Source organism: Bacillus sp. LLTC93 (assembly GCF_002993125.1).
Taxonomy (GTDB): domain Bacteria; phylum Bacillota; class Bacilli; order Bacillales; family Bacillaceae; genus Bacillus; species Bacillus zhangzhouensis.
Genome location: NZ_PVME01000002.1, coordinates 744718 through 835053, shown reverse-complemented (window position 1 = coordinate 835053; position 90336 = coordinate 744718). Strand labels below are relative to the sequence as shown.

General features: G+C 42.7%; 95 protein-coding genes, 1 pseudogene and 2 riboswitches (1 of these 98 only partly in view). Of the genes and pseudogenes, 70 read left to right on the top strand and 26 right to left on the bottom strand.

The annotated features are described in order from the left end of the window. Window positions 1–195: 195 nt before the first annotated feature. The 5 genes from C6W18_RS09510 to C6W18_RS09490 form a co-directional block, all read right to left on the bottom strand. A complete protein-coding gene (locus C6W18_RS09510; protein WP_105927413.1) occupies window positions 196–1317 on the bottom strand; it encodes a 5-methyltetrahydropteroyltriglutamate--homocysteine S-methyltransferase in 1122 nt (373 codons plus the stop codon). Window positions 1318–1404: 87 nt separating this feature from the next. After that, window positions 1405–1517: riboswitch (SAM riboswitch) on the bottom strand. Between the two features lie 82 nt (window positions 1518–1599). Continuing rightward, window positions 1600–2919: a gluconate:H+ symporter gene (locus C6W18_RS09505; protein WP_105927412.1), complete on the bottom strand. Its 1320-nt coding sequence runs from the start codon at window positions 2917–2919 to the stop codon at window positions 1600–1602. A gap of 50 nt (window positions 2920–2969) precedes the next feature. Beyond that, on the bottom strand, window positions 2970–4391 hold the full coding sequence (locus C6W18_RS09500) for a four-carbon acid sugar kinase family protein (protein ID WP_105927411.1): 1422 nt from the start codon (window positions 4389–4391) through the stop codon (window positions 2970–2972). 7 nt (window positions 4392–4398) lie between these two features. Beyond that, the gene (garR, locus tag C6W18_RS09495; protein WP_034321773.1) at window positions 4399–5292 is read right to left on the bottom strand and encodes a 2-hydroxy-3-oxopropionate reductase; all 894 of its coding nucleotides are present in this window, start codon (window positions 5290–5292) and stop codon (window positions 4399–4401) included. 199 nt (window positions 5293–5491) lie between these two features. Next, entirely contained in the window at window positions 5492–6349 is an 858-nt protein-coding gene (locus C6W18_RS09490) for a MurR/RpiR family transcriptional regulator (RefSeq protein WP_189318066.1), read from the bottom strand. Window positions 6350–6510: 161 nt separating this feature from the next. On the opposite strand from C6W18_RS09490, the gene C6W18_RS09485 reads away from it, so the two are divergent. Then, window positions 6511–7188 carry a DUF3298 and DUF4163 domain-containing protein gene (locus tag C6W18_RS09485; RefSeq protein WP_034321778.1) on the top strand — a complete coding sequence of 226 codons (678 nt, stop codon included), beginning with the start codon at window positions 6511–6513 and terminating at the stop codon, window positions 7186–7188. 99 nt (window positions 7189–7287) lie between these two features. On the opposite strand, the gene C6W18_RS09480 is transcribed toward C6W18_RS09485, so the two are convergent. Together C6W18_RS09480 and pepT are read right to left on the bottom strand one after the other, a co-directional pair. Beyond that, complete coding sequence (locus C6W18_RS09480; protein WP_008345664.1) at window positions 7288–7467, bottom strand: hypothetical protein; 180 nt, start codon at window positions 7465–7467, stop codon at window positions 7288–7290. A 288-nt stretch (window positions 7468–7755) separates the two neighbouring features. Further along, window positions 7756–8988, bottom strand: coding sequence for a peptidase T (pepT, locus tag C6W18_RS09475; protein ID WP_105927410.1), 1233 nt, complete (start codon window positions 8986–8988; stop codon window positions 7756–7758). Window positions 8989–9214: 226 nt separating this feature from the next. Between pepT and C6W18_RS09470 the strand changes: the two genes are divergently transcribed. From C6W18_RS09470 to C6W18_RS09450, 5 genes are all read left to right on the top strand, one after another. Then, window positions 9215–9538: a WXG100 family type VII secretion target gene (locus C6W18_RS09470; RefSeq protein ID WP_105927409.1), complete on the top strand. Its 324-nt coding sequence runs from the start codon at window positions 9215–9217 to the stop codon at window positions 9536–9538. A gap of 4 nt (window positions 9539–9542) precedes the next feature. After that, window positions 9543–10739, top strand: a complete 1197-nt coding sequence (locus C6W18_RS09465) for a DUF6861 domain-containing protein (RefSeq protein ID WP_034321785.1) — start codon at window positions 9543–9545, stop codon at window positions 10737–10739. 12 nt (window positions 10740–10751) lie between these two features. Beyond that, window positions 10752–11510, top strand: coding sequence for a hypothetical protein (locus C6W18_RS09460; protein WP_105927408.1), 759 nt, complete (start codon window positions 10752–10754; stop codon window positions 11508–11510). Between the two features lie 21 nt (window positions 11511–11531). Beyond that, entirely contained in the window at window positions 11532–12059 is a 528-nt protein-coding gene (locus C6W18_RS09455) for a YfjD family protein (protein ID WP_105927407.1), read from the top strand. Between the two features lie 97 nt (window positions 12060–12156). Beyond that, on the top strand, window positions 12157–12624 hold the full coding sequence (locus C6W18_RS09450; protein ID WP_034321793.1) for a helix-turn-helix domain-containing protein: 468 nt from the start codon (window positions 12157–12159) through the stop codon (window positions 12622–12624). 61 nt (window positions 12625–12685) lie between these two features. Here C6W18_RS09450 and C6W18_RS09445 read toward each other — a convergent pair whose 3' ends face one another. Continuing rightward, entirely contained in the window at window positions 12686–13033 is a 348-nt protein-coding gene (locus tag C6W18_RS09445) for a helix-turn-helix domain-containing protein (protein WP_034321796.1), read from the bottom strand. Between the two features lie 206 nt (window positions 13034–13239). On the opposite strand from C6W18_RS09445, the gene C6W18_RS09440 reads away from it, so the two are divergent. The 6 genes from C6W18_RS09440 (at window position 13240) to C6W18_RS09415 (ending at window position 18965) form a co-directional block, all read left to right on the top strand. Next, window positions 13240–14229: an asparaginase gene (locus tag C6W18_RS09440; RefSeq protein ID WP_034321799.1), complete on the top strand. Its 990-nt coding sequence runs from the start codon at window positions 13240–13242 to the stop codon at window positions 14227–14229. A gap of 28 nt (window positions 14230–14257) precedes the next feature. Beyond that, on the top strand, window positions 14258–15682 hold the full coding sequence (aspA, locus tag C6W18_RS09435) for an aspartate ammonia-lyase (RefSeq protein WP_034321802.1): 1425 nt from the start codon (window positions 14258–14260) through the stop codon (window positions 15680–15682). Between the two features lie 140 nt (window positions 15683–15822). Further along, the gene (nhaC, locus tag C6W18_RS09430; protein ID WP_105927406.1) at window positions 15823–17229 is read left to right on the top strand and encodes a Na+/H+ antiporter NhaC; all 1407 of its coding nucleotides are present in this window, start codon (window positions 15823–15825) and stop codon (window positions 17227–17229) included. A 295-nt stretch (window positions 17230–17524) separates the two neighbouring features. Beyond that, window positions 17525–17950 (top strand): YwqH-like family protein, encoded by a 426-nt coding sequence (locus tag C6W18_RS09425; RefSeq protein ID WP_034321806.1) that lies wholly within the window; start codon window positions 17525–17527, stop codon window positions 17948–17950. Window positions 17951–17988: 38 nt separating this feature from the next. Further along, window positions 17989–18252, top strand: a complete 264-nt coding sequence (locus tag C6W18_RS09420) for a YwqI/YxiC family protein (RefSeq protein ID WP_034321809.1) — start codon at window positions 17989–17991, stop codon at window positions 18250–18252. 287 nt (window positions 18253–18539) lie between these two features. Next, window positions 18540–18965, top strand: a complete 426-nt coding sequence (locus C6W18_RS09415) for a YwqH-like family protein (protein ID WP_034321811.1) — start codon at window positions 18540–18542, stop codon at window positions 18963–18965. A gap of 44 nt (window positions 18966–19009) precedes the next feature. On the opposite strand, the gene C6W18_RS09410 is transcribed toward C6W18_RS09415, so the two are convergent. After that, complete coding sequence (locus C6W18_RS09410; protein WP_223251664.1) at window positions 19010–19213, bottom strand: hypothetical protein; 204 nt, start codon at window positions 19211–19213, stop codon at window positions 19010–19012. 136 nt (window positions 19214–19349) lie between these two features. Between C6W18_RS09410 and C6W18_RS09405 the strand changes: the two genes are divergently transcribed. The 5 genes and pseudogenes from C6W18_RS09405 (at window position 19350) to C6W18_RS09385 (ending at window position 21711) form a co-directional block, all read left to right on the top strand. Beyond that, the gene (locus C6W18_RS09405) at window positions 19350–19640 is read left to right on the top strand and encodes an HTH domain-containing protein (RefSeq protein ID WP_223251663.1); all 291 of its coding nucleotides are present in this window, start codon (window positions 19350–19352) and stop codon (window positions 19638–19640) included. Window positions 19641–19655: 15 nt separating this feature from the next. After that, window positions 19656–19898 (top strand): annotated as a pseudogene (locus C6W18_RS09400) (PTS sugar transporter subunit IIB); the annotation flags it as partial. A 19-nt stretch (window positions 19899–19917) separates the two neighbouring features. After that, window positions 19918–20277, top strand: a complete 360-nt coding sequence (locus C6W18_RS09395; protein WP_105927405.1) for a PTS sugar transporter subunit IIA — start codon at window positions 19918–19920, stop codon at window positions 20275–20277. Between the two features lie 35 nt (window positions 20278–20312). Next, the gene (locus C6W18_RS09390; protein ID WP_105927404.1) at window positions 20313–21170 is read left to right on the top strand and encodes a polysaccharide deacetylase family protein; all 858 of its coding nucleotides are present in this window, start codon (window positions 20313–20315) and stop codon (window positions 21168–21170) included. A gap of 172 nt (window positions 21171–21342) precedes the next feature. After that, on the top strand, window positions 21343–21711 hold the full coding sequence (locus C6W18_RS09385; RefSeq protein WP_034321820.1) for a VOC family protein: 369 nt from the start codon (window positions 21343–21345) through the stop codon (window positions 21709–21711). Window positions 21712–21790: 79 nt separating this feature from the next. On the opposite strand, the gene ribD is transcribed toward C6W18_RS09385, so the two are convergent. Genes ribD through C6W18_RS09370 form a run of 3 tightly spaced genes read right to left on the bottom strand, consistent with a single transcriptional unit; the run spans window position 21791 to window position 24501 of the window. After that, window positions 21791–22882 (bottom strand): bifunctional diaminohydroxyphosphoribosylaminopyrimidine deaminase/5-amino-6-(5-phosphoribosylamino)uracil reductase RibD, encoded by a 1092-nt coding sequence (gene ribD / locus C6W18_RS09380; protein ID WP_105927403.1) that lies wholly within the window; start codon window positions 22880–22882, stop codon window positions 21791–21793. Then, window positions 22869–23630, bottom strand: a complete 762-nt coding sequence (locus tag C6W18_RS09375; protein WP_034321824.1) for a GTP cyclohydrolase II — start codon at window positions 23628–23630, stop codon at window positions 22869–22871. Before C6W18_RS09375 ends, ribD begins: the two co-directional genes overlap by 14 nt. After that, window positions 23608–24501, bottom strand: coding sequence for a VOC family protein (locus C6W18_RS09370; protein ID WP_034321827.1), 894 nt, complete (start codon window positions 24499–24501; stop codon window positions 23608–23610). The genes C6W18_RS09375 and C6W18_RS09370 overlap by 23 nt, the downstream gene beginning before the upstream one ends. A gap of 177 nt (window positions 24502–24678) precedes the next feature. Here C6W18_RS09370 and C6W18_RS09365 point away from each other — a divergent pair, with 177 nt between their 5' ends. The 15 genes from C6W18_RS09365 (at window position 24679) to cydC (ending at window position 41119) form a co-directional block, all read left to right on the top strand. Then, on the top strand, window positions 24679–25011 hold the full coding sequence (locus C6W18_RS09365; protein WP_105927402.1) for a winged helix-turn-helix transcriptional regulator: 333 nt from the start codon (window positions 24679–24681) through the stop codon (window positions 25009–25011). 371 nt (window positions 25012–25382) lie between these two features. Further along, a complete protein-coding gene (locus C6W18_RS09360) occupies window positions 25383–25841 on the top strand; it encodes an NEAT domain-containing protein (protein WP_034321832.1) in 459 nt (152 codons plus the stop codon). 20 nt (window positions 25842–25861) lie between these two features. Next, a complete protein-coding gene (gene isdC, locus C6W18_RS09355) occupies window positions 25862–26518 on the top strand; it encodes a heme uptake protein IsdC (RefSeq protein ID WP_105927443.1) in 657 nt (218 codons plus the stop codon). A 19-nt stretch (window positions 26519–26537) separates the two neighbouring features. Beyond that, window positions 26538–28301: an NEAT domain-containing protein gene (locus tag C6W18_RS09350; RefSeq protein ID WP_105927401.1), complete on the top strand. Its 1764-nt coding sequence runs from the start codon at window positions 26538–26540 to the stop codon at window positions 28299–28301. A 75-nt stretch (window positions 28302–28376) separates the two neighbouring features. Further along, the gene (gene isdE, locus C6W18_RS09345; protein ID WP_105927400.1) at window positions 28377–29264 is read left to right on the top strand and encodes a heme ABC transporter substrate-binding protein IsdE; all 888 of its coding nucleotides are present in this window, start codon (window positions 28377–28379) and stop codon (window positions 29262–29264) included. Between the two features lie 33 nt (window positions 29265–29297). Continuing rightward, entirely contained in the window at window positions 29298–30284 is a 987-nt protein-coding gene (locus C6W18_RS09340; protein WP_105927399.1) for a FecCD family ABC transporter permease, read from the top strand. After that, complete coding sequence (locus C6W18_RS09335) at window positions 30271–31041, top strand: ABC transporter ATP-binding protein (RefSeq protein ID WP_034321842.1); 771 nt, start codon at window positions 30271–30273, stop codon at window positions 31039–31041. Before C6W18_RS09340 ends, C6W18_RS09335 begins: the two co-directional genes overlap by 14 nt. Before the next feature lie 26 nt (window positions 31042–31067). Continuing rightward, window positions 31068–31820, top strand: a complete 753-nt coding sequence (srtB, locus tag C6W18_RS09330) for a class B sortase (RefSeq protein ID WP_105927398.1) — start codon at window positions 31068–31070, stop codon at window positions 31818–31820. Between the two features lie 18 nt (window positions 31821–31838). Further along, window positions 31839–32777, top strand: coding sequence for an ABC transporter substrate-binding protein (locus tag C6W18_RS09325; RefSeq protein WP_105927397.1), 939 nt, complete (start codon window positions 31839–31841; stop codon window positions 32775–32777). After that, the gene (locus C6W18_RS09320) at window positions 32774–33787 is read left to right on the top strand and encodes a FecCD family ABC transporter permease (protein ID WP_105927396.1); all 1014 of its coding nucleotides are present in this window, start codon (window positions 32774–32776) and stop codon (window positions 33785–33787) included. The genes C6W18_RS09325 and C6W18_RS09320 overlap by 4 nt, the downstream gene beginning before the upstream one ends. A 1-nt stretch (window position 33788) precedes the next feature. Further along, a complete protein-coding gene (gene isdG / locus C6W18_RS20525; RefSeq protein ID WP_105927395.1) occupies window positions 33789–34910 on the top strand; it encodes a heme oxygenase in 1122 nt (373 codons plus the stop codon). 331 nt (window positions 34911–35241) lie between these two features. After that, window positions 35242–36657 carry a cytochrome ubiquinol oxidase subunit I gene (locus C6W18_RS09310; RefSeq protein ID WP_105927394.1) on the top strand — a complete coding sequence of 472 codons (1416 nt, stop codon included), beginning with the start codon at window positions 35242–35244 and terminating at the stop codon, window positions 36655–36657. Next, window positions 36644–37660, top strand: coding sequence for a cytochrome d ubiquinol oxidase subunit II (cydB, locus tag C6W18_RS09305; RefSeq protein ID WP_105927393.1), 1017 nt, complete (start codon window positions 36644–36646; stop codon window positions 37658–37660). Before C6W18_RS09310 ends, cydB begins: the two co-directional genes overlap by 14 nt. Beyond that, entirely contained in the window at window positions 37660–39396 is a 1737-nt protein-coding gene (gene cydD / locus C6W18_RS09300) for a thiol reductant ABC exporter subunit CydD (RefSeq protein WP_105927392.1), read from the top strand. The genes cydB and cydD overlap by 1 nt, the downstream gene beginning before the upstream one ends. Continuing rightward, entirely contained in the window at window positions 39386–41119 is a 1734-nt protein-coding gene (gene cydC, locus C6W18_RS09295; protein ID WP_105927391.1) for a thiol reductant ABC exporter subunit CydC, read from the top strand. Before cydD ends, cydC begins: the two co-directional genes overlap by 11 nt. Window positions 41120–41176: 57 nt before the next feature. Here the strand turns inward: cydC and C6W18_RS09290 are convergent, their stop codons facing one another. Next, window positions 41177–42208: a pectate lyase family protein gene (locus C6W18_RS09290; RefSeq protein ID WP_223251680.1), complete on the bottom strand. Its 1032-nt coding sequence runs from the start codon at window positions 42206–42208 to the stop codon at window positions 41177–41179. A gap of 487 nt (window positions 42209–42695) precedes the next feature. On the opposite strand from C6W18_RS09290, the gene sigY reads away from it, so the two are divergent. The 13 genes from sigY (at window position 42696) to C6W18_RS09230 (ending at window position 53985) form a co-directional block, all read left to right on the top strand. Then, window positions 42696–43229, top strand: a complete 534-nt coding sequence (gene sigY / locus C6W18_RS09285) for an RNA polymerase sigma factor SigY (RefSeq protein ID WP_034321866.1) — start codon at window positions 42696–42698, stop codon at window positions 43227–43229. After that, window positions 43226–43537, top strand: a complete 312-nt coding sequence (locus C6W18_RS09280) for a YxlC family protein (RefSeq protein WP_034321869.1) — start codon at window positions 43226–43228, stop codon at window positions 43535–43537. Before sigY ends, C6W18_RS09280 begins: the two co-directional genes overlap by 4 nt. After that, a complete protein-coding gene (locus tag C6W18_RS09275) occupies window positions 43534–43746 on the top strand; it encodes a hypothetical protein (RefSeq protein ID WP_034321872.1) in 213 nt (70 codons plus the stop codon). Before C6W18_RS09280 ends, C6W18_RS09275 begins: the two co-directional genes overlap by 4 nt. 311 nt (window positions 43747–44057) lie before the next feature. Further along, window positions 44058–45428, top strand: a complete 1371-nt coding sequence (gene gdhA, locus C6W18_RS09270) for an NADP-specific glutamate dehydrogenase (protein WP_034321874.1) — start codon at window positions 44058–44060, stop codon at window positions 45426–45428. Window positions 45429–45510: 82 nt separating this feature from the next. Beyond that, window positions 45511–45624 (top strand): hypothetical protein, encoded by a 114-nt coding sequence (locus C6W18_RS20275; RefSeq protein WP_223251662.1) that lies wholly within the window; start codon window positions 45511–45513, stop codon window positions 45622–45624. Window positions 45625–45750: 126 nt separating this feature from the next. Next, window positions 45751–47142 carry a copper amine oxidase gene (locus tag C6W18_RS09265; protein ID WP_105927390.1) on the top strand — a complete coding sequence of 464 codons (1392 nt, stop codon included), beginning with the start codon at window positions 45751–45753 and terminating at the stop codon, window positions 47140–47142. A gap of 60 nt (window positions 47143–47202) precedes the next feature. After that, window positions 47203–47817: a class F sortase gene (locus C6W18_RS09260; protein WP_034321878.1), complete on the top strand. Its 615-nt coding sequence runs from the start codon at window positions 47203–47205 to the stop codon at window positions 47815–47817. A gap of 239 nt (window positions 47818–48056) precedes the next feature. Further along, a complete protein-coding gene (locus C6W18_RS09255) occupies window positions 48057–50000 on the top strand; it encodes a BglG family transcription antiterminator (RefSeq protein WP_105927389.1) in 1944 nt (647 codons plus the stop codon). A gap of 122 nt (window positions 50001–50122) precedes the next feature. Beyond that, window positions 50123–50428 carry a PTS sugar transporter subunit IIB gene (locus tag C6W18_RS09250; RefSeq protein WP_105927388.1) on the top strand — a complete coding sequence of 102 codons (306 nt, stop codon included), beginning with the start codon at window positions 50123–50125 and terminating at the stop codon, window positions 50426–50428. A gap of 14 nt (window positions 50429–50442) precedes the next feature. After that, window positions 50443–51792 carry a PTS cellobiose transporter subunit IIC gene (celB, locus tag C6W18_RS09245; protein ID WP_034321883.1) on the top strand — a complete coding sequence of 450 codons (1350 nt, stop codon included), beginning with the start codon at window positions 50443–50445 and terminating at the stop codon, window positions 51790–51792. A gap of 26 nt (window positions 51793–51818) precedes the next feature. Further along, window positions 51819–52145, top strand: coding sequence for a PTS lactose/cellobiose transporter subunit IIA (locus C6W18_RS09240; RefSeq protein ID WP_034321886.1), 327 nt, complete (start codon window positions 51819–51821; stop codon window positions 52143–52145). Further along, window positions 52142–53470 (top strand): 6-phospho-beta-glucosidase, encoded by a 1329-nt coding sequence (locus C6W18_RS09235; protein WP_105927387.1) that lies wholly within the window; start codon window positions 52142–52144, stop codon window positions 53468–53470. Before C6W18_RS09240 ends, C6W18_RS09235 begins: the two co-directional genes overlap by 4 nt. A 116-nt stretch (window positions 53471–53586) precedes the next feature. Beyond that, entirely contained in the window at window positions 53587–53985 is a 399-nt protein-coding gene (locus C6W18_RS09230; protein ID WP_105927441.1) for a hypothetical protein, read from the top strand. Window positions 53986–54521: 536 nt separating this feature from the next. Here the strand turns inward: C6W18_RS09230 and C6W18_RS09215 are convergent. Further along, window positions 54522–55613: a branched-chain amino acid aminotransferase gene (locus C6W18_RS09215; protein ID WP_034321895.1), complete on the bottom strand. Its 1092-nt coding sequence runs from the start codon at window positions 55611–55613 to the stop codon at window positions 54522–54524. Window positions 55614–55982: 369 nt separating this feature from the next. Between C6W18_RS09215 and C6W18_RS09210 the strand changes: the two genes are divergently transcribed. The 5 genes from C6W18_RS09210 to ywaC all read left to right on the top strand — a co-directional run bounded on the left by C6W18_RS09210 (window position 55983) and on the right by ywaC (window position 62232). After that, a complete protein-coding gene (locus C6W18_RS09210) occupies window positions 55983–57410 on the top strand; it encodes a DUF1565 domain-containing protein (protein WP_105927440.1) in 1428 nt (475 codons plus the stop codon). 118 nt (window positions 57411–57528) lie between these two features. Continuing rightward, a riboswitch (SAM riboswitch) is annotated at window positions 57529–57639 on the top strand. A gap of 169 nt (window positions 57640–57808) precedes the next feature. Next, window positions 57809–58927 (top strand): sugar ABC transporter substrate-binding protein, encoded by a 1119-nt coding sequence (locus tag C6W18_RS09205; RefSeq protein WP_105927384.1) that lies wholly within the window; start codon window positions 57809–57811, stop codon window positions 58925–58927. Between the two features lie 72 nt (window positions 58928–58999). Beyond that, window positions 59000–60496, top strand: coding sequence for a sugar ABC transporter ATP-binding protein (locus tag C6W18_RS09200; RefSeq protein ID WP_105927383.1), 1497 nt, complete (start codon window positions 59000–59002; stop codon window positions 60494–60496). Beyond that, window positions 60493–61506 (top strand): ABC transporter permease, encoded by a 1014-nt coding sequence (locus C6W18_RS09195; RefSeq protein WP_034321904.1) that lies wholly within the window; start codon window positions 60493–60495, stop codon window positions 61504–61506. The genes C6W18_RS09200 and C6W18_RS09195 overlap by 4 nt, the downstream gene beginning before the upstream one ends. Before the next feature lie 93 nt (window positions 61507–61599). Further along, the gene (gene ywaC, locus C6W18_RS09190; RefSeq protein WP_034321907.1) at window positions 61600–62232 is read left to right on the top strand and encodes a GTP pyrophosphokinase YwaC; all 633 of its coding nucleotides are present in this window, start codon (window positions 61600–61602) and stop codon (window positions 62230–62232) included. 60 nt (window positions 62233–62292) lie between these two features. On the opposite strand, the gene C6W18_RS20040 is transcribed toward ywaC, so the two are convergent. Together C6W18_RS20040 and C6W18_RS09185 are read right to left on the bottom strand one after the other, a co-directional pair. Continuing rightward, window positions 62293–62442 (bottom strand): hypothetical protein, encoded by a 150-nt coding sequence (locus tag C6W18_RS20040; RefSeq protein WP_189318065.1) that lies wholly within the window; start codon window positions 62440–62442, stop codon window positions 62293–62295. A 19-nt stretch (window positions 62443–62461) separates the two neighbouring features. Further along, window positions 62462–63547, bottom strand: a complete 1086-nt coding sequence (locus tag C6W18_RS09185; protein WP_105927382.1) for a Rap family tetratricopeptide repeat protein — start codon at window positions 63545–63547, stop codon at window positions 62462–62464. A gap of 529 nt (window positions 63548–64076) precedes the next feature. On the opposite strand from C6W18_RS09185, the gene C6W18_RS09180 reads away from it, so the two are divergent. The 3 genes from C6W18_RS09180 (at window position 64077) to C6W18_RS09170 (ending at window position 66281) form a co-directional block, all read left to right on the top strand. Continuing rightward, window positions 64077–64841, top strand: a complete 765-nt coding sequence (locus tag C6W18_RS09180; RefSeq protein ID WP_105927381.1) for a transporter substrate-binding domain-containing protein — start codon at window positions 64077–64079, stop codon at window positions 64839–64841. Window positions 64842–64911: 70 nt separating this feature from the next. Continuing rightward, on the top strand, window positions 64912–65556 hold the full coding sequence (locus C6W18_RS09175) for an amino acid ABC transporter permease (protein ID WP_099682311.1): 645 nt from the start codon (window positions 64912–64914) through the stop codon (window positions 65554–65556). Then, complete coding sequence (locus C6W18_RS09170; RefSeq protein WP_105927380.1) at window positions 65553–66281, top strand: amino acid ABC transporter ATP-binding protein; 729 nt, start codon at window positions 65553–65555, stop codon at window positions 66279–66281. Before C6W18_RS09175 ends, C6W18_RS09170 begins: the two co-directional genes overlap by 4 nt. 142 nt (window positions 66282–66423) lie before the next feature. On the opposite strand, the gene glxA is transcribed toward C6W18_RS09170, so the two are convergent. Next, on the bottom strand, window positions 66424–66807 hold the full coding sequence (gene glxA / locus C6W18_RS09165) for a glyoxalase GlxA (RefSeq protein ID WP_008345541.1): 384 nt from the start codon (window positions 66805–66807) through the stop codon (window positions 66424–66426). Between the two features lie 118 nt (window positions 66808–66925). On the opposite strand from glxA, the gene C6W18_RS09160 reads away from it, so the two are divergent. Then, complete coding sequence (locus C6W18_RS09160) at window positions 66926–68107, top strand: class I SAM-dependent rRNA methyltransferase (protein WP_105927379.1); 1182 nt, start codon at window positions 66926–66928, stop codon at window positions 68105–68107. Window positions 68108–68144: 37 nt separating this feature from the next. Here the strand turns inward: C6W18_RS09160 and C6W18_RS09155 are convergent, their stop codons facing one another. Both C6W18_RS09155 and C6W18_RS09150 read right to left on the bottom strand, forming a co-directional pair. Beyond that, a complete protein-coding gene (locus tag C6W18_RS09155; RefSeq protein ID WP_034321920.1) occupies window positions 68145–68825 on the bottom strand; it encodes a CidB/LrgB family autolysis modulator in 681 nt (226 codons plus the stop codon). Next, complete coding sequence (locus C6W18_RS09150; protein WP_078061707.1) at window positions 68819–69202, bottom strand: CidA/LrgA family holin-like protein; 384 nt, start codon at window positions 69200–69202, stop codon at window positions 68819–68821. Before C6W18_RS09150 ends, C6W18_RS09155 begins: the two co-directional genes overlap by 7 nt. 165 nt (window positions 69203–69367) lie before the next feature. On the opposite strand from C6W18_RS09150, the gene cidR reads away from it, so the two are divergent. The 4 genes from cidR to C6W18_RS09130 all read left to right on the top strand — a co-directional run bounded on the left by cidR (window position 69368) and on the right by C6W18_RS09130 (window position 72260). Continuing rightward, window positions 69368–70255: a cidABC operon transcriptional activator CidR gene (gene cidR, locus C6W18_RS09145; protein WP_034321923.1), complete on the top strand. Its 888-nt coding sequence runs from the start codon at window positions 69368–69370 to the stop codon at window positions 70253–70255. A 17-nt stretch (window positions 70256–70272) separates the two neighbouring features. Beyond that, window positions 70273–71097: a hydroxyethylthiazole kinase gene (gene thiM / locus C6W18_RS09140; RefSeq protein ID WP_105927378.1), complete on the top strand. Its 825-nt coding sequence runs from the start codon at window positions 70273–70275 to the stop codon at window positions 71095–71097. Next, window positions 71084–71752, top strand: coding sequence for a thiamine phosphate synthase (gene thiE / locus C6W18_RS09135; protein ID WP_105927377.1), 669 nt, complete (start codon window positions 71084–71086; stop codon window positions 71750–71752). Before thiM ends, thiE begins: the two co-directional genes overlap by 14 nt. 133 nt (window positions 71753–71885) lie before the next feature. Further along, window positions 71886–72260, top strand: a complete 375-nt coding sequence (locus C6W18_RS09130) for a nuclear transport factor 2-like protein (RefSeq protein ID WP_034321932.1) — start codon at window positions 71886–71888, stop codon at window positions 72258–72260. Window positions 72261–72287: 27 nt separating this feature from the next. On the opposite strand, the gene C6W18_RS09125 is transcribed toward C6W18_RS09130, so the two are convergent. The 5 genes from C6W18_RS09125 to C6W18_RS09105 all read right to left on the bottom strand — a co-directional run bounded on the left by C6W18_RS09125 (window position 72288) and on the right by C6W18_RS09105 (window position 76041). After that, window positions 72288–73829: a solute symporter family protein gene (locus tag C6W18_RS09125; protein WP_034321936.1), complete on the bottom strand. Its 1542-nt coding sequence runs from the start codon at window positions 73827–73829 to the stop codon at window positions 72288–72290. Continuing rightward, entirely contained in the window at window positions 73826–74140 is a 315-nt protein-coding gene (locus C6W18_RS09120) for a DUF485 domain-containing protein (protein WP_034321939.1), read from the bottom strand. The genes C6W18_RS09125 and C6W18_RS09120 overlap by 4 nt, the downstream gene beginning before the upstream one ends. Before the next feature lie 107 nt (window positions 74141–74247). Beyond that, the gene (locus tag C6W18_RS09115) at window positions 74248–74916 is read right to left on the bottom strand and encodes a glycosyltransferase family protein (RefSeq protein WP_034321949.1); all 669 of its coding nucleotides are present in this window, start codon (window positions 74914–74916) and stop codon (window positions 74248–74250) included. Further along, window positions 74909–75598 carry a class I SAM-dependent methyltransferase gene (locus tag C6W18_RS09110; RefSeq protein ID WP_105927376.1) on the bottom strand — a complete coding sequence of 230 codons (690 nt, stop codon included), beginning with the start codon at window positions 75596–75598 and terminating at the stop codon, window positions 74909–74911. Before C6W18_RS09110 ends, C6W18_RS09115 begins: the two co-directional genes overlap by 8 nt. 302 nt (window positions 75599–75900) lie before the next feature. Next, complete coding sequence (locus tag C6W18_RS09105; RefSeq protein WP_008345506.1) at window positions 75901–76041, bottom strand: anti-repressor SinI family protein; 141 nt, start codon at window positions 76039–76041, stop codon at window positions 75901–75903. Between the two features lie 456 nt (window positions 76042–76497). Here C6W18_RS09105 and C6W18_RS09100 point away from each other — a divergent pair, with 456 nt between their 5' ends. Both C6W18_RS09100 and C6W18_RS09095 read left to right on the top strand, forming a co-directional pair. Further along, complete coding sequence (locus tag C6W18_RS09100; protein ID WP_012011676.1) at window positions 76498–76881, top strand: GtrA family protein; 384 nt, start codon at window positions 76498–76500, stop codon at window positions 76879–76881. 27 nt (window positions 76882–76908) lie between these two features. Further along, window positions 76909–77166 carry a hypothetical protein gene (locus tag C6W18_RS09095; RefSeq protein WP_008345502.1) on the top strand — a complete coding sequence of 86 codons (258 nt, stop codon included), beginning with the start codon at window positions 76909–76911 and terminating at the stop codon, window positions 77164–77166. Between the two features lie 34 nt (window positions 77167–77200). Here the strand turns inward: C6W18_RS09095 and C6W18_RS09090 are convergent, their stop codons facing one another. Continuing rightward, the gene (locus C6W18_RS09090) at window positions 77201–78046 is read right to left on the bottom strand and encodes an AraC family transcriptional regulator (RefSeq protein ID WP_034321958.1); all 846 of its coding nucleotides are present in this window, start codon (window positions 78044–78046) and stop codon (window positions 77201–77203) included. A gap of 182 nt (window positions 78047–78228) precedes the next feature. Here C6W18_RS09090 and C6W18_RS09085 point away from each other — a divergent pair, with 182 nt between their 5' ends. The 8 genes from C6W18_RS09085 to qoxD all read left to right on the top strand — a co-directional run bounded on the left by C6W18_RS09085 (window position 78229) and on the right by qoxD (window position 87499). Continuing rightward, window positions 78229–79407, top strand: a complete 1179-nt coding sequence (locus C6W18_RS09085) for a galactokinase (RefSeq protein WP_373465668.1) — start codon at window positions 78229–78231, stop codon at window positions 79405–79407. After that, window positions 79407–80399 (top strand): UDP-glucose 4-epimerase GalE, encoded by a 993-nt coding sequence (gene galE / locus C6W18_RS09080; RefSeq protein WP_105927374.1) that lies wholly within the window; start codon window positions 79407–79409, stop codon window positions 80397–80399. Before C6W18_RS09085 ends, galE begins: the two co-directional genes overlap by 1 nt. 35 nt (window positions 80400–80434) lie before the next feature. Next, entirely contained in the window at window positions 80435–81955 is a 1521-nt protein-coding gene (gene galT / locus C6W18_RS09075; protein WP_105927373.1) for a UDP-glucose--hexose-1-phosphate uridylyltransferase, read from the top strand. Between the two features lie 4 nt (window positions 81956–81959). After that, the gene (locus C6W18_RS09070; RefSeq protein ID WP_105927372.1) at window positions 81960–83042 is read left to right on the top strand and encodes a M24 family metallopeptidase; all 1083 of its coding nucleotides are present in this window, start codon (window positions 81960–81962) and stop codon (window positions 83040–83042) included. 515 nt (window positions 83043–83557) lie between these two features. Continuing rightward, on the top strand, window positions 83558–84514 hold the full coding sequence (gene qoxA, locus C6W18_RS09065) for a cytochrome aa3 quinol oxidase subunit II (protein WP_105927438.1): 957 nt from the start codon (window positions 83558–83560) through the stop codon (window positions 84512–84514). Window positions 84515–84541: 27 nt separating this feature from the next. Then, on the top strand, window positions 84542–86500 hold the full coding sequence (gene qoxB / locus C6W18_RS09060) for a cytochrome aa3 quinol oxidase subunit I (RefSeq protein ID WP_105927371.1): 1959 nt from the start codon (window positions 84542–84544) through the stop codon (window positions 86498–86500). Next, window positions 86500–87117, top strand: coding sequence for a cytochrome aa3 quinol oxidase subunit III (qoxC, locus tag C6W18_RS09055; RefSeq protein ID WP_034321973.1), 618 nt, complete (start codon window positions 86500–86502; stop codon window positions 87115–87117). The genes qoxB and qoxC overlap by 1 nt, the downstream gene beginning before the upstream one ends. Window position 87118: 1 nt before the next feature. Further along, window positions 87119–87499 carry a cytochrome aa3 quinol oxidase subunit IV gene (qoxD, locus tag C6W18_RS09050; RefSeq protein ID WP_034321976.1) on the top strand — a complete coding sequence of 127 codons (381 nt, stop codon included), beginning with the start codon at window positions 87119–87121 and terminating at the stop codon, window positions 87497–87499. A gap of 77 nt (window positions 87500–87576) precedes the next feature. Here the strand turns inward: qoxD and C6W18_RS09045 are convergent, their stop codons facing one another. Further along, a complete protein-coding gene (locus C6W18_RS09045) occupies window positions 87577–87840 on the bottom strand; it encodes a spore morphogenesis/germination protein YwcE (protein ID WP_034321979.1) in 264 nt (87 codons plus the stop codon). A gap of 477 nt (window positions 87841–88317) precedes the next feature. Between C6W18_RS09045 and C6W18_RS09040 the strand changes: the two genes are divergently transcribed. Together C6W18_RS09040 and nfsA are read left to right on the top strand one after the other, a co-directional pair. Beyond that, window positions 88318–89529, top strand: coding sequence for an FtsW/RodA/SpoVE family cell cycle protein (locus C6W18_RS09040; RefSeq protein ID WP_034321982.1), 1212 nt, complete (start codon window positions 88318–88320; stop codon window positions 89527–89529). 110 nt (window positions 89530–89639) lie between these two features. After that, a protein-coding gene (nfsA, locus tag C6W18_RS09035) for an oxygen-insensitive NADPH nitroreductase (protein WP_105927369.1) crosses the window boundary here: on the top strand, window positions 89640–90336 show its 5' portion. The gene runs 53 nt beyond the window's last position; 697 of the gene's 750 nt are visible here — the first part of the coding sequence; it begins with the start codon at window positions 89640–89642; the stop codon falls past the right edge of the window.

Genomic DNA, 90336 nt, shown 5'->3' with positions numbered 1-90336 from the left:
TAAAGCCACTACTTCTAATTGATTTTCTTCTTTCTTCTTCACGTTTCGATAACATGTTCATCCCCCACAGAATTGTGTTATTACCCTTATTATATAAAAAAGCTTGTAGACTTTGTCTACAAGCTGAGAACTGCCATTAGGCAGTTCTTTTTTTAATAAAATGCCCTAAGCCCTGAGAGCTTAGGACTAGATGTTTTATTTCCACACTTGGTCCGCAATCTCAATCACGTGACGCAGCTTTTCCCATTGCTGCTCTTCTGTTAACAGATTGCCTTCCTCCGTGGATGCGAATCCGCATTGTGGACTCAAACAAATTTGGTTGATGTCTACATATTGAGCCGCTTCCTCGATTCGTTTTTTGATCTGTTCAACCGGCTCAAGCTCACCGTACTTTGAAGTCACAAGACCAAGTACGATTTGAAGATTTGGGTTCTTCACATATCGAAGGGGCTCAAATCCGCCAGAACGATCATCGTCAAATTCTAAAAAGAGACCATCAAGATCTAAACCAGCAAAAATCGTTTCTGCCGCTGCTTCATAACCACCTTCAGCTGCCCATGTTGATTTAAAGTTACCACGGCAAATGTGCATTGTGATGACTAAATCCTCTGGACGATCGGCAACGGCTTCATTGATTGTTTTTGCAAACGACTCACGAAGTTCATCTTCCTCGCGGCCAAAGGCTTTGATTTGTTCCTGACCTTTTTCAGAAAAGAACACTGCCCATGCGGTATCATCTAGCTGCAAGTAGCGACAGCCTGCATCATAAAAAGCTCGGATGGCTTTCTTATACGCCTGTGCCACATCATGATGAAAATCATCTAAGCTGTCATACACACCTTCATCAAGCTTTCCACGGAAAAAGAGCATATTTGGACTTGGGATCGTCATTTTAGCCGTATGCTCACCAGCGATGCTGTGAAGGAAGCGGTAATCCTCTAGCATTGGGTGATCTGTAAAATCGATTTTACCCGTTACCTTGATGCCTCGTGCTTTTGTCGTTGTGTTGTGGAATTGAATGCCCTGATCTGCTTCAAATCCTTCGACTCCATCAAGTCCTTCTAGAAAATCAAAATGCCACCATGCACGTCTGAATTCTCCGTCTGTGACAACCTCTAATCCAATCTCCTTTTGCTTTTCCACAATACGTGTGATTTCTGCATTTTCAATTTGTCGGAGCTGGTCTGCTGTTAGCGTACCGTCTGCTTTTTGCTTACGTGCTTCTTTGATGCGATCTGAACGAAGCAAACTTCCTACTTGATCTGCGCGAAATGGCGGCTTTGTTGTTTTCTTTCCAATGGTTTGTACTTGTGTCATGCTGAATCCCTTCTTTCTACAGGTTGAAAATCAAATAAAAAAGCTCTTCCTTGGATAAGGAAGAGCATCATATACTGTGAGATCTCTGCCTTATCTTCAAACAAGCGTCTGCTTGCTTAAGGAATTAGCACCATTCTGTTCCTAGGAACAGCGGTTGCCGGGTTTCACAGGGCCAGTCCCTCCACCACTCTTAATAAGGTTACCTTTTGATTCAATTTTCTTAATAAACACAATTATTCAATCTTTTCGAGAAAAAGTCAATGGTTTTTACAAATTATTTTCCTACATGAACAAATCAGCAACGAGAACACCAGCTAGTCCGACAAGTGAAAGAACAGTGACCATCAATGTCCAAGTTTTAAAGGTTTGGGCCATCGACAGGTTAAAGTATTCTTTATAAATCCAGAAACCCGCATCATTTACGTGAGAGAACGTAATACTGCCGGCACCTGTTGCGATCACCATTAATTCCGGGCTGACACCAGTCAATCCAATAAGTGGTGCAGAAATGCCAGCCGCTGTGAGACCGGCGACTGTTGCTGATCCTAAAGAGACTCGAAGGACAGCAGCAATTAGCCAGGTAAGGAGCAGGGGAGAAAGAGTGCTTCCTTGCATGATCCCCGCAATGTATTGATCAACGCCGCTATCAATGAGCACCTGTTTAAAGGCGCCGCCACCTGCAATAATTAATAGAATCATTGCAATGGAGCCAATCGAATCGGTGATCGACTTCATGACTTCCTGCATGCTTTTTCCTCTGCCAAGTCCAAATGTATAGATGGCAAGCAGGACTGAGAGTAATAGCGCAATCGCCGGTTCACCTAAAAACTCAGCTGTCGGCAACAATGGAGAGGATGGGAAGAAAATTTCTAAAAATGCTCTGAATGTCATGAGCAATACAGGCAACACAGCGGTGAAAATGCTAATCCCGAAGCTTGGCATTTCCTCTTCTGTAAATTCCTTTGGATTAAATAAGTTTTTTGGTATATGTGCGTGCAATTGATCTTTTTTAAATAGTTTCGTAAACAGTAGTCCGCCTACTAACACAGCAGGAATCGCTAAAATAATCCCAACTAACAAGGTTTGTCCCATATTTGCTTGAAAGACATTGGCAATGGCAGTCGGTCCTGGGTGAGGAGGGAGGAATCCATGTGTTGTGATGAGTGCAGCGACGAGCGGCATTCCAACATATAACACAGGAAGTCTTGCGGCTTGAGCAATGGTAAAGACTAATGGAATTAAGATAATGAATCCGGTTTCATAAAACAGAGCAATTCCAATAACAAATCCAGTCAGCATCGTTGCCCATTGGATTTTCCCAATGCCGAATCGGTCAATGAGCGTCATCGCAATGCGCTGGGCACCGCCAGAATCAGCCATCAATTTACCGAGCATCGCTCCAAAACCGAGAACCAGTGCTAGGTGCCCGAGTGTACTACCAAGTCCTTTTTCGACGGAAGCAATCGCTTCAAGTGGTGACATACCTTCTAAAACAGCAACAATTAAAGAGACAATAATCAACGATATGAAAGCGTTTAACTTTAAGACAACCATGAGTAAAAGCAATAACAAAACACCAAGTCCAATAAAAACTAACGACATGATCTTTCCTCCTTTGTGTTGCATAAGGGAGTGAGAGCACTCCCTATGCTTTATCCTTCAAGTATTTCTACAGCTTCTTTTAGCGTATCCTTTGAGCCAACATTTCCCGGGAAAATCACGTAAGACATGAATGGGAATTTACTTTCTTCTCCTGTTTGCCAAACGGGAATGCCTGGTTTAATTTGACCCACAACGGTCGCACGTTTGACGCTAAGCCCTCTTGTTCCAATATCACTTGAGGTAATTCCGCCTTTGGCAATGAGATATTTAGGGCGAATTGTGAGGTGCTGGACAATGCTTGTCACAGCATCACTAATTTGAACGGAAAGCTTCAATTCCTCCTCTTGACGATTGTCCCCAAGGTCAAGCCGTTCTCTTCTTGTATAAACAGCAACAGATTGACCAGATGCTAACAGCCTTTCAGTCTGCTGAATCACCCGGTCAATTTCCTCTTGAAATGCTTCAGGTTCTAACACGAGGTGTGTATTAAATTCAATAAAAGCCATGTTTTCATTTTGCTGAAGCGCTCGTAATTGTTCCGTTGTCTTCTTGACATGAGAACCGATCATGATGAGACCACCGTGCTGGCTCTCTTCTTGTATCAAGTCATTTCTTGTTAATAAGGCTTGATCATGAATGCCGCCAAGTACTTTTGTGAGAGCCGCTGCACTTCTGAAAATAAATTGCTTTCCTGCTTGAATCGCTTCGATGAGGGCGGTGACAAAGACTTTGATATCGTCATAGTCTACAGCGTTCACAACCACCTTTTGAAAATCCTTTACATCTAGCAGCTGATCCTTGATTTGATCAATGCGTAAAGTCCGTATATCTTCTAACGAAATGTAGGTGGTGTTCTCTTTTGTGAACGTTCCGCCTGACTTTTCTTCAATCCACTCTCCGAGATGAGACGACTGAAAGCCGAATGTACGGTCTAGTGCAAATTCTGTGTCGCCAGCAGGAATTAAGTCGTGTCCTTCCTGTACGTAATGAATATTGTTGATCGTAAAGCGTCCACCTTCTTGGAAAAAAGGAAGAATGATTTCTCCGTCAAATTGGAGGGAGCTTCGCTGTTCAATGGTTGTTCTGAGTACTTCAGTTTCCAGTGGGAAGTGTCCACGCAGGGTAGAATCTCCTCGACTGACAATGGTGAAATCTTGATGAAGCCGTTCAGCTACTTTCACAATAGTTGAAGCAATCGTTTCGTGCGCAGCGGCAGTTTCCTTCTCAGTCATACTGCGAGAATTGGTTAGAATAAAGAACATACGGCTGTCTTCAAGAAAGCCAGCTTCAATGCTTTCCTCTGACCAATCAGTGAAAACAGAGACGCCATGTACAGTTTGAATACCTGTTGGATCATCGTCTAATACAATGATTTTATGCTGAAAATGGGTTAGTGCTTGCTCGTATGCCGTTTGAATGCTCTTTGAATCCGCTTTCGGAAGGGCATTCAGTATGTCAGTGCTTTGCTTCATGAACATCTCATCCTTTCTTCACTTCGACATGAGCCATTTTTTCGTAATATTGAACAATGCCGCCATGATCAAGTCCAGACTTTCCGTCCGCTTTGAGGGCATGGAAAATTTCAAGCAGCTGACTAGAAAGAGGGAGAGGAACGCCGATATCATGGGCAGTTTCCATCACGTTGGTTAAATCCTTTAAGTTAATGTCGATGCGTCCGCCAGGTTCAAAGTTTCGTTCCAAAATCAGTGGGACCTTTGCATCGAGAACGGCGCTTCCTGCCAGTCCGCCACGGATCGCTTCGTACATTTTATCAATCGCAATGCCTGATTTAGCGGCAAGAACGAGCGCCTCAGACATAGCAGCAATATTTAAATTGACGATGATTTGATTGGCAAGTTTAGCTGTTGTCCCGCTTCCGTTTGTCCCAACTAATACGACTTCTGTACCCATTGCGAGTAGGACATCCTTTACTTGTTCGAAGATGGCTTCTTCGCCGCCAGCCATAATAGCAAGTGTCCCGTCTATCGCCTTTGGTTCTCCGCCACTGACAGGTGCGTCGATAAATTCTACCTGGTGCTGTTTTGCCAGGGCAGCTAATGCTCTAGAGGTAACTGGTGAAATAGAGCTCATATCTACGATGACTGTGCCAGGTTTAGCTGTAGTTAAAATGCCATGCTCACCTGATACGACTGCTTCTACATGCTCGCCTTTAGGAAGCATTGTGATGATGACATCGCTTTCAGAAGCTGCCTCAGCTGCTGAAAAAGCGCCCTTTGCTCCAGCTTCTTGTAATGCTCGAATGGCATCCTCGTTCAGATCAAACACAGTCACAGTATGACCGGCTTTTAATAGATTGAGTGCCATAGGTTTTCCCATAATACCTAGTCCAATGAATCCAATCTGTTTTGTCACTTTGTCCGCCTCCCATATAGAAAACCCTTACAAAAAGCGTTTTCTTTTCTTCGTGTTAGTATATATACTATCTTATTTAATTAATAGTAGGAAATAAACTATTGCTCATTTAATGTACATGACGTGATAGGAACGTGTCAACGGAAAATATGAGAAAAGTCACAAAAAAAAGACCGGAATCAGATCCGGTCTTATGCGTTCATGTTTTATTTTTAGCTACGGCTAATCGAGATCGTTTCACGTTTTCAATGGCATTAGATCCTAGCTCTAAAACAGCTGCGACATAAAGAACATCAATGATTACAAGCTGGTTAATACGGGAGATCATTGAGTCGGATCGATATGTTGTTTCCCTTGATGAACTGAGCAGGTGAAAGTCAGAGCGCTTTGCGAGCTCTGATTTCGGATAGCTCGTGATAGAGGCAATCGTTGCCCCCTTTTCTTTAGCAAATTGCACGGCATCAAGAATTTCTCTGCTCTCTCCTGAATGTGAGATCGCGACGATAAAATCGTGTTCCGTGGCGTGTGTTGCAATCATATTCATCATATGTGGATCACTGCATAGACTCACTTCAAAACCAAGCTGGAGAAACTTATGATAAGCATCTCCAGCAATAAAACTGGACGCACCTGCTCCAAAGAAGACGGTTTTATGTGCCTGTTTCATTTGTTCGATAAATTGTGTCACGGCTTGATCTTCTAAAATATGCTTCATATCCTGAATCGAGTTTGTTGTTAACTCTATGACCTTATGTTTAATGTCAGCTACACTATCAGATGCCTCGATCTCGCCGTATATGGATTGAGGCGTATTGGTCGCAATATCCTGTGCGACATGGACACGAAACACTTGATACGAATCATAGCCAATTTTTCGTAAAAACCGAAAGATCGTCGTTTCACTTGTGTTGCATTCAGCGGCGAGTGCACTAATTGAATGAAGCACAACTTTCTGAGGGTTTTGTAAAATGTAATTGGCAATCTTTTTCTGGGTTGGGGACAAACTATGAAACGTTGTCCGAATATGACTAAAAATATTCTCTTCTATGATAAACACCACACTTCATCTAACATTCTCCATTAAGCATACAGGAACTTATGAAAACGGTAAACAAACCCGATGTGGAAAAAGGAAGAATAATATGGAAATAATACTTTTTTTGGTTCTTTTGTCATGGTATACTCAATTGGTAATAGACAAAAATGGGGGTTTTTACTATGACAATGAAAAAAGGCCTAACGATCAGCCTGCTTATTTTTTCGCTGATTGTTTCGTTATTTGCTCCAGTTGGTTCTGTAGATGCCAAACAAGCAAAAAAAGCAAAAGTAAGCACACACTATTATAAAAAGAAGAAAACGTTCAAATATGCACAGGTAAAAAACCTAAGCAAACCGCATATGAAGACCATTAACCATGATTTAAAAGAAGATATCGCATTCTCTTATTCTACATACTTGTACTTAAAGGACGAAGCGAAAAAAGAGGGGATTGGGAAGATCACGTACGAGAGATCTTTTAAAACGAAATTTAACAATGGAAAGAAACTAAGTATCTTAAACTATGATTATATGAATGACGGTAGAATGCATGGGGATACGATGGTCACCAGCATGAACTATGTGTTAACGAAGAAAAAGACAAAGCAGCTTTTCTTTACTGACGTTGTGAAAACAAAGAAAAAGCGCACAAAAGTAAGAGATTATATCTATAACTATACAAAGAAGCATAAAAGTAAGTTCTATTCGAACCTGAAGAAAAGTGATATTCAAATCAACTACGACACGCAGTATTACTTCACGAAAAAGGGGATTGCTGTTGTCTTCCAGCCATATGAAATCGCACCATACTATCAAGGAATTCCTATGATTCAAGTACCTGCAAAGGTGTATAAATAAAAAGAGAACCGGCCACTGGATGTGGTCGTTTTTTTAATGTGTCTAAAACACGTTCTTACACATACAAAAAGAGCCCCTGATGAGGCTCTTTCTTTGAATTTATACTTGTTTGGGTGCATCGTTTAGTGGATGGCGGCGTTTGCCGTTGTAGTGGCGGCGCATACGAAAGATTTCAAACTCCGAAAGCTCTGCGCTTTTTCGTTTTTGGGTGCGGTTATCTTTTTTGAAAGAGAAAAGTAAGTAGCAGCAAAGTGAAGCGATAATCAATAAAATCATCATATGACATTCCTCCAATTCATCCTATTCTTTCAGTGTAGACAGGGTGAGTGATGTTTATAACTGAAAATAAGCAGCAGAATCGGTTTAGTTCTTAAGGTTTAGATGATCTGCTATTTTAGGTCTAAAATACTGGTTGTTTTTAACTATTATATTTCCAGTTATTGCACTCGTCAAGAAGAATTTTTCTGGGGTTGTCTATATTAGTACGATTAAGTGTCATAAAAGTTTCAGAAAATTGTAAACTTTTATTAAAAAACCGTTCCCGAACAGGAACGGTTGTAAACATGTCTATGCTTTTTCTTCAAATAAACGTGCGATTTCCACGATGACTTCTGTTGCTTTCATCATGTTATCAACTGAAATAAATTCATATTTACCGTGGAAGTTTTCCCCGCCAGTAAAGATGTTTGGTGTTGGGAGACCTTTATATGAAAGCTGAGAGCCATCTGTGCCGCCGCGTATAGGTTCGATCACAGGTGTCACTGAGCGGTTTTCCATTGCTTCATGGGCAATGTCCACAATATGTTTAACAGGCTCAATTTTTTCTCTCATATTATAATATTGATCCTGAATGCTGAGGGTGATACTGTTTTCGCCGTAGACCGCTTTTAAGTCATTTGCAATCTTTTCAAATAGTGCTTTGCGATTGTTGAACTTCTCTTTATCAAAATCACGGATAATATATTGCAGCTCTGCTTCTTCAACTTCTCCTACGAACTTTGTCAGGTGGAAAAAGCCTTCATAGCCTTCTGTATACTCCGGAGATTCATCTGAAGGGAGCTTGTTGTGAAAGAGCATCCCGATCTTCGCAGCACTGACCATTTTGTCTTTCGCTGTACCTGGATGGACGTTGTTTCCTTTAATCGATACTTTCGCACCTGCTGCGTTGAAGCTTTCATATTGAAGCTCTCCAAGTGGTCCGCCGTCAATGGTATATGCATAAGAAGCGCCAAAGGCATCGACATCAAATTTGTGCGGCCCTCTGCCAATCTCTTCATCTGGAGTAAAGGCGACTCGGATCTTTCCGTGCTTGATTTCTGGATGCTGAATGAGGTAATGCATGGCGGTCATAATTTCTGCAATACCTGCTTTGTTATCTGCACCAAGTAGGGTTGTGCCATCAGTGGTGATGAGCGTATGTCCTTGGTACTTTTGCAAATTTGGAAACTGTGCTGGAGATAACACGATATGTAGATCATCATTTAACGTGATGTCACCGCCTTGATAGTCCTCATGAATCTGCGGTTTCACATTCTTGCCAGTGAAGTCAGTAGCTGTGTCAATATGCGCCAGGAAGCCAATCGTTGGCACTTCTTTGTCGGTGTTAGATGGGATCGTTCCCATAACATATCCATTTTCATCCATTGTCACTTCTTGAATCCCGATGGATTTCATCTCTTCAACAAGCTGTCTCGCTAGGTTCAGCTGTCCTGCAGTAGATGGGCAGCTTTCTTTTTCTGCATCAGACTGAGTATCTACTTTCACATAACTTGTGAAACGCTGGATCATTTCCTCTTTCATCTATACGTCACTCCTTTTGTAGAATATGTTCATTTTATCACGTCTTGAATGCGCTTCATAACAAGAAAGGTTTTCTCTGGCAATTAGAGAGGAAAAAGGCCTACTTTCGTTAGGTAATGTGCTGAATGGTTCTTTAGGGTGATTTTTTTGGGTGTCTTTTTATTTATAATGAGTGCATATAAAATCATCCATTTGTACGTTAAATTGGGAGAAAGGGGTGCGAAAGTTGGATTCTAGTCAAACGCTGACACTCGCTCAAAAGTTTCAGGAAGCGGCTGATGAGATTCGGCAGTCGAAGCAGCTGCTTGAGAATCGGCTGAAGGCAGTAGGATCAGGCTGGCAAGGAGAAGCAAGGAATAAATTTAATCAAAGCTTTGAGGAAACAACGGCACGCTATGATCAATTTGAAAAGGACTTGCTTGAAACGAGCCAGGAACTGCGGGATGCAGCGGTCAAGATCGAGGAGCGTAAAGCCGAAATTGCCAGAATGGAAGAGCTTGAGCGAAAAAGACGAGAAGAACGGAGAGAAAGAAACCGAGAAGGGAGATGATGTGATGGCACGTGACATTGTGGTTGATCCAGATCAGCTGACAGGGCTGGCGAATGATTTTGTAGGAGAGCTTTCCGCCATTGAAACAAAGCATCACGATTTACATAGTGAACTGGATCATTTGATTTTAGGCTGTGATCCTCGGTATAGAAGCTGTTTTTCCGGTGTTGGGGATGCATGGAGTGCTGGACAAGCATTAATCAGCAAATTGAGCAGTGATGATATCGCCATTCGTCATGCAACAGATCAAATGGTCGAAGCGGATGATATTCTAAGGAAAATGTACAGCATCTATGATCAATATGGCACGCTCACGAGCTTAGCTGGAATCGTGATGATGCAGGCGAAATACTACGGGCTTGGGATGACAACCTTTATGAAAGAAAATGGCCGTTATGCAGCGCAGCATTCCAAGCTGCTGCTTGATTTGACCAGCCGGGTAGAAGGAACGAGATTTGACCGGCTAGCAAGGATTTGGCTGAGTAAAAAAGAATTATTAAAACGATCCAACTGGTCGATGGCTGATTTGGTCCATAAGAAATTCACGAAATTTTATCCTGACGATACGGTTGCGTTTACGAACAGCGTCCGCGATTTTACAAAAGGGAGTATCAATTGGAAGGACACGGCTGGAATCAAGTCTGTTCTGAAAAATGGGGCAAGATTTGCTAAAGGAAATGCCATCATTGCAACGGTTGTCACTGGTGCAACGGAAACGGTTGGCTGTGGTTTGAAAATTGCTGAGAATTATGCAGAATTCGGTGATCAGCCGGAAGTTCTGAAGCGTGAAAATGCAAAGGCTGTTGGAAATGCAGTAAATAATACGGTCTTTATCGCTGGCGGGTCCGTCGCAGGTGCCGTTGTCGGCGGCGCTCTCGGAAGCTTTGCGGGTCCGATTGGAACAGTTGTCGGTGGCGCCATTGGATCAGCAGTAGGTGGATTTATTGGAGAAAAAGTCGCCAAGCTGACATCCGGTTTTGCTGAACAGGTCGCAGTGAAATTAAAGGATCCGATTCATGCAGTCGTGGATAAAGGGAAAAAAGCATTTGAGCTGGCGGGGCAAGGTGTGAAAGCAGTCAATGACACCATTGATCAAGCAAATCAGGTGATACATAAAGGGATAGAAAAAACAAAAGAAACCGCAGACTCGCTAATAAAGGGTGCAGGTGATTTCTTTAAGGGCGCATTTTCTTTTGGATAAGGAGAGATCAAGTTGGATCAGCTAAGTCTAAGTATCGAGGAACTCATCTTTAGTTTTTATAGTGAAGGCTATTTTGAACAAGGCATGTCCTTAAAGGAGGCCTATTATCCTGATGTAGAGGATGAACGTCTTGGTTTTTTATTTGAAATTGCGTGTCGCTCTTTGTTGGCGAAAGGCGTGCTGGAATTTCGAAACAGACAATACCGTTATAAAGCAGAATACCGTCATTTCATCCAGGCCATGAATGATGCATCGCACACTGTCAAGGCTTCAAGATTTGGAGAGTTAGATGAAGAAGTCAGTACCTCCTTTCATACGACGCAGGCGGGCGTATATGCACATCATACGCTTTATGATCAACAAGTGCATCAGATTCACAAACTGAAAGGCGATCAGCAGGCAGAGGAGCAAGTGACAACCTTTTTGAACATACACATGAGTGATCACCGCACACCTGTTATCAACCTGCAAGCAGAGGAATTTGAAATGCTATTAGAGCAAGCAAGCGAAGCGAAAGATGAGTGGTTTTCCTTCCTTAATAAAGCAGAGAATCAAGAACTGGTGAGGGCATTTGTTTCTGATGTGCAGGCGAGAAAAGGAAAGATGGATTCCCTTATGAAGGTAGCCTATGACAAAAACAATACGCCGGATGTGGAGTCCATGTTATTTGTTATACCAGGTGAGAAACATTCCTGGCTTGTTTCGGGAATAAAGGAAAACGAATTTCGCATTGAGACGGCTCATAGAGATGGGTTACGTTCTATATTATAATGGAGAAAAGGAGAATGACGCTTGAATCCAAGTGAAGTAATAGAAGTGAGGAGCAGACCCTTTCTAAGAGTATGGGCATTCTTAGCAACGGGCGGCTTTGGTATCATCGGTATTTGGCTATTTTCAGAAGCTCTTACATTTGAATCGAATTATACATTATTTTTATTTTTAGGTGGGTTATTAGGTATTGTCTATGGCTGGATCTCCTTTTTGATGATTCTACCGGCTTTTACGAAAAGAGGAAATGTGATTTTTCGAATTCAGCGCGGAGAGAATGGTGCTATTTTGCATCGGGAGCTCACGATCCCTTTTCAAGACATTCAATCAATTGACATGCGCCGGCACCGTTACAGTATCGGGGGATTTCTCTTCATGGATGTGCTCATTCGGAAAATAGATGGGAAATTGGTTAAGATTCCGGCGTACAGTATTTTAGATGAAGAAGTATTTGAGCAAACCGTCAAACAAGACATCTATCCATATTTAAATCGGGCAGCCCAAGAGAACTGGAGACAGCAGCATGGTCAGGGCGAAGAGCAGATTGACTAGGTGGTTTACACCATGATTCCATAGGATAGTGCGCCACTTTTTCGAAAAAATCGTGTATGATGTCAGTAAAGACTGAACACTCAAGAGGTGATGAGAGATGGACAAAGAGATGGTAATCGACCTCGTCACAGAACAAATGGCACGGATTCGGAAAGAAAAGAATTATACGCAGGACCGCATGGCTGAGGTACTTGGTTTATCGAAACGGCATTTGCAGCAAGTTGAAAAAAACAGACTGCGCCTCAACTGGACGCAATCTGCGGCCGTATGTGCATTATTCAGGGATAGTGACGTTTTAAAAGGGACACTTGGGGATGACCCACTTGAAATTTTGGAAGTCGTGGCACATGATGAATTGCATCTATCTGTTGAACGTACAATTGGTGGAAAGGTTTGGTGGCGGACCTCTATAAAAAAAGGCACATTTCGTCTCCAGCAAAATGTGCTGAGTCAGCATTACCGCATCTTAGATGATGAGAATTATCGCTATTATAGTTCCTTTAATAAAGAAGAAGCGAAACGGCGGTTAGAGGAATTAAGCCAGCTGTCTTCTCCTTACTCATAAGCAGCTGATATCCAAAAGAAAAGAGAGGCACCCGTATGATAGGGGCCTCTCTTTTCGTTGTTTATACTTTCAGAGTGTTTTTCGCCCGAATAAAGGCAACAAGCTGTTTGATTTCTTCATCGGTTAGTGGAACGCCATCTACGAGGATGGTTCCTTCTTTTGCTTCCGTCAGTTCAATTTTGATATCAGAGATTTTGCGTTGTATCTCTGGCTCGTCCGTTCTACCAAGTAAAAAATCAATGGACGTATCATACAAATCAGCGAGCAGCTTCACTGCTTCAAGCGAAGGTCGTCGGTACCCAGATTCGTAACCGGCATAGGTGCTTTTGGCGATACCTAGGCGATCTGCCGTATGCTGGAGAGACCATTTTTTCTTTTTTCTAAGGGTGGTTAAACGATCGAGTATCATACATGAACGCTCCTTTATATACAACATCAGTATATCATATTTTGACATAGAGTGTACGCGTTATGCGTAATAATTTCTTGATTAATTCGCGTTATGTGACTATAATGGCAATGAAGGTACGCGTAAAGCGTATATTATAGAATAGCACAAGCTGGCTTATAATATGTGTGACAAACGAAGTAATTTTACTGAAAGAGGTGGACCTGTTGAAGAAATTATTGCTTTTAACCACTGGTGGGACGATTGCATCTGTAGAGAGTGAAAATGGTTTAGCTCCAGGTGTTAAAGCTGAGGACCTTTTAAGCTATTTAAACGAAATTAATGCAGAGTACACAATGGACACAAAGTCCCTGATGAGTATAGATAGTACCAATATGCAGCCTGAATACTGGGTGGATATCGCAACAGCCATTTATGAGAATTATGATCAATACGACGGCTTTGTCGTCACTCATGGAACCGATACAATGGCCTATACATCAGCAGCTCTATCTTATATGCTGCAAAATCCTGATAAGCCGATCGTTATTACAGGTTCACAAATCCCGATTACGTTTAAGAAAACAGATGCGAAGAAAAACATCACAGATGCGATTCGTTTTGCATGTGACGGTGTAGGCGGCGTATATGTCGTGTTTGATGGCAGAGTGATTCAAGGAACACGCGCAATCAAACTAAGAACGAAAAGCTACGATGCATTTGAAAGTATTAACTACCCATATATTGCATCGATTGAAAATCATCAAATTGAATACAATAGCAAAGTAAAAAGAACGTCTATGAAACCGCTTAAATTAGATGCATCCTTGAACACTGATGTTTGTCTATTAAAACTGCACCCAGGACTTAAGCCTGAGTTTTTAGATGCGATCAAAGGTTTGTACAAAGGGGTCGTCATCGAAAGCTACGGCAGTGGCGGAATTCCTTTCGAAGGAAGAAACCTTTTAGAAAAGATCAACGAATTGCTGGAAGAAGGCATTTCTGTTGTCATCACAACTCAGTGTCTCGAAGAAGGAGAAGACATGAGTGTGTATGAAGTAGGACGCAAGATCAATCAAGAAATGGTGGCGCGTTCACGAAACATGAACACAGAAGCCATCGTGCCGAAACTCATGTGGGCATTAGGCAAAACAACAGATCCAAGAGAAGTGAAAAAGATTATGGAAACGCCAATCGCAGAAGATTTAGTGATTTAACTATTCTATAGAAAGCAGGTCATATCAGATGGTTCAAGCAACTTATCGCTACGAGAAGGATTTTCTTGGTGAAAAAGAAATTCCGGCAGACGTGTATTATGGTGTTCAAACCCTTCGTGCAAAAGAAAATTTCCCGATTACAGGGTACCGCATGCATGAGGAACTCATCAGAGCCTTTGCTATCGTCAAAAAAGCAGCAGCTCAAGCCAATATGGAAGTTGGACGTTTATATGAAGGAATTGGCAATGCCATCGTTCAAGCGTCTGATGAAGTCATTGAAGGCAAGCTGCATGAGTACTTTATTGTAGACCCAATTCAAGGCGGCGCAGGAACTTCGATGAATATGAATGCCAATGAGGTCATTGGTAACAGAGCCCTAGAGATCATGGGACATCAAAAGGGTGAATACATTCATTTAAGTCCAAACACACATGTGAACATGTCGCAATCGACGAATGATTCATTCCCAACGGCTATCCATATTGCTGTGTTGAAGCAGTTAGACATTCTGCTTGAGACGATGCAAGCGATGCAGGACGTATTCCAAAAGAAAGCGAAAGAATTCGATCATGTGATCAAAATGGGTCGTACGCATTTACAGGATGCTGTTCCGATCCGTTTGGGACAGGAATTTGAAGCATATAGCCGCGTTCTAAGCCGTGATATTAAACGGATTAACCAATCGAAGCAGCATTTATATGAAGTAAACATGGGTGCGACAGCTGTTGGGACAGGCTTAAACGCAGATCCACGCTATATTGAAATCGTGGTGAAAAAGCTGGCTGATATTTCAGGTCTTCCGCTTGTAGGCGCAGAGCATCTCGTAGATGCCACGCAAAATACAGATGCATACACAGAAGTATCCGCAGCCTTAAAAGTATGCATGATGAACATGTCCAAGATTGCCAATGACCTTCGTTTAATGGCATCTGGTCCGCGTGCAGGTCTTGCTGAAATTGCATTGCCAGCCCGTCAGCCTGGATCATCCATTATGCCTGGGAAAGTCAATCCAGTCATGGCAGAGCTCATTAACCAAATCGCATTCCAGGTCATAGGGAACGACCACACCATCTGTCTTGCTTCTGAAGCGGGTCAGCTTGAGTTAAATGTGATGGAGCCTGTTCTGGTCTTTAACTTGCTTCAATCTATTAGTATAATGAATAACGGATTCCGCTCATTCACAGATCATTGTTTAGTGGACATTGAAGCAAATGAAAAACGTTTGAAAGAATATGTAGAAAAAAGTGCAGGCGTGATCACTGCCGTGAACCCTCACTTAGGCTACGAAGCAGCCGCTAGAATTGCAAGAGAAGCTATTTTGAAGGGACAATCGATCAGAGATCTTTGCTTGCAGTATGATGTTCTAACGGAAGAAGAACTTGATATTATCTTAAATCCTTACGAGATGACAAAGCCTGGTATTGCGGGTCAAGAGCTGCTAGAGCGACAATAATATCAAAAAATTTATTTTATTAGTATGATGAATTGCCTGTGAAAGAGAGAAAAACAGGCAATTCACTTTCTTTCGAATTGACACACTTTTTTCACAATATTTTGAAAACGCTTAACGTACGCGCAAAGGGAGGAAACAAAATGAAATCACCACGTCTACCGTCTTTGATAGAGGTCGTGTCTGTACTTGGCTTGTTTTTAGCAATTGTTTTATCATTTACTCTTTATTTTAAATTAGATATTCAACTCGCATTGTTTATCTCATGGTTTATGGTCATCGCGTTAGGTATTCGATTAGGTCATTCATACAAAGATCTTCAAAACGCCATTACAAAAGGGATATCGAATGGGTTAGAGGCTGTTTTGATCTTAATTGCAGTAGGTGCACTTGTTGGAACGTGGATTGCTGGCGGAGTTGTACCAACATTAATTTATTACGGACTGGAATTCATTCATCCTAATATTTTCTTACTAGCTACACTTGTCATATGTGCGATTATGTCCGTTGCAACAGGAACCTCATGGGGAACCGTTGGAACGGCGGGGATTGCGATGATTGCAATTGGTGAAGGGCTTGGTATCCCGCTTCCGATTGTGGCAGGTGCCGTCTTATCCGGAGCCTATTTTGGAGATAAATTATCTCCATTATCTGATAGCACCGTACTCGCTTCCTCACTTTCAAAAGTGGACGTGCTCGCTCATGTTCGAGCCATGATGGTTTTATCCATACCGGCCTTTGTTATTACGGCGATTATGTTTACAATCACTGGCTTTATGTATGGCGGACGAAACATTGATCAAGAAAAAATAGAATTTTTGAAAAATGCCCTTCATGATACATTCACCATCAATATTTGGATGGTCATCCCAGCAGTAGTGGTTGTATTACTGCTCGTATTTAAGAAACCTTCAATGCCTGTCATTGCAATTGGTGCACTTTTAGGATCCATTTGGGCTATGGCTTTCCAAGGAATGAATCCAGCAGATGCACTTGGTACAGCTTATAATGGTTTCTCTATTAATTCAGATGTTGAATTCTTAAATACGTTGTTAAACCGTGGCGGTATTGTCAATATGCTAGGGTCTTTAGTGGTGATTATCCTCGGACTGGGTTTTGGTGGAGTACTTGAGTATCTAGGTGTGTTAAAGGTCATTGTCGCTACATTCGAGAAGAAATTGTATAATGCGGGAAATGTGACGCTATCTACACTTGTTGTTGCGTTCTTCGCCAATATTTTTGGTTGTGCGATGTATGTATCATTAATCCTTACGCCAAAAATTATGGAAAAAAGCTATGATAAATTAAAAATAGACAGACGTGTGTTATCTAGAAACGCTGAGGTTGGTGGAACGATGACGTCTGGTATGGTTCCATGGTCAGATAACGGAATTTATATGGCGGGTATTCTAGGTGTGTCGACATTCTCGTATTTACCATTTATGTGGTTGAGCTTTGTCTCCATTGGTCTTGCGATTATTTACGGCTATACTGGGAAATTCATTTGGTACGTCAAAGATCAACAAGAGAAAGAAGAATCGGCATCATAAGCCGTTTGCAAAAGCCGCTCCCCACGGGGCGGCTTTTGTTTGTCCTAGGACCGAGGGGCTATATGTGATACATCGCTGGCGATTGTGATTTTAGACCCCCTATAAAAGAGTTCTTAAGGTGCAGTATGAAGTAGAACGAAAGCATATTTATACCATAAAAAGGGCACAAATCCCTATTCAAACATGAGTCTTTGAACCTTATAATAACAATATTGGAAAAAGTGCTATTCACCATTACGCTCGTTTAGAGGGACTCTAAGCAGCGTTTTATTTTTTGACAGGAGGAGGAACCCATATGAGCTTATCGGATATGCTGTCTGCCCTTAACGGTGGCATTTCAAATAAAAAAGCAGAGATTGAAGAGAAGATCGCTCGACTCAAAAAGGCGAAAAGCAAGGTTGAACGTGAACAAGATGCGGCAGAAACAGACCTAAAGCAAATTAAGCAGCCAAAGCTTGGGACCTCTTGGAAAGGTGAGAGAAGCCAGGATTTCAAATCAGAACGAAATGAAGCACATGATGCGCTGCAAACGATCGTGAACGACAAATACCCACGCTACGTGAGCCGCATCGAATTCAAAATCAGTACATTAGAAGCTGAACAAGCTGCCTTATCCTTTGCCAGTTCCTTAGCTGGAGACGCCGCACGTCTTGCTGAAAAAGGAGAAGACGCAGTAGAGGACGCAAAACGCTTGATCTCAAAAGCATGGAGCAGCTTGTAAAGCTGCTTTCACGCTGAACAAATCTGGAGGATATTACAATGGGACAAATTAAGTTAAACTACCAAACAGTCATGGATAAACTAGATGAAGTCTCCCAAGCAGTCGAAGCTTTAACAATGAAAAAAGCAGCAGATAAAGCGGGTGAAAATAGCCTTGAATTTGTGACCAAGTGGACGGCACGTGAAGCAGAGGTGAGCGAAATGGTCTCAAGCTTTAAAGAAGCCTTGATCAAAAATGTTCAGGATACGCGCTCTAATGTGAAGACGTTAAAAGAACAGGATGAAGCGATTGCTGCAAAATAAATCAGCACAATCGTTTTATTTATGGATTACATTGACATGATATGAAATATAGTTACAAAGACTCATATATAATTCGGGATTTATGACCTTTGATTATTCCGTTTTTCTTCCAATCACTACGTTAAAAGGACACCTTTTCCCTATTTAAGCCTAAGGCTTTTCACCTTATACTATACTTAATGAAAGCGAACGATAGAAATGTCAGGACTGGAAAAATCAAGTGATTCGATAGCTTCCAAAAGCTCTGACGCCGTGCTTTCGTATGAGGTCCGATAGAGGTGGATGACATGAGTTTATCCGAGATGCTGCACCATCTGCATATGGGAATTGAAAACAAACGTGCAGAATTTGACGAAATGATCTCTCGGTTAAAGACAGCCAAAAGTAACATTCGAACAGAACAAGATCTTGCGCAGTCAGACTTAAAGGAAATCAAAAAGCCTGCTCTTGATTCGTCATGGAAAGGTGAGAGAGGAACAGACTTTCATCGCCATCGGAAAGAAGCCTACGGTGTGATGCACGACATCGTGAACAATGAGTATGAAAAATATATAACAGAGATTGATCAAAAAATCTTGCACTTTGAATTAAAAAAAATGGAGTTGGCTGTTGCCAGTAATTTTGCAGGAAGAGCCCAGGACGTGATGGAAAAGGGCGAGGATTTTGCAAAGGATGTCAAACATTTGATTGAACGGGGCTGGAAAGCTCTTTAATACAATAAACGAAACAGCCGCTCATAGGGCGGCTGTTTTTTTGTTTAATCACACCCTCCACCTGAATCACTCCCGCAGGAGGCATCTGAAGCGTGATGAGTATAGGAATCAGTATAGTTACTTGTCGTTGAACTGTGATGTACAGAATGCTTAGATGATGCACGCTTATTCTTTGGTGAGAGAATATGTGCAGTGAATGCTCCTAAAGAAGCCAATATGATGATGACAACAAACATAAAAGAACCCATGATGCATCCCTCCTCTTGTTTCATATTCATACGTTTGAGCCATATCAAGGTTCCCGATTCGAAAGAAAAACTGGGCAAAGAGTTCTATTTTCGTTTATGATGATAGGCAAAAGTAATTGCCGGGGGAGGGGAATCCATGCTATCTCTACGTCAGGAGGAGCTCCTGAAACGATTGATGCAAGCGGAGCAGGAACTGACAAGTGAAGAAATTGCCCGCGTGATTGGGGTCACATCAAGAACAATTCGAACAGATATGAAAGCGCTTAAATCAATGTTAGAAGAAAATGGAGCAGCACTTCATATGAAACGCGGGACAGGGTATACATTGAACGTCGAGGACTATGGGGCATTTCGTACATTTTTGAAAAAGTCGATGAGAGAAAGACTCGAGAAAAACGAACAGGTCATTCCCAATACATCGCCCTAGGCAGCAGCAGAAGCAAAAGGGCTAGATTACTATATTTATGCCATACCTGAAGGGGCCATTGCTGATGAATTAGAAGAGCATGGAGAAGATGTACAGGTGATTTTGCTTGGACCGCAAGTAAGCTTTATGAAAAAAGCAGCAGAAAAAACAGCGGCACCCCATCAAATACCTGTTGATGTCGTCAATGTGAGATTATACGGAACAGCGAATGGAGAAAAAATTCTAGAGCATGCACTGAAACTAGCAAATGAATCTTGAGCAATTGGAGGAGAAGCAGATGACGGTATTAGAGGAAATGCAGGGAGCAGCCTTTCAAATCATTGCCCATGCAGGTGAGGCGAGAAGCCACTATGTAGAAGCGATTCGTCTCGCAAGAGCTGATGATTTTGAAAAAGCACAGCAGCTGATCAAAAAAGGGGAGGAAGCGTTTCGAAGCATCCACAACCTGCACTTGTCGCTCATTCAAAAAGAGGCGGCAGGTGAACAGCTTCCCTTTTCTTTACTGCTGATACATGCAGAAGATCAAATGCTCACAACAGAGACCATTCATCTGCTCGCCATTGAGATGATAGAAATGTGTAAAAAAATGAACACCCTGTCAAAACAGATGTCAGCTATTAACCAATTTCTGTTATAATCATTCGGTAGATAGAGAGAAAGCAGGATTGGTGAATGAAAAAAACATGTATGTTGATTGCGGTTGGCCTTGTGGTGCTGTTCATTTCGGGCTGTATGGGAAAGAAGGAGCAAACGGAAGGAAACCAGCCAGTAGTCAAAGAGGAAAAGGGTCAATTACAAGCAAAAGAAACAAAAGAGATTCAGCAGAAAGAAGCGACAGTGATAGATACACAAAACTGGATTGAGCAAAAGGAGCCGGTTGAGCTTCCGATCTTGATGTATCACAGCATTTCCAGCGGTAACTCATTACGTGTGCCAAAGAGCGAGTTTACGGCGCATATAAAATGGCTGAAGGACAACGACTATGTCACACTGTCGCCGGAAGAGGCGTACCTCGTCTTCACAACAAATACGAAGCCAAGTGAAAAGTGTGTCCTCATTACATTTGACGATGGATATACGGACAACTACACAAAGGCATTTCCGATTTTAAAGCAGTACGGGATGAAAGCAACGATTTTTATGATTGAGCAATCCATTGGTCGTCCGCATCACTTAACAGATGATCAAATGGATGAAATGATGGCGCATGGTCTATCAATTGAGAGTCATACAATTCATCATTTAGAGCTTCATCGTCTATCAAAGAAGCAGCAAGAAGAGGAATTAAAAGGGTCAAAGGCATTCTTTGATCAGCGATTTTCTCAGCGTACGAGAATGGTTAGCTATCCGGTTGGGCGTTATAACGAAGACACACTGAAGCTGGCGAAGGAAGCGGGATATCAAATGGCTGTGACGACTGAACCAGGACATGCGAAGAAGGAGCAAGGCATGATGTCCTTACACCGCCTCCGCATTTCACCGGGACTTTCACCAGAAAGCTTTGGACGGCTGGTGGAGGGGAATTCATAGATGTCAGATGACAGATGTTTCACATGAAACATTTTACGACAAATTTCACGGTCAGATCAGTGAATCGACAACAACATATGGCTTTATGGCTTAATCTAGGCTTGGTCTCGAACATGATATTAAAAAACAGAATGTTTTTTTGGATATTGAGAAAAGAAAGGAAGAATAAACGATGTCAAATTTCTTTGGAATCGATCATGTCCAATTAGCTGCCCCAAAGGGTAGTGAAGAGAAAGCGCGTTTGTTTTTTGGGGAAATTTTAGGAATGAGGGAAATACCTAAGCCTAGTCATCTAGTTAAACGTGGTGGTGTTTGGTTTCAATGCGGCAATCATCAGCTTCATATTGGCATTGAAGATCATTTTCAAGCTTCCAAAAAAGCCCATCCAGCTTTTCGTGTAAAGAGTTTATCAAAATTAAAAGAGATTTTAGTGAAACATCATATTCGTATAAGAGAAGATCAGCCCTTAGATGGAGCAATCAGGTTCTATGTAGATGATCCATTTGGAAATCGAATTGAATTTTTAGAGAGAATAGAGTAGAAAACACACCTACAAATTCTCAAAAAAAACAATAAGGCTGTCGAGATATTTTCGACAGCCTTATTGTTATAGAAAATCTTTATTGATAAACGGGATAGCCCGTTATTTTGATATCTTTCCCCAGCTGTTCAACGGCGAGTTGATCCAGTTCAATTGCATCACTCATGAGGCGTATGCCTTCGCCTCCGAAAAAGGAAGGAGAGAGTCGTCCGCCAATGAGCTTAGGTGCCATGTAGATGACCAATTTATCCACAAGCTGCTGCTCTAAAAATGAGGCGTTGACTTGGCCGCCGCCCTCAATCATAAGGGAGGAGACATTTCTTTCTCCAAGCACTTGAAGTACTTCTTGTAACGGCACTCGCGTGTCGCCAGCTGTCATAAAGACGCTGACGCCAGCTGCTTCTAAAGCGGCCCGTTTATTCTCATCTGCTTGCTTTGTTGTAAAAATCCATGTAGGTGCCAGCTGATCAGTGACGATCTTTGCCGTCAGCGGTGTCGAAAGCTTAGAATCTAAGACAATTCGAATTGGATGATGACCATTTGGAATCCGCGTGGTTAATGAAGGATCGTCATGAATCACGGTTTGAGCACCGACCAAAATCGCATCATTGATACTGCGGATGTGGTGAGCGTCATAACGGGAAGTTTCTGACGTAATCCACTTGCTGTCAGACGTAACAGAAGCAATTTTCCCATCTAGGGTGATGCCCGCTTTGAGCGTCACGAAAGGCGTTTTTTTCGTAATAAAGTGGTTAAACACTTCATTCATGAGAATGGATTCCTGTTCAAGTACGCCCGTGATGACTTGGATACCTGCATCTTGTAAAATGGCAATCCCACGACCTGCGACAAGCGGGTTCGGATCAAGTGCTGCTACGACAACGGTTTCGACGCCGGCTCTGACAAGTGCTTCAGCGCAAGGGCCTGTGCGCCCATGGTGGGAACAAGGCTCTAGGGTCACATAAATCGTGGCTCCTTTTGCCTTGTCTCCAGCCATTTTGAGTGCATGAATTTCAGCATGTGGTTCGCCGGCCTTCATATGAGCACCGACTCCAACAATTTCATTATCGCGCACAATCACAGCCCCGACGAGCGGGTTCGGTGATGTCTGTCCTTTCATTGCACGCGCATTTTCTAGGGCTAGATTCATATATCGCTCATGATGTGGCAATCGTACGCACCTCTTGATCCGCCTTCATGTGGCCTGAGCGGTTGATTTTTGTCTGCAAGTATTTTTCGTTGAATTCAGAGACGTCACCCCAAAGCGGAATGCGTCCAGAAAGAGAAAGACCTGCATGACTGATGGCATCTGTCTTTTTCGGATTATTGGTAATGAGTCTTACTGGCTTTGTACGAAGGGTTTGAAGAACGGCAATGGCTTCTTCATATTGACGCGTATCATCTTCAAAACCAAGCGCTTCATTTGCTTCTACTGTATCATAGCCGTTCTCTTGAAGAATGTAAGCCATGGCTTTGCTGAAAAGACCGATGCCGCGTCCTTCATGGTTGGCTAAGTAAAACAGGGCACCTGCTCCATTGTCCTCAATCATTCGCATGGACTGCTTCAATTGGAAACCGCAGTCGCAGCGCTTGCTTCCGAAAATATCGCCAGTGTGGCAAATGGAATGCATGCGGATAAATGCATCATCAGCGTGCTCGAAATCCCCATACACAAGAACGCTTGATTGCTGATGATCGGCAAGCTGGCGGGATGAGAGGCTTTCAATTAAAGCTTCATCTGACAATGGCTCTAACCCATCGTCTTTTAACCATGAATACCAGTTGAACATCACGGTTCTGCCGTCTAAATTCACTGGTAGTTTAATGGGTCCAGTGATATATATATACCCGTCTTCTTGCTGTACTCGTTTAATTTTATCTTTTAAAATGGCTGTTTTAAGATCTGTGTGTTTGTCCATATTCTGCACCTTCTTTTTTGTCTGTTTCTTCAATCTGTAAACGAACGAGAACGCCAAATGGATCAACAAATTCGTTACTTTTTCCTGTCGTTTTGACATCAACGCCTGCTTTTGTCAGACGTTCGACGACGGATTGTCTGTCTGCTTCTTCAGGGAAAACCAGTGTATAGCTTCTAATTCCTGAAAATCGTGGATCAATGGCTCCTTTTCTCCCGCGTCCCCATGCATTAAAGGCAAGGTGATGATGGTACACACCAGCGGCGATAAATATGCTTGCTGGTGGAGCCATTCGGATATGAAAACCGAGCGTGTTCACATAAAAGGGATCAGCTTCTTCTGGGTTGAGATGGAAATGTAAGTGTCCCATGACTGTACCAGCAGGGAGTCCTTCCCAGGTGGAATCAGCGGCTTCTTGCAGGAGACCATCTCCATCAAGAGGTGCATTTCCGCCACCTTTCAGTTCTCCATGCTCACCTACCCAAAGGTCCTCAGGGCGATCAGCATAAATCTCTACGCCAATGCCGTCAGGATCACTTAAATAAATGGCTTCACTGAAAAAGTGATCGCTTGCTCCAATTAAAGGATAGCCTTTTTTGATCACATGTGCCAGCCATGTGCCCAGGTTTTTTCTGGTAGGTAATAAAACAGCAAAATGATAAAGTCCTGGCTCATGATCAGGCTTCTCCTTCAGCTGTGCATCTTCTTTTAGCAAAAGGATCGGTTCCTTTGCATTGCTGCCAAGAGTGACGGCGGATTCCGTCTGTTCTAATATAGTAAATCCTAAAATGTCTGTATAAAAAGGTAAAGAACGCTCAAAGTTGGATACATGTAATTCTGTTACACCTAATCTTAGTTGCTCAATTGTCTTCAAGCTCGGTCAGCTCCTTCATGATATATGCATCGGCATGTTCAAATGTTTTTGAAAATCTATAAAAATGTATACCTTGTTACTTTTAGTAACTAAACTATATAATAGTTAGTGACTTATTTCAAGTAATTAATTGTGTTATAATGAAAAAAAAGAGAGAAAAGCAGGAGGGAGTAAGGTATGGCTCAAGTAAACGGCTGCCCAATTACAGATGCCATGGAGATTCTAGGCAAGAAGTGGGTGATTCTCATCATCAATCAGCTTCTAACAGGGCCCAAGCGTTTTTGTCAGCTGGAAAATGAAATGAATATCAGCGGAAGATTATTATCAGAAAGGCTGAAGGATTTAGAAGCTGAAGGACTCGTTGAGAAAAAAGTATACCCCGACATTCCGGTGCGGATTGAATATAAATTAACAGCACAAGGGAAGAAAATCGAACCGATTATTCGTGAAATGTACGCATGGTCTTTAGAGCGTAAAAACAGCAAAAAAGGGGAGCATGTCCCTTCCTAATGGATTTCGATCAGTGTACCTGATCGAAATTTTTTTGTGTGGTTTTCCAGAAATCTAAGACAATAGTATGAAAAATGATGTTGACAATAAATTCATCCATCATATAATATCAAGGAGAAGAGGGTTCTTTTCCCTGTAATGGAATGGAGGTTATGCCATGGTATTATGAATGGGACAGATTGCCTAAAACACGTATCGATCCATCATTTAGAAACAGACATCTTTGACTTTTTGGAAGCAAAGATTTATTTTTCCGACTCAATTGATAATGATTATCATAATCATCTATAAGTGTGAGTTAAACACTTATGAAGGTTATTTTTTTTATTGTTTATTGAGAATAATTATCAATATCATTTAGGAGGGTTCACATGAAAGCACTTCGTTCAACGTCACACGTATTATTATTCTTTAGCTTTGTTCTATTATTTGCTTTAGCTCCGGTTAGCTCTGCTTCAGCAGCAGGCTTAGCAGATGGTCAATATTCAGCGCAATATGTGGTATGGAAGGCAGATAGCGATTCGACTTCAACAGCGAATACGTATTTTGAAAAACCAGCTAAGCTTGTCGTGAAAAATGGCAAAATCAAAGCACAAGTCACGTTAACCAATAGCACTTGGATCACAAGCTTTAAAACACTGGATCAAGGTGTCTACAAAGATGCGCAGGTGATCAGTACAAACACAGCTGCCAATAAGAGAACGGTAGAATTTAATGTGAACAGCCTGACAGAAGTCGTACCAGCAAAAGTGAGTGTGACTGTGCCGGTCATCGGATATACAGGCAATTACGATATTCGCCTCAAGTTTGATGCAGCAACTGTTCAATAAAAAAGGAGGAAATTCGCTTGATGAAAAAATGGATAAGGCTGCCAGCCTTTATGGCCGCTTTTTTATTGGCACTCATACTGCCTTTTTCAAATGCACAGGCTGCCTCTTTAAATGATGGTACATACTCCGTCAACTATACTGTGTTGAAGGCTGAAGGAAATGCGGTCTCTATGGCAAATGATTACTGGCTGAAGCCGGCTAAAGTGATCGTGAAAAATGGAAAGCTGACGGTGCAAATGACCATTAAAAATAGCAGCTGGGTGACGGAATTTAAAGTTCCGGGAAATGGCGGCTATGTCGACACAACGGTTCTTTCAACGAATAAAAAAGCCAATACAAGGATCGTTCAGTTCCAAGCACAGAGCTTGTCTAAACCAATCAAGTCAAAAATTCATGTCACTGTAAAATCTGCTGACTATGATCATGATTATACAATTCAGCTGAAATTTGATGAAAGCAGCATCAAGTCACTTTCTTCTAACAGCTCAAACAAAACAGCGGGTGCAGCAGAAAATCATCAATCATCAAAGGAATCAACCAAAAAATCTGATTCATCCACTCATACGAAACAAGAAGAGAATCCTCAAACTGGTGATACAAGCCAGACAGGTTGGCTCCTTGTGCTTGTCTTATGTTCAGGCGGGTTTTTAGCAAGAAAGTGGATCATCAAGCATTAACGGAAGGAAGTGTCACCTTTTGAAACGTCTTTTTCATCTAAAGGCAGCCATTCTGCTTGTTTTATTCAGTTTGTTGACTGCATTTCAGATTCCTCAAGGAACGGCTCAAGCGGCATCATTCGTGGATGGTGAATACACAGTCGGATTCACTATTTTAAAAAATGGCAGCACAGAAGCGTCCATGATGGATACCTATACAGAAAAGCCAGCTAAGCTGATTGTGGAAAATGGCAAGACGACAGCCTATGTCACACTGAAGCAAAGCAAAGAAATCACAGATTTCAAGGTCGAACAAAATGGTGCTCTCGTCACCACTGAAACGGTCAGTGAGGATGAAACAGCCAATACACGTGTCATCAAATTTGATGTAGCCGACTTATCATCAAAAGTAAACGGTTGGGTCAAAATTTACTGGGATTTAGGCGGTTTTATTTATGACGAAGCGTATGACGTACAGCTCGCATTCGATCAAAGCAGTCTAACACTCGTCACGCCTGCAAAGCCAGACGATAGCGAAACAAAACCAGATGACCAAACTGGCACAAAGCCAGACGATAACGAAACAAAACCAGATGACCAAACTGGCACAAAGCCAGACGATAGCGAAACAAAGCCAGATGATCAAAACGGTACAAAGCCAGATGATTCTGCGCAAAATCAATTAAAAGATGGTGTGTATCGTGTCAATTACAGTGTGCTAAAAGGGGATGAGGACGAGGCATCTCGGATGAACCAATACTTCTCACATCCTGCATCCTTAACCGTCAAAAACGGAAAGCAAACCATTTCCTTTACGGTGAAGGACAATACGTCGGTTGCTTCTTTGAAAACAGAGAAAAACGGCTCTTATCAAGAAGTGAAAACCGTCAGCACAGATCAAGCAAAGAACACAAGAATCGTCTCATTTGATGTAGCTGATTTGAAAAAAGCTGTCAAAGGAAAAGTACACATTGTGGTGGCAGCTGCTCACTATGACCAAACCTACGATATTCGTTTTCAATTTGATTCAAAGAGTATCTCTCCACTTAAGGACGGTCAGGTAGAGGAAGAAACACCAGCCACTCCAGAAACACCAAAACCAAATACACCAGCACCAGAAACAAATAACGGTGGAGCTGATCAAGAGACAGCTCAGCTAAAAGATGGTGTATACAAGCTTCCTTTTTCAATGAAGAAAGCGGACAAGGATGAGCCTTCTCGAATGAATGATTACGTCGTGAGCCCTGCGACATTGGTGGTGAAAAATGGCCGCCATTTCGTTTCATATACAGTGAAGAACAGCTCAGCCATCACATCCTTCCAAGTAGGGACAGGCGGGAAATATGAAGAGACTCTTGTCGCAAAAACAGATCAAAAAGCAGATACAAGAGTGATTCAATATGAAGCAAAAAGTTTAAGCAATGACCAGGCAGCACGCGTGAAAATTGACATTCCAGCTGCGAATTACCATGAGCAGTACGATGTCAAACTTGTTTATGACACAAAAGGCATCGCACTTGGTGAAGGAAGCGGAATTGCGACGGTTATCGGAGACGATGATAGTATCGGCTTTGTCGAAAATCCAAATGATCACGATTCTCAAACAAATCAGCTTGTGAATCTGGCACCAGAGGAAACGGGCGCAGAGCAGCTGACATTTACTCCATCAGATGACCAAACAAAGTCTGAGACAGGCCAGCTGAATCCGAAAACAGGAGATACCTCTCTTCTTTGGGTGTATATTCTTTTATTCGGCGGGTCGTTATTCGTGCTCGTGAGAAAGTATCAAACTAGGGTAAGATAGATTGTTTATTTTAAGTGAGATGCGCCATTCAACTCGGCGCATCCACTCTCTTTTTTCGAAAGGAGGCTTCTGTTTTTGAAGCATCGAATGTTACGTTCCCTGATCGCTGCTTTAAGTGTGTGCGTGATCTTGTCAGGGTGCGCACAGTCGGCTGAAAGCTCAGCGAAAGGCAAGAAAAGCGCGGAATCAAGTGCGCGCATTGTGGCAACGACTGTAGCTGCTGTAGAGATCATGGATGCTTTAGAGGTGGATCTTGTCGGGGTGCCAACAAGTCAAAAATCCTTGCCAGTTCGTTATAAAGGACTGCCAGAAGTCGGCAACCCAATGAGCCCGGACATGGAAATCATCCAATCACTTCAACCGACAGATGTCCTGTCTGTCACGACCCTTCAATATGATTTAGAGACACCCTTCCAACAAGCAGGTGTCCCTGCCACATACTTAAATCTTGAAAGCCTGGACAACATGGAGAAGGCCATCACGAAGCTTGGAGATCAGTATGACAGAAAGAAACAAGCCAAACGCATTGTGTCTGACTTTGAACAAAAAAAGAAAGACATACAAGAGAGGACGAAGGGAAAGCGCAAACCGTCCGTTCTGATTTTGCTTGGTGTACCAGGCAGTTATTTGGTGGCGACAGAGAATTCATATATCGGTGATCTTGTGCATATCGCAGGAGGAGAGAACATTGTCAAAGGTGAAAAAATGGAGTATTTGGCATCCAATACAGAGTATTTACAAAAAGCCAATCCAGATATCATTCTCCGGGCCGCACATGGGATGCCAGATGAAGTCGTCCGCATGTTTGATCAAGAATTCAAAACAAATGACATCTGGAAGCATTTTAACGCGGTAAAACAAGACCGGGTGTACGACCTAGAAGAAAGCTTATTCGGGACAACAGGCAATTTAAAGGCCGCAGAGGCATTAGAGGAATTGACACGTATGTTGTATCCGTCATAAGCGGCGAATCTTAATGATAAAAGGACGTTCAAGATGAAAAAAACAGGGATTTTATTTCTGATAGTCAGTCTCTTACTGGTTGGTGTTTTTATTTATTCCGCCATCACTGGGAGTATTCATGTCACTCCGATTGAATTATTGGAAGGGCTCATCACCGGTCAACATGCACAGGTAGAAATCATTAAAGATTTGAGAATCCCCCGCATGCTCATCGCAATGTTTACAGGGGCAGCCTTATCTGTCTCCGGTGTACTATTGCAGTCGGTCATGAGGAATCCATTAGCTGATGCCGGCGTCATTGGCATTTCATCAGGAGCCAGCTTCTTTTCTTTAATGGCGATTACAGCGCTTCCTCAATTTTATTTCTACTCTCCTTTATTTTCGGTATTAGGTGGGGCCATTGCATGTTTCCTTGTATACGTCCTGTCTTGGAAGGGTGGTTTGAGCCCAATCCGTATGATTTTGGTTGGGATCGCCATCAATGCCATGTTTACAGGGATGGCAGAAGCATTTGTCACCATTTGCAGCTATTTCAATATCACGATTAATCAGTCAGGGCAGTCGAATCTCACGATGAAAACGTGGGGAGATGTCCGTTTAATCGGCGTCTATGGCATCGTTGGCCTTGTCGTTGCACTTTTCTTTAGCAGATGGTGTAACCTCTTGGCTCTTCAGGATAAGACGGCGAAAAATTTAGGATTGCGTGTGACCAGAATGCGCCTTTTCATTTCAATTACTGCGGTTTTACTAGCAGCGGTGACAGCTGCGGTAGCGGGCGTGATTGCCTTCGTCGGCTTGCTCATTCCGCACATTTCAAGAAGGCTTGTCGGCTCGGATCACCGGGTACTGATTCCATTTTCTGCGTTAAGTGGGGCTTTGCTTATTTTGACGGCTGATACGCTTGGCAGAACGCTTGTAGCGCCAAATGAAATCCCTGCTTCTACGATCATGGCCATCATTGGCGGGCCGTTTCTTATCTTTTTATTAAGAAGGGGGGACCGTCTCCATGGACATTCGTGAGGTGTCATTCTCCTATGACCAGCAGAAGAACATCGTTCAATCGGTCACAACACAGATTGAACAGGGGAAAATCACAACCATTATCGGTCCAAATGGCTCGGGAAAATCCACGCTGCTTTCCTTAATGGCGAATAATCATTGTCCCAATAAAGGACAGATTCACTTAGATGGGCAAGAGCTGAGTGCGTTCAAGCCAAAGGAACTAGCAAAAAAGCTAGCTGTCGTTCATCAGCAAAATGAGGCGCCGCTTGATTTAACGATCGAACGGGTCGTGGCATTTGGGAGAACGCCTTACCAGACGATGCGCGGGGGTGACAAGGAAGAGGATGAGAGAGCGATTGAGTGGGCGCTATCCAGTACAAAGCTAACGGAAAAACGAAAGGTGCCACTCGCCTCACTATCAGGTGGAGAACGGCAGCGAGTATGGATTGCGATGGCACTTGCGCAAAAAACACCGATCCTTTTCCTAGATGAACCGACAACCTATTTGGATATCTACTATCAATTTGACATTCTTGAGCTGATTCGAGAGCTCAATGTTGTGCATGGGTTAACGATTGTTATGGTGCTGCACGATATGAATCAGGCTGTTCGCTACAGCGATGTCATCATTGCGATGAAGGATGGACAGATCATTAGTGAAGGACAGCCAAACGATGTGTTAACTGAAGAGATGGTGCGGCACATTTATCATGTGTCCGTCACGATTAGACAGGATGCAGAAACAGGGATGTACATCGTGCCTGTTGGTATATAAGCTGTGCAAAAAGCAGGTGAGACAGTGTGAAACGAGGAAAACGGCTTTGGCAACGGATGCTGACAATCGTCTGTTTAGGTGTATTCATTTATAGCGGTACAGCCATCGGCTTAGAGCTCTTCGGCTATTATCAAAATCGTCAGGTGCTTGCAAAGGCCCAGACGATGTATGGACAAGAGGAAGAAATGAATGGAAAACGGGAACCGGGAAAGATCCGTCCGTCATTTGATGAGTTGCGAAAGGTGAATGACGACATTGTCGGCTGGATCAATATGAAGGACACGATGATTCAATACCCGATTGTTCAATCACGCGATAATGCATTCTACTTAACTCGCAATTATTTAAAGAACGACACCCGGGCAGGCAGTATCTTTATGGATTATCGAAACGACGTCCTACATGAAAGTCCAAATACAGTCGTGTATGGTCATCGGATGAGGGATGGATCAATGTTTGCTGGACTCACAAACTATTTAAAAAAGGATTTTTTCAACGACCACCGGACATTTCAGTACGATACACTGTATCAAAGCTACGAAGCGGAAATTTTTGCTGTGTATGAAACGACGGTCGACTTCGATTATATTCAAACCGATTTTCAGAATCTTGGCGAATATGCGCACTACTTGCAAGCCGTGCGTAAGAAGTCAATCTATCAAACGAAGACAGACGTGTCCACAGATGACCTGATCCTCACCTTATCGACCTGTGATCATGTGCTTGCACCTAAAAACGGGCGTCTCGTGGTACAGGCGAAGCTAAAGAAAGTTTACTAGAAAAGGAGAGACAGACGGTTGAAATTTTCACATGTGATCGTGGCGGGACTCGTCTTGATGCTTCTCCTCGGAGGATGCAGTCAAGCAGCACCGGTAGAGAAAGGGAGCACGCAAGGAGCGCTGAAGATAAAGGATTTTGCCGACAGAACGTTGTCGTTTGATGAATCACCTCAACGTATCGTCTCGTTGTCGACTGGAGACATGAGCATTATTTATGCTTTAGGCGGTGAGGTTGTCGGTCGTCCAACGACCGAGTTACCAGACAATTTACAAAAGGCAAAGTCCGTACAAACGATTGGCACAACGCATCAATATGATGTAGAGCTGATCACGAGTTTAAAGCCCGATGTTGTGCTTGGGAATGAACAATTAAACAGTAAGGACATCTCTACGATAGAAGGAATTGGGTCACAGCTTCTTTTGACAAGCGCCAATTCAGTGAAGGATATCCAGCGTCAAATTTCGTTATTTGGTGATTTGCTCGGGAAGCAGCAAAAGGCAAAAGCACTCAATGATCAAATCGATCAGCGGAAAAAGCAGGTCAAGCCGCCTAAGAAAAAAGTGAAAACACTCGTTGTGTACGGTGCACCCGGCACATATATGGCGGCACTTCCCCATTCCTTAAGCGGGGATTTGCTACACATCGCTGGGGGTGCGAACATTGCTGAGAATGAACCGGCGCTCGAAAAATTCCCTCAATACGCTCAAATCAATGCAGAAAAGGTCATCGAAGCCGATCCTGATCTCATTCTGCTGATGACACACAGCAAACCAGAAGATGTGAAAGCGGGCTTTATGAGCGAAATGAAACAGAATGCGGCATGGCACGATGTGTCAGCTGTCAAAAATGGACACGTCGAGATTTTGCCTAGTGATCTATTTGGTACGAATCCAGGCGCAGAAGTGATAAGAGCGATTGATGAACTAGAGAAGAGATTGAAGCGATTGTCATCATGAAAATGAATGCCGAGTTAGATTTTCAAAAAAGACAATCTAGACGAAAGTGGCTTATACCGGGACTGCTTCTCTCTTTAGGTGTGGGCGCATGTCTAGGGCTTGCATTAGGTTCTGTTCAATTATCACTGCCGGATCTGATCGCTGCTTTGACGGGATCAGGACAGCCTGTTCATGAAAAAATCGTGATGGATTTAAGGCTGCCGCGTGTCCTGATTGGTTTCATCGTCGGAGCCTGTCTCGCAGCATCTGGGGCGATTTTACAAGGAGTCGTCCGAAATCCACTTGCTGATCCTGGCATTATTGGTGTCACCGCTGGCGGCGGCTTGGCTGCTGTACTCAGCATGATTGTTTTTCCGCAATTTACGTATTTGCTTCCAGCCGCAGCCTTTCTTGGCGCTTTATTAGCGGCACTCGTTGTGTATGTGCTGTCATTTGACCAAGGGGTTTCGCCGCTTAAATTGATTTTGGCGGGAGTGGCAGTCAATGCTCTGCTTGGTGCGGTTATGAACGGGTTTATGGTGCTTTATAGTGAGCGGGTGCAGGCCGTTCTGCCTTTTTTATCGGGCGGATTAAATGGGCGGAGCTGGCATCACCTTAGCTTTGTGTCGCCATATGCGCTGGCAGGATTGTGTCTTTGTTTTTTTGCAATCAAGCCGGCAAATCTTCTCCTGCTTGGCGATGAATCGGCTCAGCTATTGGGCCTGAGAGTAGAGCGAACCCGATTTTTCTTAATTGCACTGGCGGCACTTTTAGCTGGTGCGGCTGTAAGCGTGAGCGGCTTAATCGGGTTTGTCGGGCTTGTCGTCCCTCATTTTATCCGTCTTTTAATTGGAGATGACTACCGGTATCTGCTGCCGATTTCGATGCTGGGCGGGGGCGTACTTGTGGTTTTTGCAGATACAGCGGCACGGGTCTGGTTTACACCGGTTGAATTGCCTGTCGGTATATTGCTAGCCTGCATCGGTGCACCTTTCTTCCTCTATTTATTAAAAAAGAAAGGGAGGGGTTAAGTTGGATGTGATTGCAATGGATGACGTGAGTCTCAGTCAAGGGGGCTTTCGGCTGTCTTCTATTTCAGCAGCTGTTCCTAAGGGACGAGTGACCGGAATCATTGGACCAAATGGGTCAGGGAAGTCGACTTTTATCAAAGCGGCCGCACGCCTCTCGTCGATAGAAAGCGGCATGATTTACATTCACGATATACCGCAAAAAGAGATGACGGCGCAGGAGATTGCAAAGGAGATCGCTGTTCTCATGCAGACGAGAACGGCCATCCCATCTATGACAGTACGTGAGCTGGTCGCACTTGGACGCAGTCCGCATCGCTCGATCTGGAAAAAGAGCTCGAAGACAGATCATGAAGCGATTGAGTGGGCGCTTGATGTGACGAATGCCCGCGGTAATGAAAACAGAATGCTGCATACATTGTCAGGCGGAGAAAGACAAAAGGCGTATATTGCGATGGCGCTTGCTCAGAAGACAGAGACCATTATTCTGGATGAGCCCACAACTTATTTAGATATTGCACATCAACTTGAATTATTAGAGCTGCTTAAACAGCTGAATCAGACGCATGGGATCACCATTTTAATGGTTCTTCATGATCTGCAGCAGGCAGCAAAATATTGTGACCGCCTCATTGCGATGAAGCGTGGTCAGGTGCACCAAATAGGGTCACCAACAGAAGTATTAACAGAAGACTTTTTCAAAGAGGTCTTTGGGATTCATGCAGAGGTTCACTTGGATGGAGAGCATCCGCTCATCATCCCAATCGCTTCGATCCAACAACAAAAGGGAGATGAAAAGAACATGATCATTGTAAACAACCAAGTAAGAGTAGAAAAAGGCAGTGCCGAGCATCTTGTCAAACGATTTAACAAGCAGGGACAAGTAGAATTCATGGAAGGGTTTTTAGGCATGGAAGTATGGGTCACACAGCAGACAACAGATTACGATGAAGTGACCATTCATACCCGCTGGAACCGAAAGGAAGACTTTGTGAACTGGACAAAATCTCAGGCGTTTGGTGATGCGCACGCTCATGGAAAAGCAAAACCTGAAGGGTTATTAAAAAACAAAATTACGTACTATGAAGTTCAAGTGACAAGACCTGCTTTACAGAAAAAAGCCTAAATGTCATTACAGCGCTGCCGCCGAGGTGCAGCGCTATTTTTTTTGCAGTTTTTTTCTTTCCGTCACATTTTTTTGACAAAGTATTCAAACAACTGACACAATACCATCCAAATTTTAGGTAAAATTTACTTTATTTTTGAAGCGTATGGGTGTAAAGTACAGGTATAAATAACTAACCGAATGAAATTCAAGAGTAAATTTTCACCGAGTGAACCATTTCAAACAGGCTATTGATTGTGAATTATTGAACAAGTAGTGAAGTTTTTGTGAAATGGTGAGCATAAAGATCTCGAATTATTCGGCATGTGAAAGTAAGGGAGGATGTAAGGCTGTGAGTGAGCTGTTTTTAGCAAGATTTCAATTTGCCTCAACGACATTATTTCATTTTATATTTGTTCCTATGTCTATAGGTTTGGTGTTTATCGTCGCATTGATGCAGACCCTTTATGTCGTCAAGAAAAAAGACATCTATAAAAAGATGGCGAAGTTTTGGGGGCACCTGTTCTTACTCAACTTTGCAGTAGGTGTGGTGACAGGGATTCTGCAGGAATTCCAGTTTGGGATGAACTGGTCAGATTATTCAAGGTTTGTCGGTGATGTCTTTGGTGCACCGCTTGCCATTGAAGCGCTTTTGGCCTTTTTCCTTGAATCTACATTTATTGGCCTTTGGATATTCGGCTGGGATCGTCTGCCGAAGAAGATTCATTTATTGTGTATTTGGATTGTTTCAATTGGTACGATTTTCTCAGCATTTTGGATTTTAGTAGCCAACTCATTTATGCAGGAACCAGTTGGATTTGTCATGAAAAATGGCCGTGCAGAAATGAATGATTTTGGTGCACTGGTCACGAATCCTCAGCTTTGGGTTGAGTTCCCGCACGTTCTGTTTGGTGCGCTTGCGACGGCAGCTTTCTTTATTGCAGGAGTTAGTGCCTATAAAATGATCAAAAAACAAGAAATCGCCTTTTTCAAAAAATCATTCCAGATTACCATGATCCTTGGTTTAATTGCTGGTTTAGGTGTAGCATTCACTGGACACGATCAAGCGAAGCATTTAATGAAATCACAGCCGATGAAGATGGCAGCAAGTGAAGCCCTTTGGAAGGATAGTGGAGATCCAGCGGCTTGGACGCTATTTGCTAACATAGACACAGATAAAAAAGAAAACTCTGCGGAAATCAATATTCCGTTTGCTTTAAGTTACTTGGCTTATTCGAAGTTTAGTGGAGATGTTCCAGGTATGCTGACACTTCAAAAAGAATATGAAGCCAAGTTTGGCCCGGGAGACTACATTCCACCAGTGAAAACAACATTCTGGAGCTTTAGAATCATGGTCGGTGCCGGCATGCTCATGATTTTTGCTAGTATGATTGGCTTGTACTTGAGCTTTAAAAAGAAACTTGAAACGAACAAATGGTATTTACGCTTCATGGTAGGGATGATTGCGTTCCCGTTTATTGCGAACTCAGCTGGCTGGATCATGACGGAGATCGGGCGTCAGCCGTGGACCGTCTTTGGTATGATGACGACGGCTCAATCGATTTCACCGAACGTATCGTATGGCATGCTGTTATTCTCAGTCATTAGCTTTACGACCATTTATCTGATTCTTGCCATCTTGCTTGCCTACTTATTCATTCGAGAAATTAAAAAAGGTGCACATTCTGAAGAGAATACAGATCAAAAGGATGAAACGGACCTGTCTACAGATCCATTTGATGGAGGCGCATATCATGGCATATCTTAACGAGATTTGGTTTATTCTTGTCGCAGTATTGTTTGTTGGTTTTTTCTTCTTAGAGGGATTTGATTTTGGTGTAGGGATGTCCATGCAGCTGCTTGGAAAGGATGGGCATGAGCGCCGCATTTTAATCAATACGATTGGTCCTTTCTGGGATGCGAATGAGGTCTGGCTGATTACAGCTGGTGGTGCTATTTTCGCTGCATTTCCTCATTGGTATGCCACGATGTTCAGCGGATACTATATTCCGTTTACGGTTCTCCTATTAGCGCTCATTGGGCGGGGGGTCGCCTTTGAATTCCGAGGGAAGGTTGAGAAAGCCTCTTGGATCAAAACATGGGACTGGGTCATCTTCTTTGGCAGTCTGCTTCCGCCATTTTTGCTCGGTGTGTTATTCACCAGTATTTTACGCGGAATGCCAATTGATCAAAGTATGAACATGTACGCTGGTTTCACGGACTTTGTGAATCTTTATTCAGTGATCGGCGGGTTGGCAGTGACGGTTCTTTGCCTCCTGCACGGATTGATTTTCGTCACACTTCGTACAGAGGGTGATTTAAGAAAGCGTGCAAGAAAGCTTGGTCAGCGTGTCCTGCTCATTGCATTGCCAGTGCTTGTCCTATTTGTCGGCGTGTCCATCATGGAAACAGACATTTATACCGTGCGCCCGATCATCACCATTCCGTTAACCGTGCTGATTGTGGTTTGTTATGTAGCGGCTCTTGTCTTTATGAGAAAAGAGCGTGATGGCTGGACATTCTTATTCACAGGTGCGGGCATCATGCTGACTGTGACAATGCTGTTCACGGCATTGTTCCCGCGTGTGATGATTAGTTCGATCAACCATGCGTTTGACCTCACCATTCACAACGCTGCATCAGGCTCTTATTCACTGACGGTCATGACAATTGTCGCCATTTCTTTGCTGCCTTTTGTGCTTGGGTATCAAATTTGGAGCTATTATGTCTTCCGTAAACGTGTAAGTGGTAAGGAGCCAATGACCTACTAATGGATAAACGTTTGCTTCAATTAAAAGGAATGAGAGGGCTTCTGGCCCTCTTAGGTATTGTGTCACTCATTCAAGGAGCAAGTATTATTTTCCAAGCACAGTGGCTGGCACATGCCATTACAACGCTGTTTGACGGGAAAAGCCTCTCGCAGGCAACGCCATATGTCTTGCTGTTTCTTGCTGCCTTTGCGGTGCGGCACGGTCTCACCTTCATTCGAGAGAAAGTGATGTTCACCTACTCCTCCCGAATTGGAGCAGACGTCCGGAAGCAGCTGTTAGACCAACTCTTTCGTTTAGGTCCAGCCTTCACAAAGAAAAAAGGAACAGGAAAGCTTGTGACATTAGCGATGGAGGGAATTGCCCAATATCGTCAGTATTTACAGCTGTTTTTGCCGAAAATGGTGAACATGGCTGTTATTCCGGTGATGGTCCTCGTTTATGTTTGGACATTAGATGGAACATCTGCCGTTATTTTGATTGTGACGCTGCCAATTTTAATTGTTTTTATGATTTTGTTAGGTCTTGTTGCTCAGCGGAAAGCGGCCAAACAATGGAGATCGTATGAGAAATTATCCAATCATTTTACTGATTCCCTCCGTGGTCTTGAAACGCTTCGTTACTTAGGTATTAGCAAAAAGCACTCTCGTAATATCGCCGAGGTGTCAAAGCGATATCGAAAGGCGACCATGAGCACGCTGAAGGTCGCATTTCTTTCATCGTTTGCCCTCGATTTCTTTTCCATGCTATCGATTGCAACCGTTGCTGTCTTTCTTGGCTTACGATTAATTGAAGGAGAGCTTATGTTATTGCCAGCTTTGACGGCGCTTATGTTGGCTCCGGAATATTTCCTGCCAGTACGTGAAGTGGGAAATGATTATCATGCGACGTTAAATGGAAAAGAAGCGAATGAGGCCATTCAGGTCATTTTAGAAGAAAAGGGCTTCCGCTCGCAGGAGACACAATCCGTGCAGTTGAAGCAGTGGAATGAACAAGCTGTGCTTACGCTGCAAGATATTTGTGTCCTGCATGATGAACATGCGCCTTATTCCATTCAGGATGTAGACCTCACTGTCAAAGGGAAGAAAAAAATCGGAATCATTGGTGCAAGTGGTTCGGGGAAATCGACGTTAACTGATGTCCTCGGAGGTTTTGTTGAACCGTCTTCAGGTCAAATCATGCTAAACGGTCAGCCGCTTGTTCATTTACAGATGAAAGAATGGCAAAAGGAAGTTGTCTATATGCCGCAGCACCCCTATTTGTTTCACACGACATTAAGAGAAAACATTCGTTTTTATGAACCACATGCAACAGACGAAGAAGTGGAAAGAGCTGTGCAGGAGGCTGGCTTATCTCAGCTGGTAGAAGAGCTGCCAAATGGACTGGATGAGGTCATTGGAGAACAGGGCAGAGGGCTAAGCGGGGGACAGGCGCAAAGAATTGCGCTTGCTCGGGCTATGCTGGGCCAGCGATCCATCATGCTGTTAGATGAACCAACGGCGCATCTCGACATTGAAACAGAGTATGAATTGAAGAAAACGATGCTTCCGCTATTTGAAGATAAGCTCGTGTTTTTAGCGACACATAGGCTTCATTGGATGCCGGAGATGGATGAAATCATTGTCATGGCTCATGGAACCATTGCAGAAATGGGCACACATGAATCATTAATGCAAAGAAAAGGTGTGTACTATCAATTGGTACAAGAGCAAATGGGGGCGGTCACACATGGTCAGTAAAGGCTGGTTTATACCTTATATCAAGGAGAATCAAAAGCTGTTTGCCTTGGTGCTTTTTTTAGGGGCCGTTGCGGTGTTTTCTGCTTCTCTGCTGATGTATACGTCGGGATTTCTGATTTCAAAAGCTGCCACAAGACCTGAGAATATATTGATGGTCTACGTTCCAATCGTGGCTGTACGCACCTTTGGTATTTCACGTTCTGCTGCTCGTTATGCAGAAAGGCTGGCGAGCCATCAGCTCATTTTGACGATGATTGAAAAAATGCGGGTGCGTCTGTATGACATGGCTGAACGAAGTGCCAAACAAACGAAGCTTGGTACAGGAGAAATGCTTGGGCTCTTGTCAGAAGATGTAGAGAGATTACAGGATGCGTATTTAAAAACAATCTTTCCATCCATCGGTGCGCTGCTTTTATATGCAGCATCGATTGGGGCACTTGGCCTTTTCTCATGGCCTTTTGCTGGATTGATGCTGCTCTATATGGCACTTCTCGTATTTGTTTTCCCATACGTCACAGTGCTTGTAAACAGGGCGAGACAAATACAAATGAAAAAAGGCAGAAATGAACTGTACAGCCATTTAACAGATGCGGTCATGGGCGTTAGTGACTGGCTGTTTAGCGGCAGACAGAAAGATTTTGTTGATGGCTATGAACAGAAAGAAGCGCAGCTGTTAGCGCTTGAAGCTGCTAAGCACCGGTTTACCCGTCTGCGCCAATTTTTTGCGCAGCTGATCATTGGAGGAGCAGTTGTGCTTGTGGTGTACTGGAGCGGATCGGTCGTTCAGTCAGGCTCTATGTCACACACGCTCATTGCGGCCTTTGTGCTTGTGCTGTTTCCGTTAACAGAAGCCTTTCTTCCGCTTTCAGATGCGGCAGGTGATATTCCTGTTTATCAGCATGCTGTTAGCAGATTACATCGTTATGAAAAGCAGTCGTATGAAGGAGAATCAGAGAAGGAGTTAGTTGATCAGTCAACCATTTCTCATGATCAAGCGATCTGTTTTGAACAAGTGTCCTTTGGATATGATGCGCATCAGCACGTGCTAAAGCACCTTTCGTTTTCGCTTAAACAAGGAGAATCACTCGCTCTCTTAGGAAAAAGCGGTGCAGGCAAATCAACCATTTTAAAATTGTTAGAAGGGGCGGTCGTGCCAAATCAAGGTGCTGTCAGCATTCAGGGGAAACCGGTGCAAAGCATTCAAGAGAACGTGTCAGCTTATGTGTCTGTCCTCAATCAACAGCCTTATTTATTCGATACGTCTGTTTTAAACAATATTCGCTTAGGGTCCCCAAGCGCGACAGAAGAGCAGGTGAAAGAAGCGGCGAGACAGGTGCAGCTGCACGATTATATTGAATCTTTACCAGAAGGCTATCACACAGGTGTACAGGAGACAGGAGTTCGGTTTTCAGGCGGAGAAAGACAGCGAATGGCGTTAGCTCGGATCTTGCTGCAAAACACACCGGTTGTAGTATTAGATGAGCCAACCGTCGGACTTGATCCTCGGACAGAGCGTGAATTGCTTGAAACAATCTTTCATGTGTTAAAAGGGAAAACCGTCATTTGGATTACCCATCACCTGACTGGCTGTGAGGCGTGTGACCGCATCATGTTTATTGAAGATGGCCGCATTGAGATGCAGGGGAAGCATCAGGATTTACTGAGAGAAAACCCACGTTATCAAAGGCTGTATGAGATGGATCGTCCGTTTTCTACAATATAAATAAAAGAAATGACAAGAACGTTCGGACAGGTGATCTCTGCCCGAACGTTTTGTGGTTTAAGGGTTTACTTTTCCAACACCAGCATTTGATACAACTTCTGATTTAACATTGTTCACGTTAAGCAAAGAGTAGTTATAAGGAGGGTTGTACGTACCTGTTGAAGACGTTGGCAGATTGCCTGTGCTGTTAATATAAGAGTTGTTGATGACATGCCATGTACCCACTTGACTGCTGTCCCAGCTACCGATCGCATTTTTGGTGTTTTCAAATACGTTGTGCTCAATTCTCATTTTCGCGCCCATACGAGAGTTGATCGCAGTTGTAAGGATGCCTTTGTAATAGTTGTTATACACATGGCCTTCCCCGAAGCGCATAGACGGTACACGAGAATTCAGGTTTTCAAACCGGTTGTTGTGGAAAGTGATTTTTCGGTTGTAGTTATCGTTATCGGAGCTGCCCATCAGCATTGTCTTCCAGCTGTCATGGACATAGTTCCAGGAGAATGTAATGTAATCAGCGTCATTTTTCACATCAAATAATCCATCATAATCATCCTTACCAGAGTTCAACGTGTTGTACAGTTCATTATGATCCACCCATACGTTTTTAGAAGCGCCTTCGATTCCGATGGCATCCTTATCACCGATTTTACTGTGATGGATTTTCAGGTTGCGGATGATCACGTTATTGGCTCGCCATATCTTAATGCCAATTCCGTTAAATTCGCCTTTCGTGCCTTTACCGACGATGGAGACATTGTTTGTATCTTTGACATCAATTTTATTTGCAGATGTATTAGAAGGGGTAATCGTCCCGTCTACAATGATTTTTAATTTTTCATTTGTACCTTTACTTTTAAGGGCGGCTAATAGTTCATTTCCGGTTTTTACTGTCACTGTTTTACCGCCTTCACCGCCTGTTGTGCCGCCATTCAACGTGGAGAATCCTTGCTGATTAAAATTGGCCATAATAGAAGGACTTTCTGGATATTTGGCTGCCGCTTTTGCCTCCCCATTTGGTGCAAATAATGAAGTCACGAGACCAACCGCTAACACACCAGCTAACATTGGAACTTTTTTCTTCAAAATCAACCTCTCCATTCTATATTGATTTAATGTAAACGTTTCCAAAATAAGCTGCGACTCAAACGCTCCTCCTTCTTTCGCCGGCATCGCCTCATTCGGAATGTAGGAAGAGCATAGCACGCGAAAAGGTATCATCGGCTAAGAATTGGCGCAGTGTATTCCATGATTTTCTAGGAAACTAAGGCGATGATTATTTCATTTTCATCTAAATGAGACAAGGACCATTGACGATAGGTATTGGGATGACATCATGATTATGGGGGAGAGGCTATCCGTTTCATAGAAAATCAAGATGATTACGAAAACATCATTTTGTTAGAGACGAAGGAATGTCATAATCATTACATAAGAAAAAAGTGGATGTAAAACGAACCAATGACCGGATCAACAGGGAGAAAAGGAGACATTTTAAAAAATAGAGCCTATTTTGAACGATGTCGTCATCCATGTCGTCTCATGAATAAGAGAAGAAGAGGAAGGAGGGACGTGTTTGGAGCAGACAGAAGAGACATTATTGATTCAGCGGGCAAAACAGGGAGATGATGCCGCATTTACAGCCCTTTATCGGCAACACTATTCCTTTCTTTACCGGTATATGATGAAGCTCACTCTTCAACAAGAGCTGGCAGAAGAAATCATGCAAGAGACGATGCTGAAAGCGTACATGAAACTTTCTTCATTTAGAGGAGATTCCTTATTTTCAACATGGCTCATCTCCATTGCATCGAGGCAATTTTTAGATCACCAAAAGAAAAGAAAACGTGAACAAATGAGAGAAGGGAAGGCAAATCAAGAAGCCATACGCCGCTTCAAATGGGACGTTCAGCAAAAGGGACACACATGGCATGAGATGTGGGATGCTTTAAATGAATTGAAGGCTCAGGAGAGGGCACCGATTATTCTACATTATTATTATGGCTTTACTTACCCAGAAATCGCTTCAATGCTCGGTATGAGAGAAGGCACTGTGAAGTCGAGAGTTCATCATGGATTAAAGAAAATTCGAAAGGAGTGGTTCTTATGAAGGAAGATCGTTTTACCGAACGTTTAAAAGAAGAGTTACAGCAGCTAGATGAACAAATTGAAGTGGAAAAGCCAAGTGAGCAGGCTGTCATGATGATGCTAAAGCAGGCAAAGGAAAAAGAAAAAAGACGTTTTAAACAAGAAATGCTGGCGTACGTTCTCATCAGTCTCACCATTCTGGCACTTTTTGCGGCTGCCATCACCCATTTGCCTATTATTTTAATTCTGCTCCAAGTGGTGAGCGTCCCGCTTTGTGTAGTAGTAGGCATTAAGGAATATCAACACATTAAAGGAGGGTCTTCCTTATGAGTCAGACGGAAATGATCATCTTATTGTGCGCATTGCCGTTATTATTTGCACAGGGATTTCTTTTGTTTATGGATGCTAAAAAAAGAGGGCGTTATAAGTGGTTCTGGGGCATTGTTGGTTTAATTAACTTCCCATCGTCTTCAATTTTATATTGGCTTTGTGTCGTATTACCTGATCGAAAAAGAGGCGAGAATCTCCGAAAGGATTGATCGCGTACCATCAAACTTTTGACCCTTTTTTCGTTTTGAAATCATCTAGAAATAATAGATGGTTCATCAATATGTCAAAGATGGCGGGATACAGAAAGTCCAATTGATCATTTCTAGCACAATAGTCATTCCTTGAGCGGTTATTTTTAAAGACAATAGTTGCTGCTGCTTGATCCATCTCAATTCGGCATCGTTTTCATCTGTTATCAATATTGATCAGTTTTTACAATTGGTGTTAAATTAATCTCAATATGCGTTAGAAAATCTAACAAATAAATGTGTGAAGATATCTACAAGGAGGCAGATGAGATATGTTGACCTTAGATCGAGCAGCACAAACAGCACAAAGCTACATCCACCGTGTGTTAGAGGAGGTGGAAAAGCGAAATCCAGGCGAAGAGGAATTCCAGCAAGCGGTAAAAGAAATTCTTGAATCACTCGTCCCGGTTTTTGCAAAGCACCCAGAGTATGAAAAACAGGGCATTTTAGAACGGTTAATTGAGCCTGAGCGCCTTGTTATGTTTCGCGTACCATGGGTAGACGATGAGGGCAAAGTCCAAGTCAATAGAGGGTTTAGAGTTCAATTCAATAGTGCCATCGGTCCTTATAAAGGAGGCATTCGTTTCCATCCATCCGTCAATGCCAGCATCATCAAGTTTTTAGGGTTTGAACAAATCTTTAAAAACGCACTGACTGGTATGCCGATTGGCGGAGGGAAAGGTGGATCAGATTTTGATCCAAAAGGGAAATCTGATGGAGAAATCATGCGTTTTGTTCAAAGCTTTATGAGTGAACTCGGCCGATATATTGGACCTGATCAAGATGTGCCAGCAGGTGATATTGGCGTAGGGGCACGGGAAATTGGCTATATGTTCGGCCAGTACAAAAAAATGCGCGGTGCTTATGAGGCTGGTGTGCTCACAGGGAAAAGTCCTGGGTTTGGCGGCAGCTTAGCGAGAAAAGAAGCAACGGGCTACGGACTGGTGTACTTTATGGAAGAAATGCTGAAAGCCCATGGTCTGCAATTTGAAGGGCGTTCGGTTGTCGTTTCTGGCTCGGGTAATGTGTCTATTTATGCGATGGAAAAGGTAGTAGAGCTAGGCGGTAAGGTTGTTGCTTGTAGTGATTCAAGCGGAGCCATTTATGACCCGCAAGGCATTTCACTTGAGACAGTGAAGCAGCTGAAGGAAGTCGACAATCAGCGGATTGGGGCTTACATAGACATTCACCCACACGCTGAATTGATTGAAGATTGTGAACAAATTTGGTCATTTCCTTGTGACATTGCACTGCCATGTGCGACACAAAATGAAATATCTGAGGCGCAAGCACAGCAGCTCGTGGCAAACGGGGTCATCGCTGTAGGAGAAGGGGCCAATATGCCATCCACTCTTAAAGCCGTCAAAGTATTTGAACAGCATGGTATTCTGTTTGCACCAGCAAAAGCCGCGAATGCTGGTGGGGTAGGTGTTTCAGCACTGGAAATGGCGCAAAACAGTGCAAGAATGTCGTGGACATTTGAAGAAGTAGATGATCAGCTGAAACAAATGATGCAGTCTATTTATCGTCAGTGTACGGAAACAGCAGACGAATATGGACACTCTGGGAACTTAATCGTAGGAGCAAATATTGCAGGATTTCGCAAAGTGGCAGATGCCATGATAGCACAAGGCGTGATTTAACTCCTGCTCTCCCGCACCTGTTTATTTCATGACTAGATAGGGAATCGTCTTGTAAGAATGACAATAAGGAGGCGCGGGAGAAATGAAAAAATGGCTGAAACAAATTGTCAAATGGGCACCAGTGATTTATCCAGTGGTGAGGAAAATATATAAAGAGCGAAAAGCATCAAAAGCTCGTAACGTATCAGCCGGATAATCCGGCTTTTTTTTATGGAATCATATACAGACCATGCGGTGAAAGAAAAAATTATAGATTCGAATGATCCAATTCAGGCCACTCTCCGTTAAGTACATAACAAACGGAAAGAGGAGGCAATAACAGATGAACATGAAAAAAGCTATTTTAACCATCCCGCTTAGCGCAGCATTACTTTTCCCAGCGGCTCATATTGCAAGTGCACACGAAGGACATATGCATGGTGATGCAAAGAAGACGTCTTCATCACAAGAGGTGTCAAATAAAGCAACGGATCTTCGAGCAGCACTAGATCAGCTGTTCTCAGAGCATGCCTATTTAGCAGTGATCACGATGCAAAAGGGAATTGACGGTAGTAAAGACTTCGATCAAGCAGCGGCGGCGTTAAATGAAAACACGAATGATTTATCAGATGCGATCGCCTCTGTGTACGGTAAAAAAGCAGGGAAACAATTCAAAGCCATTTGGTCAAGCCATATCGGCTACTTTGTTGATTATGTACAAGCCACAGCGAAAAATGATGAGGCAGGTAAAAAGAAAGCAATGAAGCAGCTTGATCAATATCGGATGAAACAAGCCGATATGCTCGATCAAGCCACAGACGGTAGATTGAAAGCTAGTGAGCTTGAGGAAGGCTTAAAGATGCATGTCGATGAACTGCTGAAAGCTTTTGACAGCTATACTGAAAAGGATTTTGATACGACTTACGAAACGGTTAGAAAATCCATTCATCATATGTTTGAAGTGGGAAAAGGCGTGTCATGGGCGATCACAGATCAATTTCCTGGGAAATTTGATCAAAAATCAGTGGATACACCAGCTGCAGATCTTCGTGAAGATTTAAATTACTTGTTCTCAGAGCATTTGGCGTTGGCGGTTGTTGCCATGCAAAAAGGAAATGATGGCAGCAAGGACTTTGACCAAGCAGCTGCTGCTTTAAATGAAAATACAAATGATTTATCTGATGCCATTGCATCTGTTTATGGAAAGGATGCAGGAAAACAATTTAAAACAATTTGGTCAAGCCATATCGGTTACTTAGTTGATTATGTCAAAGCGGATGCATCAGGGGACGAGAAAGCGAAGGAGAAGGCCGTCAAAGATTTAGATGCTTACCGGATGAAACAAGCGAAGTTTTTAGATCAAGCGACAGATGGACGTTTGAAGGCGGCTGATTTAGAAGCTGGTCTGAAAACACATATTGATGAGCTGATCAAAACGTATACGTCTTATCATCAGGGTGAATATGATCAGCTTTATCCGACAGTGAGAGAGGCGTATGGCCATATGTTCATGGTTGGTCAAGATGTGGCAACAGCTATTGTCGACCAGCATCCTGAACTGTTCAAACCCAAAATGCCAAATGAAATGCCGAAAACAGGAATGGGAGGTACTGCCGGTCCTTTAGGCATGTCATATGAAGCTTTTGCTGGGATGATCGCTAGTCTTATTTTAGCTGGAGGTGCAGCGGGTGCGTTCTTCTTCATTCGCCGCAAGACATCAAATTCAAAATCATAAAGACAAGAGGGGAGCGTGCACGACCGTGCCGTTCCTTTCTTTAAAAGGAGGCCGACTTGTGTGAAAAAATGGCTAGTGGGTATTCTCGCGCTTCTCATCATCACAGGCTGTGCATCACATGCTATGGATGAATCGTCATCCTCAGAAACAACATCACCTCCTGAGAAAATGACCACAAATCAAGCTGAAAAACAGAGCCACTCAAACGATACGTTAAAAGGCGAGCCGCCTGGTATTGTCCCAGCTGAAATTGCTATTCCCGCTATTGATGTCAAAGCAAAAGTGGAGAAAACGGCTTTATCAAAGGATGGCAGTATGGGTGTCCCCAAACATACTGACAACACGGCTTGGTTTGAAGATGGTCCGAAGCCAGGGGATAAAGGGAATGCTGTCATGAATGGTCATGTTGATAACAAATGGGGGCCATCTGTTTTTTATCGACTAAAGGATCTGAAAAAGGGAGACAAGGTGATCGTGATGTCTTCGTCAGGAAAAAAGCGAACCTTTGAAGTCACCAAAGTGCAAAGCTATCCGCGTGAAGAGAAGCCAAATGCTTTTTTCGGGTACGCTTTTACACGGAATCTCAATTTAATCACATGTACTGGGACATTTGATCATGCAGCAGGTACACATGAAAAAAGATTGGTTGTATTTACACAGCTCATCTCCTCATAAAAAAGGCGGATACACGAAGGTGTAACGCCTTTTTTCGTCGTTTTCAAAGAAACATCTAAAAAGAAGATTCGTAGGTCATTAGATATGGTTAGTCGTATAAATAGGGGCATTTGTCATATAAATGAATTGGCAATTTTTATTTCTTTTCAGTAGAATATGAGTGATGAAGAGAACTGCAAGCGCATACAACCTGTCCAGACAAGGCAGATTCTCCACCCTTACATAAGGAGGCCGATATGATGCTGAGTAAAAGACTGGCGCACATCTTAAGTCAGCTGATGGCAGCTGAGACCCCTCTCACAAGCGATGCACTTTCTGTCAGCTTACAAGTGACAAGCCGCACCATTCGTACAGACATCAAGGAACTAAATGACCGTCTTGCCCCTTATCAAGCGGCAGTAGCAGCTGTTAGAGGAGCTGGCTATAAGCTGGTGATCAAGGATGAGAATGCTTTTCGCCGTTTTATGAAGGAGGAGGTCGAACAGGAAGAGCCGCTTGCCGTTCTGCCGGAGGAGCGTGTTCGGTTTATTTTAAAAAAGCTTCTTCTGGCAGAAGCGTATGTGAAGCTAGAAAATTTACAGGAGCAGCTGTTTATTAGTAAGTCGACAATGAGTAACGATGTGAAATGGGTCAAACGCAAGCTTGAACCCTTTGATCTGAAGCTGGAAGCGAAGCCGAGCAAAGGTTGCCGGATTAAAGGATCAGAGATGAAAATCCGGTATTGTATGTCAGAGTATTTATTCAACGAGCGCCGTTCCTATCAAACGATGCTAAACACAGCTGCCACCATTTTGCCAAAACATGAACTGGAATTGATTCATAAAACAATGATTGAATATATCAATGAAGAAAGAATGAATCTATCAGACATTTGTGTGAATAATTTAATTGTCCATGTCGCCATTGCCTGTAAACGGATTAGACACGGAAACTATGTATCTGTTCTTCCAGAGGAAATCAACGAAATTCCGCGGGCAAAGGAATACAAAGTAGCCAAAAAAATGGTGGAACGTCTCGAAGGACTGCTGACTGTCTCATTTCCACAAGAGGAGATCGTCTATATCGCTATTCATTTGCTAGGAACAGCCAAAATGGTACAGTCCTTTTCATCGAGCGGTCAAACACAAATTGTGGATGATGACACGAGCCATCTTGTGCAGCTCATGCTGAAAGCCATTGATCAAAAATTGCAACTTGATTTAGCTGGTGATGCGGAATTAATGATTGGACTCAGTCTGCATTTAAAGCCGGCCATGAACCGGTGTAAATATGGAATGAACTTAAGAAATCCGATGCTTGATGAAATAAAAGCAGGGTATCCACTTGCCTTTGAAGCAGGGATTATTGCCAGCAGAGTCATTGAAGAAGAGGCGGGTCTATCGATTCATGAGAATGAAATCGGATATATGGCGCTCCATTTTGGTGCTGCTTTAGAGCGTAGGAAAATGGAGATTCCGCCGAAGCGATGTCTCATTGTCTGTGCATCTGGTGCAGGGAGTGCAAGGCTATTGCAGGATCGTTTGCGGTCAAAATTTGGGTCAAAGCTGACCATTTTAGGAACAGCAGAACTTTATTCACTTCCGCATGTCTCTTTACATGCACTGGATTTGATTATTACGACGATTCCTATTCATATGGATTTACCGATTCCAGTCATTCAAGTGAACACCATTTTAGGAGGCGGCGACTTTTTAAAAATTGAAGAAGCCCTGACGAATGAAACAAGAGTGACATTGGCCTCTCAATATATGAAAAGGGATTTGGTCTTTACAAAACGTGCCTTTCAAACAAAGGAAGAGGTCATGACCTTTCTCACGCAAAAAGTCATTGACATGGGATTAGCACCAGCAGAGCTCACACCATCTGTGATGGAAAGGGAAGAGGCAGCACCTACCTCCTTCGGGCATTATACAGCAATTCCGCACCCTATGACCCCACTGACAGAAGAAACGTTTTGGGCGATATGTACATTAGAAAAACCCATCATTTGGGGAGAGAAAAAGGTTCAATTTGTCTGCTTGCTTTGTGTCGAAAAAGAGAACGCCAAAGATTTAAAAGGGATGTACCGGTTGCTGGGAGAGCTTGTGCATAATGTGAAATTCATTCAGCATCTCATCGCCTGTGATACATTTGAAGACATGCTCGATATCATGTATAAAAAGGCCCCTTCGTACAAGAGCTAACAGTGTGATATGAACTTTTTCCGCTTCCTAAAGGAAAAAGTATAGGTGTTTATGAAAGCGGTTTCATAATATGATGAATGTGTAAAGAAAAGCTTCACACTTTTAAAAGGGGGCGTTTACACATGAACATCTTATTGGTTTGCGCAGCAGGTATGTCAACAAGCTTACTTGTCACAAAAATGGAGAAAAGCGCACAAGAACAAGAAAAAGACTATCGCATTTGGGCGGTCTCTGGAGATGCTGCAAAAAGTCATATTGATCAAGCCGATGTGCTTTTATTAGGACCTCAGGTTCGATATTTATTACCACAAATGAAAAAGCTCGGGGAAGAAAAAGGGATTCCAGTAGACGTCATTAATACCGTGCATTATGGCGTGTGTAATGGCGCAGAGGTTCTAAAATCTGCTGAACAGCTAGTGAACGGATAAAGGGGGCGGAAGGGATGAATGGATTCAACCGATTTCTAGAAGAGAAGGTTATGCCGTTTGCAGGGAAGATTGCCGCTCAAAGACATTTACAAGCATTGCGTGACGGAATTGTTTTAACCATGCCTCTCATTATTGTCGGTTCACTGTTTCTCATTTTGGCCAACCTTCCGATTCCAGGATACAGCGATTTTATGGCAAGTATCTTTGGAGACGAATGGGCTACGAAACTATCCTATCCTGTTAATGCAACCTTTGACATTATGGCACTTGTTGCAACCTTTGGGATTGCCTACAGGCTTGCTGAAAAGTATGCCGTTGATGCACTATCATCTGGTGCGATCGCTGTCGCGGCTTTCCTTTTGGCCACGCCATATCAAGTGCCTTTCACACCTGAAGGCTCAACAGAAGCCATCCTAGTGAATGGCGGAATTCCGGTCACACTGATGGGCAGTAAAGGGTTATTCGTCGCCATGATTATTGCCATGCTTTCAACAGAAATTTACCGCTTCATTGTACAGCGGAATATCGTCATTAAAATGCCTGATGGTGTACCGCCAGCAGTCAGTAAATCGTTTATCGCACTTATTCCAGGTTTTGTGGTGATCACGCTGATCTGGGTCACGAGACTTGTGATTGAGATGACACCTTTTGAGAGTATTCATAATATCATCACCGTCTTAATTGGCACACCGCTTTCCATTCTTGGTGGAAGTTTAGGCGGGAGTATCGTCGCCGTGGGTGTGCAAATGCTCCTCTGGGCATGCGGTATTCATGGAGCAACAATTGTCGGCGGCGTCATGGGTCCGATTTGGCTCGGTGCGATGGATGAGAACCGTCTTGCGTTTCAAGCAGGAGAAGTGCTGCCGAATATTTTCACAGCGCAGTTCTTTGAAATTTTCATCAATGTCGGCGGAAGCGGCGCGACACTTGCTTTGGTGCTGACCATGATCTTACGTGCCAGAAGTAAACAAATGAAACAGCTTGGCCGACTTGCCATTGGGCCAGCCATCTTTAACATCAACGAACCGATCATTTTTGGAATGCCGATTGTGATGAATCCAATGCTTCTCATTCCGTTTATCCTCACGCCAATCATGATGATCATCACCACATATATCGGAATGAGCACAGGACTTGTGGCTAAACCGGCAGGAATCGCTGTCCCATGGACAATGCCGCCAATCATTTCAGGCTATCTCGCAACAGGCGGGAAAATCTCTGGCGCTGTTATGCAACTGATCAACCTCGCGCTGTCATTTGCTCTATACTACCCGTTCTTTAGAATGTGGGATAAGCAGAAATGGAAAGAAGAAAGTGAGCTAGAAACAAAAGCATCAACTGATGAAAATGTCGTCAACATGTAATAGAGGGAACAAGGGGGATGCGGCCGATGGAAATGGAACAAATTGTGTTTCAACTCATCTTACACGGTGGAAATGGCAGAAGCTCAGCAATGGAGGCCATTACATGTGCAAAACAAGGCAACTTTGATGAGGCGAAGCAAAAATTGCAGGAAGCACAAGACGCGTTAAATGAGGCGCATCACGCACAGACAGAGCTGATCCAAGGAGAAATCAAAGGAGAAAAGACGGACATCAGTCTCTTAATGATTCATGCACAGGATCATCTCATGAACGCAATGACGGTCAAGGAGCTCGCAGCGGAAATCATCGAGCTCCATGAAAAAATGAAGCAACTCGGAGGTGTGAATTCATGAAAGACGGAATCAAAATTGTCACAATAGGCGGTGGATCGAGCTATACGCCTGAGCTGGTTGAAGGTTTTATTAAACGGTATCATGAATTGCCTGTAAAGGAATTATGGCTTGTGGATATTGAAGCAGGACAGGAGAAGTTAAACATCGTGGGTGCTTTGACAAAACGTATGGTCGAAAAAGCCGGTCTACCGATTGAGGTACACCTGACTCTTGATCGCCGGGCAGCCCTGAAGGACGCAGACTTTGTCACGACACAATTTCGTGTAGGACTGCTGGAAGCACGGGCAAAGGATGAGAGAATACCGCTCAAATACGGCGTTATTGGACAGGAAACAAACGGACCAGGCGGTTTATTTAAAGGACTTCGCACCATCCCAGTCATTCTAGAGATCGTGAAGGACATGGAAGAGCTTTGTCCAGATGCATGGCTTGTGAACTTTACAAATCCAGCGGGCATGGTCACAGAAGCTGTTTTACGGTACACAAATCTGAAAAAAGTGGTCGGTCTATGCAATGTGCCGATTGGGATCAAAATGGGGATTGCCAAGGCGCTAGATGTGGATGTTGAACGGATCGAGGTGCAGTTCGCCGGCCTCAATCACATGGTCTATGGATTAGACGTGTATTTAGACGGGGTCAGCATTATGGATCAGGTGCTCGATGAACTAGGAAATCCGAATAGCCAGTGGTCCATGAAAAATATCGAAGCGAAAAACTGGGAGCCTTCTTTTGTCAAAGGCTTAGGGGTTATCCCATGTCCGTATCACCGTTATTACTATAAAACGAAAGATATGCTGGAAGAAGAGCAAAAGGCGGCCCAAGAAAAAGGAACAAGAGCAGAGGTTGTGCAGCAAGTCGAGCAAGAATTATTTGAGCTATATAAAGACCCTGATTTATCGATTAAACCACCGCAGCTCGAAAAAAGAGGCGGGGCGTATTACAGTGATGCGGCATGTAACTTAATCAGCTCGATCTATAATGATAAGCATGACATTCAACCCGTGAATACAGTGAACAGAGGAGCGATTGCCAGTATTCCAGCTGAATCAGCAGTGGAAGTGAACTGTATCATTACGAAGGACGGACCAAAACCAATCGCGACTGGTGATCTGCCTGTGGCAGTAAGAGGGCTCGTTCAGCAAATCAAATCATTTGAGCGCGTGGCAGCTGAAGCGGCTGTGACAGGAAATTACGAGACGGCTCTTGTCGCCATGACGATCAACCCGCTTGTCCCATCTGACGAAATTGCAAAGCAAATGTTAGATGAAATGCTTGAAGCGCACCGTGAGTATTTACCGCAATTCTTCAAATCAGTGAATGCGTAAGATGAAACGGCCCCTTTATGGGGTCGTTTTTTATGATTTGACCATATGGAAACAGGAGAAAGAAGTGTATGATAGAAAAACAGCACGTACTGCTTCAAAGAAAGGACTGTTGGCATATGGTTGCAATTGGTTTAATGCTTTACGGTTTTGTCGTTCATCCTGTTATGAGTTATGGCACAGTGGTGCTGTTTTTGTATGGCATCATCGCTTCATTTATTGGTCTCATTCGACATAAATCCTATGTGTGGATGTATGTACTTCGCCTGCTCGTTTGTTTCACCATCCCAGTGACCAACTTGTTGATGTATCTTGCAACGGTTGGAGGAGATGAAAGAGACTTTGATTTCCAGCTGATGCCGTTTGCGTACAATCTTGTCTTTACACTTGAAATCATCGCCATCTTTTTGCCAGAAATCTTTTTGCTGATCGAAAGAAAGCGTGTCATTAAAGGGAAACAGTGGGTGTATGCAGGGGTGATTGTGTGTGTGTCGATCTTGTTTTGGTGCACGATTTGATGGAATGCTGTCAGATCAAGTGTGCAAATGAGTCTATTTCGTCTTTTGATGGAGTAATCTTTTTCGTCGATACTTTACAAAAGTAATGGAAAGGACAATGGTAGAAATCCCTAGAAACTTAAATACAAACCGAGTGAGGAACGGCGAATCCTCGAAACCTGTAGCTATTATACATGAACCAATGATGATCCCACATATAGCTAGCAGGTAAGTAAAAAACATACCATCACTCCTTATGCGTGGAATAAGTGTCTGATTTCCATTATAAGGTATGTTGGAGGGGGAAATAAACAAAAAAAGAACCCTTCATGAAATGAAAGGTTCTCAGCGTGTAGACAAACCCTCGCATTCGGTGTCAGTCCTGCGCGCCGGTGCTCACGAATGTCAAATTCGCTCCGCTCCAGTGCTCGTCCTTCCTAGACTTCAAAGGTTTTCAATCACGCTGAAAAGAAGAAAAAGGGCTAAAATAAAGATCATTTTAGCCCTTTGTCAACAATCTGAGAACCCTTCATGAAATGAAAGGTTCTTTCGCATACTTAAGCCTGCTTGACGACCGAATCGACTTCTACTGTCCAGCCGAAGATGTCTGGCTGTGTTCCTTTTTGAATGCCAGTAATGGCTTCGTACAATTTCTTTGATACCTCGCCTGTTTGACCATTTTGAATGACATATGGCTGATCGTGATAAATTAATTCACCGACAGGAGAGATCACGGCCGCCGTCCCAGTTCCAAAGATTTCTTCAAGTTCGCCTGATTGATGTGCTTCAATTAACTCATCAATTGAAATTTTGCGTTCTGTCACTGGAATCTCCCAATGCTTTAACAGCTCAAGTACAGAGTTACGTGTGATGCCTTCTAAAATGCTGCCGTTCAATTCAGGCGTCACGATTTCTCCATTGATTTTAAAGAAGATATTCATACTACCGACTTCTTCAATGTACTTTTTCTCGACCCCATCAAGCCAAAGAACCTGCGAAAACCCTTTGGTTTCAGCGACTTGCTGTGCCTTCAGGCTTGAGGCATAGTTTCCAGCGGTTTTGGCATTTCCTGTTCCACCCTTAACGGCACGGACAAACTCGTTTTCAACCGCAATTTTCACCGGATGAATGCCTTCTTTATAGTATGATCCCACTGGAGATAAGATAATGAGCAGCTTATACGTGCTTGACGGTGCAACGCCTAAATAAGGCTCAGTGGAAATAATGAATGGACGAATATACAAGGAAGTGCCCTCTGCATCAGGTACCCAATCCTTATCAATACGAATGAGTTCATTTAAGCCCTCTAAAACCGTTTCTGTATCAATTTGCGGGATACACAGGCGGTCATTGGATCTGTTTAAGCGTTCCATGTTCTTTTCCGGACGGAATAAGAGAATTTTTTGATCCTCGGAAACATAAGCCTTTAGGCCTTCGAAAACCGATTGACCATAATGGTAGACCATAGAAGCTGGGTCCATTGGAATCGCCTGATAAGGAATAATTCTTGGATCGTACCAGCCTTTATCAATTGAATAATCCATCACAAACATGTGATCTGTGAAGATCTTTCCGAATTCAAGTTGATCAGATTGAGGTTTTGGTTTTTTTGTTGAACTAAGTTCAACGCGGATGGGTTGTTTTGGCATTGTAAATCTCCTTGCTGTTTGATTATTTGAAAATTCTAATAATATGAAATAATTATGATTCTATTCTATACCTTCACAAAATATTAGCAATAGGTTTTCTGGAATTCAGACAAGAAAAATCTGTTAAAGCGCTTTCCTCCTCACTGCCGTCAGTTTGGCTCATGTCACCCCTTTTCCAAAAAGAAATAAAATCCAAATTCTTTATTAACTGATTAATCTGACAATTTAGAAACGAGTGGTTTTCCTGTAAGATATTCTTTCAACCATACACCTTTTGACCAGTACATTGCAAGGGGCAGCGTCATATTTTAATTCCTCTTTTTTTTAACCGATAAAGGAAGAAGAGAAGTGAAAGGAGCAAACAACGAGATGAAACGAATGATACCAGGTATCTTACTGATTCTATTCATGACTGTGATCAGCTTTGGCTGTCAAGCGATGACAGAGGAGGCTGGCGCCAAGCAAGGCACAACTTATTACGTGGCAACAAACGGAAACGACAAAAACCCTGGAACGAAGCAAAAACCTTTCCGCACACTGAAGAAAGCGGCAAGTATGGCTAAAGCTGGGGCAACGATTAACATGAGAGGTGGTACTTACAAAGAGAAATTGATTGTCCGCCATTCAGGAACAAAGAAAGCACCAGTTGTCTTTCAAGCTTATGGAAAAGAAAAGCCTGTCATTAGCGGAGCATCCCTTAAAGGAAATCAAGCAGACGGCGGTCTTGTCAAAATTGATCAAAAAAGCTATATCACCCTTAAAGGTCTGACAGTCGGACATATCAAAACGAAGAAAGAAGATGTCACACCAGTCGGTATTTTCGTCACAGGCAGCGGCAAAGGAGTCAAACTGCTCAACAACCGTGTGCACGACATTCAAACAACACATAAAAATGGGAATGCGCATGGCATTGCGGTCTATGGAACGAAAGCACCAGCAGCGATTGAAGACATCGAAATCAAAGGAAATACCGTGGAGAAATTGAAGCTAGGCTATAGTGAAGCCCTTGTGTTAAACGGGAACGTCAAAAAATTCCGCGTGACACATAACACGGTTAGGCACACTGATAATATTGGCATTGATTTAATTGGTTTTGAGAACGTAGCACCTTCTAAAAAATATGATCAGGTCAGAAATGGTGTCGTATCTAGAAACAAAGTATATGAGATTACGAGTTATGGGAATCCAGCCTACGGCAAGGACATCTCCGCTGGCGGAATTTATGTTGATGGCGGGAAAGACATTGTGATCGATCATAACATCACACATCACAATGACCTTGGGATTGAAGTCACAAGTGAGCATAAAGGGAAAATGGCGGATCGCATTCGCATCGAGCACAATCAAGTGTATTTGAACCGTTATACAGGCATTTCAATTGGCGGCTATGACAAGAAGAGGGGCGGAACAACAAACACGACCATCTCACATAATATTTTGTACAAAAATGATACAGCCGACTTAGAAGGCGGTCAATTGCTCATGCAATATCAATCGGTGAACAATCGGATCACGAATAATATCATGACAGCTAGTGCATCGCATTACTTAGTCGTGAACTTGTATCAAATCAACCAAAAGAATACATTCCAGAAGAACGTCTATGATGACCGCAAAGGCGCGAAAGCATCACGGTGGGTATGGCGCGGAAAATGGATGGAAGGCTACAAAACGTATCGCTCTAAAAGCGGTCAAGATAAAGGATCAGCACACCTCAATCCACAATATGTGAATGAGAAAAAATATGATTTTCGTCTAAAGAAATCATCACCTGCCAAGAAAATCATCGGCAATTAATCAAGTCAATGGTCACGAACGCATCATTTTAGAAATATTCAAAAAAGTCATTGACATTGGTGTGACATCGCATTAAAGTAAAGAAGACATTTCAACTAAAACAAATTTCATAACGGATCTCTTATCAAGAGAGGCAGAGGGACTGGCCCTATGACGCCCAGCAACCGTTTCTATTTTTAGAAATTGGTGCTAATTCCTGCAAAGCTGTGACAGCTTTGACAGATAAGAGAGGAAGACTTCCCGATACATGTTTCATGCAACGGTGATAACGCCTCTCTTTATCAAGAGAGGCTTTTTTGTTTCTATTTTAGAAGCAATCCACTGGTTTACTGGCGTTTTCTTACTTTTTTACCTAGTTTTCCGATGTGAAAAATAAAACAACTCGAGGAGGAACAGCAATGAAACGTAAATATTGGACATCATCTTTTGTATTATTGACGATCCTAACCGTCCTATTAGCAGGTTGTGGAGCAGGATCAAGCTCAGGCTCAAAGGCGAATGCGAACGAAAAAGTTTCCTTTGACAATGTACCGAAGCGCTTTGCAAAGGGACAGGGAGCAAAAATTAAAGTCATCCGCAAAATCGGCGGAGACGATCATACGGCTCAGTTTCTAGCTGGAACAAAGGCAGAAGGTGAAGCGCTAGGCTTTACGGTGGACGTGTACACAGCTAACGGGGATACAGCGAAGTTCCATGATGCGATCTCTCAGGCGCTAGAAGAAAACTATGATGGCTTTATCATCTCTCATGGGGACGATGAGGCGACAGTCGCTGATGTGAAAAAGATCACAGCGAAAGGCATTCCCGTTGTGGCCTTTGATTCGAATCCTAAGCTGAAGGACATCAAAGGAGTCACAGTGACGTCACAAGATGACGAACAATTAGCGAAAAAATCATTAGATGCTCTCGTGTCTGATTTTAAAGGAAAAGCAAATATTGCGTACCTCTGGGTAGATGGGTTCCCACCAATGGTGAGACGAAACAAAGTGTACCAAGAAACGCTCAAACAGCATAAAGGAATCAAGGAACTTGACCGTTTTGGCATTGCTTCCTCTGATACGTCTGTGCAAACACAAAATGCAGTGGCTGCCATGCTAAATAAGTATCCAAAGGGCAAGCTTGACGCTATTTTTGCCACGTGGGACGCATTTGCTATTGGTGCGGCAAGAGCCTTAAAGGAAGCCGGAAGAACAGAAGTGAAGATTTACGGTATTGATGTGTCAAATGCCGACCTTCAGGAAATGACAGCGAAAGACAGCCCATGGAAGTACACAGCAGCGGTTGATCCGAAGCTCATTGGTGCAGTTGACGTGAGGATTCTTGCGAAGAAAATAGCTGGAGAGAAAACACCCTCTTCCTATGACCTTGAGGCCTCCCTCATTTCACAAAAGCAGCTTCATCAAGCCGGCAAGGCTATCAATATGGTTAATCTTGCGGAAGAAGTAAAGGGATTCGGTTCATCTACTGCTTTTGAAGAAGATTGGATGAAGACCTTGAAGAAACATTATGCAAAATAAACAACGTACACTCTCTTCCCATAGAGGGTGTTTCGTTTTTCAAATGACGATCAATAGACAAGGAGGACACCTATGACTTCGCCGCTTGTTTGTATGAAGAATATTTCGATTGAATTCCCAGGGGTTAAAGCGCTGGATCAAGTGAATTTCACATTAAAAAAAGGTACGGTCCATGCGCTGATTGGAGCGAACGGTGCTGGGAAATCAACGTTAATGAAAGTTCTCTCTGGCGCTCATTCGCATTTCGAGGGAACCATCCACATCAATGGCAAGACTGCATCGATTCAAACACCGAAGGATGCGGCCTCATACGGTGTGCAGACAGTCCATCAAGAAGTGGATACGGCTCTTGTTCCCTATTTAAGTGTTGGTGAGAACATGATGATGCATGAGATTGAGAAAAAATCATTTGTCCGCTGGAAAGAGCTTCATCGCAAGGCGGCTCAACTATTAAAAGAGATGGACATCGACATCTCCACAAAACGTCTTGTGAGTGATCTGACACTTGCAGAAAAACAGATGGTGCTCATTGCCAAGGCCGTTTCGATCAAATGCAGCATTTTAATTTTAGATGAACCAACTGCTCCGCTTAGTCATGCAGAAACAAGCAAGTTATTCTCAATGATTGATCAACTGAAAAAGAATGGAACGGGTATTGTGTTTATCTCGCATCGAATGCCCGAAATTTTCAATATCTGTGATGAGCTGACTGTGATGCGAAATGGAACCGATGTGGCAGCACACCTCGTCAAAGACACAAATCCCCAGCAGGTCATTGAGGAAATGCTAGGCACACCATTAGAGGAGCAATTCCCGCACCGTACACCTTTGAAGGATGCACCTATTGTGCTTGAAGTGAAACAGTTATACGACCAGCATAAATTAAGCAACATTCATCTTCATGTGAAAAAGGGAGAAATTCTCGGGATTGCAGGACTTGTCGGTGCTGGTAAAACAGAGTTGTGCAAAGCCCTTTTTGGCGCCTCAGAAAAAAAGATGGGCATTGTGCAGCTTCATGGTAAAACCATTCAAATCAAATCGCCTCATCAAGCAGTGAGAGCCGGCTTGGCACTTGTTCCCGAGGAGCGGAGAAAAGAAGGGATTTTGACGGAAGAGACCGTGGGATGGAACCTAACAGCTGCAAGTCTTCGCTCATTCTCACGGATGCTCAGCTTCTTACATCGTCCTAAGGAAAAGCAGGCAGCAGGTGAAATCGTCAAACGGCTTGGCGTCAAAACGCCTTCTCTTGAGGCGAAGGTAAAGCATTTATCTGGTGGAAATCAGCAAAAGATTTCCATTGGAAAATGGCTGCTAGCTGAGGCGGATGTGTATCTCTTTGATGAACCAACCAAAGGGGTAGACGTTGGAGCGAAAAAAGACATTTTCTCTCTTATTGCAGAACTTGCCGCCCGAGGAAAGTCCGTGATTTATGCGTCAAGTGAGCTGGCGGAAATTGCGGGCATTGCAGACCGAGTATACGTGCTATATGATGGCAGCATTACCCGGGAAATGACCGCACCAACGACTGAAGAAGAGCTTTTATATCATTCAACAGGAGGACAATCATGAGCGAACGACAAATTTCAGCCCCTGTTCAGCAAATCAAAAAACAGCGGCCATCATTTCACCTGTTTGATTTCTTTTATCAATATGGCACCATCTTAACGATTGTCGTTTTGATCGTGGTATTTGCGGCAGCGAATCCAGCGTTTTTGCAATCAGGGAATATCATCAACATTTTACGATCTATCTCAATTGTCACCATCATTGCAGTGGGCTTAACGATATCATTGGCAGTGAATGGCTTTGATTTATCAGTAGGCTCAGTTGCTACGCTATCGAATGCGATTGTGATCTCTATGTTTGTATGGTTCTCGCAAAACCCACTGATTGCGATCCTCTCTGCGCTAGCGGCTGCTATCATTGTTGGTTTACTGAATGCATGGATGATTGTCAAAATGAAGATTCCAGATATGCTCATGACATTAGCCATGATGTTTATCATTCAAGGGCTGGCTCAAACCTACACGAAAGGTGCGACCATTTCTGAAAATATGGTGCTGCCTGATGGTACGTTCTCAACTGGTACCATCCCCGCCTTTTTCAGCAAAATCGGACAGGTGCCATATATCATTTTGATTATGGCAGCCATCGTGCTATTTGCGCATGTTTTCATGACCTACACAAAGCATGGTCGATTTATGTACATCATCGGTGGGAATAAGGAAGCGGCTCGATTGTCTGGCATTCATGTGAACAAATACAAAATCGCAGCATATCTTCTGTCTGCTTTATTTGCAGCGATAGGTGGTATTGTGCTGGCGTCAAGGGTGATGACAGCAGAAATTAATGCCGGAACGCCTTATTTAATGGATGGAGTAGCGGCTGCCTTTATCGGCTTTTCCGTCATGGGAGCAGGTAAGCCAAACGCATTTGGCACTTTTATTGGTGCTGTGCTCATCGGTATTTTACAAAATGGACTAGTGATGATGTCTGTCCCTTACTATGCGATGGACATCGTGAAAGGATCGGTGCTTGCACTTGCGCTGGCGCTGACGTATTACAAGCAGCGTGGCTAGCGGGTATTTTTTTAAAACCATTCGCGTCCTCTCTCCGTCTAGTAAACGGAAAGCGGTGTAACCGCCGTTTGTCAAAAGGAGATGACAAATAGAATGAATATGTCAGCAACTCATGTAGAAGATTTGAAAAGTGTCATGGAAGACTGGAAAAATGAATTATTAGTATATAAATTTGCGTTAGATGAAATGGATACAAAGTTTTCGATTATTAGTCAGGAATATAATTTAATCCATGGACACAACCCAATAGAGCATACAAAATCACGGATCAAATCCTTTGAGAGCATCGTGAATAAGCTAGCAAGAAAGGGATGCGACATCACCACACAATGTGCGAAGGAGCATATTCATGATATCGCTGGAGTCCGCATCATCTGCTCTTTTATTCAGGATATCTATAACATTATTGATGTATTGAGGCAAAGAGAGGATTTAAAGATCCTTGAAGTGAAGGATTACATTCAACATCCAAAGCCAAACGGCTACAGAAGTCTTCATTTAATTGTTGAGATTCCTGTCTACTTAACGAATCGTGTGGAGCATGTGAAGGTCGAGATTCAGGTGCGGACCATTGCGATGGATTTCTGGGCGAGTCTTGAACATAAAATCTATTATAAACTGCAAAACGATGTCCCTCATCAGCTCACCGATGAACTGAAGGAAGCGGCAGATATCGCCCATTACTTAGATGAAAAAATGCAAAATATCAAACGAGAAATTGATTAGCAGATAAAAAGAGTAGCTGTTTTTGATCACAGCTACTCTTTTTATTCATAGGCTTCCATATTAAGGGTTGGTTCCGCGATCTCTCTTTTGAATGATCGTATCCTTGTCTTGAGATTGTGCAGATTGGCTGTCTTTTTGAGTAGAAGCGCCAATGGAAATACCTGTTATCAAGAGCGTGAAAATCGCACTTGTGATGAGCCATTTCTTCATCATACATCACTCCATATTCTTAACAAGTTTTTAATGACAACGCCTTGTTCCAAAAATAAGTGGATTCTTTATGAAGCTCATTATCCGTTAAGTAAGCTGCTATATCCTGACAGATGGCTTCAAGATCGACAAGGAAATTCATTGATTCTAATTGATCACAATCAGACTTGATTTGCTCGATCATGTTGTCTGGTTGAAGCATGAGTGTTTCTAAAATGGATAATTTAAGTGAAATGTTTCGTTGTTTTAAATTTTCTGCTTTGTGAAGTGAAAGCTGTACGTAATAGTGGAACAAACCAGGCTTTTTCAGCTTAAATAGTGCTTTTGTGTAGGCATACATGGCAAGTAAATAGCCGCCTGGAGAAGACGTTTCGAATGTTTCAATGGATAAAGCTTTTTCTAGGAGCGGCACAGCTTTACTGTATTCATTTCTTAAACTTTTAATAAAGGCTGCATTGCAATACGCGTGACCAAGTAAGTCTGGGTCTTCCACCTGTTCTAGTGAATGAATCACTTCTTCAAACAGCGTCTCTGCCTCATCATATTTCGATTGATCAGCATAATTCAAAGCAAGCATCATTTGACAGCTGATTGATTTTTTCACATAACATGGATCTGCGTCGTAAATAGATGAAGCCATCTTTAAGTGGTGTATGGAGAGAAGCGTGGACCTGATATTATAGTATAGACACCCAGTTTTATAATGAAATTCTGCTTTTTCAATGTCATCGTGCACGAGGTCTAATTTATCCTCGGCCAATTTTAAATGATGAAATGCTGTATCCTGATTTCCTCTGCGCATTTCATACATGCCTTTAAAGAAATAGAAATAGTAGCTGAGCATATCATCCGTACGGATCGCATTTTCATCTACAAAAAGACTATGATCTAACGAAGCTGTATCTTCGATGAGATCCTTAAAACGATATTCTAGTAATTGATAGTAAAGTAAGACGTCTTGATTCTCTTCCATTCGATCAAACGCTTGAAGAATGTCTTCTTTTAGCTGTATCGCTTCTTGTATCTCTCTTTTTTTCATCATAACATACCAGTCATTTAGCATATTCGCTACATCAACGGACGACAAAACCCCTGTTTCTGCCAATTCATATCCTCCTTTCTTCATCTCTCCACCTATTTCGATTTCCGATCATTTGAATCAACTTTCCATATTAAGTATCTTCTTATATTTTAAGCGCTCTCTCGCAATTTGTAAAACATGTTTTTTGATGTAAATTCAACCAATAGTGAAAAATAAAGGGATTGAGAGGTTAGTTGAATGCGCTTACATTTTTTAAGGTAAAAAGAGGGTTTTCGAAAAAATATATCACAATATCATTAGAGAGAGAAAGGCGGTTGATGAGTGTTTTTTCATAGATTAGAAAGAAACGGCGATTTTCAAGGTGTAGCCTCATTTTTTCGTAAGATTATCTTACATCATGATTGTGAATCACTCTTCTTTCAGAATAAAATGAGTTATTCGCAAAAAAGTAAAATTTAAAGAGACTATTGATCTAGAATTGTATGGATCTTTGGTATTGATAAAAAACATCACACACCATAGCTTTAGCGTGGTATAGTAATATTGTTATTGCGAATATTTAGACAAAACTGACAATAGGGGGTCGTGTTTTATGAAGAAATCGATGTTACTGATCATGGGACTAATTGTTGTGCTTGTCATGGCAGCCTGTGGATCAAAATCGGACAGCGGTTCGGGAGAAGGCAAAGGTACATATAAAATTGGGATAGATACAACATATCCGCCATTTGAATTTGAAAAGGGCGGTCAATATGAAGGAATAGACGTTGATTTAATTAATGCGATTGCAAAGGACCAAGATTTCAAAGTGAAGCTTGAAGCAATGGACTTCTCAGGAATCATTCCAGCGATGCAAGCAGGTCAGCTTGATGTGGGAATGGGCGGGATGAGTATTACAGATGAGCGTAAAAAGAAAGTAGATTTCTCAGATCCATATTTCGACGCTGGACTGACAGTTGTCGTGAAAAAGGACAGCAGTATCAAATCAATTGATGATTTAAAGGGGAAAAAGCTAGCTGTTAAAAATGGGACAACAGGTGCAAAATTTGCATCAGATAACGCAGATAAATATGGGTATGAAGTTGTTCAATTTAATGACAGTCCATCTATGTTCCAAGAAGTATCGAACGGAAATGCAGATGCATTGATCGAGGATTATCCTGTCATTACGTATGCGATCGCCCAACAAGATTTAAAATTGAAAACAGTTGGAGACCGTTTGAATGGGGACCAATACGGTATCTCTGTGATGAAAGGGAAAAACCAAGACTTATTGAAGAAAATCAATAAAGGCCTAGAGAACCTAAAGAAAAACGGTGAATATGACAAAATTATTGATAAATATTTGAAGTCATAACACAAGCGAGGCGCGCTTCGAGCGCGCTTTGTTTATGTGTACACCGTATGTGAATTAGGGAGGGAGAAACATGGATACGATTATGAATGCATTTCCGTATTTAATGGATGGTTTGCAAACCACTTTATATATCTTTGTTGTTGCTATCATTTTAGGATTTATCATCGGTTTAATTGTGGCATTATTCCGCCTGTCACCATTTAAAATCTTGAATTTCATTGCGCTCGTTTTTGTAAATGCCATTCGAGGTACCCCATTTATCGTACAGCTATTCTTCATTTATTTTGGTTTGAATACACTTGAATTCATTTCGCTTGATCGAGTGCCGGCAGGGATTATTACAGTAGCGATTAATGCGGGGGCTTATTTCTCAGAAATTATTCGTGCAGGAATTCAATCCATTGATAAAGGACAAACAGAAGCCGCACGCTCTCTAGGTTTTACAGGGGGACAAAACATGCGCTTTATTGTCCTTCCGCAGGCATTTCGCCGTATGCTTCCAGCGATTACAAATCAAGCCATTATCAGCTTGAAGGATACGTCCCTCTTATCTATTATCGGGATCGCCGATATTATGCAGCGAGGACAAGTTCAAGCATCGGCCACATTTGATCCTTTGAATGTCTGGCTCATTGTCGGTGTCATTTATTTCGTGATCATTTATTTACTTTCTCTACTGGCTAGCTATGCAGAAAGGAGATTTGATATCAAATGAGTATGATTACGGTGAAAAATTTAAAGAAATCCTTTGGAGATCATGAAGTACTAAAGGATATTAATGCAGTCATTGAGGAAAAGGAAGTAGTGTGTGTCATTGGTCCCTCTGGATCAGGAAAGAGCACGTTTCTAAGATGTCTTAATAAATTAGAGGATATTACTGCTGGAGAAGTCGTTGTCCATGGACATACGATTACAGATCCAAAGGTCAACATCAATAAAGTACGACAAGAAGTTGGCATGGTGTTTCAGCACTTTAATTTATTTCCTCATAAAACGGTTTTAGAAAATATCACGATCGCACCAATTAAGGTAAAAGGCGTCGAAAAAAAGGCGGCAGTCGATAAAGCCATAGACTTGCTTGAAAAGGTCGGCTTAAAAGACAAAGCCAAAAGCTACCCTAACCAATTATCTGGTGGACAAAAACAGCGTGTCGCCATTGCAAGAGCCTTGGCGATGGACCCGAAAGTACTATTATTCGATGAACCGACATCGGCACTTGACCCTGAGGTCGTTGGGGATGTATTAGCTGTTATGAAACAATTAGCAGTCGAAGGCATGACGATGATTGTGGTCACACATGAAATGGGCTTTGCAAGAGAGGTAGGGGACCGCGTGATCTTTATGGATGGCGGTTATATCGTCGAAGAAGACAAACCGGAAGCACTCTTTGGAAACCCACAGCATGAGCGTACAAAATCATTCCTTAGTAAGGTGCTATAAAAAAAGAGTAAGAGCAGATATACATGCTCTTACTCTTTTTTTCCTGTAAAAGGTATCTTCCTTTACATGTGTGTAAAAAATCTCCACTGATATCAAGGTAGTGACCAGGGACAGTTTCCGAAACCAAATTTCCTAGGAAATATTAGCGCTGGAAGAATTCAATCCATTCTTGATCGGGTCCTCTGAAGAAGAAGTAGCAATATCCATTTGGCAATGTCGTGATTTCTTCATCAATTAATTCAATTTGCAACTTTTGAATACGGTTGAATTCAGCATGAATATTGTCTGTTGTGAAGGCGAGATGGTGAACCTTTCCTTCTGATGGCAGGTCACTGCTGTAGCCCTGAATGAGCTCAATTTCTGTTTCTGCTTCGTCTTTGAATCCCAAAAATGCAAGCTCAATTACCCCGTTTGTATGAGTGATCCGATCCTTTAATTTCATGCCCACAACCTTTTCATAAAAATCAATGGACTGATCAATATTCGTGACCATAATACCTGTATGATCTAAGCGTAATGTCGTCAAAAGAAGAGCCTCCTCTATGTCATGTTGATATTTTTCTACTCATCTTATCATAATAGAAGTAACGTATACATTCATATGGTAGGATAGAGAGAGTCAATTTAGGATAAGGATGACACAAATGAAAAAAATCTCATTAAAACAAACTTTTGCAGAACAAGTGAAAAAGGGATATCCGCTCATTTCAAAAGATGCTGTATCGCGTGTGAACGGTGTGCAGGAAGGCGAGCTCATTGAATGGGTGGATGAAAGAGGCTCCTTTTTAGGAAAAGGGTATTATGGTGTGCAAAATAAAGGAATCGGCTGGGTGCTTTCCTTTAATGCGAACGAAAAAATAGATCAGTCCTTTTTTGTCTCTAAGCTTGAGCAGGCAGCGAAAAACAGAACGCATTTATTTCAAGATGCGCAGACGACTGCTTTCCGTGTGTTCAATGGAGAAGGTGATGGAATTGGTGGGATCACCATTGATTATTATGACGGATTCTATCTCATCCAATGGTATAGCGAAGGGGTCTATACATTAAAAGCAGATGTATTGGCTGCGCTTGAGCAGGTATATCCAGACTATAAAGGAATATATGAAAAGAAACGATTTGATACGTCTGGACAATATATTGAGGATGATGATTTTGTGAAGGGAGAAAAAGGGGAATTCCCTCTTATCGTCAAAGAAAACGGCATGAATGTGGCGGTTTACTTAAATGATGGTGCCATGACAGGCATTTTCCTTGATCAACGTCATGTGAGAAAAGCAATTCGAGATCGTTATGCAAAAGGAAAGACTGTGCTCAATACATTTTCTTACACAGGTGCTTTCTCGGTGGCAGCAGCACTTGGCGGAGCGAGCCGTACGACAAGTGTGGATGTCGCAAACCGCAGCTTGAAAAAAACATCCGAGCAGTTTGAAGTCAATGGAATTGATGTGGACGGGCAGGATATCAAGGTCATGGACGTATTTAAATACTTCCCATTTGCAGCGAAGAAGGGATGGACCTATGATCTAGTCATCTTGGATCCGCCTTCCTTTGCACGAACGAAAAAACACACATTCAGTGCAGCGAAGGATTATAAAAAGCTATTAAAAGAAGCCATCCAAATCACAGCTGAGAACGGCGTCATTGTGGCATCAACTAATAGCAGTGCATTTGGAATGAAAAAATTTAAAGGATTTATTGCTCAGGCCTTTAAAGAATCTGGGCAAACATATCGTATCCTCGAAGAATATACACTTCCCGAGGATTTCCGTACAACCAAGAATTATCCTGAAGGAAACTATTTGAAGGTTGTCTTCATCCAAGCATAAGAAAAAGCCATTTTCCGATAAGGGGAAATGGCTTTTTTTATAAGGCGAACGACATAAGGATAGGCGCTGCACATAATGTAATAATGGCGGAAATAATCATCGATACACTTGAGATCGTGCCTGAGACAGAGCTTAATTCAAAGGCTTTCGATGTTCCTGCTCCGTGTGCACCTGTACCAAGTAGGACGCCCATGGCAATGTCATTATCAATGTGGAAATAACGGATGACCATTGGACCGATGATTGAACCAAATAGTGCCGTTAGAATGACGAATACAGCCGTAACGGAAGGCATGCCGCCTATCATTTCTGACACACTCATCGCCACCGGTGTTGTGACAGACCTTGGGACAAGGCTTTCAATAAGGCTTGTATCCAAATGAAACAATTTGGCGATAAATGCCGTGGATAAGATCGCAATGACAGATCCGCAAGCCACATTCAAAATAATTTCCACTGCATGCTTCTTCAGAATGTGAAAATACTTATATAAAGGAATGGCAAAAGCAACAGTCGCAGGCTGAAGCATATTCGTGAGCCATTTCCCGCCTTGATTATAAGCATCGTAAGGAATATTGACGATTAACAGCAAGGCTACTAGGACAAGCGGAGTCACAAGTAACGGGGAAACATAGACTTTCGGATGCCGTTTGTACACCGCTTTTGATCCGAGATATAAAAGAACCGTTAAGATCAAAAATAGTCCGCCAACTAACATAGCTTTTTTCGCTCCTTTCTTTTCGCAATCATTTGCGTCATCATGCCAGTCGAAAGCATGACCACAAAAGTACTAAGTAAGACGACAAGGACAATACTTGTGCCAGATTGAGAAAGCAATTTTCCATAATCAATTACACCTACTGCTGACGGGATAAAGAAGAGCAGCAGTTCTCCAAGCAGCCATACGGCGCCAAGTTCAATCCATTTTAATTTAATGATGTTAAAATGAAGTAATAAGAAAATGACAAGAATGCCTAAGATCGTGCCCGGAATTCTTAAATGCAAAAAGGCCGCCAGTGCATTCATTAATTTCGCAAAAACAAATAAAGCCATAATCTGAAGGGTAGCAATCAGCGGCGTTTTGAGCAATTGCACTTTCTGTTCACTCCTTTTTCTATATAAATTGTTCACTGTTTCACAAAAACATGACAACGTTCTTATTGATGAGCTTACTTTAAAGTGTACAGCACGTTCTATTATAGGTAAAATACATATATCGAATAGTTATTATTCCTTTTGTCTATAGAAAGGGTGAGCCATGTGGACATCAGACATTTAACATATTTCTTAGAAGTGGCAAGGCTAAAGAGCTTCACGAAAGCATCGCAATCCCTTTATGTGTCCCAGCCGACCATTTCCAAGATGGTCAAAAACCTGGAGGATGAGCTGGGGGTGCAGTTATTTTACCGAAATGGGCGGCAGGTTGAAATGACAGATGCTGGACAAACCATGTATACACAGGCAAGTGAAATCACCCAATCATTTCAGAATTTAACGAGTGAATTAAATGATGTAATGAATGTGAAAAAAGGGCATATCCGAATAGGACTGCCGCCTATGATTGGGTCAAGTTTCTTCCCGAATGTCATGGGAGAATTCCGTCAGCAGTATCCTGATGTCACATTTCAATTGGTTGAGCACGGCTCCATCAAAGTCGAGGAAGGCGTGGAGGATGGATCGTTAGATATTGGTGTCATTGTTCTACCTGCAAATGATAAAATTTTTCATACGTACACCATTATTAAAGAGAACATGAAGCTTGTGACGCATCCATCGCATCCGATGGCAGGGCGTGATGAGGTACATTTAGCTGATTTGAAGGAAGAGTCTTTTATTTTCTTTAGAGAAGATTTTGTTCTGCACAGTCGAATATTGAATGAATGTATGAATGCAGGGTTCCGGCCCAATGTCATTTATGAAACGTCTCAATGGGATTTCATTAGTGAAATGGTAGCCGAGAACCTTGGGATCGGACTTCTTCCTGAACGGATCTGCCGTGATCTTGATCCTGAAAAGGTGAAGGTCATTTCCTTAAACCCATCAATTCCATGGCATTTGGGTGTCATTTGGCGAAAGGACCGCTATTTGTCCTTTGCAGCAAGAGAATGGTTAAAGCATACTAAATCCTATGTTTGGGATGCTGAGTAAAAGGGAGGACGATACTGATGAAAATAAGCCACGCATCTAATCTACTGGAGAAAGTTCGAGCACATAATCCACTCGTCCATAATATCACCAATCAAGTCGTGACGAATTTTACAGCCAACGGATTGCTTGCTTTAGGTGCTTCTCCAGTCATGGCAAATGCCAAAGAGGAAGTCGCCGAAATGGCGCAACTAGCCGATGCACTTGTGCTCAATATCGGCACACTGACAAAGGACACTGTGGAGGCCATGGTCATTGCAGGACAAGCGGCCAATGAGAAAGGTGTACCTGTTCTCTTAGATCCTGTTGGGGTCGGTGCAACAACGTTTCGGACGAGAGCAGCGAAACAGCTGTTACAGCAAATAAAGATATCCGTTGTGAGAGGAAATGCTGCTGAAATTGCTCATTTACTCGGAGTGGATGGCTGGCAGTCAAAAGGCGTTGATGCGAAAGAGACGAATGGGGATGTATCTGCATTAGCTAAGCAAGCGGCAAACGTATTTCAAACCGTTGTGGTGATCACAGGAAAAGTCGATATGGTGTCAGATGGAGATGAGGTGCTGTCCATTCATAATGGACATGAATGGCTGACAAAGGTGACAGGGACTGGTTGTTTACTCACATCTGTTATCGGCGCATTTTGTGCAACGGGTGAACTGCCACTTCATGCGTCGGCAGCTGCTCTTTTGTTTTATGGTGTTGCAGCTGAAAAGGCTGCTCAGCAGACAAAAGGGAGTGGACCAGGAACCTTTCAAATAGAATTGTTAAACGCATTATCAAACACAAATAGCGATGATGTGATCACGTTAGGGAAAATAGGGGGAGCTTCGCATGACAAAGGCTGATCAACAGCAAATCAAACAGCAATTATCGGTTTATTTTATTATGGGAACAACGAATACAAGCAGGCATCCGCTGGATGTCGTGAAAGAAGCCATTCAAGGCGGGATCACCATGTTTCAATTTCGTGAAAAGGGTGAAGGAGCCCTGCAAGGTGAAGAGAAGAAACAATTGGCCCGGGACATACAAGCTCTGTGCCAAGAAGCGAATGTCCCTTTTATCGTAAATGATGATGTACAGCTAGCGATAGATCTTGATGCAGATGGTGTCCATGTTGGTCAGGAAGATACAAATGCACAAGACGTGAGGCAGAGGATCGGACATAAACTATTAGGCGTGTCCACTCATCATATAGATGAAGTGAAACAAGCGATGAAGGACGGGGCAGATTATGTCGGGATGGGTCCGGTTTACCCAACAGAGACGAAAAAGGATACACGCACTGTCCAAGGTGTGTCTTTGATCACCGAAGTACGTCGTCATGGTCTTCATATTCCGATCGTTGGGATTGGCGGCATCTCATATGAAAATGCTGCACCAGTCATACAAGCAGGAGCAGATGGCATTAGCATCATTAGCGCCATTAGCCAAAGCACGGATCCAAAAAAAGCAGCAGAAGAACTAAAATCACTTGTTGTATCAGAAAAAGCATCTCTTTAACCTGTAGAAGACATGAATGACTCCATTCATGTCTTTTCTTATTTGGGGGAAAATAGACAGGAGAGAAACAATTGTGTACAATCTTATTGTTCGATTATTTTCGAAATGACAGGTAAATAAAGGAGAATGAACAATGGAAGTGCTCGATACGTATTTTCGCCGATATGATGAGGCGGGAAAAGGACAGGAGCAAATGGACGAATTGCTGGCGTTGTTTTCTGATGATGTCATGATTGTCTTAAATGGTGCTCAAAAGCCTGGTATCCAAGAGTTTACACAATTTTTGAACACGTTCTTTCACGTACATGAAGACATTAAGCATATGTGGGATGGATGGGTGAAAAGAGAAGATGGAAAGTATGAAACAAACTGGGCCGTTTGCGGAAAGCTCACGAATGGTCGTGTATATACAGCAGAAGGAATTGATATTGCGGAGCTGGACGACCAAGGGAACATCATTTATTTAGAAAACGTCCCGAAAAACCCAGAGTTATTCCAGCGGTATTAAAAAGCCGGCAGAGCAGCCGGCTTTTCTTTATGAATCGGTATCCATATGCATGCCTGTATGTGCCTTTACTTGAATTTCTGTAAAGGTCTCTTCATCAGCTTTTTCAGAGGAGAAAATGGTGCCTAAGTACGCGGCAAGGAATCCAAGTGGGATAGAGATAATCCCTGGGTTCGACAGTGGGATGAGTGGCTCGCCTGTGAAGATGGCTGCTCCCGATGGGTCCCAGACGCTTGGGCTGAGAGATACGATGATGAGTGCGCTCAGAAGACCTGTTAAGCTCCCTGCAATGGCACCAGTGGAGTTGAATCGTTTCCAAAAGACAGTGAAGATAATCAATGGTAAATTCGCACTTGCTGCTACTGCGAAGGCGAGAGACACGAGAAAAGCAACGTTTAAGGACTGGGCAAATAACGCAAGGGCGATGGAGAGAATAGACACACCAATTGAAGCAAAGCGTGCGGCCTTGACCTGTTCCCGTTCACTCGCTTTCCCTTTTCGGATGATCTGACTATAAAAGTCATGAGCAAAAGCAGATGCGGCGGATAATACGAGTCCCGTTACCACAGCCAATATGGTTGCAAAGGCGATTGCAGAAACAAAGGCAAATAAGAAATCTCCTCCAAGGGCTTGTGCGAGCATAGGTGCGGCCATGTTCCCTGCGGCATCGGCTGCTGTGATCGCTTCTGATCCAACAAAGGCAGCGGCACCGAAGCCAAGGAAAACCGTCATTAAATAAAAAATCCCGATGATCCAAGTGGCTGAAAGGACAGATTTTCGCGCGGAAATAGCATCCTTTACCGTATAAAAACGGATCAAAATATGTGGCAAACCTGCCGTTCCGAGCACTAGGGCAAGATTCAGAGACAGGGTTTCCAATGGCACATCATACTTATTCCCCGGATGAAGGAATGACTCACCAAGCGGGGTCGCTGTTTTCATCTGCTCGAACATCTTCAGCAGACTAAAATCAAACTTTGCAAACACAAGCAGTGAAATGATCAAGGTTCCAAGCATGAGGAGAACGGCCTTTGTGATTTGTACCCAGCTAGTAGCAATCATGCCGCCAAACACCACATAAATGGTCATCAAGACACCCACGATCAACACCGCGATCCAATAATCAATGCCAAGAAGCAGTTTAATCAATGCGCCTGCTCCAACAAGCTGTGCAATCATATAAAAAGTAGATACCGTAATCGTGTTAAAGGCAGCAACCCCTCGAATGGCCGGCCGCTTAAATCGTGCAGCAATCATATCTGCCATCGTATATTTCCCTAGATTTCTTAGCGGTTCAGCCACAACATAAAGAACGACAAGATACGCCACAAGAAAACCAATGCTATAGAAAAAACCGTCAAATCCATTTAACGCGATCATTCCGGCGATTCCTAAAAATGATGCAGCGGACATATAATCGCCTGCGATGGCAAGACCGTTCTGAAACCCTGTCAGACCTCCGCCTGCTGTGTAAAAATCACTCGCGCTGCTTGTTTTCTTCGCAGCAAAATATGTGATGACCAATGTGAGCCCTACGATCGCTACGAATAAAATAAAAGCGGTCATGCTCATTCGTCATCACCTCTGGATTCAGTTTTTAAAGCGCTTACATATTTGTCGAACTGAGCCGCTTTTTTCGCATAAAGTCCACATAAAACCCATGTCATGACAAATTGTGTGAGGGCGAATAACCAAGCCCATGAGATAGCACCAATTGCCGGCGTGTTCAAAAAGGTGAAGTAGGATGTAGCAACCGGAAGTGAAAAGTAAAAGAGAAAAAAGAAAATCGTCATCGGTACGATAAATCTGCGTTTTTCCTCAAGAAGTTTTCGAAAATCCTCTGAAGCGGCAACCTTCTTATAATGAACTTTTTTGTCTGCCATTGTTTCCTCCTTTGTACGAATTAGGGACAAGGTACTCCAATGCATATGAGACGATCTGGTTGTTTATGACAGTATATCATAAAAAAGGCACCCGAAAAGGGTGCTTTCTACCGATAATTCGCAAGAAATGTTTGTCTCGCTTTTTCATATGCTTCAGCATCAAAATGATCTCCGCATTTGTGTATACACCAAGGCTCCTCTTGTCTCGCGATCCCGACCTCATATCCTTGCTTCACGAATTCAAAAGACTGCGATACATCATAAAAATGAAAGCCGTCAAAAAGATCCTCACGCCACCTGATATCATACTGAGTCGCCATAAAAAGACCGTCAATAGCCGAAGCTTTGGTATAATCTTGGGACTCCGCTTGTTGACGACCAGATTCAAACGAAAGCAGCTGATAAGTCTCGTGCCGATATTCAATCACTTTCCCCCTACAATCCTGGCTCTCCCACCAAATCCCATTGTCAGGCACACTTTCTGCACCTATCACCCCAAGCAAGCCAAGTGACGGATTTTGCAAAAAAAGTGGGATGAGCTCGAGAAGCATATGCTGTTTGACGATCAGTGTATCTTGATGAAGATAAATTTTAAACTGAGCAGGATGAGTGAAGGCTTCATTATATCCAGAGGCCATACTTGATGCCTGTCTAATCGGCAAGACCTCCACATGATACCCATGCGGAGCGGGAAGTGAGGCGAGCTGCCGGAAGCAAGCTTGAAACATCGATTCATCATTCACACATAAAACAAATAGGATAGTGGGATTACTCATTGAATGGAACCGCCTCAACTACATATTGATAGGCTGTAGCTGCTTCGTTAAAATCAAAACGAATGCCGTGCTTTACGAGTAATTCATGTAAATCATTCATCACACTCGCATAGGAAGGGTGCTGTACGCGAATGGCTTCAAGTTCGCGAATGCGAAAACCCGCTGAATGAAAAAGTGCATGAATTTCGTGAAGGGTAAAGAAACGTAAATGTGTTTGATCCATTAACCCTGCATCTGTATAAGAAAATCTGCCGGCTAGTAATTCTAAAACCGTTGAAATATGGCCGATATTCGGAATGGATGACAGGATGGCACCCTCTTTTTTAAGGAAGGGTTTGACTTTTTTTAAAACAGCCCACGGGTCCAATAAATGTTCAAGTACGTCTCCAAAAATGATGCAGTCAAATTGTTCATGTTGATAAGGGAGAGCCATCTGTTCAATATTGCCGCATAGAACATGATCTAGCTCCTGCTCAGCCTGCTTTGCTGCATTCTCAAAAGATTCAATCCCGTAAATGGTTCGGTCCTTTTGTTTAAGGACTTTTCCAAGCTTGCCTGTGCCGCATCCGATATCCAAAATAGACGTCCATTCCTCACGAATACGGCTGACGATGACAGGGTTTACACCGTGATAATACTGATCCTTTTTTTGGTGATAATAGGAAAGGGAATCTGAACTCATGCTCTACCCACCTTTCTTTTTTCTCGTTGGTCTCATGCTTAATATATGGGTGGGTAGCTTGGTTTTATAACGAGAGATGGGCAATTTTCATGAATGGCAGCTAAAAAGGGATCATATAAAGAACGGGAAATGGACTGTCCTCCTAATATAGAAAGACAGAACCCCATTGAGTGGAAGGGATTGGTTTGAAGAGGTTTTCAATTATTGTAGCGTATCGTCATGAAAGGATTTTCGAAAGGTCAATTGACAGGTCAGAACTTTTAGCCAAAGCAGTCTGAAAGACAAAGGATAACGGCGTTGATTTACGGTTTGTTTATCATCTTCTGATCACCGTTGGATGTTAAAAAAGCTTGTATTTCTTCGATGCCTAGTCCAATTTTTTTCGCTTCCTGAATCAAATAAACCCACTCTTCGTCAACTCTTCTTTTCACTTGCGTATCCATAATATCCTCCAGTTCAATAAGACATATTCATCTGCAACCAATGACTTGAACAAACCGTCTAGTAACTGTACGTGTGTGTGAAAACAGCACAAATTAGATTTTGTCGAAAAATGATGACATTTAACCTATTTTGTAAAATCTATCACCTACCACGTCCCTAAAAAAATGACTAAAAAACCCAAAATTATTGAATTCTTACTTCTAATAATAAACAATTGTAAAGTCAGTTAAAAGATTATAAATTAAAATAATGATAAAGACCTGAATCATTTGACTCATACAAACCGATTAGGTTGACATATGCCATCGATTAAAGCAAATTTCATCTTTGCAGGACGTACATATTGTTCGTTTGGGAAGTTCTTCTCAAGATGGTATTCTAAAAGAAACAGAATCCACCAAGAAGGAATGAAGAAAGACATGAATAGCCTTTTTCAAAAGTATCAAGAAGTTGTCATGTATCTTGTCATGGGTGTGTGCACAACCATTGTCAACATAGTCAGCTTCTATTTATTCGTTGAGATGTTTTCCATGGATTATAAAACAGCAACGGTTGTTTCATGGGTATTTGCTGTTCTCTTTGCTTATATCACCAATAAGAAGTATGTCTTCAAGCAAAAGGCTCGTGATACAAAAAGTCTTATGCGTGAGCTTTCTTCATTTTTTAGTGTCCGTCTCATGTCTCTAGGTGTAGATCTGGGGCTGATGATTTTATTTGTGAGCCAAATGGCGCTCAATGAAACTGTCGCAAAAATTCTTGTCAACTTTGTGATTGTGGTAGTCAACTATGTCGCCAGTAAATGGTTCGTCTTTAAGAAAACAAAAGAAGATGCGATTTAACACATGAAAAAAGACAGGTGATGTGAAATGAGCAGCAGGCCAGACGAATTATATGATGCCATATATCAACAAACAGAAAAGCAGCATGAACAAGTGCTGAGGCTAGTCAAAGAAATGACTGCACATCCAGAAGCGTTTTCAGAACAAGAAAAGGAAAAGATCAATCGCATGGACATTGCGCTTCAAACGGCAACGGACATTTTAGAAAACTTAATGACCCCTGACACGCAAATGACCATTGTTTTAAGACAAGGGAGAATTCGTGTTGATCTGACGAAAGCGTAAAAGAAGCAGCCAATTGAAAAGCGGCTGCTTTTTATTATGCATCGCTTGTTTCCCGCAATTGCTTTGGAGACATGCCGATTTTTTTTCGAAAGACTTTATTCAAGTAATTCGCATTTCGGTAGCCGCACTGTATGGCGATTTCTTCAATCGAATATTTCGTTGTTTTCAGTAACGTTTCCGCCTTTTCTAATCGAATATTGGTTAAGTAGTGAATCGGTGTGAAGCCAGTTGCCTTTTTGAATTCCCTCGTAAAATGACTTTTGGATAAACGTGCCGCAGCTGCCATATCGTCAGGGCCAATTTCCTCGTGAAAATGATGGCTTGCAAACAAGGCTGCTTGGACGATGGGCTCAGGCCATTTCTCCATTTGTCCCTCAAGCTTTGGCAAATATGAATACAGTTCCATGACAAATTGATAAGCAAGGCTAGACCCTTCAAATGGATTGGTAATCCGTCTTTCACTGGCTTCATCATAAATTTTCTTCAGCAGGCGGATCGGTTTTGAGTTTGGATGAAAACGCATGACCTGCTTTCCGTGATCCATAAATTGATCAAAGCAAAGATCGCAGGCTTCCCCGTAAAGCGTCAAATATAGAAATTCCCAATGCTCACTGTCCTCTGGAAAATAATATTGATAGGCACTTGGGCTTTTCACGAGAAAGGCCTGCCCAGGCAATACTTTGAATCGCTTTTGTCCGATTTCAATCATGCCATGTCCAGACAGTGTGAGCTGAAAGATGCACTTGCCCTGATCCTTCCGCTCTACGCCATTCCAGCTGTATAACGAAGATGATTGAACTTCCCAGCCAACAGACCATATTTGCGCTGGCAATGTAACATCAGAATGGTGAAAACGAAATGCAAATGCTTCCTTCTTCAAATTGGAAATCCCCCTTCACAGCAAAAAACAACCTTTTTCTATTTTGAATCATGGTACACCTCATATCACATCGTACCATTCCACAGCAAAAAAAGGGTATTTTTTAACGGTTTTTTTACCATTGAACTCCCGCTATTGAGGCAACTAAAATAAGATTATCAGAAGAGAAAAGGGGAATGGATATGATCGATAGGTTACGTGCGGCATTTCACCAGCAATTTGGAGATAAAGAAGAACTTCGTTATTTTTTCGCCCCAGGGAGGGTGAATTTGATTGGTGAACATACCGATTACAATGGAGGCCATGTCTTCCCTTGCGCGCTCACTCTCGGTACGTATGCTGCCGGTGCAAAACGGTCAGATGGACGCGTCAGAATGTATTCCTTGAACTTTGAAGAAGATGGTGTGAAAGAATTTGACCTTTTTGAAATCGCTTACGCAGAATCGGACGGCTGGGCGAACTACCCAAAGGGAGTGTTCAATCAATTTATAGAAGCAGGTATGGATATCAAAGAAGGGTTTGATATCGTATACGGTGGCAATATTCCAAACGGCGCAGGGCTGTCTTCATCTGCCTCCATTGAGCTCGTCACAGCTGTCTTGATCAATGAATGGTCTTCATTCGGCATTTCGCCTGTTGATCTTGCCCTTCTTTCGCAGCGTGCAGAAAATGACTTCATTGGCGTCAATTGTGGCATTATGGATCAGTTTTCGATTGCTCTCGGAAAAGAAGATCACGCTATTTTACTCAATTGTGACACCCTTGCCTTTGAATACAGTCCGTTTCGGCAAGAGGGGCTAGCGCTTGTGATTGCGAATACAAACAAAAAGCGGGCGCTGGCTGACTCCAAATACAATGAACGCCGGTCAGAGTGTCAATCTGCTTTAAACAACCTTAGAAAAGAAATCGACATTGCACATTTATGTGAGCTCACTGCGGAAGAATTTGCCCAGCATGCCCATTTGATTCAAGATGAAACGTGCCGCAAACGTGCAAGACATGTGGTGACGGAAAACGAGCGGACCATGAAAGCAGTAAATTTTCTGAAAGATGATAAAATGGAAGAACTAGGTGCTCTCATGAAGGCCTCTCACCTTTCTTTAAAGAATGATTATGAAGTGACTGGACTTGAACTAGATGCACTTGCTGAAGCTGCTTGGCTTCATCCTGGGACGATAGGCTCTCGTATGACAGGTGCAGGCTTTGGTGGCTGCACGATCAGCATTGTGAAAGAAGAGCTGCTGGATTCATTTATAGAAGAAACAGGTGCGATTTATCAAGAAAAAACGGGCATTCAAGCCTCTTTTTACACAGCTGGAATTGGAGGCGGCGCAAGAGAATTAACGAAGGAGGAAATGTGATGACAATTTTAGTTTGCGGAGGAGCAGGGTTCATTGGCAGTCATGCGGTAGCGGCTCTTTTAGCTAAAGGCGAACAAGTGGTGGTAGTTGATAATTTGCAGACAGGTCATAAAGAAGCTGTTGTAGAGGGAGCTGTATTAGAAGAGGGGGATTTAAGAGATCAAGCTTTTTTAAGACAGGTTTTTCAAACGCATCAAATCGAAGCGGTGATGCACTTTGCAGCAGATTCACTTGTTGGCGAGAGTGTGACGGACCCGCTCAAGTACTATGACAACAACGTCGGAGGAGCAACGGCTTTACTTCAGGTGATGCATGAATTTGATGTGAAGCACATTGTATTTTCTTCAACCGCTGCCGCGTACGGTGAACCAAAGCGTGTGCCGATTGTTGAAACGGATGAGACGAACCCTACGAATCCTTATGGAGAAACGAAACTAGCGATTGAAAAAATGTTGAAGTGGTCTGAGCAAGCATATGGGCTGGAATACGTTGTGCTTCGCTACTTCAATGTAGCCGGTGCTCATCCAGAAGGGCTTGTCGGTGAAGATCATCAGCCTGAGACACATCTCATTCCGATTATTCTTCAAGTCGCTTTAGGGAAACGTGATCAGATCATGATTTACGGCGATGATTATGAGACAGAGGACGGAACGTGCATCAGAGATTACATTCATGTCATGGATTTAGTTGAGGCGCACATTTTAGCCGTTGATCGGCTGCGCGTAGGAAAAGGAAGTGCGACATATAACTTAGGAAATGGCACAGGCTTCTCTGTGAAGCAGGTGGTCGAAGCCGCAAGGGAAGTAACGGGGCATGCCATCCCGGCACAGGTAGCCAAAAGACGTGCGGGAGATCCGGCAAAGCTGATTGCTTCTTCTGAAAAGGCATTGCAAGAATTGGGCTGGAAGCCTCAATATGCTGACCTTCACACGATCATTCAAAGTGCGTGGGAGTGGTTTCAGAAGCATCCAGATGGCTACGAAAGTGAATAAAGCGTAACAGGCAGGCAAGAGAGGGGACAGAGGGAATGGCGATAGATATTTTTGAAAAGCTGGAACAGCTGATTCAATATGGGATCAATAAAGAGCTGATTACACCACTAGATATCGATTATACGAGAAATCGACTGCTTGAGGTGCTTGGGCTCGATGACGCTGAAGCAAGAACAATTTCGGGAGACGCGGACCTTGAAGACATCTTAATGCCGATACTGGATTGGGCAGTAGAAACAGGCCTTATTCCTGAGGGGACAGATACGTATCGTGATTTACTAGATGCAAAAATCATGGGCTGTTTGGTGGCGCCTCCAAGTGTCATCTATGCGAAGTTTGAAGAGAAACGCCAGCAAGAAGGACCGAAGGCGGCTACAAGCTGGTTCTATGAGATGCAGCAGCATGCACACTATATTCATACAGGCAGAATCGCCAAAAATGTGCAGTGGTTTACAACAACAGATGATGGCGTGCTGGAAATCACTATTAATCTATCGAAACCGGAAAAGGATCCAAAAGCGATCGCTGAAGCCAAGAAGCTCAGTCAAAAGCAATATCCTCTTTGTCTGCTTTGTAAAGAAAACGTTGGGTTTGGGGGGCGAATCAATCATCCAGCGAGACAGAATCACCGGATTATCCCTGTAACGCTCACAGACGAATCGTGGTTTCTGCAATTTTCACCCTATGTGTATTACAACGAGCATTGCATTGTGTTCAAGGGCGAGCACGAGCCAATGCAGATCACAAAAAAGACCTTTGAACGTCTGCTTTCCTTCATATCTATATACCCGCACTATTTCATTGGATCGAACGCCGACCTTCCTATTGTTGGAGGGAGTATATTAAGCCATGACCATTTTCAAGGCGGTGCGCATGAATTTCCGATGGCGAAAGCAGAGATGGAAGACGTCTTTTCACTCAAAGCGTTTCCAAATGTGAGGGCTGGCATTGTGAAATGGCCGATGTCTGTGATTCGTCTTCAAAGCAGCGACCGGCAAACGCTCGCCGACGCAGCGGACTTTATCTTGCACGAGTGGAAAATGTATTCAGATGAAGCAGTGGGGCTGATCGCTCATACAGGAGAGACTCCGCACAATACCATTACACCAATTGCACGCCGATATGGGGAAGACTATGAATTAGATCTCGTGCTGCGTAATAACCGTACAGACGAACGGCACCCAGACGGAATTTTTCACCCGCACGAAGAAGTTCATCATATAAAAAAAGAGAACATCGGGTTAATTGAAGTGATGGGCCTTGCCGTCCTTCCTGGCAGATTAGCTGAGGAATTAAGCCATTTAAAAGCGGCACTGCTATCCCAAAAACCCCTTGAAGAAATCAAAGCCCGCCCTGCAATTACGAAGCACGAAACATGGGCGAAGCGCCTGCTTGAAGAGAACACCTTCACAGAGGATAATGCAGAAGCCATTTTACAACAAGAAATCGGCTATATTTTTTCTCGAATTCTCTCGCAGGCGGGTGTGTTTAAAAGAACCGAGCAAGGGAAAACAGCTTTTAAACGTTTCATTCAAACACTCCATACAGGCAGGTGATTAGATGATTGAACAGGTAAGAACCTTAATGGAAGAAAAACAACTCGACGGTGTCCTGATTCGAAAGAGGAATAACTTCTCTTGGCTAACAGGAGGAAGAAGGAATCACATTGTGTTAAATACGCCAGAGGGCGTGTGTCAGCTGCTCGTTTTGAAAGACGACATTGTCCTCATTGTGAATCAAATGGAAGAAAAGCGGATCATTGAAGAAGAAATGGCGTATGTCGACCATCCCTTTCAAGTGGTTACAATGGATTGGTATGAGGATGATGCCCCCTACATTCGCACACTCACAAAAGGCAAACGAATTGGGGCAGACGTTCAAATGGAAGGGTTTGAGTTGATCGAGCCAGATTTGTCGCACGCTCGATCGATCCTTTCAGCAACACAGCTCAGCCAATATGAAACCCTTTGTCATGAAACAGCTGTTATTGTAGAGAGTGTCTGTAAAGAAATCGTTCCAGGGCAAACGGAACATGAAATTGCTTCGCTTGTCGCCCAAAAAGCGATTGCGCAAGGCATGACGATTGAAGTGCTGCTCGTGGCAACAGATGACCGTATTCATCAATACCGTCATCCAATTCCTACCGAAAAGGCGCTTCAAAAGCATGCGCTTGTTGTGCTTTGTGCTGAACGGCACGGACTCGTGGCCAATGTGACAAGATCCGTTTACTTTGGTCAGCTTCCGAAGGAGCTTGAGGAAAACAAGGAACGGCTTGCGCGGATTGATACGGTTATGAATGCAGCCACCCGTCCCGGAAAAACCATTGGAGATGTACTGAAGGCAGGAATTGCTCAGTACGAAAAAGAAGGCTTTCCGGATAGTTGGAAAAAACTTCACCAAGGAGGAAAGACGGGCTTTGTATCTAGAGAGATCATTGCAGTTCCTTCATCTAAGGAGGAGGTTCAGCTTCATCAAGTGTTCACCTGGAATCCTTCATTGCCAGGGCTGAAATCAGAGGATACGATGGTAGTGGAGAAAGAAAAGAATCGCTTTTTAACCTATACGGGCAAGTGGACGTACATTGACATTGAACATGAAGGGGACATCTATAGACGACCTGACATCTTGGTGAGAGATGAATAAATGCAGAATGCCGGCGATCAGCCGGTTTTTTGCTGGAAGTCTTTAGTGAGATTCCACTCATTTATCAGCATTACCAATTCTTACAGCGCACAGGCTGAAGATCGATACTTTCTTTTCTTGTCAACTTGCGTTAAAATGAGTAAGGTTTTTGTTAAATGTAGGATGCCTATATCGAAATTGTTTACCTAGATAAAATTTCAGTAAGTTAAATTGAAATTTGACCAAACTTTTTTATTGTGGTAAACCTAAATTTGACAAAGTTCTTGATTGTATGTCCTTTGCCTTCAACTCTCAACTTTTCAAATTCCTAGAAATTTATTGTGTGTGCAATAATATAAATTTATGTCGAATTTATGACATTTTAATAGAAATCTGTTGAAAAATAAATGAACTTTTGAAAAAAGGGGAGCTAACTCCTACAGATTTTGATAGCATTACAAAGGGAAGAAAAGTTTTCGAAGGCAGATGGCTTTTCACAATTATTTAGCAATTTATACATTATCTAAGGAAGGATGGTGATCTTCTTGTTCAGAGCCATTAAACCTATGCTTTTATTAGCGATGCTCGTGAGTGTTTTTGTATTAGGAGGTTGCAGCAATATCGCTGTTTTAGATCCTAAAGGACCTGTCGCAGCACAACAAAAAGACTTAATCCTTTTATCTATCGGATTCATGCTCTTTATCGTTGGCGCGGTATTTGTACTGTTTACCATCATTTTGGTTAAATACCGTGAGCGTAAGGACGTTGGAAACGCCTCTTATAATCCAGAAATTCATGGGAATACGCTTCTAGAAGTTATCTGGACAGTGATCCCAATATTAATCGTTGCTGCCCTTTCGGTTCCAACTGTAAAAACAATTTACTCTTTGGAAGAGGCACCTCAAGCAACAAGCCATAAAGATCCACTTGTTGTTTATGCTACAGCAGTTGATTGGAAATGGATCTTTAGTTATCCAGAGGAAAATATCGAAACAGTGAACTACTTAAACATTCCAAAAGATCAGCCGGTTTTATTCAAAATCACTTCCGCTGATACAATGGCATCACTATGGATTCCTCAGCTAGGCGGGGAGAAGTATGCGATGGCTGGAATGGAAATGGAACAGTATCTTCAAGCTGATGAAGTAGGCACATACGAAGGAAGAAACGCCAACTTCACAGGTGAGGGCTTTGCTCAGCAAAAATTCAAAGTCAATGCGATGACGCAGTCTGACTATGATAAATGGGTAAACAAAACGAAAAAAGAAGCACCAAAGTTAACGAAGAAAACGTATGACTACCTGATGCTTCCTGATGCTGCAGATGTGCAGACATTCTCATCAACACATTTATCTTTTGCGAAGCATGGAGAGGACTCTGAATATGCACTCCAAGCACGCAAACGTTTAGGTTATCAATCAGTTTCTCCGCATTCCAAAACAGATCCTTTTGAGAATGTGAAGAACTATAAAAGAAAACTAGATAGTGAATAAACTGACTAAGGAAAGGAGGAGGCCGTTATGCATTTAAAATGGGATGAGTTTTTTGTAACTGGAGACCCATTAATTCTTGGTGCGCAAATTTCTATCGCTCTTACTTCCATTGCCATCGTTTTTGTTTTAACATACTTCAAAAAGTGGAAATGGCTCTGGAAAGAATGGTTAACATCAGTTGATCATAAAAAGCTAGGGATCATGTATATCCTTGCTGCTGTGATTATGTTCTTCCGCGGTGGGGTAGACGGACTGATGATGCGCGCACAGCTGGCGCTTCCTAATAATACGTTTTTAGATTCCAACCACTATAATGAAATTTTTACAACGCATGGTACGATCATGATTCTATTCATGGCAATGCCATTTTTAATTGGTTTAATCAACGTCGTTGTTCCTCTTCAAATTGGTGCACGTGACGTTGCATTCCCGTATTTGAACAACCTTAGCTTCTGGACATTCATGGTCGGAGCAATGCTGTTCAACATTTCCTTCGTTATTGGAGGATCACCAAGTGCAGGCTGGACGAGTTACATGCCGCTCGCCGGAAATGATTTCTCACCAGGACCTGGACAGAACTATTACTTGCTCGGGCTCCAAATTGCAGGTATTGGTACACTGATGACAGGTATTAACTTCATGGTGACCATCTTAAAAATGCGTACAAAAGGTATGACACTTATGCGTATGCCAATGTTTACATGGACAACATTGATTACGTCTGTCATCATCGTTTTCGCATTCCCTGTATTAACAGTTGCTTTAGCACTTATGACATTTGATCGTTTATTCGGTTCTGCATTCTTTACACTCGAAGCAGGCGGTATGCCAATGCTTTGGGCGAACCTTTTCTGGATTTGGGGACATCCTGAAGTTTATATCGTGATTTTGCCTGCTTTCGGTATTTTCTCAGAAATATTTGCGACGTTCTCAAGAAAGCAGTTGTTTGGTTACAAAGCGATGGTTGTATCGATTGTGGCTATCTCTGTTCTTAGTTTCCTTGTGTGGGTTCACCACTTCTTTACAATGGGGAACAGTGCAGCGGTTAACTCATTCTTCTCGATTACAACAATGGCGATATCTGTACCAACAGGTGTTAAAATCTTTAACTGGCTCTTTACGATGTATCGCGGCCGGATCAGCTTTACATCACCAATGCTTTGGGCACTTGGTTTCATCCCGAACTTCGTGATCGGTGGTGTAACTGGGGTTATGCTTGCGATGGCAGCCGCGGATTACCAGTACCATAACACGTACTTCCTTGTATCCCACTTCCACTATGTATTAATCGCAGGTACTGTATTTGCTTGTTTCGCTGGTCTTGTTTTCTGGTATCCAAAAATGTTTGGTTACAAGTTAAACGAAAGAATCGGCAAATGGTTCTTCTGGGTATTCATGATCGGATTTAATATCTGTTTCTTCCCGCAGTACTTCTTAGGACTGCAAGGAATGCCAAGACGTATTTATACGTATGGACCGGAAGATGGCTGGACTGCACTAAACTTTATTTCAACAATTGGTGCATTCATGATGGGTATCGGATTCATCATCCTTTGCTATAACATTTACTACAGCTGGAGACACGCAAAACGTGAAGTGTCTGGAGACAGCTGGGGAGAAGGACGTACGCTTGACTGGGCGACATCTTCTGCAATTCCGCCGCATTATAACTTTGCAGCACTTCCAGAAGTGACAACACCAGATGCATTCCATCATTGTAAGAAAAACAATTTGGACGTTCATCCAGAAAAAGAGTTTAAGAAAATTCACATGCCGCACAATTCAGGCAGACCACTGATCATGTCTGCATTCTTTGGACTTGGTGCATTCGGTCTTGTATTTGAATGGTACTGGATTGGCGTTATCGGCTTAATCGGTGTATTCGCCACAATGATTTTACGTTCATTTGAATATGACGATGGCTACTATATTCCTGTTGAAGAAGTCATTGAAACAGAGAAAAAGAATAAGGAGGCGCAGAAGTAATGGGACATAATGATAGCAGCTATGCAAATGCACCGCTTGAATATCAGTCTGAAACCGGACGTTTAAACATCCTTGGTTTCTGGATATTCCTTGGCGCGGAAATCGTGTTATTCTCAACACTTTTTGCGACCTACTTTGTTCTTCATGGCAGAACAGCTGGTGGCGTTTTACCAGCTGAGCTATTTGATATGAAGCTTGTATTGATCATGACATTCCTGCTATTAGTCAGCTCATTTACATGTGGGATTGCCGTTCATGAAATGCGCCGTGGAAGTACAAAAGGGGTTGTCATTTGGACAATTCTGACACTGCTTCTAGGTGCAGGCTTCGTTGGCTTTGAAATTTATGAGTTCTTCCATTATGTACACGAGGGTGCTAGCATCCATACAAGTGCGTACTGGTCTGCATTCTTCGTTCTATTAGGAACTCACGGACTACACGTATCAATCGGTATCTTCTGGATTACCGGGGTCTTGTTCCAAATTAAAAAACGTGGATTAACTCCACAAACAGCATCGAAGATCTTTATTTCAAGTCTATACTGGCATTTCCTTGATGTTGTATGGATTTTCATCTTCACAGCTGTGTACTTGATCGGATTAGGGGGGCTTTTGTGATATGGCTGGAAAAACACATTCCTCAGCAGAGCATGAACACTTCCCTTGGAAACACGTAGTTGGCTTCATCCTATCCATCGTGCTAACCATTTTAGCATTCTGGATTGCCATTGGAGCTGAAATTGGCAGTTCCGCAAAACTATGGATTATCTTTGGTTTTGCATTCATTCAAGCATTCTTGCAGCTGTTCATGTTCATGCACATGACAGAGAGCGAGAACGGGACTGTTCAAGTCGGAAATACATTGTTTGGTCTATTCTGTGCGATTATTTTCGTCATCGGATCTGTTTGGATCTTCGCGGCTCACTACAGCCACGGAGAGAACAGCAAAGACGGATATTCACCGTCTGCGCCAAAGCAGTCTGAGCATTCAGATAAGTAATAAAAAACCACTCATCTTCGATAGATGAGTGGTTTTTATAATGATTGCGATAGCGCTTCCAATTGGTGGTGCGATATCTATCTGCTGCTGAATCTTTTGCGAATGAATGGAAGTCCATAGATGAGGAACGCTGCAATGTGAGCCAGAATGACGTTAATGGCAAAGAATGCGATCATGAAGGTATGTCCTGTTGGAGATAAACTGCTTGTCATGTAAAGACCGAAGAAAATCCACATAATCAAAATAGGTGGAATTGAAGCTAATGCGATTTTTCTGTTTTCTAGCCATAAAAACAGGGGTGTAGCCGTTGCAATACATAGGTACGCAAAGAACATATCCATCGTATCCAACTCCTTTGTAAGTTGATGTTCAAATCAAATGAGAGGTCTGGATGCAATTGTGTCTGTTTTTAGGAGATATTGTGAACATTTTGTTACAAGTATTATACCACAATTGACTTTGAAGTAAACTCAATAATTGGAAAATGGGCCTTATTCCGTAGAAAGTGGTTTTTTTCCTCATTCCTCAGTACATCTTATGATGGCTGGATGTTTGCTTGTCATATCGCCACATAGGTCATTGAATTTTCCCCTTAAAATCTGTAAAATGATCTTTTTAAAGGACTTGTGATCGGTTGAAATGAAAGAGTCGAAAGGAATTTTTTCCTATTGTTAGGATGAAAAGTATTTCATTTTTTGAAAATTGATTGGAACCTTTCAGACGTATCTTCCGTCATATTTAAGGTGAGTTGCTTTTATGAAAATTTCAATCTAATATAAATAAGGGATTTTATGTTTTGTAATAAGGGTGGTTAGTTCATGAACAAGCAGAATACATCTCCTTACTATCAGGGAGATTTGATTTTTATATTTTTAGCCTTCTTTGCCATCAGTGTCATCGCCATCTATGCTGCGGGTCAATTTGGGCAGTATGGATCTAATGCATGGACCAGACAGATCATTTACTACATGGTCGGGGTAATATGTATTGTGGCCATTAATTACTTTGACCTCGAGCAATTAGAAAAGCTGAGCTTATATATTTTTATAGGCGGCATTATGCTGTTAATTCTATTGAAAGTCGCTCCTGCAAAAATTGGAAGTTATGACTTTGCTCCAATTAAAAATGGTGCAAAAAGTTGGTTTGTGATACCGGGGATCGGAACACTTCAGCCCTCAGAGTTCATGAAAATTGGCTTGATTATGATGCTCGCTTCTGTCATTGGGAAGGCAACCCCTAGAGGAAAGCGGACATTAGAAGATGATATTTTTCTTCTATTAAAAATTGCTGGTGTGTCTGCTATACCAGTTGGACTTATCTTTATGCAGGATGCTGGTACGGCGGCTGTCTGTATGTTTATTGTCGTTGTGATGGTGTTTTTATCAGGTGTCAATTGGAAACTGATCTCTCTCATCGGTTCCGTGGTTGTATTATTAGTTGCCGCTGTATTAGCCGTAATCATTCTATTCCCTGATTTTGCGAAAACAATTGGTATTCAGCAGTATCAGATTAACCGGATTACCGCTTGGCTGCCTGATAGTTCTACTTCAGCCAATCAAGCGCAGACACAGGATGCATCTGGGTCTGATAAATATCAAGTGGATCAAGCCATTATGGCCATTGGTGCGGGACAAATTTTTGGGAATGGCATTAAGAACTTAAAAGTCTATGTCCCAGAAGCACAAACAGATATGATTTTCTCCATTATAGGAGAAGCCTTTGGCTTTGTAGGCTGTGCATTTGTTGTGATCATGTTCTTCTTCCTGATCTACAGGCTTGTCGTGCTGATCGACCGTATCCATCCTTATAGCCGATTTGCGTCATTTTTCTGTGTGGGATATACAGCCCTGATTGTGATCCATACGTTCCAGAACATTGGGATGAACATAGGCGTGATGCCTGTAACGGGGATTCCGCTCTTATTTATCAGCTTCGGGGGAAGCTCTGTTTTATCTGTTCTTATTGGATTCGGTATCGCATATAACGCAAGTGTTCAATTAACGAAATATCAAAGTTACTTATTTAAATAAAACGGGTAAAGGGCAGTCTAAGCATAGGCTGTCTTTTTTTGTGTGAGTTCTAATTTTTGAAAAGGAATATGTCTTTGTCATATGATAGTAGGAGTGAAGGAGGTCTCGAATTGAATAAAACGATAGAAACCATATTAAATCATCGGTCCATCCGTTCGTTTACAGACGAGCGTTTGACAAAGGAAGAGGTACTGACACTCGTCAAAAGTGCACAGGCTGCTTCAACATCAAGCTATGTGCAGGCATATAGCATCATTGGTATAACGGATCAGGAGAAGAAGGCGAGGCTTGCTGAACTGGCTGGCAATCAGCCATACGTTGAGAAGAATGGGCATTTCTTTGTCTTCTGTGCAGATTTGAAACGTCACGATTACATTGCGAAAAAAGCAGGTAAGAACCATCAGGAGTCTCTTGAGAATACGGAAGCCTTTCTCATTAGCGTCATTGATGCGGCATTGGCTGCGCAAAACCTCAGTGTAGCCGCAGAATCAATGGGACTTGGGATCTGCTATATTGGCGGACTGCGTAATCAGCTGAAAGAAGTCTCTGAATTACTTGAAACGCCTTCCTATGTGCTGCCGTTATTTGGTCTGGTTGTCGGACATCCAGCCAATCAATCGTCACAAAAAGAACGGATGCCAATTGAACTGATTTATCATGAAAATTCATATCAGCAAGATGAAGCGCACGTGGATCGTTACTTAAAAGAATATGATGATCGTATTTCAGCATATTATGAAGAACGAACAAACGGCGAGAGAAAAGATACTTGGTCTGAGCAGATGCTTCGGGGCTTTAGCAAGCCAA

Bases quoted from the DNA above. Each gene is read 5' to 3' on its own strand.
- C6W18_RS09250 (WP_105927388.1), top strand. From the start codon at position 50,123: ATGAACATCTTATTGGTTTGCGCAGCAGGTATGTCAACAAGCTTACTT.
- C6W18_RS09415 (WP_034321811.1), top strand. From the start codon at position 18,540: ATGAGTTTATCCGAGATGCTGCACCATCTGCATATGGGAATTGAAAAC.
- C6W18_RS09275 (WP_034321872.1), top strand. From the start codon at position 43,534: ATGAGTCAGACGGAAATGATCATCTTATTGTGCGCATTGCCGTTATTA.
- C6W18_RS09420 (WP_034321809.1), top strand. From the start codon at position 17,989: ATGGGACAAATTAAGTTAAACTACCAAACAGTCATGGATAAACTAGAT.
- C6W18_RS09235 (WP_105927387.1), top strand. From the start codon at position 52,142: ATGAAAGACGGAATCAAAATTGTCACAATAGGCGGTGGATCGAGCTAT.
- C6W18_RS09160 (WP_105927379.1), top strand. From the start codon at position 66,926: ATGAAAAAAATCTCATTAAAACAAACTTTTGCAGAACAAGTGAAAAAG.
- gdhA (WP_034321874.1), top strand. From the start codon at position 44,058: ATGTTGACCTTAGATCGAGCAGCACAAACAGCACAAAGCTACATCCAC.
- C6W18_RS09210 (WP_105927440.1), top strand. From the start codon at position 55,983: ATGAAACGAATGATACCAGGTATCTTACTGATTCTATTCATGACTGTG.
- C6W18_RS09480 (WP_008345664.1), bottom strand. From the start codon at position 7,467: ATGATGATTTTATTGATTATCGCTTCACTTTGCTGCTACTTACTTTTC.
- C6W18_RS09215 (WP_034321895.1), bottom strand. From the start codon at position 55,613: ATGCCAAAACAACCCATCCGCGTTGAACTTAGTTCAACAAAAAAACCA.
- C6W18_RS09465 (WP_034321785.1), top strand. From the start codon at position 9,543: ATGGCACGTGACATTGTGGTTGATCCAGATCAGCTGACAGGGCTGGCG.
- C6W18_RS20275 (WP_223251662.1), top strand. From the start codon at position 45,511: ATGAAAAAATGGCTGAAACAAATTGTCAAATGGGCACCAGTGATTTAT.
- C6W18_RS09205 (WP_105927384.1), top strand. From the start codon at position 57,809: ATGAAACGTAAATATTGGACATCATCTTTTGTATTATTGACGATCCTA.
- cydD (WP_105927392.1), top strand. From the start codon at position 37,660: ATGGATAAACGTTTGCTTCAATTAAAAGGAATGAGAGGGCTTCTGGCC.
- C6W18_RS09395 (WP_105927405.1), top strand. From the start codon at position 19,918: ATGACGGTATTAGAGGAAATGCAGGGAGCAGCCTTTCAAATCATTGCC.
- C6W18_RS09445 (WP_034321796.1), bottom strand. From the start codon at position 13,033: ATGATACTCGATCGTTTAACCACCCTTAGAAAAAAGAAAAAATGGTCT.
- C6W18_RS09040 (WP_034321982.1), top strand. From the start codon at position 88,318: ATGAACAAGCAGAATACATCTCCTTACTATCAGGGAGATTTGATTTTT.
- C6W18_RS09410 (WP_223251664.1), bottom strand. From the start codon at position 19,213: ATGGGTTCTTTTATGTTTGTTGTCATCATCATATTGGCTTCTTTAGGA.
- C6W18_RS09195 (WP_034321904.1), top strand. From the start codon at position 60,493: ATGAGCGAACGACAAATTTCAGCCCCTGTTCAGCAAATCAAAAAACAG.
- C6W18_RS09375 (WP_034321824.1), bottom strand. From the start codon at position 23,630: ATGGACAAACACACAGATCTTAAAACAGCCATTTTAAAAGATAAAATT.
- C6W18_RS09360 (WP_034321832.1), top strand. From the start codon at position 25,383: ATGAAAGCACTTCGTTCAACGTCACACGTATTATTATTCTTTAGCTTT.
- C6W18_RS09170 (WP_105927380.1), top strand. From the start codon at position 65,553: ATGAGTATGATTACGGTGAAAAATTTAAAGAAATCCTTTGGAGATCAT.
- C6W18_RS09230 (WP_105927441.1), top strand. From the start codon at position 53,587: ATGGTTGCAATTGGTTTAATGCTTTACGGTTTTGTCGTTCATCCTGTT.
- C6W18_RS09180 (WP_105927381.1), top strand. From the start codon at position 64,077: ATGAAGAAATCGATGTTACTGATCATGGGACTAATTGTTGTGCTTGTC.
- C6W18_RS09265 (WP_105927390.1), top strand. From the start codon at position 45,751: ATGAACATGAAAAAAGCTATTTTAACCATCCCGCTTAGCGCAGCATTA.
- isdC (WP_105927443.1), top strand. From the start codon at position 25,862: ATGAAAAAATGGATAAGGCTGCCAGCCTTTATGGCCGCTTTTTTATTG.
- qoxC (WP_034321973.1), top strand. From the start codon at position 86,500: ATGGGACATAATGATAGCAGCTATGCAAATGCACCGCTTGAATATCAG.
- thiM (WP_105927378.1), top strand. From the start codon at position 70,273: ATGAAAATAAGCCACGCATCTAATCTACTGGAGAAAGTTCGAGCACAT.
- C6W18_RS09175 (WP_099682311.1), top strand. From the start codon at position 64,912: ATGGATACGATTATGAATGCATTTCCGTATTTAATGGATGGTTTGCAA.
- C6W18_RS09385 (WP_034321820.1), top strand. From the start codon at position 21,343: ATGTCAAATTTCTTTGGAATCGATCATGTCCAATTAGCTGCCCCAAAG.
- C6W18_RS09510 (WP_105927413.1), bottom strand. From the start codon at position 1,317: ATGACACAAGTACAAACCATTGGAAAGAAAACAACAAAGCCGCCATTT.
- C6W18_RS09450 (WP_034321793.1), top strand. From the start codon at position 12,157: ATGGACAAAGAGATGGTAATCGACCTCGTCACAGAACAAATGGCACGG.
- C6W18_RS09335 (WP_034321842.1), top strand. From the start codon at position 30,271: ATGGACATTCGTGAGGTGTCATTCTCCTATGACCAGCAGAAGAACATC.
- C6W18_RS09200 (WP_105927383.1), top strand. From the start codon at position 59,000: ATGACTTCGCCGCTTGTTTGTATGAAGAATATTTCGATTGAATTCCCA.
- celB (WP_034321883.1), top strand. From the start codon at position 50,443: ATGAATGGATTCAACCGATTTCTAGAAGAGAAGGTTATGCCGTTTGCA.
- C6W18_RS09115 (WP_034321949.1), bottom strand. From the start codon at position 74,916: ATGAGTAATCCCACTATCCTATTTGTTTTATGTGTGAATGATGAATCG.
- C6W18_RS09085 (WP_373465668.1), top strand. From the start codon at position 78,229: ATGATCGATAGGTTACGTGCGGCATTTCACCAGCAATTTGGAGATAAA.
- C6W18_RS09120 (WP_034321939.1), bottom strand. From the start codon at position 74,140: ATGGCAGACAAAAAAGTTCATTATAAGAAGGTTGCCGCTTCAGAGGAT.
- C6W18_RS09320 (WP_105927396.1), top strand. From the start codon at position 32,774: ATGAAAATGAATGCCGAGTTAGATTTTCAAAAAAGACAATCTAGACGA.
- C6W18_RS09110 (WP_105927376.1), bottom strand. From the start codon at position 75,598: ATGAGTTCAGATTCCCTTTCCTATTATCACCAAAAAAAGGATCAGTAT.
- C6W18_RS09240 (WP_034321886.1), top strand. From the start codon at position 51,819: ATGGAAATGGAACAAATTGTGTTTCAACTCATCTTACACGGTGGAAAT.
- C6W18_RS09365 (WP_105927402.1), top strand. From the start codon at position 24,679: ATGGCTCAAGTAAACGGCTGCCCAATTACAGATGCCATGGAGATTCTA.
- C6W18_RS09405 (WP_223251663.1), top strand. From the start codon at position 19,350: ATGCTATCTCTACGTCAGGAGGAGCTCCTGAAACGATTGATGCAAGCG.
- C6W18_RS09425 (WP_034321806.1), top strand. From the start codon at position 17,525: ATGAGCTTATCGGATATGCTGTCTGCCCTTAACGGTGGCATTTCAAAT.
- cydC (WP_105927391.1), top strand. From the start codon at position 39,386: ATGGTCAGTAAAGGCTGGTTTATACCTTATATCAAGGAGAATCAAAAG.
- C6W18_RS09500 (WP_105927411.1), bottom strand. From the start codon at position 4,391: ATGAAGCAAAGCACTGACATACTGAATGCCCTTCCGAAAGCGGATTCA.
- galT (WP_105927373.1), top strand. From the start codon at position 80,435: ATGGCGATAGATATTTTTGAAAAGCTGGAACAGCTGATTCAATATGGG.
- nhaC (WP_105927406.1), top strand. From the start codon at position 15,823: ATGAAATCACCACGTCTACCGTCTTTGATAGAGGTCGTGTCTGTACTT.
- aspA (WP_034321802.1), top strand. From the start codon at position 14,258: ATGGTTCAAGCAACTTATCGCTACGAGAAGGATTTTCTTGGTGAAAAA.
- qoxB (WP_105927371.1), top strand. From the start codon at position 84,542: ATGCATTTAAAATGGGATGAGTTTTTTGTAACTGGAGACCCATTAATT.
- C6W18_RS09280 (WP_034321869.1), top strand. From the start codon at position 43,226: ATGAAGGAAGATCGTTTTACCGAACGTTTAAAAGAAGAGTTACAGCAG.
- C6W18_RS09390 (WP_105927404.1), top strand. From the start codon at position 20,313: ATGAAAAAAACATGTATGTTGATTGCGGTTGGCCTTGTGGTGCTGTTC.
- C6W18_RS09130 (WP_034321932.1), top strand. From the start codon at position 71,886: ATGGAAGTGCTCGATACGTATTTTCGCCGATATGATGAGGCGGGAAAA.
- C6W18_RS09100 (WP_012011676.1), top strand. From the start codon at position 76,498: ATGTATCTTGTCATGGGTGTGTGCACAACCATTGTCAACATAGTCAGC.
- qoxD (WP_034321976.1), top strand. From the start codon at position 87,119: ATGGCTGGAAAAACACATTCCTCAGCAGAGCATGAACACTTCCCTTGG.
- galE (WP_105927374.1), top strand. From the start codon at position 79,407: ATGACAATTTTAGTTTGCGGAGGAGCAGGGTTCATTGGCAGTCATGCG.
- C6W18_RS09340 (WP_105927399.1), top strand. From the start codon at position 29,298: ATGAAAAAAACAGGGATTTTATTTCTGATAGTCAGTCTCTTACTGGTT.
- thiE (WP_105927377.1), top strand. From the start codon at position 71,084: ATGACAAAGGCTGATCAACAGCAAATCAAACAGCAATTATCGGTTTAT.
- C6W18_RS09045 (WP_034321979.1), bottom strand. From the start codon at position 87,840: ATGGATATGTTCTTTGCGTACCTATGTATTGCAACGGCTACACCCCTG.
- C6W18_RS09155 (WP_034321920.1), bottom strand. From the start codon at position 68,825: ATGTTAGTTGGCGGACTATTTTTGATCTTAACGGTTCTTTTATATCTC.
- pepT (WP_105927410.1), bottom strand. From the start codon at position 8,988: ATGAAAGAGGAAATGATCCAGCGTTTCACAAGTTATGTGAAAGTAGAT.
- C6W18_RS09105 (WP_008345506.1), bottom strand. From the start codon at position 76,041: ATGGATACGCAAGTGAAAAGAAGAGTTGACGAAGAGTGGGTTTATTTG.
- C6W18_RS20040 (WP_189318065.1), bottom strand. From the start codon at position 62,442: ATGAAGAAATGGCTCATCACAAGTGCGATTTTCACGCTCTTGATAACA.
- C6W18_RS09505 (WP_105927412.1), bottom strand. From the start codon at position 2,919: ATGTCGTTAGTTTTTATTGGACTTGGTGTTTTGTTATTGCTTTTACTC.
- C6W18_RS09095 (WP_008345502.1), top strand. From the start codon at position 76,909: ATGAGCAGCAGGCCAGACGAATTATATGATGCCATATATCAACAAACA.
- C6W18_RS09485 (WP_034321778.1), top strand. From the start codon at position 6,511: ATGACAATGAAAAAAGGCCTAACGATCAGCCTGCTTATTTTTTCGCTG.
- cydB (WP_105927393.1), top strand. From the start codon at position 36,644: ATGGCATATCTTAACGAGATTTGGTTTATTCTTGTCGCAGTATTGTTT.
- C6W18_RS09070 (WP_105927372.1), top strand. From the start codon at position 81,960: ATGATTGAACAGGTAAGAACCTTAATGGAAGAAAAACAACTCGACGGT.
- C6W18_RS09255 (WP_105927389.1), top strand. From the start codon at position 48,057: ATGCTGAGTAAAAGACTGGCGCACATCTTAAGTCAGCTGATGGCAGCT.
- C6W18_RS09125 (WP_034321936.1), bottom strand. From the start codon at position 73,829: ATGAGCATGACCGCTTTTATTTTATTCGTAGCGATCGTAGGGCTCACA.
- ywaC (WP_034321907.1), top strand. From the start codon at position 61,600: ATGAATATGTCAGCAACTCATGTAGAAGATTTGAAAAGTGTCATGGAA.